General features: G+C 69.8%; 109 protein-coding genes and 1 pseudogene (2 of these 110 running past the window's edge). 54 read left to right on the top strand and 56 right to left on the bottom strand.

Annotated features, from left to right (window positions below):
• Positions 1-182: the final stretch of a phytoene/squalene synthase family protein gene (locus FOH10_RS08325; RefSeq protein ID WP_143980293.1), read on the top strand. 910 nt of this gene lie to the left of the window's left edge; the window shows 182 of its 1,092 coding nt (coding positions 911-1,092); its start codon lies beyond the left edge, outside the window; its stop codon occupies positions 180-182.
• 7 nt (positions 183-189) lie between these two features.
• On the opposite strand, the gene FOH10_RS08320 is transcribed toward FOH10_RS08325, so the two are convergent.
• Positions 190-558, bottom strand: coding sequence for an Rv2175c family DNA-binding protein (locus FOH10_RS08320; RefSeq protein ID WP_143980292.1), 369 nt, complete (start codon positions 556-558; stop codon positions 190-192).
• Positions 559-667: 109 nt separating this feature from the next.
• Here FOH10_RS08320 and pknB point away from each other — a divergent pair, with 109 nt between their 5' ends.
• Positions 668-2,704 (top strand): Stk1 family PASTA domain-containing Ser/Thr kinase, encoded by a 2,037-nt coding sequence (gene pknB, locus FOH10_RS08315; protein WP_143980291.1) that lies wholly within the window; start codon positions 668-670, stop codon positions 2,702-2,704.
• Between the two features lie 70 nt (positions 2,705-2,774).
• Here the strand turns inward: pknB and FOH10_RS08310 are convergent, their stop codons facing one another.
• Complete coding sequence (locus FOH10_RS08310) at positions 2,775-4,163, bottom strand: class II 3-deoxy-7-phosphoheptulonate synthase (protein ID WP_039812276.1); 1,389 nt, start codon at positions 4,161-4,163, stop codon at positions 2,775-2,777.
• Between the two features lie 236 nt (positions 4,164-4,399).
• Between FOH10_RS08310 and FOH10_RS08305 the strand changes: the two genes are divergently transcribed.
• Positions 4,400-4,915 carry a polyadenylate-specific 3'-exoribonuclease AS gene (locus FOH10_RS08305; RefSeq protein WP_039812274.1) on the top strand — a complete coding sequence of 172 codons (516 nt, stop codon included), beginning with the start codon at positions 4,400-4,402 and terminating at the stop codon, positions 4,913-4,915.
• Positions 4,916-4,996: 81 nt separating this feature from the next.
• On the opposite strand, the gene FOH10_RS08300 is transcribed toward FOH10_RS08305, so the two are convergent.
• From FOH10_RS08300 to FOH10_RS08270, 7 genes are all read right to left on the bottom strand, one after another.
• Entirely contained in the window at positions 4,997-5,722 is a 726-nt protein-coding gene (locus tag FOH10_RS08300; protein ID WP_029929345.1) for a lysophospholipid acyltransferase family protein, read from the bottom strand.
• Between the two features lie 548 nt (positions 5,723-6,270).
• On the bottom strand, positions 6,271-7,275 hold the full coding sequence (locus FOH10_RS08295; protein ID WP_039812271.1) for an ROK family glucokinase: 1,005 nt from the start codon (positions 7,273-7,275) through the stop codon (positions 6,271-6,273).
• Complete coding sequence (locus tag FOH10_RS34745) at positions 7,272-9,038, bottom strand: hypothetical protein (RefSeq protein WP_186000761.1); 1,767 nt, start codon at positions 9,036-9,038, stop codon at positions 7,272-7,274. The genes FOH10_RS08295 and FOH10_RS34745 overlap by 4 nt, the downstream gene beginning before the upstream one ends.
• Positions 9,035-10,324 (bottom strand): ArsA family ATPase, encoded by a 1,290-nt coding sequence (locus FOH10_RS08285; RefSeq protein WP_308212883.1) that lies wholly within the window; start codon positions 10,322-10,324, stop codon positions 9,035-9,037. Before FOH10_RS08285 ends, FOH10_RS34745 begins: the two co-directional genes overlap by 4 nt.
• Before the next feature lie 38 nt (positions 10,325-10,362).
• On the bottom strand, positions 10,363-10,800 hold the full coding sequence (locus FOH10_RS08280; RefSeq protein WP_029929352.1) for an SRPBCC family protein: 438 nt from the start codon (positions 10,798-10,800) through the stop codon (positions 10,363-10,365).
• Positions 10,801-10,847: 47 nt separating this feature from the next.
• The gene (locus tag FOH10_RS08275; protein ID WP_039812266.1) at positions 10,848-11,234 is read right to left on the bottom strand and encodes a hypothetical protein; all 387 of its coding nucleotides are present in this window, start codon (positions 11,232-11,234) and stop codon (positions 10,848-10,850) included.
• Positions 11,235-11,259: 25 nt separating this feature from the next.
• Positions 11,260-12,426 carry a glycosyltransferase family 4 protein gene (locus FOH10_RS08270; protein WP_143980290.1) on the bottom strand — a complete coding sequence of 389 codons (1,167 nt, stop codon included), beginning with the start codon at positions 12,424-12,426 and terminating at the stop codon, positions 11,260-11,262.
• 232 nt (positions 12,427-12,658) lie between these two features.
• On the opposite strand from FOH10_RS08270, the gene FOH10_RS08265 reads away from it, so the two are divergent.
• A complete protein-coding gene (locus FOH10_RS08265) occupies positions 12,659-13,300 on the top strand; it encodes a methyltransferase domain-containing protein (RefSeq protein WP_143980289.1) in 642 nt (213 codons plus the stop codon).
• Positions 13,301-13,524: 224 nt separating this feature from the next.
• On the opposite strand, the gene FOH10_RS08260 is transcribed toward FOH10_RS08265, so the two are convergent.
• From FOH10_RS08260 to FOH10_RS08250, 3 genes are all read right to left on the bottom strand, one after another.
• Positions 13,525-14,538: a peptidase MA family metallohydrolase gene (locus tag FOH10_RS08260; protein WP_143980288.1), complete on the bottom strand. Its 1,014-nt coding sequence runs from the start codon at positions 14,536-14,538 to the stop codon at positions 13,525-13,527.
• Between the two features lie 86 nt (positions 14,539-14,624).
• Complete coding sequence (locus FOH10_RS08255; protein ID WP_143980287.1) at positions 14,625-15,650, bottom strand: NlpC/P60 family protein; 1,026 nt, start codon at positions 15,648-15,650, stop codon at positions 14,625-14,627.
• Between the two features lie 161 nt (positions 15,651-15,811).
• Positions 15,812-16,444, bottom strand: coding sequence for a C40 family peptidase (locus tag FOH10_RS08250; protein ID WP_143980286.1), 633 nt, complete (start codon positions 16,442-16,444; stop codon positions 15,812-15,814).
• Between the two features lie 545 nt (positions 16,445-16,989).
• Between FOH10_RS08250 and FOH10_RS08245 the strand changes: the two genes are divergently transcribed.
• Positions 16,990-19,008 (top strand): DEDD exonuclease domain-containing protein, encoded by a 2,019-nt coding sequence (locus FOH10_RS08245; protein ID WP_143983936.1) that lies wholly within the window; start codon positions 16,990-16,992, stop codon positions 19,006-19,008.
• 421 nt (positions 19,009-19,429) lie between these two features.
• On the opposite strand, the gene FOH10_RS08240 is transcribed toward FOH10_RS08245, so the two are convergent.
• On the bottom strand, positions 19,430-19,951 hold the full coding sequence (locus FOH10_RS08240) for a DUF3558 domain-containing protein (protein WP_143980285.1): 522 nt from the start codon (positions 19,949-19,951) through the stop codon (positions 19,430-19,432).
• A gap of 310 nt (positions 19,952-20,261) precedes the next feature.
• On the opposite strand from FOH10_RS08240, the gene FOH10_RS08235 reads away from it, so the two are divergent.
• Positions 20,262-20,537, top strand: coding sequence for an Lrp/AsnC family transcriptional regulator (locus FOH10_RS08235; RefSeq protein WP_029929370.1), 276 nt, complete (start codon positions 20,262-20,264; stop codon positions 20,535-20,537).
• 317 nt (positions 20,538-20,854) lie between these two features.
• Here the strand turns inward: FOH10_RS08235 and trpD are convergent, their stop codons facing one another.
• On the bottom strand, positions 20,855-21,904 hold the full coding sequence (trpD, locus tag FOH10_RS08230) for an anthranilate phosphoribosyltransferase (RefSeq protein WP_143980284.1): 1,050 nt from the start codon (positions 21,902-21,904) through the stop codon (positions 20,855-20,857).
• Positions 21,905-22,001: 97 nt separating this feature from the next.
• The gene (locus tag FOH10_RS08225) at positions 22,002-22,397 is read right to left on the bottom strand and encodes a hypothetical protein (RefSeq protein WP_143980283.1); all 396 of its coding nucleotides are present in this window, start codon (positions 22,395-22,397) and stop codon (positions 22,002-22,004) included.
• A 234-nt stretch (positions 22,398-22,631) separates the two neighbouring features.
• Here FOH10_RS08225 and ctaE point away from each other — a divergent pair, with 234 nt between their 5' ends.
• From ctaE to FOH10_RS08200, 5 genes are all read left to right on the top strand, one after another.
• Complete coding sequence (ctaE, locus tag FOH10_RS08220; RefSeq protein WP_029929373.1) at positions 22,632-23,249, top strand: aa3-type cytochrome oxidase subunit III; 618 nt, start codon at positions 22,632-22,634, stop codon at positions 23,247-23,249.
• Positions 23,250-23,301: 52 nt separating this feature from the next.
• Positions 23,302-24,183 carry a cytochrome bc1 complex diheme cytochrome c subunit gene (gene qcrC, locus FOH10_RS08215; protein WP_143980282.1) on the top strand — a complete coding sequence of 294 codons (882 nt, stop codon included), beginning with the start codon at positions 23,302-23,304 and terminating at the stop codon, positions 24,181-24,183.
• On the top strand, positions 24,180-25,337 hold the full coding sequence (gene qcrA, locus FOH10_RS08210; protein ID WP_085996383.1) for a cytochrome bc1 complex Rieske iron-sulfur subunit: 1,158 nt from the start codon (positions 24,180-24,182) through the stop codon (positions 25,335-25,337). Before qcrC ends, qcrA begins: the two co-directional genes overlap by 4 nt.
• Complete coding sequence (gene qcrB, locus FOH10_RS08205; RefSeq protein ID WP_143980281.1) at positions 25,334-26,959, top strand: cytochrome bc1 complex cytochrome b subunit; 1,626 nt, start codon at positions 25,334-25,336, stop codon at positions 26,957-26,959. The genes qcrA and qcrB overlap by 4 nt, the downstream gene beginning before the upstream one ends.
• Positions 26,960-27,182: 223 nt before the next feature.
• Positions 27,183-27,854, top strand: a complete 672-nt coding sequence (locus FOH10_RS08200) for a YdcF family protein (protein ID WP_143980280.1) — start codon at positions 27,183-27,185, stop codon at positions 27,852-27,854.
• A 74-nt stretch (positions 27,855-27,928) separates the two neighbouring features.
• Here FOH10_RS08200 and FOH10_RS08195 read toward each other — a convergent pair whose 3' ends face one another.
• From FOH10_RS08195 to FOH10_RS08180, 4 genes are all read right to left on the bottom strand, one after another.
• Entirely contained in the window at positions 27,929-28,381 is a 453-nt protein-coding gene (locus tag FOH10_RS08195) for a MaoC family dehydratase (RefSeq protein ID WP_143980279.1), read from the bottom strand.
• Positions 28,382-28,393: 12 nt separating this feature from the next.
• On the bottom strand, positions 28,394-29,551 hold the full coding sequence (locus FOH10_RS08190; RefSeq protein ID WP_143980278.1) for an acyl-CoA dehydrogenase family protein: 1,158 nt from the start codon (positions 29,549-29,551) through the stop codon (positions 28,394-28,396).
• 15 nt (positions 29,552-29,566) lie between these two features.
• Positions 29,567-30,307: a 3-oxoacyl-ACP reductase FabG gene (gene fabG, locus FOH10_RS08185; RefSeq protein ID WP_221937946.1), complete on the bottom strand. Its 741-nt coding sequence runs from the start codon at positions 30,305-30,307 to the stop codon at positions 29,567-29,569.
• Positions 30,308-30,634: 327 nt separating this feature from the next.
• Positions 30,635-31,786 (bottom strand): acyl-CoA dehydrogenase family protein, encoded by a 1,152-nt coding sequence (locus FOH10_RS08180; protein WP_143980276.1) that lies wholly within the window; start codon positions 31,784-31,786, stop codon positions 30,635-30,637.
• Positions 31,787-31,899: 113 nt separating this feature from the next.
• Between FOH10_RS08180 and FOH10_RS08175 the strand changes: the two genes are divergently transcribed.
• A complete protein-coding gene (locus FOH10_RS08175) occupies positions 31,900-32,532 on the top strand; it encodes a TetR/AcrR family transcriptional regulator (protein WP_143980275.1) in 633 nt (210 codons plus the stop codon).
• Positions 32,533-32,543: 11 nt separating this feature from the next.
• Here FOH10_RS08175 and FOH10_RS08170 read toward each other — a convergent pair whose 3' ends face one another.
• The 5 genes from FOH10_RS08170 to cysD are packed head-to-tail and all read right to left on the bottom strand — an operon-like array spanning position 32,544 to position 38,509.
• Entirely contained in the window at positions 32,544-33,674 is a 1,131-nt protein-coding gene (locus tag FOH10_RS08170; RefSeq protein ID WP_143980274.1) for a sulfotransferase family protein, read from the bottom strand.
• A gap of 20 nt (positions 33,675-33,694) precedes the next feature.
• Complete coding sequence (locus tag FOH10_RS08165; protein ID WP_143980273.1) at positions 33,695-34,480, bottom strand: SDR family oxidoreductase; 786 nt, start codon at positions 34,478-34,480, stop codon at positions 33,695-33,697.
• Between the two features lie 38 nt (positions 34,481-34,518).
• Positions 34,519-35,754 carry a hypothetical protein gene (locus tag FOH10_RS08160; protein ID WP_143980272.1) on the bottom strand — a complete coding sequence of 412 codons (1,236 nt, stop codon included), beginning with the start codon at positions 35,752-35,754 and terminating at the stop codon, positions 34,519-34,521.
• On the bottom strand, positions 35,751-37,604 hold the full coding sequence (gene cysC / locus FOH10_RS08155; protein WP_143980271.1) for an adenylyl-sulfate kinase: 1,854 nt from the start codon (positions 37,602-37,604) through the stop codon (positions 35,751-35,753). Before cysC ends, FOH10_RS08160 begins: the two co-directional genes overlap by 4 nt.
• Positions 37,604-38,509, bottom strand: coding sequence for a sulfate adenylyltransferase subunit CysD (gene cysD, locus FOH10_RS08150; RefSeq protein WP_143980270.1), 906 nt, complete (start codon positions 38,507-38,509; stop codon positions 37,604-37,606). The genes cysC and cysD overlap by 1 nt, the downstream gene beginning before the upstream one ends.
• Positions 38,510-38,745: 236 nt before the next feature.
• On the opposite strand from cysD, the gene FOH10_RS08145 reads away from it, so the two are divergent.
• The gene (locus tag FOH10_RS08145; RefSeq protein ID WP_244961784.1) at positions 38,746-39,669 is read left to right on the top strand and encodes an IclR family transcriptional regulator; all 924 of its coding nucleotides are present in this window, start codon (positions 38,746-38,748) and stop codon (positions 39,667-39,669) included.
• Positions 39,670-40,366: 697 nt separating this feature from the next.
• Positions 40,367-40,903, top strand: coding sequence for an NUDIX domain-containing protein (locus FOH10_RS08140; protein ID WP_143980269.1), 537 nt, complete (start codon positions 40,367-40,369; stop codon positions 40,901-40,903).
• 4 nt (positions 40,904-40,907) lie between these two features.
• On the opposite strand, the gene FOH10_RS08135 is transcribed toward FOH10_RS08140, so the two are convergent.
• Entirely contained in the window at positions 40,908-41,450 is a 543-nt protein-coding gene (locus FOH10_RS08135) for a YceI family protein (protein WP_039812215.1), read from the bottom strand.
• A gap of 93 nt (positions 41,451-41,543) precedes the next feature.
• Between FOH10_RS08135 and FOH10_RS08130 the strand changes: the two genes are divergently transcribed.
• Positions 41,544-42,371, top strand: a complete 828-nt coding sequence (locus FOH10_RS08130) for an MmyB family transcriptional regulator (protein ID WP_244961783.1) — start codon at positions 41,544-41,546, stop codon at positions 42,369-42,371.
• Positions 42,372-42,374: 3 nt separating this feature from the next.
• Here the strand turns inward: FOH10_RS08130 and FOH10_RS08125 are convergent, their stop codons facing one another.
• Positions 42,375-42,914, bottom strand: a complete 540-nt coding sequence (locus FOH10_RS08125) for a riboflavin biosynthesis intermediates N-glycosidase (protein WP_143980267.1) — start codon at positions 42,912-42,914, stop codon at positions 42,375-42,377.
• Between the two features lie 112 nt (positions 42,915-43,026).
• Here FOH10_RS08125 and FOH10_RS08120 point away from each other — a divergent pair, with 112 nt between their 5' ends.
• Positions 43,027-44,352, top strand: coding sequence for a hypothetical protein (locus FOH10_RS08120; RefSeq protein ID WP_143980266.1), 1,326 nt, complete (start codon positions 43,027-43,029; stop codon positions 44,350-44,352).
• A 98-nt stretch (positions 44,353-44,450) separates the two neighbouring features.
• Here FOH10_RS08120 and FOH10_RS08115 read toward each other — a convergent pair whose 3' ends face one another.
• A complete protein-coding gene (locus FOH10_RS08115) occupies positions 44,451-44,837 on the bottom strand; it encodes a hypothetical protein (protein WP_143980265.1) in 387 nt (128 codons plus the stop codon).
• A 520-nt stretch (positions 44,838-45,357) separates the two neighbouring features.
• Positions 45,358-46,824, bottom strand: a complete 1,467-nt coding sequence (locus FOH10_RS08110) for an HNH endonuclease signature motif containing protein (RefSeq protein ID WP_143980264.1) — start codon at positions 46,822-46,824, stop codon at positions 45,358-45,360.
• Between the two features lie 138 nt (positions 46,825-46,962).
• On the opposite strand from FOH10_RS08110, the gene FOH10_RS08105 reads away from it, so the two are divergent.
• The 3 genes from FOH10_RS08105 (at position 46,963) to FOH10_RS08095 (ending at position 50,761) form a co-directional block, all read left to right on the top strand.
• On the top strand, positions 46,963-48,522 hold the full coding sequence (locus FOH10_RS08105; RefSeq protein ID WP_143980263.1) for an alkaline phosphatase D family protein: 1,560 nt from the start codon (positions 46,963-46,965) through the stop codon (positions 48,520-48,522).
• A gap of 55 nt (positions 48,523-48,577) precedes the next feature.
• On the top strand, positions 48,578-49,837 hold the full coding sequence (locus tag FOH10_RS08100) for an FAD-binding oxidoreductase (RefSeq protein WP_143980262.1): 1,260 nt from the start codon (positions 48,578-48,580) through the stop codon (positions 49,835-49,837).
• Positions 49,838-49,957: 120 nt separating this feature from the next.
• The gene (locus FOH10_RS08095) at positions 49,958-50,761 is read left to right on the top strand and encodes an SDR family NAD(P)-dependent oxidoreductase (protein ID WP_186000760.1); all 804 of its coding nucleotides are present in this window, start codon (positions 49,958-49,960) and stop codon (positions 50,759-50,761) included.
• Positions 50,762-50,859: 98 nt separating this feature from the next.
• Here FOH10_RS08095 and FOH10_RS08090 read toward each other — a convergent pair whose 3' ends face one another.
• Positions 50,860-51,384 carry a hypothetical protein gene (locus FOH10_RS08090; protein WP_143980260.1) on the bottom strand — a complete coding sequence of 175 codons (525 nt, stop codon included), beginning with the start codon at positions 51,382-51,384 and terminating at the stop codon, positions 50,860-50,862.
• Between the two features lie 178 nt (positions 51,385-51,562).
• Between FOH10_RS08090 and FOH10_RS08085 the strand changes: the two genes are divergently transcribed.
• From FOH10_RS08085 to FOH10_RS08075, 3 genes are all read left to right on the top strand, one after another.
• Complete coding sequence (locus tag FOH10_RS08085; protein ID WP_221937945.1) at positions 51,563-52,165, top strand: TetR/AcrR family transcriptional regulator; 603 nt, start codon at positions 51,563-51,565, stop codon at positions 52,163-52,165.
• Positions 52,153-53,313 (top strand): FAD-dependent monooxygenase, encoded by a 1,161-nt coding sequence (locus FOH10_RS08080; RefSeq protein WP_143980259.1) that lies wholly within the window; start codon positions 52,153-52,155, stop codon positions 53,311-53,313. Before FOH10_RS08085 ends, FOH10_RS08080 begins: the two co-directional genes overlap by 13 nt.
• A gap of 78 nt (positions 53,314-53,391) precedes the next feature.
• Positions 53,392-54,261: an SDR family oxidoreductase gene (locus FOH10_RS08075; protein WP_221937944.1), complete on the top strand. Its 870-nt coding sequence runs from the start codon at positions 53,392-53,394 to the stop codon at positions 54,259-54,261.
• A gap of 71 nt (positions 54,262-54,332) precedes the next feature.
• Here the strand turns inward: FOH10_RS08075 and FOH10_RS08070 are convergent, their stop codons facing one another.
• A complete protein-coding gene (locus FOH10_RS08070) occupies positions 54,333-54,749 on the bottom strand; it encodes a cytochrome c oxidase subunit 4 (protein WP_029929418.1) in 417 nt (138 codons plus the stop codon).
• Between the two features lie 13 nt (positions 54,750-54,762).
• Positions 54,763-55,764 (bottom strand): aa3-type cytochrome oxidase subunit II, encoded by a 1,002-nt coding sequence (gene ctaC, locus FOH10_RS08065; protein WP_228807852.1) that lies wholly within the window; start codon positions 55,762-55,764, stop codon positions 54,763-54,765.
• Between the two features lie 599 nt (positions 55,765-56,363).
• On the opposite strand from ctaC, the gene asnB reads away from it, so the two are divergent.
• From asnB to FOH10_RS08035, 6 genes are all read left to right on the top strand, one after another.
• Entirely contained in the window at positions 56,364-58,391 is a 2,028-nt protein-coding gene (gene asnB, locus FOH10_RS08060; RefSeq protein WP_143980258.1) for an asparagine synthase (glutamine-hydrolyzing), read from the top strand.
• A 140-nt stretch (positions 58,392-58,531) separates the two neighbouring features.
• Positions 58,532-60,067: an alpha/beta fold hydrolase gene (locus FOH10_RS08055; RefSeq protein ID WP_143980257.1), complete on the top strand. Its 1,536-nt coding sequence runs from the start codon at positions 58,532-58,534 to the stop codon at positions 60,065-60,067.
• Between the two features lie 52 nt (positions 60,068-60,119).
• The gene (locus FOH10_RS08050) at positions 60,120-60,806 is read left to right on the top strand and encodes a response regulator transcription factor (RefSeq protein ID WP_244962056.1); all 687 of its coding nucleotides are present in this window, start codon (positions 60,120-60,122) and stop codon (positions 60,804-60,806) included.
• Entirely contained in the window at positions 60,806-62,161 is a 1,356-nt protein-coding gene (locus FOH10_RS08045; protein WP_143980255.1) for a HAMP domain-containing sensor histidine kinase, read from the top strand. The genes FOH10_RS08050 and FOH10_RS08045 overlap by 1 nt, the downstream gene beginning before the upstream one ends.
• Before the next feature lie 66 nt (positions 62,162-62,227).
• The gene (locus tag FOH10_RS08040; protein WP_143980254.1) at positions 62,228-63,490 is read left to right on the top strand and encodes a cytochrome P450; all 1,263 of its coding nucleotides are present in this window, start codon (positions 62,228-62,230) and stop codon (positions 63,488-63,490) included.
• A gap of 11 nt (positions 63,491-63,501) precedes the next feature.
• On the top strand, positions 63,502-64,725 hold the full coding sequence (locus tag FOH10_RS08035) for a cytochrome P450 family protein (RefSeq protein ID WP_143980253.1): 1,224 nt from the start codon (positions 63,502-63,504) through the stop codon (positions 64,723-64,725).
• Between the two features lie 39 nt (positions 64,726-64,764).
• Here the strand turns inward: FOH10_RS08035 and FOH10_RS08030 are convergent.
• The 5 genes and pseudogenes from FOH10_RS08030 to FOH10_RS08010 all read right to left on the bottom strand — a co-directional run.
• Positions 64,765-65,415 (bottom strand): annotated as a pseudogene (locus FOH10_RS08030) (dienelactone hydrolase family protein); the annotation flags it as partial.
• A 311-nt stretch (positions 65,416-65,726) separates the two neighbouring features.
• Positions 65,727-66,956 (bottom strand): hypothetical protein, encoded by a 1,230-nt coding sequence (locus FOH10_RS36040; protein ID WP_143980251.1) that lies wholly within the window; start codon positions 66,954-66,956, stop codon positions 65,727-65,729.
• Positions 66,957-66,972: 16 nt separating this feature from the next.
• Entirely contained in the window at positions 66,973-67,746 is a 774-nt protein-coding gene (locus tag FOH10_RS08020) for a bestrophin-like domain (protein ID WP_244961781.1), read from the bottom strand.
• A 41-nt stretch (positions 67,747-67,787) separates the two neighbouring features.
• Positions 67,788-68,420 carry an LppU/SCO3897 family protein gene (locus tag FOH10_RS08015; protein WP_039812179.1) on the bottom strand — a complete coding sequence of 211 codons (633 nt, stop codon included), beginning with the start codon at positions 68,418-68,420 and terminating at the stop codon, positions 67,788-67,790.
• Positions 68,421-68,490: 70 nt separating this feature from the next.
• The gene (locus tag FOH10_RS08010) at positions 68,491-69,294 is read right to left on the bottom strand and encodes a transglutaminase-like domain-containing protein (RefSeq protein WP_039812176.1); all 804 of its coding nucleotides are present in this window, start codon (positions 69,292-69,294) and stop codon (positions 68,491-68,493) included.
• A 140-nt stretch (positions 69,295-69,434) separates the two neighbouring features.
• Between FOH10_RS08010 and FOH10_RS08005 the strand changes: the two genes are divergently transcribed.
• On the top strand, positions 69,435-70,568 hold the full coding sequence (locus FOH10_RS08005; RefSeq protein ID WP_143980250.1) for a glycosyltransferase: 1,134 nt from the start codon (positions 69,435-69,437) through the stop codon (positions 70,566-70,568).
• Here the strand turns inward: FOH10_RS08005 and FOH10_RS08000 are convergent.
• On the bottom strand, positions 70,565-72,109 hold the full coding sequence (locus FOH10_RS08000; RefSeq protein ID WP_143980249.1) for an amidohydrolase: 1,545 nt from the start codon (positions 72,107-72,109) through the stop codon (positions 70,565-70,567). The genes FOH10_RS08005 and FOH10_RS08000 overlap by 4 nt on opposite strands.
• Positions 72,110-72,456: 347 nt before the next feature.
• Here FOH10_RS08000 and FOH10_RS07995 point away from each other — a divergent pair, with 347 nt between their 5' ends.
• Positions 72,457-73,437, top strand: coding sequence for a terpene synthase family protein (locus tag FOH10_RS07995; RefSeq protein ID WP_143980248.1), 981 nt, complete (start codon positions 72,457-72,459; stop codon positions 73,435-73,437).
• A gap of 152 nt (positions 73,438-73,589) precedes the next feature.
• Positions 73,590-74,756 carry a polyprenyl synthetase family protein gene (locus FOH10_RS07990; protein ID WP_143980247.1) on the top strand — a complete coding sequence of 389 codons (1,167 nt, stop codon included), beginning with the start codon at positions 73,590-73,592 and terminating at the stop codon, positions 74,754-74,756.
• A 19-nt stretch (positions 74,757-74,775) separates the two neighbouring features.
• Here FOH10_RS07990 and FOH10_RS07985 read toward each other — a convergent pair whose 3' ends face one another.
• A complete protein-coding gene (locus tag FOH10_RS07985) occupies positions 74,776-75,360 on the bottom strand; it encodes a DUF3558 domain-containing protein (RefSeq protein ID WP_244962054.1) in 585 nt (194 codons plus the stop codon).
• A 102-nt stretch (positions 75,361-75,462) separates the two neighbouring features.
• Positions 75,463-75,900 (bottom strand): MarR family winged helix-turn-helix transcriptional regulator, encoded by a 438-nt coding sequence (locus tag FOH10_RS07980; protein WP_143980245.1) that lies wholly within the window; start codon positions 75,898-75,900, stop codon positions 75,463-75,465.
• A gap of 45 nt (positions 75,901-75,945) precedes the next feature.
• Between FOH10_RS07980 and FOH10_RS07975 the strand changes: the two genes are divergently transcribed.
• Positions 75,946-76,566 (top strand): TIGR03086 family metal-binding protein, encoded by a 621-nt coding sequence (locus FOH10_RS07975; RefSeq protein ID WP_425326133.1) that lies wholly within the window; start codon positions 75,946-75,948, stop codon positions 76,564-76,566.
• 181 nt (positions 76,567-76,747) lie between these two features.
• Positions 76,748-77,692, top strand: a complete 945-nt coding sequence (locus FOH10_RS07970; RefSeq protein WP_143980243.1) for an EamA family transporter — start codon at positions 76,748-76,750, stop codon at positions 77,690-77,692.
• A gap of 7 nt (positions 77,693-77,699) precedes the next feature.
• Here the strand turns inward: FOH10_RS07970 and FOH10_RS07965 are convergent, their stop codons facing one another.
• The 3 genes from FOH10_RS07965 to FOH10_RS07955 all read right to left on the bottom strand — a co-directional run bounded on the left by FOH10_RS07965 (position 77,700) and on the right by FOH10_RS07955 (position 81,662).
• A complete protein-coding gene (locus FOH10_RS07965) occupies positions 77,700-78,689 on the bottom strand; it encodes a TAXI family TRAP transporter solute-binding subunit (RefSeq protein ID WP_143980242.1) in 990 nt (329 codons plus the stop codon).
• Positions 78,686-80,809 (bottom strand): TRAP transporter permease, encoded by a 2,124-nt coding sequence (locus tag FOH10_RS07960; RefSeq protein ID WP_143980241.1) that lies wholly within the window; start codon positions 80,807-80,809, stop codon positions 78,686-78,688. Before FOH10_RS07960 ends, FOH10_RS07965 begins: the two co-directional genes overlap by 4 nt.
• Positions 80,810-80,915: 106 nt before the next feature.
• Positions 80,916-81,662 carry a phosphatase PAP2 family protein gene (locus FOH10_RS07955; RefSeq protein WP_244961778.1) on the bottom strand — a complete coding sequence of 249 codons (747 nt, stop codon included), beginning with the start codon at positions 81,660-81,662 and terminating at the stop codon, positions 80,916-80,918.
• Positions 81,663-81,812: 150 nt separating this feature from the next.
• Here FOH10_RS07955 and FOH10_RS07950 point away from each other — a divergent pair, with 150 nt between their 5' ends.
• Positions 81,813-83,126 (top strand): DUF2254 domain-containing protein, encoded by a 1,314-nt coding sequence (locus tag FOH10_RS07950; RefSeq protein WP_186000759.1) that lies wholly within the window; start codon positions 81,813-81,815, stop codon positions 83,124-83,126.
• Between the two features lie 141 nt (positions 83,127-83,267).
• Here FOH10_RS07950 and FOH10_RS34740 read toward each other — a convergent pair whose 3' ends face one another.
• The 3 genes from FOH10_RS34740 to FOH10_RS07940 all read right to left on the bottom strand — a co-directional run bounded on the left by FOH10_RS34740 (position 83,268) and on the right by FOH10_RS07940 (position 85,827).
• Positions 83,268-83,432, bottom strand: coding sequence for a hypothetical protein (locus tag FOH10_RS34740; protein ID WP_186000758.1), 165 nt, complete (start codon positions 83,430-83,432; stop codon positions 83,268-83,270).
• A 113-nt stretch (positions 83,433-83,545) separates the two neighbouring features.
• On the bottom strand, positions 83,546-84,958 hold the full coding sequence (locus FOH10_RS07945) for a S1 family peptidase (protein ID WP_244961775.1): 1,413 nt from the start codon (positions 84,956-84,958) through the stop codon (positions 83,546-83,548).
• A gap of 68 nt (positions 84,959-85,026) precedes the next feature.
• Positions 85,027-85,827 carry a DUF1460 domain-containing protein gene (locus FOH10_RS07940; protein WP_143980239.1) on the bottom strand — a complete coding sequence of 267 codons (801 nt, stop codon included), beginning with the start codon at positions 85,825-85,827 and terminating at the stop codon, positions 85,027-85,029.
• An 86-nt stretch (positions 85,828-85,913) separates the two neighbouring features.
• Between FOH10_RS07940 and FOH10_RS07935 the strand changes: the two genes are divergently transcribed.
• From FOH10_RS07935 to FOH10_RS07925, 3 genes are all read left to right on the top strand, one after another.
• Complete coding sequence (locus FOH10_RS07935) at positions 85,914-86,669, top strand: glutamine amidotransferase (RefSeq protein ID WP_143980238.1); 756 nt, start codon at positions 85,914-85,916, stop codon at positions 86,667-86,669.
• Between the two features lie 57 nt (positions 86,670-86,726).
• Positions 86,727-87,617 (top strand): ketopantoate reductase family protein, encoded by an 891-nt coding sequence (locus FOH10_RS07930; RefSeq protein WP_143980237.1) that lies wholly within the window; start codon positions 86,727-86,729, stop codon positions 87,615-87,617.
• 160 nt (positions 87,618-87,777) lie between these two features.
• Positions 87,778-88,713 carry an Acg family FMN-binding oxidoreductase gene (locus FOH10_RS07925; RefSeq protein WP_244961773.1) on the top strand — a complete coding sequence of 312 codons (936 nt, stop codon included), beginning with the start codon at positions 87,778-87,780 and terminating at the stop codon, positions 88,711-88,713.
• Positions 88,714-88,719: 6 nt separating this feature from the next.
• Here FOH10_RS07925 and FOH10_RS07920 read toward each other — a convergent pair whose 3' ends face one another.
• The 4 genes from FOH10_RS07920 to FOH10_RS07905 form a co-directional block, all read right to left on the bottom strand.
• Positions 88,720-89,364, bottom strand: a complete 645-nt coding sequence (locus tag FOH10_RS07920) for a response regulator (RefSeq protein ID WP_143980236.1) — start codon at positions 89,362-89,364, stop codon at positions 88,720-88,722.
• 205 nt (positions 89,365-89,569) lie between these two features.
• On the bottom strand, positions 89,570-90,205 hold the full coding sequence (locus FOH10_RS07915; protein ID WP_143980235.1) for a UdgX family uracil-DNA binding protein: 636 nt from the start codon (positions 90,203-90,205) through the stop codon (positions 89,570-89,572).
• A gap of 28 nt (positions 90,206-90,233) precedes the next feature.
• Positions 90,234-90,662 carry an NUDIX domain-containing protein gene (locus FOH10_RS07910; protein ID WP_029929491.1) on the bottom strand — a complete coding sequence of 143 codons (429 nt, stop codon included), beginning with the start codon at positions 90,660-90,662 and terminating at the stop codon, positions 90,234-90,236.
• A gap of 216 nt (positions 90,663-90,878) precedes the next feature.
• Positions 90,879-91,253, bottom strand: a complete 375-nt coding sequence (locus FOH10_RS07905; protein ID WP_143980234.1) for a hypothetical protein — start codon at positions 91,251-91,253, stop codon at positions 90,879-90,881.
• A 152-nt stretch (positions 91,254-91,405) separates the two neighbouring features.
• Between FOH10_RS07905 and FOH10_RS07900 the strand changes: the two genes are divergently transcribed.
• From FOH10_RS07900 to FOH10_RS07885, 4 genes are read left to right on the top strand one after another with little or no spacing between them, the layout of a single operon-like run.
• The gene (locus tag FOH10_RS07900) at positions 91,406-92,782 is read left to right on the top strand and encodes a glutamine synthetase family protein (protein ID WP_244961771.1); all 1,377 of its coding nucleotides are present in this window, start codon (positions 91,406-91,408) and stop codon (positions 92,780-92,782) included.
• A 55-nt stretch (positions 92,783-92,837) separates the two neighbouring features.
• Positions 92,838-93,542, top strand: coding sequence for a gamma-glutamyl-gamma-aminobutyrate hydrolase family protein (locus FOH10_RS07895; RefSeq protein WP_244962053.1), 705 nt, complete (start codon positions 92,838-92,840; stop codon positions 93,540-93,542).
• Complete coding sequence (locus FOH10_RS07890) at positions 93,539-94,897, top strand: aldehyde dehydrogenase family protein (RefSeq protein ID WP_039812128.1); 1,359 nt, start codon at positions 93,539-93,541, stop codon at positions 94,895-94,897. Before FOH10_RS07895 ends, FOH10_RS07890 begins: the two co-directional genes overlap by 4 nt.
• Entirely contained in the window at positions 94,897-95,694 is a 798-nt protein-coding gene (locus FOH10_RS07885) for a 3-oxoacyl-ACP reductase (protein WP_425326154.1), read from the top strand. The genes FOH10_RS07890 and FOH10_RS07885 overlap by 1 nt, the downstream gene beginning before the upstream one ends.
• Here the strand turns inward: FOH10_RS07885 and FOH10_RS07880 are convergent, their stop codons facing one another.
• The gene (locus tag FOH10_RS07880) at positions 95,695-96,543 is read right to left on the bottom strand and encodes a phytanoyl-CoA dioxygenase family protein (RefSeq protein ID WP_244961769.1); all 849 of its coding nucleotides are present in this window, start codon (positions 96,541-96,543) and stop codon (positions 95,695-95,697) included.
• Between the two features lie 49 nt (positions 96,544-96,592).
• Between FOH10_RS07880 and FOH10_RS07875 the strand changes: the two genes are divergently transcribed.
• From FOH10_RS07875 to FOH10_RS07850, 6 genes are all read left to right on the top strand, one after another.
• Entirely contained in the window at positions 96,593-97,171 is a 579-nt protein-coding gene (locus tag FOH10_RS07875) for a TetR/AcrR family transcriptional regulator (RefSeq protein WP_143980230.1), read from the top strand.
• A 56-nt stretch (positions 97,172-97,227) separates the two neighbouring features.
• Positions 97,228-97,935: a class I SAM-dependent DNA methyltransferase gene (locus FOH10_RS07870; RefSeq protein ID WP_143980229.1), complete on the top strand. Its 708-nt coding sequence runs from the start codon at positions 97,228-97,230 to the stop codon at positions 97,933-97,935.
• A gap of 71 nt (positions 97,936-98,006) precedes the next feature.
• Positions 98,007-99,386: an FAD-dependent oxidoreductase gene (locus FOH10_RS07865; protein ID WP_143980228.1), complete on the top strand. Its 1,380-nt coding sequence runs from the start codon at positions 98,007-98,009 to the stop codon at positions 99,384-99,386.
• 102 nt (positions 99,387-99,488) lie between these two features.
• Positions 99,489-99,728, top strand: coding sequence for a hypothetical protein (locus FOH10_RS07860; protein WP_143980227.1), 240 nt, complete (start codon positions 99,489-99,491; stop codon positions 99,726-99,728).
• A 223-nt stretch (positions 99,729-99,951) separates the two neighbouring features.
• Positions 99,952-101,490, top strand: a complete 1,539-nt coding sequence (locus FOH10_RS07855; RefSeq protein ID WP_143980226.1) for a substrate-binding domain-containing protein — start codon at positions 99,952-99,954, stop codon at positions 101,488-101,490.
• Positions 101,491-101,864: 374 nt separating this feature from the next.
• Positions 101,865-102,605: a helix-turn-helix domain-containing protein gene (locus tag FOH10_RS07850; RefSeq protein ID WP_143980225.1), complete on the top strand. Its 741-nt coding sequence runs from the start codon at positions 101,865-101,867 to the stop codon at positions 102,603-102,605.
• Here FOH10_RS07850 and soxR read toward each other — a convergent pair whose 3' ends face one another.
• On the bottom strand, positions 102,606-103,088 hold the full coding sequence (soxR, locus tag FOH10_RS07845) for a redox-sensitive transcriptional activator SoxR (RefSeq protein WP_143980224.1): 483 nt from the start codon (positions 103,086-103,088) through the stop codon (positions 102,606-102,608).
• 76 nt (positions 103,089-103,164) lie between these two features.
• Between soxR and FOH10_RS07840 the strand changes: the two genes are divergently transcribed.
• Positions 103,165-104,568: an MFS transporter gene (locus FOH10_RS07840; protein ID WP_244961767.1), complete on the top strand. Its 1,404-nt coding sequence runs from the start codon at positions 103,165-103,167 to the stop codon at positions 104,566-104,568.
• 1 nt (position 104,569) lies between these two features.
• Here the strand turns inward: FOH10_RS07840 and FOH10_RS07835 are convergent, their stop codons facing one another.
• Entirely contained in the window at positions 104,570-105,070 is a 501-nt protein-coding gene (locus tag FOH10_RS07835; RefSeq protein ID WP_143980223.1) for a CGNR zinc finger domain-containing protein, read from the bottom strand.
• Positions 105,071-105,095: 25 nt separating this feature from the next.
• Between FOH10_RS07835 and FOH10_RS34735 the strand changes: the two genes are divergently transcribed.
• Complete coding sequence (locus FOH10_RS34735) at positions 105,096-105,257, top strand: hypothetical protein (RefSeq protein WP_162836489.1); 162 nt, start codon at positions 105,096-105,098, stop codon at positions 105,255-105,257.
• A 41-nt stretch (positions 105,258-105,298) separates the two neighbouring features.
• On the opposite strand, the gene FOH10_RS07830 is transcribed toward FOH10_RS34735, so the two are convergent.
• Positions 105,299-105,772, bottom strand: coding sequence for a L,D-transpeptidase (locus FOH10_RS07830; RefSeq protein ID WP_029929530.1), 474 nt, complete (start codon positions 105,770-105,772; stop codon positions 105,299-105,301).
• 186 nt (positions 105,773-105,958) lie between these two features.
• Positions 105,959-106,642, bottom strand: coding sequence for a TetR/AcrR family transcriptional regulator (locus FOH10_RS07825; protein WP_143980221.1), 684 nt, complete (start codon positions 106,640-106,642; stop codon positions 105,959-105,961).
• Positions 106,643-106,745: 103 nt separating this feature from the next.
• Between FOH10_RS07825 and FOH10_RS07820 the strand changes: the two genes are divergently transcribed.
• Both FOH10_RS07820 and FOH10_RS07815 read left to right on the top strand, forming a co-directional pair.
• On the top strand, positions 106,746-108,533 hold the full coding sequence (locus FOH10_RS07820; RefSeq protein WP_244961765.1) for an ABC transporter ATP-binding protein: 1,788 nt from the start codon (positions 106,746-106,748) through the stop codon (positions 108,531-108,533).
• Positions 108,530-110,266 (top strand): ABC transporter ATP-binding protein, encoded by a 1,737-nt coding sequence (locus FOH10_RS07815; RefSeq protein WP_143980219.1) that lies wholly within the window; start codon positions 108,530-108,532, stop codon positions 110,264-110,266. Before FOH10_RS07820 ends, FOH10_RS07815 begins: the two co-directional genes overlap by 4 nt.
• Before the next feature lie 10 nt (positions 110,267-110,276).
• Here FOH10_RS07815 and FOH10_RS07810 read toward each other — a convergent pair whose 3' ends face one another.
• Together FOH10_RS07810 and FOH10_RS07805 are read right to left on the bottom strand one after the other, a co-directional pair.
• Complete coding sequence (locus FOH10_RS07810) at positions 110,277-110,765, bottom strand: GbsR/MarR family transcriptional regulator (protein ID WP_143980218.1); 489 nt, start codon at positions 110,763-110,765, stop codon at positions 110,277-110,279.
• Between the two features lie 16 nt (positions 110,766-110,781).
• Positions 110,782-111,303, bottom strand: a complete 522-nt coding sequence (locus FOH10_RS07805) for a GbsR/MarR family transcriptional regulator (RefSeq protein WP_029929539.1) — start codon at positions 111,301-111,303, stop codon at positions 110,782-110,784.
• A 92-nt stretch (positions 111,304-111,395) separates the two neighbouring features.
• Here FOH10_RS07805 and FOH10_RS07800 point away from each other — a divergent pair, with 92 nt between their 5' ends.
• The 3 genes from FOH10_RS07800 to FOH10_RS07790 form a co-directional block, all read left to right on the top strand.
• Positions 111,396-112,319, top strand: coding sequence for an ABC transporter ATP-binding protein (locus FOH10_RS07800; RefSeq protein ID WP_039812328.1), 924 nt, complete (start codon positions 111,396-111,398; stop codon positions 112,317-112,319).
• Complete coding sequence (locus tag FOH10_RS07795; protein ID WP_143980217.1) at positions 112,316-113,968, top strand: ABC transporter permease; 1,653 nt, start codon at positions 112,316-112,318, stop codon at positions 113,966-113,968. Before FOH10_RS07800 ends, FOH10_RS07795 begins: the two co-directional genes overlap by 4 nt.
• Positions 113,969-114,030: 62 nt before the next feature.
• Positions 114,031-114,452, top strand: partial view of an NfeD family protein gene (locus tag FOH10_RS07790; protein WP_221937942.1) — the 5' end (the start) only. Its footprint extends 910 nt past the window's final position; only the first 422 of its 1,332 coding nucleotides appear in the window; its start codon is at positions 114,031-114,033; the stop codon falls past the right edge of the window.

The raw sequence follows: 114,452 nt of genomic DNA, 5'->3' as shown, positions 1-114,452 counted from the left end.
TCCTCGACGAAATCGAACGCCACGACTACGAGATCTTCACCCGCCGCGCCACGGTCCCCCGCCACCGCCGCCTCCGGGTCGCCGCCCGCGAGTTCGCCACCGCACGGCACGCGACGCGCGCGACTGACCGGCTCGGCCTCCGGCGTGTCGTCGCCGGAGGCGGGATTGTCTCGGCTCGGTAGTCTCGGCTCAGAACGGATCGGCGGCCGCGCGGCGAATGACCTCGCGGGCCAGCGGGCCGTGCAGGGCGTCGATGGGACGGCCGGGCAGGGAGTCGTCCTCGGTGTAGATCCACTCGAGGATTTCCTCGTCGGTGTACTTGGCGTCGCGCATGACGGTGATCAGACCGGTCAGGTGTTTGGCGACGGCGCCGGTGGAGTCGAAGAAGTCCTTCGGAATACCGGCGACCCCGTCGCGGCGCACCGCGATGAGCTGGTGGTCGCGCAGCATCTGATGCACCCGGGTGACGACCATGCCGAGCTGGTCCGCCACATCGGGCAGCGGGATCAGGGTGACCGAAGCCGGGAGGACGTCGTCGCTGCAAGGGAAGGCACTCACCCGCACAACGGTAGTCCGTCGCGGCGGTAACGTCGCATCACACCCCGTCCAGACTACGATCGGGTGAGTCGTACGGGTCCCCGTAGGGAAATATCGGGAAGGGCAACACTTGATCGGCCAGATCCTGGAAGGGCGCTACCGCATCGATGCGCCGATCGCGCGTGGCGGTATGTCAATGGTGTTCCGAGGTGAGGACACCCGTCTGGACCGCCCGGTCGCGATCAAGGTGATGGATCCCAAATTCGCCGCCGACCCCCAGTTCCTCACCCGTTTCGAACTCGAGGCGCGCGCGGTCGCCAAGCTCAAGCACCCGGCCCTGGTGGCCGTCTACGACCAGGGTGTGGACGGCGACCACCCGTTCCTCATCATGGAATTGGTCGAGGGCGGCACCCTGCGCGAACTGCTGCGCGAACGCGGCCCCATGCCCCCGCACGCGGTGCGCGCCGTGATCGAACCGGTCATGCAGGCCATCGGCGTGGCGCACTCCTCCGGGCTGGTGCACCGCGACATCAAACCGGAGAATGTGCTCATCTCCGACTCCGGCGAGGTCAAGATCGCCGATTTCGGTCTGGTGCGGGCGGTGGCCGCCGCCAATATCACCTCGGCCAGCGTCATTCTCGGCACCGCCGCCTACCTCTCCCCCGAACAGGTCACCAGCGGCCACGCCGACGCGCGCAGCGACGTCTACGCCGCGGGCGTGCTCATCTTCGAAATGCTCACCGGGCGCACCCCGTTCACCGGCGACAACTCGCTGTCCATCGCCTTGCAGCGGGTGGAGAACGACGTCCCCAGCCCGAGCCACCACATCTCCGGCGTCCCACCGGAATTCGACGAGCTGGTCGCGCACGCCACCGCCCGCGAACCCGCGCACCGCTTCGCCGACGGCAACGAGATGGCCGCCGAGATCCGCCGCATCGCCCAGGTGCTGCAACTGCCCGCCTACCGGGTGCCCGCACCGCAGGAGTCCGCGGAACACCTCAGCGCCCGCTACCGCGTCGGCCCCACCCCGGCACCGGCCGCACCGGCCGAATCCCGTTCGCGCCCGGCCCCCGTCGGTGCCGCCGATATGACGACGCGGCTTCCGGCCGAGCCGCCGACCACGCGGGTGCCGCAGGCGGCCGCACCGCCCGCCCACCAGCACACCCGGGTGATGACGGCGGCCCGGGAGCTACCTCCGGACTACGCGCAGTCGGCCGCGCACGCCCCACCGCCCACCCTGCCCCCGCACGGCGATCAACCGCCGCGCAACGGCTACCTGGCCGATCGCGGCAGATCCCGCCGCACCGCCGTGCTGTGGCTCGGCGCGGTGGTGGTGCTGGCCCTGCTGCTCGGCATCGGCGGCTGGTGGCTGGGCGTGGGCCGCTACGAAGCGGTTCCGGCCATCGCGGGAATGGACCGCGAACGCGCCGTCGCCACCCTCCAGGCCGCCGGTTTCGACACCGAGGTGAGAGACAAGGCGTCCGACACGATTCCGATGGGCAATGTGGTCGGCACCGATCCGTCCGCCGGAACCAAGGTGGTCAAGGGTTCCACGGTGGCGGTGCTCATCTCCAGCGGCAAACCCAAGGTGCCCGATATCCGACCGGGCCAGGACGTGCAGAGCGTCAAGCAGGCGATCAGAGATGCCGGACTGACTCCGGTGGATGCCGGGGAGGTCTCCAGTACGGCGGCGGAGGGCACGGTCGCCAAGGTGGATCCGGACCCCGGCACGATTCTGCCGATGGGCGCGGACGTGAAGGTGTACACGAGCAAGGGTTCCGCCCCGGTCGAGCTCCCGAATGTGCGGGGCAAGACCGAGGAGGAGGCGAGAGCCGCGCTGGACGCGGTCGGCATCGAGGTCACCGGCACCAGGGTCGAATTCGACTCCAAGGTCAAGGCCGGTGAGGTGGCCGGGACCGATCCGGCCGCCGGCACCACCATCGACTCCAGTCAGGGCGTGGTCCTGCTCATCTCCAATGCCGTGGAGGTGCCGGGTCTGCTCGGTTCCAGCGTCGGCGACGCCCGCGCGAAGCTCGAGGCCCTCGGCCTGGGCGTATCGGTGCGGCAGCTCGCCCCGAGTGATTCCTCGATCGTCATCTCGCAGAGCAGCGTGCCCGGCGCGAAGGTCGAACCGGGTTCCACCATCACCCTCGTCGCCTTGCCCTGATAATTCGATTGCGGTGCAGACGCGTGTGGCCCGTGCCGATCGGCACGGGCCACACGCGTGAATCCGGTTCTCAGCGCAGCATTTCCGCGACCAGGAAGGCCAGCTCCAGGGACTGCTGGGTGTTCAGGCGCGGATCACAGGCGGTCTCGTAGCGGTTCTCCAGATCCAGATCGGAGATGTCCTGCGCGCCACCGAGGCATTCGGTGACGTGTTCACCGGTGAGCTCGATGTGCAGGCCGCCCGGATGGGTGCCCAGCGCATGATGCACCTCGAAGAAGCCCTGCACCTCGTCGACGATGCGGTCGAAGTGGCGGGTCTTGTAGCCGTTGGACGCCTCGTGGGTGTTGCCGTGCATGGGGTCGCACTGCCAGATCACCTGGTGACCGGTGGCCTGCACCTTCTCGATGATGGCGGGCAGCACGTCGCGCACCTTGCCATTGCCCATGCGGGCGACCAGGGTGAGCCGACCGGGCTCGTTGTTGGGGTCCAGCCGCTCCACGTACTCCACCGCCATCTCGGGGGTGGTGCTCGGGCCGATCTTGAGGCCGATCGGGTTGCCGAGCAGCTCCGCGAAGGCGATGTGCGCGCCGTCGAGCTGGCGGGTGCGCTCCCCGATCCACAGGAAGTGCGCGGACAGGTCGTAGAGCACCGGCTCACCGGTGGTGGGGTGCTCGCTGAGCCGCAGCATGGCCCGCTCGTAGTCCAGCACCAGGGCCTCGTGCGAGGCGTAGAGGCGGGCGCTGGACAGGTTCGGGTCGTTCACCCGGCAGGCGTTCATGAACGCCAGAGCGCGGTCGATCTCGGTGGCCATCGCCTCGTAGCGGGCCCCGGCCGGGGACTGGGCCACGAATTCGCGGTTCCAGTCGTGCACCTTGTGCAGGTCGGCCATGCCGGCGGAGGTGAGCGCGCGCACCAGGTTCATGGCGGCGGAGGCGTTGGCGTAGGCGCGGACCAGTCGCGACGGATCGTGTTCGCGCACTGCGGGATCGGCGACCAGGGAGTTCACCATATCGCCGCGGTAGGACTTCAGCCCCAGCGCGTCCAGGTCGGCCGAGCGCGGCTTGGCGTACTGCCCGGCGATGCGGGCCACCTTCACCACGGGCAGGCTGGCGCCGTAGGTGAGCACCACCGCCATCTGGAGCAGGGTGCGGATATTGCCGCGGATATGCGGTTCGGTGTTGTCGGCGAAGGTCTCCGCGCAATCGCCGCCCTGCATGAGGAACGCCTCACCCCGGGCCACCTCGGCCAGGCGTAGCTTCAGCTCCTCCACCTCGGCGGGCACGCAGATGGGCGGCACGCTCTCCAGCACGGTGCGCATCTTGGCGGCCAGCTCCGGATCCCAGGACGGCTGCTGTAGCGCGGGCCGGGCGAGCGCGTCATCGAGCCGCCGACGCAGCTCGGCGGGCAACGGAGGCAACTCCGGCAAGCGATCGATCGGTACGTCGACGGTCCAGTTCACCCGTTCAGAATACGGACCCGCAATCGTCGTGTGGATTACACCCAGGGTGGAAATCGACCACACCGTGCCGAAGTGTTCCGACCGGTCGCCGGGAGCCGGCCGTTCCCGGATGCCAGCGACGCCGGGAGCAGGGCCTGCACATAGGGTGGTTCCCTGGGTATCCCGGCCGGGATGCCCACCACACGCGGGTCGACGGCGGGTGCCGACGACCACCGACCGAGGAGCTGGCCGAGACCTTGCGGTATTTTTATGACTGCGAATTCATTGAGGACGGGATCGTCATCGACCTCGTCTCAATCGCGGTGGTGTGCGAGGACGGTCGCGAGTATTACGCGGTATCAACCGAATTCGACGAATCCAAGGCCGGTCCGTTCGTGCGCCGCTACGTGCTCCCGCAGCTGCCGCCGCCCTCCTCCCCGCTGTGGCGCAGCCGCGAACGCATCCGCGACGACCTCTACAAATTCCTGGTGCCCCGCCCCGGTGTGGAACCCGAACTGTGGGCCTGGGTCGGCGCGTACGACCACGTCGCACTCTGCCAACTCTGGGGCTCCATGGTGGATCTGCCCAACGCGCTCCCCCGCTACACCAATGAACTGCGCCAGCACTGGGATCAGCACGGCCGCCCCGCGCTGCCGCCCGTCCCCAAGGACGCGCACGACGCCCTCGCCGACGCCCGGCACAACCTCGCCAAGTTCGAGGCCATCGAGGCGCACCGGCGGCTCGTCCGCCACACCGCCACCTCGGCGGGCTGAGAACCGGAAGCGACAGACGAGCCCCCGGGAAGACTCGGTCTTCCCGGGGGCTCGTCGTCGAATCGGCGGTCGATCCGGTGGTCAGCCCGCCATGGTCTGCGGGATGCGGTCGGCGTCCGGCCGCGAACCGGTGGGCACACCCTTCTTCAGGCTGGCGGCGTACACGTCCACGTATTCCTGCCCCGACATCCGCATGAGCTCGTACATGATCTCGTCGGTGACGGCGCGCTCCACGAAACGGTTGCCGCCCATGCCCTCGTAGCGGGAGAAGTCGATGGGCGCACCGAACTTCACGATGACCTTCTTCTTGCGCCAGCGGAACGGACCGGGTGGGCACACCTCGTCGGTGCCGATCAGGGCCACCGGGATCACCGGGACACCGGTCTCCAGGGCGAGGCGTGCCACCCCGGTCTTGCCTTTGTAGAGGCGGCCGTCCGGGGAGCGGGTGCCCTCCGGGTACAGGCCGACCAGGCGGCCCTCCGCCAGTAGCTTGCGGGCGGTGTTGAGGGCCGATTCGGCGGCGTCGGCACCGCTGCGGTCGATGGGGTACTGGCCGGTGCCGGAGAAGAAGAACTTCTGCAAACGGCCCTTGATGCCGGGGGTGGTGAAGTACTCGGCCTTGGCCAGATAGGTGATGCGTCGGGGGCTCATGAGCGGGGTGAACAGCCAGTCGGTGAACGACAGGTGGTTACCGGCCAGAATCGCCGCGCCCTTGGTCGGGATGTGCTCCACTCCCTCGACCTCGGGTCGGTTGACGAGATGCATGAGCGGTCCCACCAACACGAACTTCAGCAGCCAGTAGAACATCGCGTCCTTTCCCCTGATTTTCCTGATCGGGACCGGCCTCATTGCGGGCACCACCGTCAGCTGCCGACTCTACCGCCGAGACTCCGGCGTAACCAACCCCGGCGGCAGTTTTCACACGGTTGGCACACACCGAACCTGCTGGCAGCGGCCCGCGCTTCAAGGCCACCGTCGCGGCCGGGGCGAGACGCCGCGGCCCGCAACGCCTTCGGCATACCCCGCCGCGCCGACGGTATGCGTCCGACGGTAACGGTATGCGTCCGACACGGGCCAACCGCCCACTGGCGCGGCCCGGCCCGAGAACGCTGTCCTCCCCCGATAACCCTGCCCCGCGCCGCACGGACGCAGCCCATCCGGCGGACACAGCTGGGTACTGCGGACACGCCCCACTCCCGCGGACACCTCGGACAACGCCGACACGGCGCGCAGCGGGCCGTCGAGCACATGCCACACCCAGTCCGCGAGAACACAGCAATCCGGTCGCGAGAACACGGACCAGTCCTGCGTTGCACAGCGTGGTCCGGCGGGCACCGATCCGTCCGGGACGCGGTTCAGCAGGGCGGGTTGCCCGCCGACACCGCGTCCGGGTTCGCCACCAGGGCCGCGCGGGCGAGTTCGGCCGCGCCGATCATGCCCGCCGCCTCCCCGAGCTGCGCGGTGCGGATGCGGGCCAGCCGCCGGTGCTTCGCGCCGGTGATGGACTGGGCGTAGTGGTCGCGGGCATCGTCGAGGAACAGCGGGGCCGAGGTGCTCACGCCGCCCGCGATGACGATGAGGTCCGGGTCGAAGATATCGCTGACGGCGGCCAGTCCGAGGCCGAGCCAGCGCGCGAAGTCCGCCATCACGTCGAGGGCCACCGGATCGCCGTCCTGCGCCGCGCCCGCCACCCGGCGGCCGGTCAGCGAATCGGGATCGCGGTGCACCTCGCGGGCCAGCAGGGTGGAGCGCTGCGGATCGGTGGCCAGCAGCTCCAGCGCCGTATCGACCAGCGCGGTGCCGCTGCAATACCGTTCCCAGCAGCCACGTTTGCCGCAGGCGCAGGCGCGGCCGTTGGGCACCACCTGGATGTGGCCGAGTTCCGGTGCGACACCGTAGCTTCCGCGATACAGCTGGCCGCCGACCAGCAGCGCGGCTCCTATCCCGGTGCCGATCGCCACCAGCACCACATTGTGGCCGCCCGCGGCCGCGCCGAACCGGTATTCGGCCCACATGGCGGAATTGGCGTCGTGTTCCAGGATCACGGGCAGGCCGAGCCGTTCGGTGAGCCGGGTGGCGACGGGCGCGTCCTCCCACGGCAGATGCGGGGCGAACCGCACCGTGGCCCGATCCTCGTCCACGAATCCGGCCACCGCGAGCCCGACCGCGCCGATCCGATGGCGCGCACACAGTTCGCGCACCGCCCGCGCCAGCCCGTCCTCCAGCGCCCGCGCCGACTGCGGCGTCGGCGCGGTCACGGTATCCAGCACCTCGCCCGCGCCGTCCACCACGGACGCGCGAATATTCGTTCCGCCGACATCCACGCCGACGGTCAGCGGCTGCCCCATGGCGGCCGTCATGTTGTAGGGGGCTTGATGGTCACGGAGATAGGAACATAGCCGGACCGCGCCGCCCCTTCACGTCCGGTGCCCCGTACCCCGCGCCCCGCGCCCGCTCCACCGCGGCCCGCCGACGGCACACCGCTACCCGACTCCTGCCCGCGGCCCCCCGACACCTGCCCGCGGCTGCCCGACTCCGGCCCGCGCCCGACGCCTCCGCGCCCGGCGTCACCGGCGAATCGCCGTGCGTCCCGGCCGGTCTCACCGTGCGGGCCACCGGCCTGCCCGAAGATCGGGCCTGCCGCGCTTGCCGCCTGCTCCGCGCCGGTAGGCGAATGGCCCGGTCCGGGAGCCGCACTCGGATCACCCGGCTGCCACTGGACGCGCGGTGCGCCGGCGGCGGCGCTCCGGCCGCCGCCGTTGTCGTTCGGAGGACGTGGTGCCGACCTGTCGTCCCCGGCGGAACCGGATATCCCGACGGCGCCTGGCATCTCGAATCCGGCGGAAGAGACCGGCGGCGCAGCGTATCCCGTGCGTTGCGCCCCGAGGTCGGCCCCGCGTGAGCCGCCGGTGGCGGGTTCCGGACGCGTCGGCTCGGCGAACGGGCGTGCGGGTTCGGTCGACGAGCCCACATCGCCCGGCGATGCGGTCGGACCGCCGCCGCTCGGACCCGCGGCCGCCGTGAACCAGTCTGTGCGACTGGAGGTTGGGATCCGCTGCGCGGTCTCGTCGCGGGAATGCTGCCGATAGGTGGCCGACGGATCGGCGCCCGCGGCACCCCCGAATCCGGGCGCGTTGCCATACCCGCCCGAACCGGCGCTGGCGGTGGGACCGACCGGGTTCCCGCCGCTGCTCTCACCACCCGACGCGGCGTCACCACCCGACGCGGCGTCACCACCCGAGGCAGCACCGCCACCCGACGCAGCACCGCCACCCGACGCAGCACCACCACCCGACGCAGCACCACCACCCGACGCAGCACCACCACCCGACGCAGCACCACCACCCGACGCAGCACCACCACCCGACGCAGCACCACCACCCGACGCAGCATCACCACCGGACGCGGCGTCGCCGCGCGTCGAATCTCGGCCCGGCGAGCGGAGATTCGCGGCGACCGTGCTCCAGAAGCCGCCACGCGCTGGACCGGTCGCCGATCCAGCGCCGGTCACCGCCCCAGAGTCGGTCGCGCTGTCAGAACCCGTCGCGGCATCAGCGCCGGTCGCGGTATCACGACCGGCCGCCGCATCACGGCCAGCCGCCGCATCACGACCAGCCACCGCATCGGAGCGGCTCGCGGAATCCGGTTCCGGCACACCAGGGTCCGCGCCGGGAGCGCCGGCCATGTCCTCGGTCCAGGCCCCGGCGGCCGCGCCCGGATGACCCGTGTACCCCGCGCCACCCTTCGGCCCGGCACCGTGCTCGTTCCACGAATGCCGATGCGCCCCAGCATATTCGGGCGAATCCGGATCCACCTCGGGTGGAATGATCGGCTCCACCGGCACTCCCGCGAGGGCTTCGCGCAGCACCGTCACCAGGGCGGTGCCGTGGTCGGCGATGGCGGCCACCACATCGTGGTGTTCGCCGCGCAGCAGGGCCGCGGCGGCGCATACGGGGCACCAGGCGCAACTGGACCATTCGGCGCGGCCGTCGGCGGCGGTCTTACGGAGTACGGGTTCGACGCGCTCCAGGACGGCCTCGGCCAGCAGGCGGAGTTCGGCGGCGAATTCGGCGAGGTTCTCCTCGCTCGCGCCGTGGTGGTCACGGGTGTGCTGGTCGCTCATATCGGCCATACCTGAGGGTCGGGTCGGAATCGGACGATGAGGTGTTCGCCATCGAGTTCGGCGTTCTCGACCGTGCACCGCCGCAACACCGGGGCAAGGCGCAGGCGACGCCGGACCCCGTCCGCTCCCACGATCAAATCGTCCTCCACTCGTCCCAGGCGCAGGGTCGACGGATCGACCACCGGTAGGTGCATGCGCATCGCGTACACCGACCGCACGCCGGCCCCCGATTCCAGCCGCACCATGGGCTCGCCGGTGACAGCGGGCACACCGTCAACTTCCGATCCCAGCATAGGGACCGGTTCGGATCCGACCCAGCCGCCACTCGCATCGACATCGAAGGACATCGCCGACAGCGCCGAGAGACCCACCGGTTCGGCACCGGTGTGCCCCACCACCACGACCGGTGTCGGGGCCACGCGCCGCCGCAAGTCCGCGACCACCTCCAACTGTTCGGCACGGCGGTTGAAATACCACTGCACCGCCGGGTGTGCCGGACCGGCGGGCGAACCCGCATCGGGCAGCTCGCGGGTTTCGACGGGCGGCATGGGCGGCAGCACCTTGTTCACCAGGATCGCGTCCAGCCGCAGGCCGAGCAGCACCGCGGCCGAGCGCACCCGCGTCGATTCCGCCACCGCCACCCGCTCGGCGGCGGTCACCAGCCGCGCCCCGGTGCGGGTGCGATCGGCGAGCAGATCACGCACACCCGACACCGCGGCCGCGATCCGCTCCACCGTGGTGGCCAGCACCGCGCGTCGCAGATCCGCGCCGATGGCACTCAACGTCCGGGTGCGCGCGGGCCAGACCCGTTCCAGGTAGCCGAGCAGGGTGTCGGGTGCGGTGACGATGCGCAACATATCGGCCGACGGCGGGCAATCCACCACGACCACGTCCCAGTCCTCGTCCGCCACGAACTGCGCGATCTCCAGCAGCGCCAGCAGTTCCTGCACGCCGGGCAGTCCGGTCAGCTCGGCGGGGTCCAGCGCGCCGATGTCGATACCGTGATCGTGTCCCGCGCCGGACAGCATCCGCAGCACCTCACGGAACCGATCCTCCAGCAGCGCAAGGGAATCCACCTCGATCACATCGAGGCCCGGACGCACCGCCTGCACACCCGGCACCGTGCCGGGATCGTGCGCGATGCGCACCCCCAACGCGTCACCGAGCGAATGCGCCTGATCCAGGGAGGCGAGCAGCACGCGCTGCCCGGCCCGCGCGTACGCCATGGCGGTCGCGCAGGCCAGCGTCGTCTTGCCCACCCCGCCCTTGCCGACGAACAGTTCCACCCGGGTGGTTGATGGTTGCGGCCTGGTCCTGCTCGCGGTCAGCCTTCGACCCGTTTCTTGAGTTCCTTCAATGCCGTATCGGTGATGACCTTCTCGGCCTTGCGTTTGAACATGCCGATCATCGGGATGTTCAGGTCCACCGTCAGCTCGTACACCACCTGGGTACCGCCGTCGGGCAGATCTATCAGCTCGTAGCTGCCGTCCTGCGCTTTCTGCAGGTCACCGCTCACCAGCGTCCAGCTCACCGCCTTGCCGTCCGGCCGCCAGCGGTAGGCGAGGGTGTAGGTGTCCTTCACGACGCCCGCGTCCAGCACGAAGCGGGCGGTGCGGGCACGGCCGTCGGAGCCCTTCTCCAGGATGTCGACCGCGTGCGCCGCGGCCACCCATTCCGGATAGGACTCCAGGTCGGCGATGACGGCCATCACCCGATCCGACGGGGCGTCGATGACGATCGACCTCTGCGTCCGGTCGGCCATATCGGGCAACGCTTCCTTTCCAGCGACGACGGTGGTGGCGACGGTGCTCAGCGGGGCGCGGGAGCGACGCCGGCCGGTCGTCCGGCCTCCAGTCGCGCCTTGATCTCGAAGGCCATCCGTTTCCCGGCGACCCGGCGCGCCCGATTGCGGGCCATCAGATCACGCGCCGACAAGCCGTCCGCGCCCGGCGGTTCGGCGTGCAGGAAGTAGTGCAGGATGACGCCGTCGAGCATCTCCTCCAACCACACCTCCATGGTGCCGGTCAGCGGTCCCTTGACGGTCCAGCGAATCCCCTTCTCGCCCCGATCTTCTCGCACGTCGAGTGTGAGGTCGGGCCACCAGTGGCGCCAGCGGGCGCGATCGGCCAGCAGTTCGCCCACCGCCGCCCCGGGCGCGGCGACGAACGTCTGGTCGGCAACCTGGATACTGCTCACCCGGCTGAGCCTAGCGGACCGGGGATCAGTCGAGCGTCGGGCCGGGGCGGACAGGGTGCGGTGCGGGATCCAGCAGGTGGCGCAGGCGGGCGCCCATGGCGTCCCAGCGCCACTGGCGTTGCACCCAGGCGCGTCCGGCGGCGCCCATGGCGGCGGCGGCATCGCGGTCGGAGAGGATCTCGACGATGGCATCGGCGACGGCCATCGGGTCGCCGCCCTTGACGACCTTGCCGGTCTCGCCCTCCCGCACGGTTTCCGGCGCGCCGCCCGAATCGCCCGCCACCACCGGTACCCCGGACGCGGACGCCTCCAGGAAGACGATGCCCAGCCCTTCCACGTCCAGACCGAAACCGCGGGTGCGGCAGGGCATGGCGAAGACATCGCCGATGGTGTGGTGGGCGGCCAGTTCGGCCGCGGGCACGCGACCGGTGAAGACCACGTCGTCGGCCACGCCCATGGCCTGTGCGAGCGCCCGGAGCTTCTGCTCGTACGGCCCGCTGCCCGCGATGACCAGCACCGCGCCGTCGATCCGCTCCTTGATCCAGCGCATGGCCAGGATGAGTACGTCCTGACCCTTGCGCGGGACCAGCCGGGACAGGCACAGAATGGTCGGCCGGTCGCCCAGGCCGTAGCGGGCGCGCAGTTCGGCCCGTGCCGCCGGATCGGGTGCGAAGGTCTCCGAATCCACGGCGGGGGGCAGATACTCCAGCGCCGACTGCGCCCCGAAGGCCGCCGCGAACCGCCGCCGCGTGTATTTGCTGACGTAGGTCACCACATCGGTGTGATCGCCGATCACCCGCAGCGCCTGCCGCGAACCGGGCAGCATGGACCAGCCCACCTCGTGCCCGTGCGTCGAGGCGACGATGCGTTCGGCTCCCGACCGGCGCAACAGGGGCGAGAGCAGCGCCAGCGGCGCGGCCGCACCGAACCACACGCTGTCGCACTGCTCGTCGCGCAGCAGTTTGCGGGTGCGCCGCAGCACCAGCGGGGTGGGCAGCATGAGTGTGGTCGGGTGCCGCACCACCTGGAACGGCTGCTGCGCGTCGAATTTCCAGTGGCTGTCGCCCCGCCAGCGCGGCGCGTACACCACCAGTTCGTCCGCGGGCAACTGTAGGGCGAGCGCGTGCAGGTACGACTGGATGCCGCCCGGCCGCGGCGGGAAATCATTGGTAACCAGGAGAGTTCGCCCCATGCCCTCAAACTACTGCACCGGCCTCCGCCGCCCGGTCCGCGGCCGACTTCGCGCACCCGCTGTAGGGCGCCACGCCGCGTTCCCGCGCCGACATGCCGTAGATCGTCCCCGGGGCACCGTGTCGCGGACCCGGCCGCCCGGCCCGCAGCACGCGCACCGGCCGCGGTCGTATGCGCATATGCGCGCGCACCGCCGATGACGGGACCGGCCGCGCCGCATAGGCTGCCTGAGCATGAATTCACTTGCCGGACGACTGATGTCGATCGTGGCCGGGCAGCTCGGCCATCCCAGCGGCCCCCTCGGAAAAGTCGTGGCTCTCATGCTGAACCGCGGTAACCGGGCCGCGATCGCCGCGGCGGTCGAGGCCGCCGAGGTGGCGGCGGGCGAGGTCGCGGCCGATATCGGCTTCGGCGGCGGCGTCGGACTGCCGCTGCTGCTCGAGCGCGCCGGAGCCGACGGGGTGGTGTACGGCGTCGAGATCTCCACCGACATGCTGACACGCGCCACATCCCGCCATACCGCCGAGATCGGAGCCGGTCGGCTGCGCCTGCTCGCGGGCTCCCTGGACGACCTGCCCTTCGGCGCCGACAGCCTCGACGCCGCCATCACCGTCAACACTCTCTACTTCGTCGCGGACCTGGACCGCGCCTGCGCCGAACTGGCCCGGGTGCTGCGCCCGAAGGGCCGCCTGGTCATCGGCGTCGGCGACCCGGACGCCATGGCGAAGATGCCCTTCACGCCGTACGGATTCCGACTGCGTCCCGTGGCGGATATCCAGGCCGCGCTGGGACGAGCGGGATTCGACGTCGAGGACAAACCACTCCCGGGCGGTCCGGTGCCGTTCCATCTCCTGGTGGCACGGCAGCACGTGTGAGCGCGCGGCATCGAGCGGTGCCTACCGCGACACACCACGCCGCACACGGTCAGGCGCGCGTCACCGAACGCGAAGGACGCTGCTCCCAGCGCGCGCACAGCGCGGCTGCCCAGCGGATGCCCTCGCGCTGCGGTAGCCGAGCGTCCGTGCGCGCCCGGTCCGTCCACCCGCGGCTATACCCGCCGCCAGACGCTCGGGACGTTCGTGCGCAGCACTCCCGTCGGCTACGCCCCCGCCGCCGTCCGGGTGACGATCCACGATCGCCAGCGGGCGAGGAAACCCTCGCGAGGGGTCCCCAGAGTGTCGCGCAGGATGTCGTCCACGGCCGCGACGTTCTTGGGACCCGTCGCGAGGGAGCGATACAGGTTCACCAGTGTGGAATCGCCGAATTCGTCGGCGATGAAAGCGCAGGCGGACCACGCCTGTTCGTAGGCCGACGCGGCCTGTCCGCTGCTCGGTGCGAAGACCGCGTCCGCCGGCAGGTCGCGCGGCAGTTCCCCGGCACGGGCCCGCGCGGCCAGGGTGGGCGCGATCTCGGCGGCGGTCCGGTTTCCGCCACGATGTGCCGCGTATTCGGCGAAACCCTCGAGCATCCACTGTGGTGACCCGTCCACGGTTACCGCGCGCGTGGCGATATGGGTGAGTTCGTGCCGCAGCACCGAGCGCAGCCCGTCGGGGCCGAGGCGATCCCCGGATTCCGGGCCGAACACCACCCGCTGCCCGGTGGGTCGGCTCCCGGGCCGGAACGGATCGGCGACGGTCACCGCGGCCACCTCGGCGGGCACCTCGCCCACGGTGTTCGTGAGTCCGGCGAATTCCGATGGGCTGGTGGCGATCACCACCACGGGAGCGCGTGACCAGTCGGTTCCCCAGAGCGCGGTCACGGCCGCGGTGGCGTCGTCGAGTTCGGCGGCCAGGATGTCGATGGCATCCCGCTGCGCCGGATGTCCGAGCACGATCCCGGCCTGCCCGTCCCGGAGCGCGACGGTCTCGCTGACCACCTCACCGTAGGACGCCATCGTCCGCCGCACCCGCTCCAACTGCGGATCGGCGACCACACTCGACTGCGGCGTCGCCGCGGGCGGCGTACCCGCCCGCAGTTTCGGCACCACCGTCGTAGGCAGCAGCAGCAACGCACCACAGGTCCCGGTCAGCGTCATCACCATGACGAGCGTGACCACGAACTGGAACCGCCGCCGCGTACCCAGCCACCCCCGCAACCCCCGCAGCGCGCTCATGCTGCGCTCTTTCCCATATGAGCGTGGCGCTCCGCGGTAACACACCGCTGCCCCCTCCACACCTGAACGCCCATGCCCGCCTCGTATCAGTAGCGTCGCGCCGAATGGAAGGGTGTGGAGCCCATCGGGGCGACCGCTACCGGCACGCCGAAGGTGGAGGCGTGCAGCATCAGACCGTTGCCCGCGTAGATGCCCACATGTGACACCTCAGGGTAGAAGAACACCACGTCCCCGGGCTGCAGATCGGCCTGCGCCACCGGCGTGCCGAACTGCGACTGCTGCTGGCTGGTGCGCGGCACGTTCTTGCCGACCTGTTTGAACGCCCACTGCACCAGGCCGGAGCAGTCGAACTGGTCGGGTCCGACCGCACCCCAGACATAGGGCGCGCCGACCCGGGTGAGTCCGGCGGCCAGCGCACTGGTGCCGCTGCCGGGTACCAGTCCGCGCAGCAGGGTGTCGCGGTCGAAGCCGGGCGGGAACATGGATCCGGCGAGGGCGGACTTGTCGCTGGCCGACAGCTGCCCCCAGGCGGCGATGACCTGTGCGATGGATCCCTGGAGTTCGGAACGCTTGTGCTCGAGGTCGGCGCGCACGGCGTCGGCCTGGGCGCGCGCGGCATTGGCGGCGTCGGCGGCGGCGCGGGCGGCGGATTCGGCGGCGGCGGCCGCGTCGCTGACCTTCTTGTACTCGCTCAGCTGTGCGTCGGTACGGCTGCCGACCAGTGCCAGCGTGGACATCTGGTCGAGGAGTTGCTGCGGTGAACTACTGGCCAGCAGCGCGGTGAGCTGGTTGTTGCGGCCGCCGGTGTAGGCGGCGGCCGCCGCGCGGTCGATGACCGGCCGGTACTTCTCGATTTCGGCGCGGGCGTCGCCGAGGACCCGGGCGGCTTCGGCGGCCGTGGCATCGGCGGCCTCGGCGGCGGCGACCTTGGCGTCGAGGTCGGCCTGGGCGTTGAGCGCGGCCTGATTGAGCTGTTCGGACTGCCGGGACAGATCCACCAGGGTGGTGACGGCCTCACCGGCGGTGGCGGGGGTGGTGACCGGGTCGGCGGTGGCCGGGCCGCCTCCGTAACCGGCGACGACCAGGACGCCGACCGTCAGAGCCCCGCCCACGAGTCGTTTGGTTCGCTGTATCCGCTGCTGCGCTGCCACCGTCGGCGTGTCCCCGTCTCTTACCCCGAGTTGGAAAGAAAGGTCTCGATAAGGTTACGAAACGGCGGCCGTGCGTGTCCAGTAGGACACGAAAGGGTCACGGCCGCCGTGGATTTCGCAGCTCAGACGCGACGGGCTCCGGTGAACGGCATCGAGGAGATGGGGGCCACCTTCACCGGCTGGCCGGAGGTCGAGGCGTGCACGACCTCACCGTTGCCGACGTAGATGCCGGAGTGGCCGCCGCCGTAGAACGACACGATGTCGCCGGGCTGCAGCGCGTCGTAGGAGACCGGGGTGCCGGCGTTGAGCTGTGCGTAGCTGGTGCGCGGCAGGTCCACACCGGCCTGGGCGTAGGACCACTTCACCAGACCCGAGCAGTCGAAGGCGTTCGGGCCCGCGGCGCCGTACACGTACGGGGAGCCGACCTTGCTCAGCGCGGCGTCGACGGCGAGTTCGCCCGCGGTCTTCTGCGGGGCGACGAACGGGGCGGGCGGGGGCGGCACCTCGACACCCGGAATCGGCGGGATCACGACCGGAACGGACTCCGGCACACCCGGAATGCCCGCGGGCAGCTGAACCTGATCGGGGACGTCGAAGGTGCCGACGCCGGGGATGGTCACCGGCTGCGCCGATGCGGGGGCGGCGGGCAGCAGCAGCGCGCTCAGCGTGGCAGCGCCGACGGCGCCGGCCGCGACGGCTCGCTGCGCACTGCGCTGCACGCCCCGGGCCTGTCGCTTGACGGTGTTGGTCGCCATGGTGAGGTACTTCCAATCTGCCCCGCGACGCCGCACCGGTTTGGTGGGTCGGACTCCGCGAGGTCTCAGGAAGATTACGAGCCGATAACGGTGGTTTGTAAACCCGAAGTCGTACCCGGACTACGCCAAATTGTTGACCACCCCTATTTCGGTGCGACAAAAGTCACAGCAATCACGAAACAATAACGACGGCCGTTTCGCCGGGAGCGTCGCGACGGCTACCGAGCGGTAGCGCGCGCTCATCCATAGCGCGCTCTATCTCGGCTATTACCGAATATCCCCTGCTCAGGCACATAGTCATTGATCAGGACACGCCCGACCCCGCGACCCGCCGCGCCGACATGCCCGGCAACCCGCCCGTACGCGCCGGGCGACCCACCGGACCGTCCGGTCACCCCGCCCGCATTGATCGACAATGCGAATAACTGTGACCCTGGTCACAAAGAGGCATACTTTCGCAATTCGGGTCATTCATCTCGAGAATCTCGGTCAGATAAACGGACATTTCCGTCGTGAAAACATGTCGGACCCCCGGCCTACGCTTGCTGGCCGTGCCCGAGCAGCTCGCCTTCGACGACCTCGACACTCCGCTCTACGCCACGACTTTCGTGGTCGTGGACCTGGAGACCACCGGAACCAGCCCCGAGGGCGACGCCATCACCGAGATCGGCGCGGTGAAGGTGCGCGGTGGCGAGGTACTGGGCGAGTTCGCCACCCTGGTGAACCCGGGGCGGTCGATTCCACCGCAGATCGTGCAGGTCACCGGCATCACCACGGCCATGGTCTACGACGCGCCCCGGATCGACGCGGTCCTGCCCGGCTTCCTGGAGTTCGCCGCGGGTGCGGTGCTGGTGGCCCACAACGCACGCTTCGATCTCGGTTTCCTGAAGGCGGCGGCATTGCGCTGTGAGCTGGCCTGGCCCGCGTTCCAGGTGGTGTGCACGGTACAACTGGCACGGCGCATCCTGGGCCGTGACGAGGCCCCCTCGGTGAAGTTATCGGTACTGGCGCAGCTGCTGGGCGCGGAGACGACGCCCACGCACCGCGCACTCGACGATGCCCGCGCCACCGTGGACGTACTGCACGCGCTCATCGGTCGGGTCGGGAATCTGGGCGTGCACAGCCTCACCGAACTCGTCGACTATCTGCCGGAGGTCACGCGACAGCAGCGCGCCAAACGCGTGCTGGCGGTGGATCTTCCGACCGCGCCCGGGGTGTATCTGTTCCGCGGTCCCTCCGACGAGGTCCTCTATATAGGGACGGCGGTCGATCTGCGCCGCCGGGTACGCGGCTACTTCACCGATTCGGAGACCCGACCGCGCATGCGGGAGATGGTGCGGCTGGCCACCCGGGTCGACCACGTGGTGTGCGCGCACGGGCTCGAGGCCGGGGTGCGGGAGCTGCGGCTGCTCATGGCGCACGCGCCGCCGTACAACCGCCGGTCGAAGTTCCCGCAGCGGGCGTGGTGGCTCACGCTCACCGAGGAGCCGTTCCCCCGGTTCGCGGTCTCGCGGACGCCGACGCGATACAGCCTGGGGCCCTTCAGATCTCGGACGGACGCAGCGGAGGTGGGGGTGACGATCGCCGAGTACACCGGCCTGCGCACCTGCACCGTCCGCATCCCGCGCGACGGCCGCCATGAGTGCCCGCCCGCCGTGGTCGGCGGTTGCCCGGCGAGCGCCCGAAACGCACCCCTATATATAAAGGAGTACAACCGCGCTCCCGAAGCGGTCCGCGCACTGTTCACCGGCCGCTCCGACGAACCACTGCACGCCATTCACGCACGCATCGAAACCTATTCCGACGCAGAGACTTTCGAATCCGCCGCCCGCCTCCGCGACCGCCTGGCCACCGTCCTGCGCGCACTGCGCCGCACCCAGCGCCTGGCCGCCCTGGCCCGCATCCCCGAACTGATCGCCGCCCGCCCCGACGGCGCGGGCGGCTGGGAGTTCGCCGTCATCCGCCACGCCCGCCTGGCCGCCGCCGGAACCGCAGCCCGCGGCGTACCCCCCATGCCGGTCGTCGACCACCTGGTCGCCGCCGCCGAAACCGTCATCCCCACCCGCCTCCACGACAGCACTCCCCCCGACACGACCGCACCCGATCCGACGCTGCCGCCCGGCACGCCCGGCAAAACCCCGAAACCCGCACTCGGCACACCCGACCCAACCCCGGGCTACACACTCACCACGCCCGACCGCACCTCGGGACACGCACTCACCACACCCGACCAGACCGCAGGCCACGCACCCGGCACACCCGACCCCATCCCGGGCTGCACACTCACCACGCCCGGCCACACCTCTGGATACACACCACCCAGCACACCCGACCGCATGCCCGCGGGGGACATACTCGACGACGGCCCGTATCCCCCACTGCGCGGCGCACTTCCGGAGGAGGCCGCCCTCCTCGCCCGCTGGCTGGAACAACCTGGCACCCGCATCGTCCGCACCTCCGACGGCTACGGCGAACCCCGCCTCGGCGCAGGCGCATGGACGAGCTGGCTCGACCGTGCCGACGCGGCGGCCCGCGGTGAACAGCCCATCGACGACCCAGGGTGACATGCGCCTCGCGGCTCCTCCGCCCGGCACATCGCCGCCCGCACCAGCCGCCATGCCGGACCCGCCGAGGAGATGCGCACGCGCGAATGCCGTGACAGGCAGCACCCCCACCCCACCACAGTCCGCCAACAAGCGCCTCCGCCCCACTACAGCGACGCTCCAGGCGATCATGGACTCGCCCCGCCTACGCCCACTCCGCCCCACACCGACCACCCGCCCCCGCAGCCATCGCGAGGGGGAACTGGTGGCGGCGTCCTCTCGGCCGTTGCCGCCACCAGTTCCCCCTCGCGACGCGCGTTTGAGCGCGAGGCTCCAGGGCCGCGGCGTCGACGACGCGCATGACCGCGTCGGAGCCGCACTCGAAACCGCACCGATGACCGTGCCGCTGTCCACTGCGAATCTCGGCTCGCCCCGCCGGTACTCACCCCATCCGTCGCATGGTCAGGTCGGCGAAGTTCTGGACCATGTCGCAGCTGGCGCGGGGGTGGGTGACGACGCCGCGGTAGGACCACTCGAAGAAGTCGTCGCCGAGTTGTACGGCGAGCACGCAGACTTCCCGGGTCGGGCCGTCGGGGCTGTGGGAGAGGAAGCCGGGGTGGTCCGCCAGGGTGAGGGAGCGGATGTCGCGGCCCCACAGGGCTTCCCAGGCGCGTTCGCGGTCGATGGGGCTGCCGCGATAGGACGTGAAGGTCACATCGGTGTGCTGTGCGGTATGAAACCAGCGGCAGGTGACGGAGTTGCGGAAGATGTCGGAGGGCTCGGAAAGACCGGTGGTGGAACGTATCTCGGCATCCGTCACGTGACCGCACTCGCCGGTGAACGGACCCGGCGCCGCCACCCGCGCCGGCGGCCGGTCACCCGTCTCCTCCCGCCCGGCCTCCGACCCACAGGCACCGGCCAGCAGCGCGCACGCTCCGACCAGGAATCCGGCAACCCCCCGCATACCCTGCAATGCTACCGACCCCCCGGCCGCCTCGCGGGCAACGGACCCCGACCACCCCGCGAAACAACCGGCCCCTGGCCACGCCGCAAGCAATGGCCTCATCGACCGCCCCGCGAACAACCAACCCGCTTGACCATCCTACGAACGACGGACCGCAGCCCCCGCGAGCGGCCACGCCTGACCACTCCGTCGGCTACCGACGCACCGAACCGCCCACGACGACGCGCGGTTCGGCGCCCCGCGCCTGGACGCCCGCCCCGCCCGCGCCCGGCCGCAGCGGTGGGCGGGCGCGATCCAATACAGTGGCGTCATGATTACCGCGATCGTGCTCATCCACGCCGAGGCCGCCCGCATTCCCGAGACCGCGCAGGCGCTGGCCGATATCGACGGCGTGACCGAGGTGTATTCGTGCGCGGGCGATGTGGACCTGATCGCGATCGTGCGGGTGCGCGATCATGAGCAGATCGCCGAGGTGGTGACCGGCAGGATCAACAAGACGGCGGGTGTGCTGCGCACCGTCACCAATATCGCCTTCAAGTCCTATGCGCGCGCCGATGTGGAGGCGGGATTCTCCATCGGCGAGTAGTGCCGCGCGAACTCAGCCGCGTAGTCGGGTCCCCACCGTGGTGAGCGCGGCGAGCGCCATCGGGGCGGCCACGATGAAGACGGCCGCGAACAGCCCGGATTTGGCCAGAGCGTCGCGCATGCTGAACTCCTCACTCGAGCCGCGGTGCATCCGCGTCGGGTGCATCGGCACGGCTGGCAATCCCGTGCACCCTAACGTGGCGACCGGCTATCGATCGATGAGCAACACACCGGCTACGCGATAACGAGATCTCCCCGCCGAGCGGACTCGACGGGGAGAATCGCGGGAAGCCGTACCCCCGCCGCGGTCGAAATCCCTCAGTCGGTACCGAGTTCATTGCTGAGTGCCGCCCACCGGTCGAGCAGCCCGGCCGCCGCCCCGGAGTCGACCGCGGTCGCGACCCGCTTCAACGCTCCGGCCAGCTTGTCGTGCAGATCGGTCTCGACACTGTCGAGTTCGAAGGCCACGATGGCCGCGGCCGAGTTCAGCAGCACCGCGTCCCGCACCGGACCGGGCTCGCCCGCCAGCATATTGCGGGCGATGACCGCGTTCATGGCGGCATCCCCGCCCTGGAGCGCGGCGGGCTCCACTCGCGGAATCCCGAGTTCGACCGGGTCGACGGTGACGCGGCGGCGCTGTCCGCCCGCGACCACCCACACGTCGGTGGTGTCCACCGTGGTGATCTCGTCGAGTCCGTCGTTGCCGCGCACCACCAGCGCCGAGGCGCCGCGCTCGGTGAACACGCCCGCATAGGTCGGCAGCAGGTCCTCGAAGGCGCACCCGATGAGCCCCGCCCGCGGCTGCGCCGGATTGGTCAGCGGCCCCAGCACATTGAATACGGTGGGGATGCCGATCTCACTGCGCGCCGGCCCGGCGAATCGCAGTGACGGATGGAACATGGGCGCGAAGCAGAAGCCCACCCCGACCTCGCGCACACAGCGTTCCACCGCCTCCGGCCCGAGCGCGATCTTCACCCCGAGCGCCTCCAGCACATCGGCCCCGCCGCTCTTGGAGGACGCCGCCCGGTTCCCGTGTTTGACCACCGGCACCCCGCTGGCGGCCACCACGATCGAGGACATGGTGGAGATATTGACGCTGCCGGAGCGGTCACCGCCGGTGCCGACGATGTCGACGGCACCGAAGTCGAGTTCCACCCGCCGGGCGTGGGCGAGCATGCCCGAGGCCAGCCCGCTCAGTTCGGACAGCGAGGGGCCCTTCATCTTCATGGCCACGCCGAAGGCCGCGATCTGGGCGGAGGTGGCGTTGTCGGTGAAGATCTCGTTCATCGCCCACGCCGCCTCCTCCGTGGACAGGTCACGTCCTTCGGTCAGGATGGTGAGGATTTCCCTCCAGCTGCGCGCGCTCATGCTTCTCTCTCCCGTTGCTGGTGGTTTCGGCACACCAGTGCTCCCTCAGCAGCCTAGTGCGCCGGGCACGGGATTTTCCCCCGGGCGGTACCGGCTTTCACTGCCAGGCCGTCCAGCCGAGGGCGGTCCCGTCGTGCCGCTGCGCCAATCCGGCCATGCGCGCGCGTTCCTGCGAGCAGTGCAGCGCGTCGAGCAGCTGCACGCGTTGCAGCACCACCTCGCACGGATCGCCGGCGCCGCGCTCGTGCACCGCGTATCCGTCCTGTGCGGCGATGGCGGCCGCGCTCTCCACCTGCGCCGCGGGCAGTCGCAGCAGGTGCCGCAGCACCGCGGGCCGCTGCGGCGTCCAGCCGGTGGCCCGCTCCAGTGCGGTCGAACAGGCTTCGGCGTCGTCGAAACTCGACACCACCTCCACCAGATCGGTGTCGGAGGGATCGAGTTCGGGCACGGTCGCCCGCCCGAACAGCCGCCGCCACCAGGTCTTCGAGGTCATTTCGTTCCTTCCGCGGGTCCGGATCACAGGTTTCACTCTTGCCTTTTTCTCAGCCACGTGCTCTAGCTTGGGTGCCGTCACCGCCGCGAATCGCCCCGGCAGCAGAAAAGCCCTGCTCGAGAGACACGCCGGGCGCTACTCGGGAGATCCTCTCGCGCTGCGGTTTCCGACACGCGCCCCGAAGTTTCGTACCCGGCTACACCTGTCGTACTACAAGGGGTCATACTTACCGGCGTGACGACCGCAGTAGGGACCCCAGGATCGGCCATTACCCAGCGTGTGCATTCGCTGAACCGGCCCAACATGGTCAGTGTCGGTACCATCATCTGGCTGTCGAGCGAGCTGATGTTCTTCGCCGGCCTGTTCGCCATGTACTTCGTTGCTCGCGCGCAGGCCAACCCCGAACTCGGCTGGCCGACGGAGCCGACCGAGCTGAACATGGCACTCGCCGTGCCTGTCACCGCGGTGCTGGTCGCGTCGTCCTTCACCTGCCAGATGGGTGTTTTCGCGGCGGAGAAGGGCGATGTGTTCGGCCTGCGGCGCTGGTACTTCATCACCCTGCTCATGGGCACGTTCTTCGTGGCGGGCCAGGGCTACGAGTACTACCACCTCGTGCACGAGGGCACCTCGATCTCCAGCAGCGTCTACGGCTCGGTGTTCTACATCACCACCGGCTTCCACGGCCTGCACGTCATCGGCGGTCTGATCGCCTTCGTGTTCCTGCTGGTGCGCACGACGCTCAGCAAGTTCACCCCGGCGCAGGCCACGGCGGCGATCGTCGTCTCCTACTACTGGCACTTCGTCGACATCGTCTGGATCGGGCTGTTCGCCACGATCTACTTCGTCCGCTAGTCCGGACAAGAGCTTCTGCACAGTCGGTTCCGTCTACTCCAAAGGGACACAGATGAGTTCATCTCCCCCGTCAGCGCCAGATCCCAGCGGCCCCGGGATCGGCAGCGCGCAAGAGAATCAGGCCACCAAGATCCGCAAGCGGCGGCGCGGCAAGCGGCGCTTCGCGGGCGGTCTGGTTCTGCTGATGGGCCTCGTCGGAGCCGGCTTCACGGCCTCGGCGCTGACCCCGGACGCCCAGGTCGCGACCGCGAACGAGGATCAGTCCGCGCTGCTGCGCGAGGGTAAGCAGATCTACGACACCTCGTGTGTCACCTGCCACGGCGTCAACCTGCAGGGTGTGGAGGATCGCGGTCCCAGCCTGATCGGCGTCGGTGAGGCCGCGGTCTACTTCCAGGTCTCCACCGGCCGCATGCCCGCGGTCCGCAACGAGGCGCAGATCATGCGCAAGCCCCCCAAGTTCGACGCCCGCCAGACCGATGCGCTGGGCGCGTACATCGCCGCCAACGGCGGCGGCCCGACCGTGGTCCGCGACGCCGATGGCGAGATCGCGCAGGAGTCGCTGATCGGGGGCGCCGATCTGGGTCGCGGTGGCGAACTGTTCCGCATGAACTGCGCGTCCTGCCACAACTTCACCGGCAAGGGTGGCGCGCTGTCGTCCGGCAAGTTCGCGCCGCCGCTGGAACCGGCCAATGAGCAGCAGATCTACACCGCGATGCTCACCGGCCCGCAGAACATGCCCAAGTTCTCCGACCGGCAGCTGACGCCGGAGGAGAAGCGCGACATCGTCGCCTACGTCAAGGACCGCACCGAGACCCAGTCCGAGGGCGGCTACGGCCTCGGCGGCTTCGGTCCCGCCACCGAGGGTCTGGCCGCCTGGATCGTCGGCATCACCCTGCTGGTCGGTTCCGCCATGTGGATCGGATCCCGGTCATGAGCGAAGAGGAGCGAAACAGCATGGGGGACCACCCCACGCCGCAGACGGATCTGACCGAGGAGCAGCTCGACGCGCTGTCGCGGGACGAACTGGTCGAACTCGGCACGAAGATGGACGGTGTCGACGTCGCCTATCGCGCGCCGCGCTGGCCGGTGCCCGGCACCCGGGCCGAGAAGCGGGCCGAGCGTCAGGTGGCGATGTGGTTCGGCATCTCGGCGCTGTCGGCCGTCGCGCTGATCGGCGTCTTCCTGTTCTGGCCGTGGAGCTACAAGTCCCGCAATGACGAGGGCAATGCCGCCTACAGCCTGTACACGCCGCTGGTCGGCCTGTCGCTGGGTATCGCGGTGCTGGCCATCGGTATCGCGGTGGTGCTGATCCGCAAGAAGTTCATCCCGGCCGAGATCTCCATCCAGGACCGCCACGACGGCAAGTCCTCGGAGACCAACCGCCGCACCCTGGCCGCCGAGCTGCAGGACGCGCTGGACACCTCCACGCTGGCCCGCCGCAAGATGATCACCCGCACCGCGGGTCTGGGCGCGGGCCTGCTGGGCATCGGCGCGCTGTTCGTCTTCGTCGGCGGCATGGTGAAGAACCCGTGGGCCAAGGGTGACAAGTCGCCGCTGTGGGTGTCGGGCTGGACCCCGGACTACCCGGGTCAGACCGTCTACCTGCGCCGCGACACCGGCCGCATCGAGGACATCGTGCTGGTGCGTCCGGAGGATCTGGACGCGGGCGCGATGGAGACCGTCTTCCCCTGGAAGGAAGAGTGGCGGGGCGACTCGCACGAGACCCTGCAGTCGCTGCGCGGTATCCGCAATGCCGTCATGCTGATCCGCCTGCGCACCGCGGACGCGGAGAAGGCGGTCAAGCGTAAGGGCCAGGAGAGCTTCAACTACGGCGACTACTTCGCCTACTCGAAGATCTGCACCCACCTGGGCTGCCCGACCTCGCTGTTCGAGCAGCAGACCAACCGGATCCTGTGCCCCTGCCACCAGTCGCAGTTCTCCGCGACCGAATGGGGTAAGCCGGTCTTCGGTCCCGCCGCCCGCGCGCTGCCGCAGCTGCCGATCACCGTCAACTCCGAGGGCTACCTGGTCGCCAACGGCGACTTCATCGAGCCGCTCGGACCGGCCTTCTGGGAGCGTCGTTCATGAGCCCAAGCAAAGCGGCCGCACAGGCCAACGAAATGGATGAGCGGTATCAGGCCGCGGCCTTCGTGAAGCGCTCGATCAACAAGGTCTTCCCGACCCACTGGTCGTTCCTGCTCGGTGAGATCGCGCTCTACTGCTTCATCATCCTGCTGCTGTCGGGTATCTACCTGACGCTGTACTTCGACCCGTCGATGGCGCACGTCACCTATGACGGCGCGTACCAGCCGCTGCGCGGCGTCGGCATGTCGCGGGCGTACGAGACGGCGCTGAACATCTCCTTCGAGGTGCGCGGCGGCCTGTTCGTCCGGCAGGTGCACCACTGGGCGGCGCTGCTGTTCGCGGCGTCGATCATCATCCACCTGTTCCGCATCTTCTTCACCGGCGCGTTCCGCAAGCCGCGTGAGGCGAACTGGGTGATCGGTTCGCTGCTGCTGATCCTGGCCATGTTCGAGGGCTTCTTCGGCTACTCGCTGCCCGACGACCTGCTGTCGGGTACCGGTCTGCGCGCGGCCTTCTCGGGTATCACCATCGGTGTTCCGGTGGTGGGCACCTGGTTGCACTGGCTGATGTTCGGCGGCGACTTCCCCGGCGACATCATCATTCCGCGTCTGTACATCGCGCACGTGCTGCTGCTGCCGGGCATCATGCTGGCGCTGATCGCGGCGCACGTGGCGATCGTCTGGTACCAGAAGCACACCCAGTTCCCCGGTCCGGGCCGCAAGGAAACCAATGTGGTGGGTGCCCGCATCGTTCCGGTGTTCGCCGCGGATCAGGGCGCGTTCTTCTGCTTCACCCTCGGCATCATCGCGCTCATGGGTGGTCTGCTGCAGATCAACCCGATCTGGAACCTGGGTCCGTACAACCCGTCTCAGGTCTCGGCGGGTTCGCAGCCGGACTTCTACATGATGTGGACCGACGGTATGGCGCGTCTGATGCCGCCGTGGGAGATCTACATCGGCAACTACACGGTGCCCGCGGTGTTCTGGGTGGCGCTGATCATGGGTCTGGTGTTCACGGTGCTGATCGCCTACCCGTGGATCGAGAAGCGCCTCACCGGTGACGACGCCCGGCACAACCTGCTGCAGCGTCCGCGCGACGTGCCGGTGCGTACCGCCATCGGCGCCATGGCCATCACCTTCTACCTGGTGCTGACCATCTCCTGCGTGAACGACATCATCGCGTTCAAGTTCGACATCTCGCTGAACGCCACCACCTGGGGTGGTCGCATCCTGCTGCTGGTCGGCCCGCCGCTGGCGTACTTCATCGCCTACCGGTTCTGCATCGGCCTGCAGCGCAGCGACCGCGCGGTGCTGGAGCACGGTGTCGAGACCGGCGTGATCAAGCGCCTGCCGCACGGCGAGTACATCGAGATCCACCAGCCGCTGGGCCCGGTGGATTCGCACGGCCACCCGATCCCCCTGGAGTACCAGGGCGCTCCGGTGCCGAAGAAGATGTCCAAGCTGGGTTCGGCCGGCAAGCCGGGTTCGGGTTCCTTCCTGCGGGCCGATCCGCCCGCCGAGGTCGAGTCCAACGCGCAGCTGGCGCACCAGGAGGAGCACGACATGCTGGCGGCGCTGGAGGCGGCGCAGGATGCCGGTTCCAGCGGAAAGCACAGCGAGCACTGAGTTCTCACTGAGCGCAGTTCTCACTGATCGTCACAGGGCAGGGCCCCGAGTCGAATTCGACTCGGGGCCCTGCTGCGTTGTCCGCGAGTACGTGCCGATTGTCGGTTCGCGCCAATGCGTGCCGATTTCGCGGATTCGCCTACCGGCCGGTACGGCACGGGTGATCATTGATGAAAATGTGAACCGACTACTTGTCACATCTTGTGGTCAGGAGGTCACCCCGATGTTCGATCAGCTCCTTCCCCCCGTTCCCACCCTGCGGCACGCGGCCCGCACGGTCACGCGGCTCGTGGTCACGGGTGCGGCCGTGACCGCCCTGGCCCTCACCGCGGCCCCGGCGTTCGCCGAACCCGCTGCCGCCCCGGCACATCCGTCCACCGGAATCACCGACGAGGTGCTCGCGGCCATCGACTCGGTGACGACCGTGCGCCTGCCGGGCCTGGAACTGCCCGCGCTGTTCACCCCGAACACCGCCATCGTGGTGCTCGGCTACGGGCTGCTGCCGGACGGGTCCATGCGTCCGGAACTGATCAATCGGCTGCACGCCGGATACGTCTCGGCGGTGCTCTCCCCCGCCGCGCCGGTCATCGTCACCGGCGGCAATCCGCGCAATGGCGTGCCCGAGGCGGCGGCCATGGCGGAGTGGCTGATCGCGCGCGGCCTTCCCCCGCAGCGCATCCATGTCGAGACCCAGGCGAATTCGACAGTGCAGAACGCGGCCTTCTCGGCGAAGGTGATGGCGGCCATCGGCGCGACGACCGCCATCCTCATCACTTCCGCAGATCACATCGGGCGCGCGCTCAGCAATTTCCAGGCCGCCGGAATTTCGGTGGTGGCGACCATGACCCCCGATGAGACGCCCCTGTCGGCGCAGCCGTTCGGCCCCGGGCGGTAACGGCGCCCCCACCCCCGACAACCCGCCGCGCGACACCGCGGCGGTGCGGGGCAGCGACGCCACCGGACCCGGAGTCACATCAGATAGCGAGTGATGCTCTCGGCCACACAGGCCGGACGGTCGGCACCGTCGAGTTCGACGGTGACGGTGCGTTCGGCCTGCACCCCGCCGGGGACGTCGGTGACGGAGTTCAGCGTCAACCGCGCCCGAATCGCCCCACCGGCCGGAACCGGCGTGATGAAGCGAACCTTGTTCAGCCCGTAGTTGATTCCGGCGCTGGCGCAGCGCACGGTCATGATCTGCTGGGTGAGCGGCACGATGAGCGACAGGGTCAGAAAGCCGTGCGCGATGGTGCCGCCGTAGGGTCCGGCGGCGGCGCGGTCGGCGTCCACGTGGATCCACTGGTGGTCCCCGGTGGCCTCGGCGAACAGGTCGATGCGCCGCTGATCGACGGTGAGCCACTCGCTCACCCCGATCTCGGTGCCGGCGGCGGCGCGCAGGGCGTCGAAGTCCGCGAACTCGGTCATGCGTCGCGCTCCTTACAGTCCCATATCCTTGGCGATGATCATCTTCATCACCTCACTGGTGCCACCGTAGATCCGGTTGACGCGATTGTCGGCGTACAGCCGGGCGATCGGATACTCGTTGATGAATCCGTAGCCGCCGTGCAGTTGCAGGCACCGGTCGATGACGCGGGCGGCGACCTCGGTGCAGAACAGCTTGGCCGAGGCGGCGTCGGCGGGGGTCAGTTCCCCGGCGTCGAGGGCATCGAGGGCGCGGTCCACCACGGCCTCGGCGGCGTCGACCTCGGCGCGACAGGCGGCGAGTTCGAACTTGGTGTTCTGGAAGCTGGCCACCGGTTGCCCGAAAACACTGCGCTGCCGGGTGTATTCCTTCGCGAACCGCACCGCGGCCGTGGCCTGCGCGTACGCGCCGACGGCAATGGACAGTCGCTCCTGCGGCAGGTTGCGACCGAGGTAGGAGAATCCCTGATGTTCCGCGCCGAGCAGATCCGCCACCGGCACCCGCACGTCGGTGAAGGTGAGTTCGGCGGTATCGGAGACCTTCAGCCCCAGTTTGTCGAGCTTGCGGCCGACGGTGTAGCCGGGCGCCGTGGTGTCCACGACGAACAGCGAGATCCCGTGGCGGCGGTCCTGTTCGGTGGGCGGCGCGGTGCGGGCGCAGACGATCACCCGGTCGGCGTGCACGCCGCCGGTGATGAAGGTCTTGGCGCCGTTGAGCACATAGTGGGTGCCGTCCTCGGACAGCGTGGCGGTGGTGCGCATGCCGGCCAGGTCGGAGCCGGTGCCGGGTTCGGTCATGGCGATGGCGAACATCAGTTCGCCGGTGACGAAGCCCGGTAGCCAGCGCTGTTTCTGCTCGGCGGTGGCGAGGGATTTCAGATAGGGCAGGCAGAGTCCGACATGGACGCCCGAACCGCCGAAGGACACTCCGGCGCGCGCGGTCTCCTCCATGAGAATGGCCTGGAACTTGAAGGATTCGATACCCGCTCCGCCGTACTCCTCGGGCACCTCGATGCCGAAGACGCCGAGTTCGGCCAGCCTGTAGTAGAACTCGCGGGGCACGATGCCCTCGGCGTACCACTTCTCGTAGACGGGCACCACCTCGGCCGCGATGAAGGCGCGCACCGTCTCCCGGAAGGCGTCGTGGTCGGCGGTGAAAACCGTTCTGCGCATGATGTTCTCGATCCCCTAGAGACGGCGTCCGCCGTCGACGTACACGGTCTGCCCGGTGACGAAGGCTGCATTCTCGGAGGCCAGGAAGGCCACCACATCGGCGATATCGGCGGGCTGGCCGACCCGTCGCAGCGGGGTGATCTCGGCCGTCTTGGCCTGCAGCTCTTCGGAACTGACGCCCAGACGGGCGGCGGTGGCGGCGGTCATCTCGGTGACGATGAAGCCCGGTGCGACGGCGTTGACATTGATGCCGTAGGGCCCGAGTTCCATGGCGAGGGTGCGGGTGAAGCCCTGGATGCCCATCTTGGCGGCGCTGTAGTTGGCCTGCCCGCGATTGCCGAGCGCGGAGACGCTGGAGGTGTTGACGATCTTGCCGGAGCGCTGCGCCACCATATGCCGCTGAGCCGCCCGGCTGCACAGGAACGCTCCGCGCAGGTGAACCGACATGACGGTGTCCCACTCCGCCACGGACATCTTGAACAGCAGGTTGTCGCGCAGCACCCCGGCATTGTTGACCAGGATGTCCACTGAGCCGAGTTCGGCCGCCACCCGGTCGACGGCGGCGTCCACCTGATCCTCGGCGGTCACATCGCAGGCCACGGCGATGGCCTTGCCGCCCGCCGCGACGATGGCGTCCACGGTCGCGGCGCAGGCTGACTCGTCGAGGTCCACGACCGCCACGACGGCCCCGTCGGCGGCGAGCCGCTGCGCGATGGCCGCGCCGATCCCCCGGGCGGCACCGGTCACGAAGGCCACCGGCTGTGCTGCGTTCCCGGACCCGGGAGTCACGAGCGCGGGACTCGTGGACGGTGCGCTCGGAGGCGCGGGACTCGTGGACCGTGCGCTCGGAGGCGCGGGACTCGGGGACGCAGAACTCGCGGGCGCGGGTGCCCCAGCCGCGAGATTCAGCGGCGCGGAGTCGACGGGTGCGCGGTCGGCAGCCGCGGGATCGGCGGGTGCGCGATCGGCAGCCGCGGGCTCGGCGGGTGTGAGCTCGGCGGGTGTGAGCTCGGCCGGTGCGGGATTCTCGGACACGGAATTCTCCTGTCGGGCGGTATCTTTCGGGTAATGCCGGGGCGCGGTTCACGCGAAGGCGTTCACGCCGGTGAGGGCGCGGCCGATGAGCAGTTTCTGGATCTGGCTGGTGCCCTCGTAGAGGGTGAGCACGCGGGCGTCGCGCAGGTACTTCGACACCGGGTACTCGTCGATATAGCCGTAGCCGCCGAAGACCTGGATGGCATTGTTCGCGGCCTTGACCGCCGCCTCGCTGGCGAACAGCTTGGCCATGGACGCGGCGGTGCCGAAGGGCTGGCCGCGCTCGATCAGGTCGGCGACGCGCCAGGTCAGCAGGCGCGCGGCGTCGACCTCGACGGCGATATCGGCGAGCAGTTCCTGCACCAGCTGGAAGGACGCGATGGGTTTGCCGAACTGCTCGCGCTCCCCGGCGTAGCGCACCGACGCCTCCAGGCAGGCCCGCGCCACGCCGACGCAGCCCGCCGCGACGCCCATGCGGCCTTTGTCCAAGGCCCCCATGGCGATCCGGAAACCCTGGCCTTCCGCGCCGAGCCGCGCGGTATCGGGCACCCGAACGTCGTCGAGCACCAGTTCCGCGGTGGCCTGACCGCGCAGGCCGAGTTTCCCCTTGATCTCGGTGCGGCCGAATCCCGGTGTGTCCGTGGGCACCAGGAAGGCGGTCACACCCTTCGGCCCCGGCCCGCCGGTGCGTGCGAAGACGAGCGCGATATCGGCGTGGGTGCCGTTGGTGATGAAGATCTTGGTGCCCGACAGCACCCACTCGTCGCCGTCGCGGGCGGCGCGGGTGGTCAGCGCGGCGGCGTCGGAGCCGGTGCCCGGTTCGGTGAGGCCGAAGCAGCCCAGTGACTGTCCGGCGCACAGCCGCGGCAGCCAGTGCGCGCGCTGCTCGGCACTGCCGTAGGTCCTGATCGTTTTGGCGACCAGGCCCAGCGATACCGAGACGATGCCGCGCACGGCGCTGTCCCCGCGACCCAACTCCTCGAGCAGCAGGCAGTAGGCCAGGGCGTCGCCGCCGGAGCCGCCGTATTCCTCGGGTATCTCGATGCCGAGGAAGCCCATCGCGCCGAGTTTGCCGACGATCGCCGGATCGACCGCTTCGGCGCGGTCCCACTCGGTGGCGAACGGCACGACCTCCTTGTCGACCCACGCCCGGGCGACCTCCCGCAGTTCGCGGTGCGCGTCGCCGAGTTCGAAGTCCATCTCCACTCCTAACCGAACAGTGTTAGGTTTAACGCCGCAGACGGTATCCTAACGCTGTTCGGTTGATCAAGAGCCAGGTGCTGGATTCGGCTCCGACGAGAGAGGTGAGGGCGATGGCGAGGCCGAAGGTGCCGCTGCTCAGCCGCGACCGCATTCGCGAGGCGGCGCTGACCCTCGTCGACCGCGACGGTCTCGGTGAGCTGTCCATGCGCAAGCTGGCGGCCGAACTGGGCGTTCAGGCCGCGTCACTGTACGGCCACTACCCCACCAAGGACGATCTGCTCGACGATATCGCCCGCAGCCTCATGAGCCGGGTCGATACCTCGGCCTTCGAGTCCGGCGACTGGCGGCACGGACTCATGGAGTGGGCGCGCTCCTATCGCGCCGCCCTGGTGGCGCATCCGAATTTCGTGCCGTACCTGGCCTCCGGGCCGGGGCAGCGGGAGGAGAACCTGCGCGCGGCCGATGCGGTGCACGGCGGTCTGGTGGGTGCGGGCTGGCCGCCGCGCGAGGCCACCATGATCGGCGCGGCCACCCGCTATCTGGTGATGGGCTCGACCGTCGGCTCGTTCTCTCGCGGCTTCGTCGACGATGTGCGGGTCTACCGCGACCGCTATCCGCATCTGGAGCAGGCGCACCTGCTGCGCGCCCGGTCCGACGAAATCGACGCCGAGAGTTTCGAATTGGCGCTGCGTGCCTTCGTGGACGGGCTGGGGCTGCGCGCCGACAGCCCCGGCCCGTCCTGAACGAATCCGGGCTAGGCGAATTCCGCGCGCACCTGATCCTCGGTCAGCCCGTAGTCGGCCAGCGAGTACCGGTGTGACGGCTTGCGGTCACCGGATCTGCTCTCCGCGTCGAGGGCGAGCATGGCCGTGCGGGCCGCATCGGTGAGCTCCATGCCGAATGCCTTGTAGATGGTCTCGATGGTGCCCATCGGATCGGCCCGCAGATCCTCGAACTGGATGTCGAGGAACTGATCGGCGCGATAGCGCGACCGCGCCGCGGTGAACTCCCGCCAGCCGCGCGACCACAGCTCCAGTTGCGCCGCACCCAGTTTCGCCCCGCCGAAGGAGTTGGACCAACCCTTGGTGGCCTGCTCGGACAGACTGCACGAGGAGCCGACGATGGTGACCGGATCGCGGTGGGTCTGGATGATGAGCGCATCCGGGTACACCCGCATGAGCGCGTCCAGGGCGAACAGGTGGCTGGGGTTCTTGAGCACCCAGCGGCGCTGGTCGCCGAGTCCGATGAGTTGCAGGTTCTGCCGGTGCCGCACATAGGCATTGGTCCAGTCCTGCTCCCGCAGCCACCGCGAGTAGGTGGGCAGGTAGGCCAGGCTCTCGTAGGCGATGGATTTCACCGTCTGCCGCAGCAGCTGCCAGCATTCCTCCACATCGGCGGCGCTCATGTAGTGCACGCCCATGAATTCCGGATTCTCGATGCGGTGCTGCGCGAATCCGGCGTCGATGCGCTGGTAGACCGGATTGTCGGCCCAGGTGTCGCGCGGCGGCCGGGGTTGCGGGAATTCGGTCAGCCACATCTCCAGGGCCTGATGGGCCGGATCGGCGGCGAGCAGCCGGTGCAGGGCCGTGGTGCCGGTGCGCGGCAGCCCGGTCACGAAGATGGGCCGGGTGACCGGGGTGTCGGCGTAGCCGGGATGGGCCTGCCAGGACGCCTCGCTCAGCGCCCGCGCCACCAGTGCGCCGCGCAGGAAGTAGCGGCTCATCTTGCTGCCGAGTTCGGTCAGGTCGGCGTCGCGCTGGTAGGACTCCAGCAGCACGGCGAGCGCCTCGGTGTAGTCGTCGGCCCCGAAATCGGTGAGACCGCAGACCTTGGTGGCGGAGGCGTGCAGGTCCTCGACCGTTCCGACGCCGGTACGTCTGCTCATGATTGTCTGTTCCTCCACTCTCAGACGTGGTATTCGCCGCAGTTGACGTCGAGGGTCTGCCCGGTGATGGCGCTGGCCCACGGGGAGGCCAGGAACACCACGGCGCGGGCGATCTCGTCGGGTTCCGGCAGCCGCTTCAGGTCCGATTTGGCCGCCGTCTGCTCGTACACCTGTTCCGGGGTGATGCCGTACTTCTTGGCGATCTCACCGAAGTACCACTTCAGCTGGTCGTTCCAGATGTAGCCCGGGGCGACGGTATTGACGCGAATACCCTTCGGGCCGAGTTCGGTGGCGAGGGTGTGCGACATGGCGTGCAGTGCGGATTTGGCGAGTTTGTAACTGCCGTAGCGGGGTTCGGAGTGCCGCAGCACCGCGGAGTTGATCATGACCACGGCACCCTTGGACTCCGCCAGCGCGGGGGTGAACGCCTGGGTCATCCGCAGATTGCCCAGCACGGTCAGATCCAGGCTGTCGCTGATCTGCTGGAAGTCGGTGCGCTCCAACGGCTTCATGGACGGTACCGCGAAGGCATTGTTCACCAGGACGTCGACGCGGCCGAAGGTGTCCAGGGTGCGCGCCACCAGCGTGCGCACCGCCTCGTCGTCGGTGATATCGGTGGGCACGCAGAGGGTTTCGGCACCCGCCGCCTCCAGTTCGGCCGCCACCTCCTTCAGCCGGGATTCGGTGCGCGCGGCCAGCACGACGGTGGCTCCGGCGGCGGCGGATTCGGTGCAGATGGAGCGGCCGAGGCCGGGGCCGACGCCGCTGACGACGACGACCTTGTCGGCCAGCATGGGGTTGTTCATGAGGGTTCCTGTGCGTTGTAGGGATCAGCCGAGCGGGATCAGCCGAGTTGCCGGTCGGCGAAGGCGCGTTGGCGGGCGGCGATGCGCTCGCGCCAGCCCGCCGCGTCGATGCGGTTGTGGTCGTGGTGCGGCAGGTGGGCGGCGACCTTGTCGAAGGGCACCACCTCGGCGACCGGACCTTCCTCGGGGGTGATGGGCCGATCGGTGCGCTGCCAGCGGAACTGGAGAATGCCCTGACCGCGGCCGGTGGTCTCGATCCAGTTGGCGATGCCCGGATCGCGCGCCGACACCACCATGCGGACCATGTCATCCGGATCCACCTGTGCCTGCGCGTGATTGAGGCTGGTCTGGTGGTTCACGTAGTCCAGCGAGATGTACCACATGCTGCCCAGCTGGAAGCCCAGATACGGGGCGCGCGAGCGCGGGATGGTGATGACGAGCGCCTGGTCGTCGGTGAGGTCGTAGTGGCCCACCGAGGAGTACTGGGTGCTCAGTCCGCCGGGGGTGAGCCGGGGTGCGGTGAGGGTGTTGACCGGCAGGTCCAGGTAGAACCATTTCGGGAAGTTGAACCAGGTGTGGATGCGCGAGAGCAGCATCTTCCCGGCGGCCCGGTAGCGTTTGCGCAGTTGCGCGGTATCGGGCTCGATCGGGGCGGTGCCGACGGTGTCCACGCGTTCGATGCGGATGCGGCCCTTGGTCTCGTTCGCCCAGTCGCCGTACACCTCCCGCACGGCCAGCATGGACGCGCCCTCGCCGAGTACGAAGTAGTTCGGCTCCGGATTCGCCCTGGGCGGGCCGAAGCGCAGCTGGTAGCGACCGTCGGCGTCGATCTCGATCCGACGGTCGTCGAAGGCGTCGTCACCGCCCGGCACGTCGGTGGCCGTGTAATCACCTTTGAGCACTTGGAAACTCAGGTCGACGGTACTGCCGCGCACCCCGGTCACCAGGTATTCGGCCGTCGGTTCGATATTCGCGTGGTAGTAAAGGGTGTCCGGGTTGTCCAGGCCCATCTTGGCGTGCGGTCCGGTGGAGCTGACGAAGTACGGATGCGAGGTGCCGTGCGCGCCGGACAGGCGCAGGCAGGCCGAGATACTCGCCGCCAGATAGTCGTAGCCCTCGGCGAGGTCGGCGTCGGTGCGGATGAACGGCGCGGCGGCGATGAGCTTCTCGGCCTCGGCCACGGCCGCCAGGAAGGGATCGGTCAACGGCAGCGCCGCCTGGTCCGGCCCGGTGGCGGGGGTATCGGGGGCGTCTGCGGTGTCGGATGCGGTCATCGGTGTTCAGCGATTCCTAGCTCTCGGCGGATGAGTTCGGCAATGGCGGTCGGGGTGCCGTCGGCGGGGGTGACCACCAGGTCGGCGTGCTCGGGGCGTTCGTACGGGGAGTCGATCCCCGTGAATCGGGTGATCTCACCGGCGCGGGCTTTGGCGTAGAGCCCCTTGGGGTCCCGGTCCTCACAGGTGGCCAGCGGGGTGTCGACGAAGATCTCGTGGAATTCCAACCCCTTGTCGGCGTGGATCTTTCGCGCGTTCTCCCGCTCGGCGGCGAAGGGACTGATCAGCGAGACGATGGCGATCGTGCCGGAATCGGCGAACAGCGCCGCGATCTCGGCGACCCGGCGGATGTTCTCCCGCCGCTCGTCGTCGCCGAATCCCAGATCGCCGTTGATGCCGTGCCGCAGGTTGTCCCCGTCGAGCAGATAGGCGGGGCGTCCCGCGGCGATGAGCTGCCGCTCCAATTCCACGGCGATGGTGGACTTTCCGGAGCCGGACAGCCCGGTCAGCCACAGCGTCCTGCCCTGGGACAGCCGCTGGGTGCGCTCCACCGCCGAGCGGTGCCAGGTGACCGGCCCGCGGGCCTGCGGTTGTACCGGCGTGCGGCCGGTGATCATGCCCGCGGCGACGGTCTGATCGGTGTGCTCGTCGATGAGGATGAAGCTGCCCGTGGCGCGGTTGGCGCGGTAGGGATCGAACAGGATGGGCTGGGTGCTGTGCAGGGTGACGCGGCCGATGTCGTTGAGCGCCAGGAGCGGCGCGTCCTCCACCCGGTGCAGGGTGTTCACGTCCAGGCGGTAGTCGAGCGCCCGCACCCGCACCTGCGCGGTCTGGGCGGCGGTGCGGATGGCGTAGCGGTCGCCGGGCCGCAGTTGGGTGTCGTCGGAGAACCAGCACACCATGGCGTCGAGTTCCCGGTCCTGATGCGGCTGATTGCCGGGGCGGGCGAGCATATCGCCGCGGCCGATGTCGATCTCGTCGTCCAGGGTGAGGGAGACGGCCATGCCCGCGCAGGCTTCCTCCACCTTGCTGCCGCCCGGCCCCCAGATCTGGCCGACGCGGGTGGCGCGTCCCGAGGGCAGCACGGTGATCTCGTCGCCGGGTTTGAACACGCCGCCCGCGATGGTGCCCGCGTAGCTGCGCCGCGTCTCACCGCTGGGGCGGATGACGTACTGCACCGGCAGCCGGGCGTCGATGAGATTGCGGTCCGAGGCGATGTGCACATCCTCGAGGTGGCGCAGCAGCGGCGGGCCCGGGAACCACGGGGTGTGCGGGGAGGGTTCCACCACATTGTCGCCGTGCAGGGCCGACAGCGGCAGGAAGCTCAGGTCGCGGACCTCGAGTTTGGTGGCGAAATCGGCGAATTCCTCGCGGATCTCGTCGAAGCGGTGGCGGGAGAAGTCCACCAGGTCCATCTTGTTGACGCACAGCACCAGGTGGCCGACGCCCAGCAGCGAGGACAGGAAGGCGTGGCGGCGGGTCTGCTCGGAGACACCCTTGCGGGCGTCCACCAGAATGAGCGCCAGGTCCGCGGTGGAGGCTCCGGTCACCATGTTCCGGGTGTACTGCACATGGCCCGGGGTGTCGGCGATGACGAATTTCCGTCGGGGCGTGGCGAAATAGCGGTAGGCGACGTCGATGGTGATGCCCTGTTCGCGTTCGGCGCGCAGGCCGTCGGTGACCAGTGACAGGTCGGGGGCTTGGTCGCCGCGCGCGGTGCTGAATTTCTCTATGGCCGAGAGCTGGTCACTGAACAGGGCTTTGGAGTCGTAGAGCAGGCGGCCGATGAGGGTGGACTTGCCGTCGTCCACACTGCCCGCAGTGGCCAGGCGTAAGAGATTGCGGCGCATCAGAAGTAGCCCTCTCGCTTGCGATCCTCCATGCCGGAGTCGGAGATGCGGTCGTCGGCGCGGGTCGCGCCGCGTTCGGTGAGGCGGGTGACGGCGGTTTCGGCGATCACCTCGGCGGGAGTGGCGGCGCCGGATTCGACGCAGCCGGTGCAGGTGGCGTCGCCGACGGTGCGGAAGCGCACGGTGGTCTCGTAGGGCCGCTCCCCCGGGCCGAGCGGCAGGAAACGGTTGGTGGCCAACAGCATTCCGTCGCGCTCCACCACCTCGCGACGGTGCGCGTAGTACAGCGACGGCAGTTCCACGGCGGCGGAGTCGATGTACTCCCAGATATCCAGCTCGGTCCAGTTCGACAGCGGGAACACCCGGATGTGCTCACCCCTGCGGTGCCGTCCGTTGTACAGGTTCCACACCTCGGGGCGCTGGGCGCGCGGATCCCAGGCCCCGTACTCGTCGCGGAAGCTGAACACCCGTTCCTTGGCACGGGCCTTCTCCTCGTCGCGGCGCGCGCCGCCGAAGACCGCGTCGAAGCGGTGTTCGCCGATGGCGCGCAGCAGGGTGGTGGTCTGCAGGCGGTTGCGGGTCTCGCCCGGTCGCTCCACCACCCGCCCGGCGTCGATATCGTCCTGTACCCGCGCCACCAGTAGGCGAGCGCCCAGCCGTTCGGCGGTGCGGTCCCGGAAGTCGATCACCTCGTCGAAGTTGTGCCCGGTGTCGATGTGCAGCAGCGGGAAGGGCAGCGGTGCGGGCCAGAACGCCCGTCGCGCCAGTTCCAGCATGACCGCCGAATCCTTGCCGCCCGAGAACAGCAGTACCGGCCGCTCGAAGGTGGCCGCGACCTCTCGGATGATGTGCACCGATTCGGCCTCGAGCGCTGTCAGATGCGACAGCTCGTATCCCGTGGGCATCACTCACTCACCTATCGCGCCGAACGCCACCCGAGCCGTTTTCCCGAGGAGCCCGCCGGGTTGCGGTGTCGAATATTCGACGCTATTGTTCGATAATGTGACACCGACGATAGGCGGCGAGCCTGACGGCGGTCAATAGCCCATGGTGAATTCCCCTGCCCCGGGGCCGCTTCCACACCTCCACATGCCCTCCACACCTGCGCACGCCCTTCGCGCACCGACGAGCAGGACGAACGATGACCGCAGCCGCCCAGCCCGAGCCGTCCGCCTCTCCGCCTACCCAGCGGGTGGTGCGGGTGATCGAGCTGCTCTCCCGCCGCCCGGCCGAACACCTCTCGCTGGCGGCCATCGTCCGCGCCACCGGCATGTCCCGGGCGACGGCGCACGCGGTGCTGACCCAGCTCACCGCCGACGGCTGGACGCTGCGCGACGACAGCGGCAACTACAGCCTGGGATTGGAACTGGTGACGGTCGCGCGGCGCGCCGAAGCCGCCTTCCCGCTGCGCCGCCTGGCCGCCGAACCCATGCGAAAGCTGGCCGCCCAGCACGATATTCCGGTCTTCCTCGCCGAACGCGAAGCCGACGCCATCCTCGTCACGGAGGTCATCGGCAGCCCCTCGGTGCCCTGGATCCGGGTGGGCCGCCGCCTCCCCCTGGCCCCGCCGGTCTGCCGCGAATTCGTCGCCTGGGCCCCCGCGCCCGAACGCGACGCCTGGATCGCCACCGCCGACCCGTCCCACCGCCCCCGCCTGAGCGCCGTACTGGACGCCATCCGCACCCGCGGCTACGCGGTCGAGCGCCTCGCCGACGACTCCACCCCCATGCTCGAGGCCCTCTCCACCCTCCGCCACTCCCCCGTCACCGATCCCCTGCGCCACCGCCTCAACGCGATGATCACCGACCTCATCACCATCGACTACCTGCCCGACGAACTCACCGACCACAACGCGGTGGTCTCGGTCGCCGCGCCGATATTCGACACGAACCGTGTCACCACCGGCAGTGCTGGTACCGCCGGCGCCGGTACGGGCCGCACCACCGGCCACGTCGCCGCCGCCGTGGTCGCCTGCCCCGACACCAATCTCACCGCGGCCGCATTGGATGCCCTGGCCACCGACACCATGGCTGCCGCTGCCGCGATAGCCGGGGGACAGCGATAAGCAGAGCCGCACGACGACCAGCGCGCACTCGCGCGGACGGGTGACTCGCGACCGGATGTGCCGCACCACGGGGCGTGACACGCAACCGGGCGCAACTCGCGCCACCTGGCGCGCACGTACGGACACCGTATGCGAAAGAGCTTGGGACGCACGGAGAATGAGCATCACGCAGGTCGGGCACAGCACACGGACCAGGCTCATACAGCCGCCCTGAACCCGGCGACGAGGCCGCCGCTGCCCTGCGCACCCTGGCCCGAGACCGCCCGTCCTGATGCCGGCCCACCGCCCGCACGCGATCGCCAACGCGGTCCGTGTCCTGGACGATGCGGCATAGCTCAGCGGCGGCACCCGCGGCAGTGCAGATCACGCCAGGCAGCACACACCACCCCAGACAGCGCACAGCACGCGACGCGGGCACGCAGCGGCACGACGCAGGCCAGCCCAGCGCGTTGGGCAGACGCGCCGAACCCAAGCGCTCGGGCGGCCTGGGCGACGCTTCCCGGATTCGGGCGCTACCGCTCGTTCGGGACCGAAAAGCGCACGCCCAGGCCATATCCCGGCCGCAGGGCAGTGCGGCCGGACACCGTGGGGCCGTGACCCCACGCGGGCGACGGTAATGGGTGGGCGGGCGGGTCGGGAGCCCCCGAATACCGGGGCAGCGGCGGGGGCCGCCGCTCGTCCGGCAGGATCGTCAGGCATGGAGACGATCGATTCGCGTGAGGTCTATTCGAATGCCTGGATGACGGTCAGGGAGGACGCCATTCGGCGGGCCGACGGCAGCACCAGCATCTACGGCGTGGTGGATCGTTCGGACTTCGCGATCGTGGTGCCGCGCGACGGGGAACGGTTCCACCTGGTCGAGCAGTACCGGTATCCGCTCGGGCGGCGGAGTTGGGAGTTTCCGGCCGGATCGCTGCCCGATCGCGCCACCGCCGCCGAACCGATCGAGATCGCGCATCGGGAACTGCGGGAGGAGACGGGGCTACGGGCCGCCACCATGACGTATCTGGGCGAGTTGGCCCCCGCCCCGGCCGTGTGCAGCAACCGCGGACACTATTTCCTGGCCACCGATCTGACCGCGGGTCCGCACGAGCGGGAGGTGGAGGAGCAGGATATGCGGTCGGCCTGGTTCACCCGGGCCGAACTCGAATCCATGATCAGCTCCGGGGTGATCATCGACGCCGACACCGTCGCCGCCTACACCCTGCTCCTCTTCCACGAGCGCACGCGCTGAGCTCTTACGCCTTCGGCTCGATGAGCTGGATGTCCAACTCGATCGCCACCTTGTCGCTGATCATGGCCGACGGGATGGCGGTGGCCACGCCGAAATCGGTGCGCTTCAGCGTGCCGGTGGCGGTGAACCCGATGTGGTTGTCGCCGGTCTGCGGGAAAGGTTGCAGGCCGCCCCATTCGACGTCGAGGGTGACGGGCGCGGTCACACCACCGAGGGTGACCTCGCCGGTGACCTGGAAGTCCTCGGTGACGCGCAGTGGTTCGAGCGCCTTGAAGGTGAGGGTGGGCCGGGACTGCACATCGAGCAGATCGGCCGCGCGGGCGTGGGCGTCGCGGTCGGCATTGCCGGTGTCGAAGGAGTCGAGGTGAATGGTCGCGGAGACGGCGGCGGCACCGGTCTCGTCCACCACGAATTCGGTCTCGAAGCGGTTGAATCGGCCGCGAACCTTGGAGATGCCCAGGTGGCGGACGGTGAAGTTGACCGAGGAGTGCGCGGTGTCGAGCGTCCAGGCACCGGTGGCGAGGGTGGGCTGTGTCGAAGTCGTCATACCGGAGACGCTAAGTGGACTCCGGTCCGGTAACCACACCGCGCTGATCCTGGGACTGACAGGGCGGGGATAACAACCATCGGACCGGGCATCATGGTTGGCGTGGCACAGTCCGAATTCGCCGAATTCCTGGTGGCCCGCCGGGCCCAGTTGCAGCCCGAGCAGGTGGGCCTACCGCCCGGCCGACGCCGCCGCACCCCCGGTCTGCGCCGGGAGGAGGTGGCCGCGCTCGCCGGGGTGAGCGTCGATTATCTCGCCCGGCTGGAGCAGGGGCGCGACACCAATCCCTCCGCGAGCGTGCTCGCGGCGCTCGCGGACGCGCTCCGGCTCACCGCCGCCGAACGACAGCATTTCCTGCGCATCACCTTCGGCATGGAACCGGCCGCCTGCCCCACTGCCGGGAAGGCGCACGAGCGGGTGAGCGAGACCTTGCAGGCGGTCCTGGACACGCTGCATCCGACACCGGCCCTGCTGGTGGGACGGCGATTGAACATTCTCGCCTGCAATCCGGCCTGGCGGGATTTCGCGACCCCGCTGGGACTGCTGGACGAGTCCAACCATGACAATCTGGCGCGCTACATTTTCGGGAATTCCGCTGCGGCACAGCATATTCGCAATTGGCCGGAGGTCGCGGACATGTACATCTCGGCGCTGCGCTCGGCCTGTGCGCATTGGACCGACGATTCCGAGTTGCACGCCTTGGTGGCCGCCCTGCGGGCGTATCCGGAATTCGCCCACCGCTGGCATTCGCACCGCGTCATCGAACATCGCACGGGCATCATGCGATTGGACCATCCCGAACGCGGCGACACCGAGGTGGAGATCGAAACCATGAGCCCCACCCTGGACCAGGGCCTGATGGTGTGGCTGGTGGACCGGAAGCGGGCGCACACGCCCAGCCTGCGCCTGGTCAACGAGTAGGTGTCAGCGCAGTGCGGCCCGCGCCTCCATGAGCGCGAAGCCGAGCAGGTTCTCCCCTCGCCACGACGCCGGATCGGCCGCCTCCGGACGGTCGGCGCCGAGCCCGATCCCCCAGATGGTGTCGCGGGGCGCGGCTTCCACCAGCACCTTGTCGCCGGTGCCCACCAAGAAGCCCCGAAGGGTTTCGTGCGCACCGAATTTCGCGATACTGCCGCGCACCACGATGTCGTAGCGATGAGCCAGCCAGGTGGCGTCGCCGAATCCGCGCACCGCGCGCCCGAGCCGCTTGGCGTCCGCGGGCGTCGCGCTGGCCAGCACCCGCGCCCGCATCTCCTCGTCGCCGAACAGCCGGGCCTTCTCGGCCATCATGAAATGTTCGGCGCTGCGGTAGCTCACACCGCCCACCGGGAACTCGACCGGCCACCACTGACTGAGCACCCAGCGGCCCACCTCATGCCCCGGTGTCCGCGTATGGCCCCAGAAGTAGAGGAATTCCGGCGTCGCCCCGGCCGACATCTCCGCGATCAACCGCGCCCTGTTCATATCGCGCAACGGTATCCGACCGGCCCGACACCTTGCCCGCCATTATTCGCCCGCCCCTTACCGCGCGGCAGCCACCTCGCGGTATTTATCACGAAACGGTAACGTACGATCCATGACGCAAGAGACCGGAGTGATGTTGAGCTCGTGGCTGCTCCGGCTCTTGGCTACGGCCAGAACGGATCCCAATATCGCGCGCACCGCCATGGTGATGCCGCTCGCGGATACCGTCGAACTGGCCAAGACCTCCTTCGCCGCCGGCGATCCCGAACTGCGGTCGGTGGGTGTCGCGCTCACCTCGGAGATCCTGATGCAGTGGCGGACTTCGCAACCCGAGTTGCTCGCCGAATTGGCCCGCTGCGTCGCCGATCCGGACTATCACAGCGATGATGCGGCGGGGGTGCTGGCGGCGGTCGCGGGCACGGAACCAAGCCAGGATTTCGCACCGCTGGTACCGGTCATGGTCGCCGCGCTCGGACATGAGAGCTCTTTCGGCTCGGTCACTCTCGCACTGTCGCGCCTGCGCCACCGGGCCGCCATCGACACCGTGCGCGACTGGCTGACCAGCGGCCGCATCGGCATGCTCCGCGACCCCTTCGATATCGACCACGTCCTCACTCCCCTGGTCGACTTCGCCGACGCGCTGCTCCCGGGCATCCGCACCTGTCTCGCCACCGAGGGCTACCACAGCGCCCTGCGCCCGCTCCTGCGCGCCTTGACGGCGTGGGGTCCGGCGGCCGCACCGGCCGTGCCGGAACTGTTGCCGTACTTGCGCACCGGCCATGCCCGCTGGGCCTGCGAGGTGATCGGCGCGATCGGCCCGGCCGCACACCCGGCGGCGGATCTCCTCGAACGCTTCGCCCTGGGCGCGGAGCAGCCGCCCCGGCACGACACCGACCTCCCGCCCGACACCTCCTTGCGCTGGCACGGCACCCAGACGGCCGCCTGGGCGCACTGGCGGGTCACCGGCGAGCCGGAGGTGGCCGTGCGGGTCTTCGGCGAAGCCGTGGAAACCGGTATCGCCGTCGACTTCGACCGCCTCGCCGAACTCGGTGCCCTCGCCGCGCCTTTCGCCGACGACGTCCGCAAACGCCTGGAGTCCCCGGGCGGCTGGGAACGCGTCCACGCCGCCTCCGCCTGGTGGCACATCACCGGCGACCCGGACCCGGCCGTACCGGTACTCCTAGCCGCCCTGACCCCCTTGAACTCGGGCTACGCCGACGCCGACTGCCGCGCCGCCGCCCGCCTCATCAGCAAGATCGGCTCCCCCGCCACCGTCGCCGCGCCCCTCCTCGAAACCGTCCTCTCGACCGAACGCCGCTTCGCTTCCCTCCCACCCCACCGCACACGACAGTCCCAGACGGAACTACTGGCCGCCGACTGGGATTCGGAACTTCAGACCTCCGCGCGAATCGCCCTGTCCGCCATGCAATCCGTCTGAGTTGCCTTCCCCGCACCAGTCGGAATGGTCGGGAGTGAGTTCGGTGACGGCGGCTGCGATCCGATGGTGCTCGCGCATGCGCTGTCGGCTCGGTGGCGTTACGGTTCCGATCGAGCATCGCCCGCCAGTACGGCTACGGCCGTTCCGACGATGCCGGGCAGTCCGAGGCTCGCGCCCAGTATCGGTATGAATCCGAATCCGATATCGGCAGCGTCCACGCGTGGTCGCATTACCAGGAAGACCGTGTAGGACACGATGCCGATTACGCCGATCACCGAATACCATACGAGGAAGCGGCGCTGAGGGTTTCTGCTACTCAGCAGCGGGATCGGGATCAGACCGAACAACACTCCACCGAAGATCCCGCAGACGCCGTACACGATGAGCAGATCACCCCAGTCGGTCTTGCTCACGGCGCCGATCGCGACCGCCGCGGCCGACATCGTGACCAGCAGCCTCTGGGAGCGCTTCATCATTTCGACCATGGCGTTCGCCTCTCAGTGCGTGGATTCGTGCGCTCGGCACCGCTCCGAATTGCCGAACTCGATCGGTTGCGTAGCAGGGGCATCGGCCAAGAATCCGCTCCCGATCGCCAACCGGAAGGCTACTTTTGTCGCCTCACTGTAACGACGGGAAGATGCCAGTCAACGACCCCGACGTCAACTGAAGCGTGTCGCGAAATCCATCACCGGTAAGTCTTCTGGTGCCGAGGAAACGGCCGGTTTCGACCGTCTCCGTTGGGGATTGGAAGATATGAGGTGTGGTGGCGTTGGGTGCCTTTCCTGACTTTCGCTGACGCCGGGTTGGGTGCCGTTGGGTGGCTATTCCAGCCCACGGACTGGCTGTGGGGGCGTTCTAGGGATTCAAACACATGGGAAGTCTCGTCAGGGGTGAGCCTGTGGGCCTGGGAATGACCCGCACGGAATGGGTTCCGTGCGGGTGGTCCTATATACCGGTGCCACGATGGAGGTTGGTGGCCCGTCCGCAAAGGGTGTGGTGGTGGGCTTATTGCCGTAACGGTGGTGGTGGTAGCCCGGCGTCTTGTTTCACGCGCAGGCGGTGGATGGCCGAGCCGAGGAGTTCGTCGCCGTGATGGCGGTGATTGACCCGGTGTCTGCGTGTCGGGTCGTGGTGGGCCGGGGGCCGCCACCCGGTACGACCCGGATACCCAGTGTGCGCGTCGAGGCGTTCGGTGGCCCACCCGGTCGGATCCCCGGCGTCCTCGGCGACCTGGGCGTGATGCCGGTCGCACACCAGGGTCAGGTTGTCGATATCGGTGTCACCCCCGTGTGCCCACGGGATGAGGTGGTGGACCGCGCACATCGTCGCGGGCGCGTCGCAGCCAGGGAAGGTACAGCCACGGTCACGGGCCACACACGCCAACCGCTGCCAGCGCGACGCGAGGCGTTGCCCGCGCCCGAGGTAGAGGGGGACTCCGTCCCGGCCGAAGATCAACAGCCACGGGTAGCGGCCCTCGGCCAGCCGCAGCGCGGTCGGGATCGACATCGTCGTGCCCGCTGCGGTGACCGCGTGCCCGGTACCGCGTTCGAGGTCCTCGACACGCATGGTGAGCACGACCGAGACGGGCATGCCGCGGTGACTGCCGAGAGTTTTTGCGCCCCCGGTCGCGGTCAGGAACGCCGCCACAGCATCGTGATTGCGTTGCGCCACCGAACGAGTGTCGCGTCCAGCGGCGGACTCGAGCTGTTTCGAGTCGATCCCACGGGCCCCCAGCGACGGGCTGTCGGGGTCCTCCGGGTTGCACATGCCCGGTCGCGCGCCCTTGGCCAACACCGCGTCCAGCAGGGCCCGCAACGGTGGGGTGAGCAGGCCGCTGATCTCGGACATGCCGTCGATGCGCTGGCGTCCGAGGGTGATCCCCCGGACGCGGGCGCGGTCGCGGTCGTCGGTCAGGGTGCCGTCGGGGTCGAGGTGGGCCAGGATCGATTCCCCGACCGTCACGATTGCTTCCGGGGTCAGCTCGCACGCGTGCTGGGCCAACAGCTGTTCGGCCTCGACCCGTAATTCGGTCGGTACGGCGGCGGGGATGCGGTCCATGATCGTCATGATGCGGCGGGCGTGTTCGATCGACAACCGCCCGGCGGCTTGCTGGGCGGCGGTGTGCGGTAATTCCGGTTCCCGGTCTTCTCCGTGCACGAAATGGAACACGCCGAGTTTCTGTGCCGCGCGGCGTCGTGATCCGGCCTCGGCCATCGATATCTGCAGGGTTTCGCTCAAATACTTGGTCAGGCTCTTGGATCCGGCGCGTTCGGGCAGGTGCCGGTCGCTGGTCTCGATGACCAGGCGATGCGACACCGCGCCCAACCGGGCGCGGACGGCTTCGACGCGTCGCATCAGTTCCACGAAGTCGGTGTCGGTGTAGCGGGTGAGGTCTTCGTCGAGCAGGGCGGTGGTCGCGGTCGTCAATTCCTCCACGACCGCGAATACCTCACCTGCCCGGCTCGTATTCATGCCGCAATTCTATCGCGGAAAGTGTTGCGGCAGAATGAGAAAACCAATTCACGCACCCCTTCCAGCAAGCCGGATTTGTCCTTTTCTCGTCATCTGCCGTTCAAAGTCCGTTGAGAAACCTCAGCAATGGTCACCCCCATGGCCCTACACACCGGCTTCACTCGACGCACGCTTCTACGCACCTCCGCCTTCGGCTTGGTGGCCGCGCCCGCGCTGGTCTCCTGCTCCACCGACGGCCCGGCCGTCGTCCGCCAGCGCCCCACGCTCACCCACGGGGTCGCGGTCGGCGATCCGCGCCCGGACGGTGCCCTCATCTGGGCACGCTCCGATGCCCCGGCCAAGCTCATCGTCGAAACCGCCGGTACCGAATCCTTCAACAACCCACGGCGTTTCGAGGGCCCGCTGTTGACACCGGAGACGGACGGCACCGGGCGGCTCCGGATCGCCGGGTTGCAGCCGGGTCAGCAGGTGCACTACCGGGTCACCCTGGAGGCCGCGGACGGTGCGACGTCCGAGCCGATCACGGGCGTCTTCCGCACCGTTCCCAGCGCGCCGTCGGATATCAAGATCCTCTGGTCCGGCGATGTGGCGGGACAGGGGTACGGCAGCAACCCGGATCTCGGTGGCATGCAGGTCTTCTCCACCATGGCCGCTCGCGACCCGCACCTGTTCCTGCACTCCGGCGACTCCATCTACGCCGACGGTCCGCTCCAGGAGTCGGTCACCCTGCCGGACGGCCGAGTCTGGCGCAACACCGTCACCGAGGCGAAATCGGCTGTGGCGCAGACTCTCGAACAATTCCGGGGCAACTACGCCTACAACCTGTCCGACGAGAACTACCGGCGGTTCAACGGCTCGGTCGCGCAGCTGGTGCAGTGGGACGACCACGAGACCGTGAACAACTGGTCGCCGGGTGGGACGGTCGCCGCCGCCAAGGGCTACTCGGAACGGAATATGGATACCCTCGCCACCCGCTCGTGGCAGGCGTTCCACGAATGGATGCCGGTGGATCCCCGGGAAGCGGCGGACGGTCGGCTGTTCCGCAAGGTTTCCTACGGGCCGCTGCTGGACGTGTTCGTGCTCGATATGCGCACCTACAAGGATGCCAATACCGAGAACACCGGGGCCGACGGCCGAATTCTCGGACCGGCCCAAACCCAGTGGCTCATGGACGGTCTGCGTGATTCCACGGCCACCTGGAAGATCGTCGCCAACGATTTGCCGCTGGGGCTGGTGGTCAAGGACGGTGAGCAGAAGGACCGGACCGCTTTCGAAGGGGTGGCCAACAATGATCCGGGCGCGCCCTCGGGGCGGGAGGCCGAGATCGCGCGGGTGCTGTCCTCGATCAAGGCGAACCGGGTGACCGGGGTGGTCTGGTTGACGGCCGACGTGCACTACACCGCCGCCCACCACTACTCCCCGAGCCGGGCCGCCTTCACCGATTTCGACGAGTTCTGGGAGTTCGTCTCCGGCCCGCTCAATGCCGGTGCGTTCGGACCGAACGACCTGGATGGCACCTTCGGGCCGGAGGCGGTGTTCGTGCACGCCCCGACCACGCCGAACACCTCTCCGCTGGACGGCGAGTTCCAGCATTTCGGCGAGGTGCTCATCGACGGGCGCAGCCGGGAGTTGACGGTGAATCTGTGCGACGCGAGCGGGAAGATCCTGTTCACTCAGCGCTTGTCTCCCGCTGGGTGATCGGCCATCGAGACAGGGGCGCGCAACCTCCGGTTTTGTGGTTAGCTGTAGCGCCATGAGCACGTCCGCACCCACCATCGGAGATGAGTTCCTGCCCCGTGACACCGCGGATGTGGTTCGCACGGTTCGGGATTCGCGTAGGTCGACGAAACCGCTGATCATCCGCGGTGGCGAGCGGGCCGAGGACGAGCTGGCGGTGCCGGAGCAGGGTGCGGTGCTGTCCATGCGGAAGATGAACCGGGTGCAGGTGGTCGACGCCGACGCCCGCACCGTACGGGTGCAGGCGGGGGCGCGGTTGGCCGAGATCGACCGCACGCTGGGTGCGCACGGGCTGGGCCTGCCGATCGTGGGCGATCACCGCGAAATCACCGCGGGCGGATTCGCGGCGGTCGGCGGGCTCAGTTCCGCCTCACACCGGTTCGGCATGTTCAGCGACAATGTGGTGGAACTCGAATACGTCGATCAGGACGGACGATTCGGCACCTGCGGGCGCAGCCACAATACCGAGCGGTTCCGGCGCATCCTCGGCGGTGGCGGACGCACCGGCATCATCACCGCGCTCACCCTCGCCGTGCGCACGGTGGACAAGGACCGCACCTGGCTCACCACCGACGCGCACCGCTTCCTGGATTTCGACACCTTCGTCGACCAGTCGGTGCAGGAGATCACCCGGCCCGGTGACGCGGTACTCCAGGTGGGCCGGTGGGTCGACACCGCGCCGCTGCGAGTGTCGCGACCGGTCGGCACCGGACAGGTCAAACTGGGCACCATGCGGTTCGGGCAGTGGTCGAGCCTGCACCCGACCACACCGACCGGTTCGCTGCGCGCCCGGCGCGAGGTCGGCGCGCGGGCCCGAAAGTCGCTGGGCGCCATCGCCTCCTCGGCGGGCGGCCGCGCGGGTATGCCGGTGCGCTATGCCGCGGCCGGTGCGCTCATGTTCGCTCCGAAGGTGCTGACGCTGCGGGATGCGGAGTTCCTGGCCGATACCGTCATCAGTTCCTCCGAACGCGGTCCGGCGTACCGCATCTCGCTGTTCGCCCCCATGTCCACCTACGCGCGGGTCTTCCACGGCCTGCACGACCTGTTCTCCGACCTGCGCGAACGCACCGGCTGCTTCACCGTCATCTCGGCCATGACCTACGGTGTGCGGTCCCCCTACCTGCGCGAACTCGACGGCGAGGACCACGGTTTCATCACCTTCACCTGTCGGCTGCGTCCGGCCGCGCTGCCTTCGGAGATGCTGCGCGACATCGTGTCCGGAATCGACGAGATCTGTGTCGCCGAACGCGCCCGGCGGTATGACCCGACCGACTAGACTGTGTTCCGCCGCACACTCCTGGCAATCAGTCAGCGGCGAAGTGCGGCCGGTATCGGCACTGTCGGCGGGGTGCTGATGCATGGTTCGGCTCGTTCCCACACGAAGGTTGCCTGTTCCATGATCGAATTCCGCCATGATCGCCGTCGGCCCGCCTCCGAATCCGTCGCGGGTAAACGAATCGTCATCACCGATGCCTGTTCCGATATCGGCCGCGCCACCGCCCGGCTGCTAGCCCTCCAGGGCGCCGAGGTGCTGCTGGTGGCACGCCGCGGCGATCTCCTGATCTCCGACACCAATACCATTGTCCAAGCGGGCGGTACGGCCCGCTGGCACCGCTGCGATATGTCCGCCCTCGGCGATGTGGACCAACTCGTCGAATGGGCGGTCGCCGAATTCGAACGCATCGACGTGCTGGTCAACAATGCGGGCCGCCCGCTGCGCCGCCCGGTGCTGCAATCGCTGGACAAGTTCCGCGACTACCAGCGCATGATGGCCGCCAATTACTTCGGCCCGCTCCGGCTCACCCTCGGCCTGATCCCGGCCATGCTGGCCAGCGGATCCGGGCATGTGGTCAATGTGGGGCCGTGGAGCCTGTCGACCGGAGCCGCACCGAATTTCGCCTCCTACGCCAGCGCTCAGGCCGCCTGGACCACCTTCGGCGACTGTGCGGACGCGGAACTGTCGCCGCGCGGCATCCACGTCACCTCGGTGCAGTATCCGGCCTTCAAGGCCGACGCCGAATCGCCGGACTACTACGCCGAACATCCGGTCTCGGTGCCCGCCGAGGCGGCCCGCTGGATCGAGCACGCCATCCGCACCCGGCCCAGCCGGGTGGAGCCCCGCTTCTCCCGGACCCTGCGCGGGCTCGCGGGCGTCGCGCCGCGCTCCACCAGCCGCCTCATGCACGCCTTCGGCATGTAGCGCCTCGGCAGGTGGCAGCGCGGCATACAGCGCTTTCGGCAATTGCGCGGATGAGGGGAAGGCGGGGTGCCCGCCGCCGAGCACCCCGCCTCTCACACTCACGCGAATTGCGCTCCGGTGACCGGCATTCCGACATTCCGGATGGGTCCGTCGATACAGGTGGTCACCGAGCCACCCGCCTTCTCGATCGGGCCGGTCGTGATCACCACCGTGCCCCCGGAGCCCGGCCCCTCCACGATCTGGAGCGTATTGGTCGCGGGCGCCCCGTAGCCGTTCAGCGCGAACGGCCCGACGAGGCGGCTGACCTCACCATTGGCCCAGTTGAAGGTGGCGTCCAGCTTCCCGTTGACGCCCAGGCAGCTGGCTTCGCCGACGAAATCGGTGGACCAGCCACCCTCCTCGGTCGGGGTGCCGACACAGGTGTGCAGATCGCCGTCGAGCCGCGCCGTCACCTGTGTGGGTTCCAGACCGATGGGGGTGTCGGACATGAACTGCACATGCCCGCCCTCACAGCCCCCGGAGATCGCGGTCGCCGCGGCCGGCCCCGCCGTGACGGCGGCTCCCGCGGCCGTGAACAGCACACAAAGGGCTGGCACCGCCAGCGTGGAAATACGAAGCTTCATCCCGCCCTTTCCTCGTGATCGTTCGAAATGACAGCCGACCGTAGCGCAACCACGCGCGGCGACGAGCCGAAATGCGGTGAACCCGCGCGGCCGCCGAGCGACGCACCCGAGTGGACCCCGGCGGCGGCTCGGACCGCGATGGTTGCCAGTGCTCACGACTCCGAGCTACATTAGTCAAGTGACTAAGTTAGTCGAACGAGCAAATTCCAGCAGGGGTCGGCAACGACGCGAGGAACTCATCGAAGCGGGGGTGGCGCTGCTCATCGAGGGCGGCTGGGCGGCCGTGACGACGCGAGCACTGGCCGCGCGCAGCGGAGCCAATGCCGGGCTCATCCACTACCACTTCGGCGGCCTGCCCGGCCTGCGCCTGGCCATCGCCGAACGCGCGGGCGAGCGAGCCCTCGCCCCCGTTGTCGACGCACTGCTGGGCGCATCCGACGCACGCTCGGCGATAGCCACGATGCGGTCGACGATCTCGCGGGTGGCCACCGACGACCAGATGGTCCGGCTGGCAGTCGAATTGGTGTCGGGGACACGGCAGGACCCCGCACTCGGCGTGGCCTTGCGGGAGAGTCTGCGTGAGGCACGTGAGCGGATCGCGGAGTGGCTCGGCGACCTGAATCCGGAGTGGACACCCGCGCAGCGGGGCGGAGCCGCCGTACTCGTCGCGGCCCTCCTGGACGGCCTGCTCTTGCATCGCGAACTCGACGACGAGCTACCGATCGATCCCGCGCTGGCCGTCCTCGGCACCCTTCTGGGCGACGAGTCATGCGGATCCTGATCTCCGGCGGCGGGATCGCCGGGCTGACCCTCGCGTACTGGTCGCATCATTACGGCCATGAACCGGTCGTGGTCGAGCGCGCGCCGCGCGGCCGGTACGGCGGCTACGGCATCGACTTCTTCGGCACCGGCTACGACATCGCCGCCCGGATGGGTCTGACCGACCGGCTCGCCGCGCGGCAGCTGCCCACCGAAGACATCCGCACCGTCGACACCCGGGGCCGACCCCGCGCACGGCTGGAACGACGCGTGCTGGAGAAGGTGATCGGCGGCCCCTATCTCGCCCTGATGCACGCCAGGCTGGAGGAGGCGCTCGCCGATGCCGTACGGAATCGGGTCGAGGTCCGCCACGAGCAGCGGGTCACGACCGTGCGGCAGCGACCGGACGGTGTCGACGTCGCCTTCGCCGATGGCACCGAGGACAGCTTCGATCTGCTCATCGGCGCGGACGGCGTGCACTCGGCGACCCGCGAGCTGGTCTTCGGACCCGAGCGCGACTTCGCCCGGCACCTCGGCTACACCATGGCCTGCTACCCCGTATCCGACAGCTACGATCTCGGGCCGCGACGCGTCCACTACAGCGAGCCCGGCCGACAGACGGTGCTCTACCCCACCGACACTCCCGGCGAGCTGATCGCGCTTTTCCTTTACCGCACACGACGATTCGTGCCGCCGCGCGCCGAACGACCCGCGGCACTGCGCGCGGCGTTCGACGGGATGGGTTGGATCACCCCGCACCTGCTCGCGGCGGCCCCGGCGGACGACCTCTTCATGGACAGCCTCACCCAGATCCGGATGCCGAGTTGGCACCGCGGCCGCGTCGCCCTGATCGGTGATGCCGCCGCGGCGATGACGCTGACCTCCGCGCAGGGGGCGTCCATGGCCATGGCCGGTGGCTATCTCCTCGCCGAGGCGCTGCACCGGCATTCGGAGCACGTGGCCGCCTTCCACGCCTACGAGGCGAGACTGCGCGCCGCCGTAGAGCAGCGTCAGGACCGCGCCCTCGCCATCGCGCGCTCCCTCGTCCCCGCGACACGCACCGGCATCGCCGTTCAGACACTGGTCTCCGGCGTCGTCATGCGGGACGCCTTCGTCGGTCTGCTGCGCCGCGGATACGGCGACACCACCAGCGTGCTGGCCGAGACCTGAGTCCCATCCGCACGTGTCGACATCGCCCGACACCAGACCGACCTACACCAGACCGACCGACACCGGAAAGGCAATCTCTTGACAGACGACCGGAAACTGGTCCTCGTCGCCGGAGCGACCGGCTACCTGGGCCGACATATCGTCGCGCGACTGCACGACCAGGGGTATCGCGTCCGCGCGGTGGTCCGCGACAAGCAGCGGGCGCTGGCCCCCGGCGCGCACGGTGCGCCCGCCCTCACCGTCGGCGTCGACGAATGGGTCGTCACCGACCGCGCATCCCATCTCGACGCGTCGATCATGAAGGACGTGGACCATGTCGTGTCGGCGCTCGGCGTCACCCGGCAGCGGGCGGACCCGTGGGACGTCGACTTCCTGCTGAACCTGCGCTACCTGGAATTGGCGGAACAGCACGGCGCCGCCTCGTTCCTCTACGTCGGAGTCATGAACGTCGACACCGGCACCTCGGCGCTCACCCGCGCGAAGCACGCGTTCACGGCGGCGCTGAGCCGATCTCGGGTGAGTCCGCAGATCGTCAATCCGTCGGGCTACTTCTCCGACCTCACGGAGATCTACGATCTCGCCCGGCGCGGCGTGGTGTTCGGACTGGGTGACGGGAGTGTGCGACTGTCCCCCATCCACGGCGCCGACCTCGCGGACTTCTGCGTCTCCGTGCTCCCGGAGGGCGCGGGCACGTGGGATATCGGTGGACCCGAGGTGCTGAGCTACCGGGAGATCGTACGCCTGGCGTTCGACGCGGCCGGGCGGCGCGAACGGTATCTCCGGGTGCCCGGCGCGTTGACGTCGGCCGCGGTATGGCTCGCCGACCGCACCAACCCCCGCGCCGCCACCCTCATGCGGTTCTTCCTGGACGGCATGCGAACCGACTCCGTCGGAACGACTTACGGAACACGTACCCTCGGCGACTACTACGCGTCACTGGCTCGATAGCCCGAACCGCGGCACGCCACCGGACATCAGCGCCCCGCCCGGAATCCGGGCGGGGCGCTGATGTGCTCGGGTCAGTGCTTCTCGGGGCCGAGGTGGTACTCGAACACCAGACCGCCCGCGGCGATCAGGATCAGCACCACGCCGACGCCGATCAGCCAGAACTGGAAGAACGCGAAGCCCAGCGCGGCGACCGAGCCCGCCGCGGCCAGCAGGATGGGCCAGAACGAACCGGGCGAGAAGAAGCCCAGGTCGCCCGCGCCGTCCGCGATCTCGGCGTCCTCGAAGTCCTCGGGGCGCAGGTCGAGACGGCGCGCCACGAAGCGGAAGTAGGTGCCGACGATCAGCGACAGACCCGCCGACAGCACGATGGCGGTGGTGCCCGCCCATTCGACGCCGGTGCGCGACTGGGCGGTGAAGTAGCCGTACACGATGGCCACGAGCACGAAGAAGATCGTGATCAGTTCGAAGATGCGAGCTTCGACCTTCATGTCAGTTCAGTCCTCACTTGGCGGCTTCCGTAAGGCCCTCACCGCGGGCCGTACGTTCGGTGTCGAAGGGCTTGGTGGTCACGGCGACCGGCGACTCACCGATGGCGGCCAACGCCTCGGCATTGGTCTTACCGGACTCGCGCTCCTTCAGGTACTGCTCGAACTTCTCCGGCGTCACCGCGCGGACCTCGAAGTTCATCATGGAGTGGAAGGTGCCGCACATTTCCGCGCAGCGGCCCACGAACGCGCCTTCCTTCTCGATCTTGGTGATCTGGAAGGTGTTGTCCGAGTGGTTTTCCTTCGGGTTCGGCATGACGTCGCGCTTGAACAGGAACTCCGGCACCCAGAAGGCGTGGATGACATCCGCGGCCGCCAGCTCGAACTCGATGACCTTGCCGGTCGGCAGGACCAGCACCGGGATCTCCTCCGAGGTGCCGATGGTCTCGATCTTGTCGTAGTTCAGGTAGGAGATGTCATTGGCCGGCAGGCCGTTGTTCGGGCACGGCTGCGGGTGGCCCTCGTCGTTCTTGCGCTCCAGGCACTCTTCCCGGATCTGGGTGTTCATCTCCTCGCGCTCGGCGTCGACGCCGTCGTACTGGAGGCCACCGTCCTTGAAGTCGACCTTCTGGTAGCCGAACTTCCAGTTCCACTGGAAGGCGGTCACGTCGACCACGACATCCGGGTTGTCGACCTTCTCGTGCACGTAGTTCTGCACGACCACGGTGAAGTAGAACAGCACCGCGATGATCACGAACGGGATCGCCGTGTAGGTCAGCTCCAGCGGCACGTTGTAGCCGGTCTGGCGCGGGAACTCCGGCGAGTTCTTCTTCTTGCGGTGGAAGATGACGGTCCAGAAGGTCAGACCCCAGACCAGCACGCCCATCGCCAGCGCGGCGAGCACGGACCAGGTCCACAGCTCCCGCATCTTGGTGGCCTGCGGCGTGACACCCGAGGGCCAGCCGAACCGAAGCCACGGGTTATCGATCGAGCAGCCGGAGACGAGCATCGCGGTCATCCCCATGGACACCGCCAGCCCGGCCCGCCGAAGGATACGGCCCCGCCGACCCTGGGCGGGTCGTGCCCCTATCGCCTCGCTCGCCTTGTGCGCCACGCTCAACGCCTTCCTGGTCGTCTATTCGACACGGCGCCGCCCGGACTCCCTTCCGCCGGACGGCACATATTCAGCACGTTTGGGAAATTCTCAGGGTCGGGCGCACAACGCGCCACCGACCCCGGGAGTTCCCGAGTACTACGCAGCGTAGACCAAACCACCGCCCTGGATGTGATCGGGTAGCCCACGACACGCCCCACCACACCCCCTGCGCCCCAACTCCCCTGGTCCCGAACCACAACAGCCCCTGGTTCGCGGCGCGTCCCGGTTCTGGACTGAGTGGAGCGGGGGAGCGAAGCGGGGGAGCGGAGGGAGGGAAGAACCGGGACCTTCCAGCGCCGCGAACCCGCCCGAAGCGAAGCGGAGGGCAAATCAAACACAGCACCCGCCCGGAGCGCAGCGGAGGGCATAGATACGGCATACTCGGGCATTGAGTTTCGTCGTACCCGCCCCGTCCGGGGGCACGGTGTTCCCTTGACTCCCGAAGCGAGGTTTTCGTCGCAGTGTGTGGACTGCTCGGCTATCTGACCGTTGACACTTCCGGCGCTCCGGAGGGGACCACTGCCGAAGCCATCGCGGCGCAGCTGCACGAGGCGCTGGTCTGTCAGCGTCACCGCGGCCCCGATGAGCGGGGCACCTGGCACGACGAGCACATGGTGTTCGGCTTCAACCGCCTCTCGATCATCGATATCGAGCATTCGCACCAGCCGCTGCGCTGGGGTCCGCCGGAGAACCGGCAGCGCTACGCCATGACCTTCAACGGCGAGATCTACAACTATCTCGAACTGCGCGAGCAGCTGACCGCCGAGCACGGGGCCGAGTTCGGTGCCGACCCCATGTTCGCCACCGAGGGCGATACCGAGACCATCGCCGCGGCCTTCCACTACTGGGGTCCGGAGGCGGCCGCCCGCCTGCGCGGCATGTTCGCCTTCGCGATCTGGGACACCGAGACCCGCAAGCTGTTCATCGCCCGCGATCCCTTCGGCATCAAGCCGCTGTTCCTGGCCACCGGTCCGGGCGGTACGGCGTTCTCCAGCGAGAAGAAGAGCCTGCTGGACCTGCTCCCCCAGCTCGGGCTGAGCGATGCGCTCGATCCGCGCGCGCTCGAGCACTACACGGTATTGCAGTACGTCCCCGAGCCGGAGACCCTGCACCGGGATGTGCGGCGGCTGGAGTCGGGCTGCTACGCGTGGGTGGAGCCCGGGCAGGCCCCGAAGATCACCCGCTACTTCGATCCGCGTTTCCGGGTGGTGCCCTTCGCGAAGCCCGGCGAGGTGACCGCGCAGCCGCCCACCACGCGTCCGCGCCCGGCGGCGCAGCGCCCGAATACCGCCGAGTACCGCTATCGCGAGATCGCCGAGGCCCTGGAGGATTCGGTGGCCAAGCATATGCGCGCGGACGTCACGGTCGGCGCGTTCCTCTCCGGCGGTATCGATTCCACCGCCATCGCGGCGCTGGCCATCCGGCACAATCCGAATCTGCTCACCTTCACCTCGGCGTTCGAGCGCGAGGGCTACTCGGAGGCCGATGTGGCCGCCGAGACCGCCGCCGCCATCGGCGCGAAGCACTACATCCGCACCGTGAGCCCCGAGGAGTTCGCCGCCTCCATTCCGGAGATCGTCTGGTACCTGGACGAACCCGTGGCCGATCCGGCGCTGGTGCCGTTGTATTTCGTGGCCAAGGAGGCCCGTAAGCACGTCAAGGTGGTGCTGTCCGGCGAGGGTTCCGACGAACTGTTCGGTGGTTACACCATCTACCGGGAACCGCTGTCGCTGAAGCCGTTCGAGTATCTGCCCAAGCCGCTGCGCCGCCTGGCGGGGCGACTGTCGGAGCGCATTCCCGACGGCACCCGCGGCAAGAGTCTGCTGCACCGTGGTTCGCTGACCCTCGAGGACCGCTACTACGGCAATGCCCGCAGCTTCAACGACGCCCAATTGCGTTCGGTGCTGCGCGATTTCCGCCCGGAGTGGACGCATCGCGATGTGACCGATCCCATCTGGGCCATGCAGGGCCGCGACTGGGATCCGGTGGCGCGCATGCAGCATCTGGACCTGTTCACCTGGCTGCGCGGCGACATCCTGGTCAAGGCCGACAAGATGACCATGGCCAATTCGCTGGAGCTGCGGGTGCCGTTCCTGGATCCGGAGGTCTTCGCGGTCGCCGAGAAGATCCCGGTGGATCAGAAGATCACCAAGGACACCACCAAGTACGCCCTGCGCCGCGCGCTGGAGGACATCGTGCCCCCGCACGTCCTGCACCGCGCCAAGCTCGGTTTCCCCGTCCCGCTGCGGCACTGGCTGCGCGGCCCGGAGCTCTACGACTGGGCGCGCCAGCAGATCATCGACTCCGCCACCGACCACCTGCTCGACAAGACCGCCGTGCTGGGCATGCTGGACGCCCACCGCGCGGGCACCTCCGACCACAGCCGCCGCCTGTGGACCCTGCTGGTCTTCATGATCTGGCACGGCATCTTCGTCGAACAGCGCATCAAGCCGGAGATCCAGGAACCCACCTACCCGGTCTCCCTGTAACGCGCTGAGCGCAGACACCCTCCTGCGCCGTCACTTTCTTACACACCTTTGCCGTTCCTTTCGCATCGGTCTGACCTCACCCCACCACCATCGCTGTCGTGCCTCACCGGGAGGCACCACGGCGAAAGGTCCCGACCGATATGCGCAGCACGACGTGCACCGCACTGACAACCGTCGCCGCCGCACTGGTGGCACTGAGCACGCTCACCGCGTGCGGCGGCGCACAACCCTCCGGCGGCTCCCACACCGCGGCGAGCACACTGTCCTCAGCGAGCACGCCCGCATCCGGCACCCCGCAGTGGTGCCCGACCCTCGACACCCACCGCGTCGACTGCGGCACCATCGACCGCGACCTGGTGCCCGGCAGCCCCGACCTGGGTACCGTCCAGGTCGCCTACGCGCTGATCCACCGCACCGACCAGGACACCCCCGCCGCGGGCACCATCCTTCCGAATCCGGGCGGCCCGGGCGTCCCGCTCATCGAGCACGCCGATCTGGCCTTGGCCGCCGTCGACGGCGATCTCCTCACCGACCACGACCTCCTGCTCATCGACCCGCGCGGCACCGGCCGGTCCACACCGCTGGATTGCGGTGTCCCCGACCAGGATTTCCTGACCCTCTCCCGAGATGAGCAGCGCCGGACGGCAACTCGCTGCGGCGAGCTGCTCGGCCCCCGCGCGGCGGGCTACACCTCCGCCGCCACCGTGGACGACTTCGACGCCGTCCGTACCGAACTCGGCATTCCGAAGGTGGTGCTGTACGGCATCTCCTACGGCACCTACCTGCTCCCGGTCTACGCCCAGCGCCACCCGGACCACGTCCAGTCCATGGTGCTGTCGGGTGCGTACCCGCACGATTTCGACACGCTCAACCGCCCGAACGCCGAAGCGGTGTCGCTGGCGCTACAGCGCATCTGCGACCGCAGCGGCGTCTGTGATGGCGCGGCCGCCGTCGCGGACCTGCGTGCGGTGAATGCCCGCCTGCGCACCGACCCGCTGCCCGTCCCCGGCGAGCGCCCGTTCACGCTGACCGAGGACAAGTTCGCCAGCCTGCTCTTCGAGGCCGCCACCTCCGGGGTCGGCAGCGATCCCGACCCCGTGCTGGGCACCGTCCCCGCCGCCCTGCGTGCGGCGGTGCGCGGCGACGACGCTCCCCTGCGCGCCTTCGCGGTCCGCGCCGCCACCGCGCCGGTCATGGAGAACATCGACCTCTACCTCGCCGTGGCCTGCAACGACTACCCGACGATCTGGTCCCCGGACGCCCCGGTGGCCGAGCGTGAACAGCAGTACCGCCGGGCCGTGGCGGCGGCCGGGGAGGCCGGGGCCTTCAGCGCCGCCGGGTTCTCGGCGGCCCAGCGCGACGGCGGCGACATCTGCCTGGGCTGGCCCGCCACCACCCGTATCGACCATGCCGCCCAACCGCTTCCGAACGTGCCGGTGCTGGTGCTCTCCGGTGACCTGGACGCCATCACCCCGGATGCGAATGGCGTGCGGGTGGCGGCGAAGTTCCCCCGCGCCACCTTCGTCTCGGTGCCGAATGTGGGCCATGTGCCGGATCTGGTGCCGGGCGGCTGCGTCTCCGGTCTGGTGACGACGTTCCTGCGCACCGGCACGCCCGGCGCCACCGACTGCGTGCGATCCATCGCGCCGATCCCGGTGACGCCGGTCACCGACTGAGTCCGCGACCGTCATGTTCGACGCCTGTGACCGGCAGAATGAGCCAGTGAACATACCGACCGCCCCCACCGTTCTCATTGTCGAGGACGACCCGAACGTCCGCAGCACCCTGGACCAGCTGCTGCGCTTCGAGGGCTACCGGGTACTCCAGGCCGCCGACGGCAGCGCGGCGCTCAGCGTGCTGGCGACCCAGCGACCGGATCTGGCGGTGGTGGATGTGGTCATGCCGGAATTGGACGGACTCTCGCTCTGCCGGGTGCTGCGCCGCCGCGGCGACCGGCTGCCGATCCTGGTGCTCACCGCTCGGCACCAGGTCGGCGACCGGGTCGCCGGACTCGACGCCGGGGCCGACGACTATCTGGCCAAACCCTTCGACACCGAGGAACTGCTGGCCCGGCTGCGGGCGCTGCTGCGGCGCAGCGCACCCGATCCGGAACAGCGCGCCCTCACCGTCGCCGACCTCACCCTGGATCCGGCCACCCGCGAGGTGCGCCGCGGCGGCCGGGACCTGGAACTCACCCGCACCGAATTCGACGTCCTGGAACTGCTCATGCGCAATGAGCGCCTGGTGCTGCCGCGCAGCCGCATCTACGAGGACATCTGGGGATTCGACTTCGACACCGAATCCCGGTCCCTGGACGTGTATATCGGCTACCTGCGGCGCAAAACCGAAGCGGGCGGGGCGGTTCGGCTCATCCACACCGTCCGCGATGTCGGCTACACCATCCGGCCCGCGTAATGCTGCGCACCCGAATCACTCTCGTCGCGGTGTTCGCGGTCACGGTCGCCATCGTGGTCACCATCGTGACGGCGTACCGCAATGTCAGCCCGCTGGTGGCCGACCAGGTGGACCACGGCCTGACCGATCGGGCCGACACCGTCCTGGCCCTGCTGGCGGCGGACGCACCGCTGCCGGTCCGCCCGGATATGACCGAACAGCTGCTGCTGCCGGACGGCACGGTGCTCCCCCTGGTCCCGGGACGAGCGCCACTGCCGGTCACCGCGGCCGACCGCGCCATCGCCGCCGCCGGGAGCGGGCGCAACGAGACCGAGATCGAGGTCGACGGCATCGGCTACGGCGTGCTCACCAAGGGCCGTCCGGGCGGCGGCGCGGTCATGGTGAGCCAGAACTACGCCGATGTGGAACGCATCGACCGCGAATTCCTGTGGCGCACGGCCGCGATCACCGCGGTGGCACTGCTGGCGGCGGCGCTGCTGTGCTGGCTGGCCATCGGCCGCATCCTGCGGCCGATCCGCCGCCTGGCCGCCGCCACCGACCGCATCGCCAGCACCCAGGACCTCACGGTCACCCTGCCCGCGGCCGAGTCCGGTGAGGTCGGCGAACTGACCCGCAGCTTCAACACCATGCTCGCCGCACTGCGGTTCGCACGGGCGCAGCAGCAGCGCCTGGCCGAGGACGCCGGGCACGAACTGCGCACCCCGCTCACCTCGGTGCGCGGCAGCGCCGAACTCCTCCAGCGCGCCCGGGGACGGCTGGCCCCCGAGGACGAGGCCCAGGTGCTGGCCACCCTGGTCCAGGAGGCGAAGGCACTGGACGAACTGGTCCGGGAGCTGGTCGATCTGGCCACCGATCAGTACGCCGCCGAGGAGCCCGAAACCCTGTCGCTGGCGGAGGTGGCGCGGGAGTGCGCGCACCGCGTCCGCCGCCGCAGCGGACGCACTGTCATTCTGACCGTCACCGACCCGGTGCCGGTCTCGGGCCGTCCGCGTGCCCTGGCCCGCTGCGTCGACAATCTCATTGCCAACGCACTCAAATTCGGTCCGCCCGACACCCCGGTCGAGATCGCCGTGTGCGCGGCCGATCTCACCGTTCGGGACCACGGCCCCGGGATCGCCGACTCCGACCGGGAGGCCGTTTTCGGCCGGTTCTATCGCGCCGACGCCACCCGCTCGGCCCCCGGATCCGGCTTGGGCCTGGCCATTGTCCGCGATATCGTCACCGCGCACGGCGGCGTGACGCACGCCGACAACCACCCCGAAGGCGGTGCGCGCGTGGGCTTCCGACTACCCGCCGCCGCGCACGAGAAGCCGGTTCGCTGCCCGAGTGCTAGCGTGGACAGGCGAAATCGTTAGGGCAGCAAGGAATGTGAGATGGTCTCGGGTGATAGATCGGCTGTCCCACTATTTGGAGCTACCCCTTTGACCACTTCCTCACCGCGCTTCGGTGCCACCACGGATGCCCTACCCGTCCAGTACGGATCGCCCGTCGACTCCGCCGGCCCGCATATGGTGCTGCACTCGGAGGAGTTCGCGGCCGATCCGCACCGGGCCTACCGGGAGATGCGCGACAAGTACGGTTCGCTCGTCCCCATCGAACTGGCCCCGGGCGTACCCGCCACGCTGGTGATCGGCTATCAGACGGCGCTGCGCATCCTCAACGACCCGGAGCACTTCCCCGCCGATCCGCGCACCTGGCAGCAGTCCGTGCCCGACGAGTGCCCGGTCAAGCCGATGATGCAGTGGTACCCGAACGCCCTGCGCAATGCCGGGCCCACGCACGCCCGCTACCGGCAGAGCTACGTCGCCGGTATCGACGGCATCGACCTGCACACCCTGCACATCACCGTCGAGCAGGTCGCGGCCCCGCTGATCAACTCCTTCTGTGAGACTGGATCGGCGGATCTGGTGAGCCAGTACGCCTTTCCGCTGGTCTTCGAGGTGCTCAACCAAATGGTGGGCTGCTCGGCGGAATTGGGGCAGCGGGTGGCCACCGGGATGGCGGCGCTGTTCGACACCGTGAACGCCGCCTGGGGTATGCAGCATCTGAGCGAGGCGCTCATGGAGCTCATCGCACTGCGCCGGGCCGAGCCCGCCGACGACGTCACCTCGCGCATGGCGAGCCATCCGGCCAACCTCACCGACGAGGAAATGCTCTACCAGCTCATCAGCTTCTACGGCGCGGGCATCGAACCGCAGCAGAACCTGATCACCAACACGCTGCTGCTCATGCTCACCGACGACCGCTTCGCGGGCGGGTTCCTCACCGGCAGCCTGTCCACCCGGGACGCGCTCGACGAGGTGCTGTTCAACGACCCGCCGATGGCGAACTTCAGCATCAGCTACCCGCGCCAGCCGATCCTCATCGACAACACCTGGCTGCCCGCACACCAGCCCGTGGTGATCAGCCTGGCGGGCTGCAACAACGATCCCCGGATTCGCGGCGGCGACCGCACCGGCAACCGCTCCCATCTGGCATGGAGCGCCGGACCGCACGCATGCCCCGCCAAATCGGTTGCCTACCTGGTGGTTCAGGATGCCATCGACCAGCTGCTCGATGTGCTGCCGGAACTGCGGCTGGCGGTCTCCCCCGACGAGATCGTCTGGCGGCCGGGACCTTTCCACCGCGCCATGGCGTCGCTGCCGGTCGTCTTCCCACCGTCCCCTCCGCTGAATTCGGTTTAAGGAGTTGTCCGATGGAGTATGACCCGATCGTCCTGGACCCGACGGGCACGGATATTCAAGGTGAGAACGCGCGGATCCGCGAGCGCGGCCCGATCACGCTGATCGAACTGCCCGGCGGCGTGCCCGCCTGGTCGGTGACCGACCAGGCGATCCTCAAGGGACTGCTGGCCGATCCGCGCGTCTCCAAGGATCCGCGCCAGCACTGGTCTGCCTTCATCAACGGCGAGATCACCGAATCGTGGCCGCTGCTGCCGTGGGTGGCGGTGGACAATATGTTCACCGCCTACGGCGCCGACCACCGCCGACTGCGCAAACTGGTCTCCCCCGCCTTCACCCACCGCCGCACCACGGCCATGCGCGAGCGCATCGAGGAGATCACCGCGGCCCTGCTCGACGAACTGGCCGCCGAACCGGCCGACGCGGTGGTGGATCTGCGGGCGCGCTACGCCTACCCGGTGCCGATCCGGGTGATCAGCGAGCTCATCGGCATTCCGGACCATCTCGGCCCGGCCATGCACAAGTGCGTGGACGGCTTCTTCGACGGCACCTTCACCGCCGAGCAGGCGCAGGCCAACTATCTCGAAATGTTCCGGCTCGTCGGCGAACTCGTCGCCTTCCGGAGGGAGACTCCGGGCGAGGACATCACCAGCGTCCTCATCGGCACCCGCGACGACGACGGTTCGCAGCTGACCGACAAGGAACTCTGCGACACCCTCATGCTGGTCATCAATGCCGGGCACGAGACCACGGTGAACCTGCTCGACCAGGCCATCTTCGCACTGCTGAACCACCCCGAGCAGCTCGCCGACGTCCGCGCGGGCCGGGTGCCGTGGTCGGATGTGATCGAGGAGGCGCTGCGCTATCAGTCGCCGGTCGCGCATCTGCCGCTGCGTTATGCCGTGGAGGACATCGATATCGACGGCTTCCGCATCCCCAAGGGCGAGGCGATCCTCGCCTCCTACGCCGCCGCCAGCCGCGATCCGAAGATCCACGGCGCCGATGCCGACGCGTTCGACGTGCACCGCGCCACCAAGGATCAGCACGTCGCCTTCGGCCACGGCGCGCACCACTGCATCGGCGCTCCCCTGGCCCGGCTGGAGGCGGCCATCGCCCTGCCCGCACTGTTCGAGCGCTTCCCGGACATGCGGCTGGCCGCCGAACCATCCGGGTACGAGCCCGTGGTCAGCTTCGTGTCCAATGGTCACCAGCGCCTGCCGGTGCGGTTGCACGCCTGACGGGGGATGGTGTGCGCCCCGCTGTGTATCGGCGCGGCGTCAGCTGGCGGCGGTCGCCGGGGCGAGACGGGCGGTGAACCAGTCGCGGGCGAGCCCGGCGACCTGATCGAGGGTGCCCTCCTCGACGAACAGGTGGCTGGCCCCGGGGATCACGCGGATCTCGGTCTCGCAGGTCATGGCCGCCTGCGCGCCGTGGTTCAGCTCCAGCACCAGCGGGTCGTCACCGCCGACGATGAGCAGGGTGGGCGCCTGCACGCGGGACAGTGCGGCGCCGGCCAGATCGGGCCGGCCGCCGCGCGACACCACGGTGCGAACGCCCAACTCGGGGTCGGCGGCCGCGCACAGTGCCGCGGCGGCGCCGGTGCTGGCCCCGAAGTACCCCAGCGCCAGGCCGTCAGTGCGGCTCTCCGTCGCGAGCGCGCGGGTCACATCGGCCAGTCGCCGCGCCAGCAGTTCGATATCGAAGACATTGGCGCGCGCGGCTTCCTCGTTCGGAGTGAGCAGATCGACCAGCAGCGTGCCGATTCCGGCCCGGTCCAGGACGGCCGCCACGTGCCGATTGCGCGGACTGTACCGCCCGCTGCCGCTGCCGTGCGCGAAGACGACCAAACCCATCGGCCGCTCCGGAATGGTGAGATGCCCTGTCAGCGTGGTCTTTCCGGAGGTGACGCGAATATCGTCGTCGCGTAGTCGCCGCCCGCTGTCGCGGGGGTCGTCGAATGTCATATCAGGCTCCCGATGAATGGGGTTCGGCTCCAGTACTTCTCGATAGGTTGTCGGCCGTGTACCGGCGGTGAATCCGATAGCGGTGGCTGATCCGCGGATCCGGGCGATACGACTCGCGGCCGACGGCAGCCTCGTGGTCGTCGACGAGGTCGCCACCACGGTACAGCCCGAAGCGGGTTCGGCAGCAGATCGCCGCCGCGTGCGTCGATACGAGGAGCCGCGCTGATCACAGCTGGCGGATACCCGCTCCCCCGCCGAGTACACGGTGGACGCAGTCAGGCGCGCGGAACGCGCAGCGCACGCACCCGTGCCGCCGCGATGAGCGTGATGATCCGGACGGTCATCATCTGGAGCGTCGTCCACCCGGTGTACGGGGCGGCCGCGGGCGGTGCGGGCGGGCGCGGGGTCGGTGCCGCCACCACCGGAATCGCCGGTTCGAGCGGTGTCCGGGCGGGTGGTTCCGGTGTCCGTACCGGAACCTGCGGCTCCGGCGGCGCGGCGACCGGTGGTACGGCAGCGGGCCCGAGCTCGAGCGGGATCCCGGGCGGTTCGGGCACGGGCAAGAGCAGTAGACAGGTCAGCAGCGCACTCCCGGCAGCCGCACTACCCACCACCACGCTGCCCGCCCCCGACCCGCTCGACCCACCGCCGACGAGCAACCCGGGCAGCAGCGACCCGGACCCGCCCGACCCCGCCACCGACCCCGCCGCCAGTGCGGCACTCCCGAGCACAGCGCTGCCCGCACACGCGGTGGCCACACTCCCGGGCTCGAACCCCAACAGCTCCCCTGCCGTCCCCGCCACGTCACCGGTGACATAGGCGGCATCGGCCGCGCCGATCGCGATATCGCCGCCGCCCCCATCGGTGTCCACATGCCCGACACCCGCCCCACCGGGGGACACGGCGCTCCCACTGCCGATCGACAGCGGAAGTACGCCACTTCCACCACCACCATCCGCCACGCCGTCGGGTGATTCAGGATCACCGTCCGTCGGGAGACCGTCCGACGCTCCAGCACTACCCGACGCCCCAGCATGACCGAAAGGCTCGACGCCGCTGGATGGTTCGGTCCCGCCCAACTGCCCCGGGCCGCCGGGGGATTCGGGGCCGATCGAAGCGCCGGGGCCACCGAGGGATTCGGGGGCGGTCGAGAGCGCTGTGATACCGCCGAGTTCGGGCGCACCGGTACTGTCGGTGGCACCGCTGTCCGCCCAGGTGGCGGCGCTGCCGGAGCCGAGTTGCAGTGGGCTGCCGGTGGTGGCGTCGCCAGTGTCGGGCGGGACGAGATTGTCAGCGCTGTCGGGCATGGTGCCGCTGCCTGATGCGCTGCCGGTGATCAGCTCGCCCAGTGCGGGCAGCTCAGTCGAGAACGGCGTCGCGCTCGGGCCGGGGTCGGCGGGCAGTGGAGCCGGGTGCAGCACGAGCAATACTGCGGCGAGTGGCAGTGCCCGGCCGAATCGCCGTGCCGCGGCGGGGATTCGGCCGCCTGTCGAGTCGGTTGTCATCTGCGGGTCCGTTCCGCTAGTCGCCGGATTCGAAGCGCGTGCGTGCCAGTTCGAAGGCATCCGTCGGCACCACGTTCGCGCCCGAGAACGGCTGGTCCAGCTGGTAGACCGCGAGGATCACGCCGCCCACCACCAGCCCGAAGAGCGCGGTCATGATCACGCTGCGCCGGGTGACCACGACCCCGGAGAGCACGGAACCGCACAACAGCATGGCGGTGGCCAACCACAGTGCGAGATAAAGGAATCGGGGCATGCGGTACTCGGCGGTGAGGGCGCGTTCGAACCGGGCCTCGCCCACGGTGTCGAGCGCGTCGAGCGCGTCGGCGCGGGCCGCGACCACCAGCGGATCGGTCGAGCGCACCGCCTCCACGGCCGCTTCCACGTCGTCGAGCAACTCCTGCGCGGTGGCGCTCAGCCGCCCCTCGGCGGCCATGACCGCCCACTCCCCCGACATCACCTCGTCGGTGTAGTCGCGCACCAGTTCGCGCACCCGGGCGCCCTCGGCCTCGGGCAGATCGCCGGCCGCCGTGTGGACTTCGATGAGCGCCTTGGCCTCCTCGACGGTGTGCGCGTGCGCGTTGTCGTACTCCTGCCAGGCGATCACCACCACGAAGGCCACCACCGCGGCGAAGAACATGTTCACCAGGTCCAGGACGAACGAATGCCCGGACTCCTCGTCCTCGTGCCGCCACGACTCGGGCCGCAGCCGGTCACCGACCAGGAACACCGCCACCGCCACACCCGCGAACAGGATCGGCACGACGACGGGCACGATCAAATCCAGCGCCATACAACGGTATTCGCGACACCGGACCGCGCGGATCGAACCGCTTACCGACCAGGGTCGTCGCCTCCGCGGAAACAGACCGTCAGCATCCTTTTATCCCAGGTGATCGCCACCGCGCCGTTCTGGTCGGTCGGGCACCGCGTTCCGTCGAGGCTGTTCTCGAAGACCGCCGTCACCTGCACCACATGCGGTCCCGGCGTGGCGCAGTCCACCTTGACCGGATCGTTCATATCCGTGGTCTCATAACACATTCCGGCACGCCAGTCGTAGGCCAGGCACAGGTGGTAGTTGTAGTTCCCGGCGCGGTCGCGGCTGCTGGCCTCGACCTTGTACAGCGGACCGGTGCACGGCTCCGGCCCGGTCTGCAACACCCGGTAGTTCGCGGCCAGCGAGGTGCACTCCGCGGGTTCCGGCGGATCGGTCTCGTCCGGCGGCAGCGCGACGCAGTCCCCAGGCCGCAGCAGGGTGAGCGGATCGGGTTCGATCACGGTGGTGGTGCCCGGTGTGGTCGGCACCGGCGCGGTCGCCGGGACCAGCCCCGGTGCGGCCGGGAGCGCCGTTCCCGCGATCGTCGCACCGGGCAGCGACCGGCCCACCAGCGCGGCCGTCACCGCGATCACCACCAGCGCCACCACCGCCAGCGCGGTCCACAGTCGCCGTGCGTTCTTCGCATCCATCCGTCGTATCCCATCCAGCCCGCCGCACCCCGGATGACGCCAGAACCAGCCCCCCGGTATCCCCAAGCTATCAGCCGAGGACGACAGTCCGACCACGGTCGTCCCACGGCAGCGCACCGTCCACGCTCGCGTCCACCCGCAACCCGTCGACGGTGATATCACCGCCGTGATTGTCCAGAAAGGCGATATCGGAGGCATCGCGCCCGGTGGCGATGCGGACCATGGTCGAGCGCGGGGCCAGCCCGGTCGGATCCAGGGCCAGCCATCGGCCGTCCACGTACGCCTCGGCGATGGAGTGGAAGTCCATCGGCACACAGCCCGGCGCGTACACCGCCGCGACCCGGGCGGGCACACCCACCGCTCGCAGCAGCGCCACCACCAGATGGGAGAAGTCGCGGCACACCCCGGCCCCGCCCAACAGCGTCTCCACCGCGCCGTCGCTGGGGCCGCTGCTGCCGGTGACATAGCGGATGCGGGTGCCGACCCACTCCGCCACCCGGTCCGCGGTTCCGGAATCGCCTATGCCCAACCCGAATTCGGCCGCCGCGAAGCCGAGCAGCCTATCGGATTCGGCGAACCGGCTGGGCCGCAGATACAGCGCGAGGTCGTAGTCGGTGATCGGCTCCGGCGTCGCCGTCCCGCTCACCACGGCGCGATAGCGCACCCGCAGCTCGCCCGCGCGGGCGCCCAGCACGTGGATGCGGGTGCCATGCGATCCGCTGATCTCGCGGGCCAGCACGCCGCGTCCGTCCAGTTCGAACCGCAACGTCTCGGCGAGTTCGATACCGGGCCGCCGGGCGACGGCGATCTGGAATTCCAGGGCGGTGTCCGCGTGCACGCGGACGTCGATATGGGCGGAAACCACGCGCCTCACCCCGCTATCGTCGCATGCCGCCCGGCGCCGTCGCCGCCGGTTCGGCCGCCCCTCGGGGTCGAACGGTATTCCGCTGCTGTTCACGTCCCGTTGGGCGCGGAGGTGCCATCGGGAACACCGCGCCCTGCACGATCGGCAGCGTGCGCATTGTGCAGCTGGCGAACTTCTACGGTCCGCGCTCCGGTGGCCTGCGGACCGCGCTGCACCATCTGGGGGACGGCTACGCGGCGGCGGGACACGAGGTCGTTCTCATCGTGCCGGGGCCGCGCCGCGCCGAGGAGGTGCTGCCGTCGGGGACGCTGCGGATCACCGTGCCCGCCGCGCGGATTCCGTTCACCGGCGGCTATCGGGCCGCCGATCCGCGCCGCGTCGCCGATGTGCTGGCGGGTTTGCGTCCCGACGCGCTGGAGGTGTCCGATCGGCTGACCCTGCGCGGTTTCGGGCGCTGGGCCCGCTCCCGCGACGTGGCCTCGGTCATGATCTCGCACGAGCGCCTGGACCGGCTGCTGGGACAGGTGCTGCCCGGTCCGGCGGCCCGGCGCGCCGCCGATATCGCCAATCGGCACACCGCCCGGAATTACGACATGGTGGTCTGCACGACCGCGTTCGCCCGCGCCGAGTTCGAGCGCATCGACGCGCCCAATGTCGAGATGGTGCCGCTCGGAGTGGATCTCGACCTGTTCAGCCCCCGCCGACACGACCGGCGGCTGCGCACCGATCTGGCCGCCGACCATCTGCCGCTGCTCGTGCACTGCGGCCGGTTGTCGGTGGAGAAACGGGTGGACCGCAGTATCGAGGCGGTCGGCGCGCTGCGCCGCGAGGGTGTGGACGCCCGGCTGATCGTGGCCGGGGACGGCCCGCGCCGCGACGCCCTGCAACGGCGCGCCCGCGGCATTCCCGCGCTGGCGGACGGCCGTCCCGCGGTGCACTTCGCCGGATTCATCGACGACCGTGAGGCTTTGGCGACGCTGCTGGCCACCGCCGACGTCTCGCTGGCCCCCGGTCCGCACGAAACCTTCGGACTGGCGGCCCTGGAGGCGCTCGCCGCCGGTACGCCGGTGGTGGCGAGCCGGTCTTCGGCGCTGGCCGATATCGTGACCGCCGACTGCGGCGCGGTCGCCGCCGACCATCCGGACGCCTTCGCGCGCGCCGTGACCGATGTGCTGGCCCGACCACCGGCCCTGCGCCGCGGTGCCGCGCGCACCCGGGCCGAGCAGTTCACCTGGCCCGCGGCGGTTTCCGGCATGCTGGAACTGCTGCGCGGGGTGCGCTAGTACCGCCGATGGGTGGCCACACCCGCCAGATAGGTCGTCCGCACCCCGATATCGGGCAGTTCGTCCGGCGGCACCGTGTACGGATCCACGTCCAGCACGACGAGGTCGGCGTACTTGCCGGGTGTGATCGAGCCGGTGATGTCGTCGGCGAACAGCTGATACGCGGCATCCAGGGTTTGGGCGCGAATAGCCTGCTCCAGATTGACGCCCTCGTCCGGGCCGAGCACGCGGCCCCGGCGGGAGACGCGGGTGATGGCGCACGCCATATTGTGCAGCGGCGCTTCGGGAGTGACCGGGCAGTCGTTGTGAAAGGAGATCCGCACATCCGCCTCGATGGCGGATCTGGCGCGCACCCAATGCGATTCGGGCTCCCACGCGGCGCCGTCCGCGTTGCCGTCGGTCGCGGTGTCGCCCCAGTAGTAGAGGTGGTCCATGAACAGCGAGCAGGTGACGCCGAGCTGGTTGGCGCGCCGGAACTGCTCGGGCGTCATGGCCCCGCAGTGTTCCAGCCGCAGCCGGTGGTCCGATCGCGGATATGCCCGCAGCGCCTGCTCGTACGCATCGAGCACCAGGGTCGCCTCGTCACCGTCCTGGGCGCGGCAGGCCAGCTGCCAGCCGTCCGGGTGGTAGGCACGCACCAGCTCGCTTAGTCGGTCGGCGGTGTGCCGCGCGGTGTCGGGTGCCCGCAGCAGTTTGATGCCGATCTGGCGGAACATGTCGTCGCCGTTGTCGCGCGGGCAGATGGTACCCATGGCGGGTGAGGCGGTTTCGTAGGCGCGCGTGCGCACCTTGGCGAGCCCGCGCTGATACAGCCGCGCGGTGCGGACGCGGATCTCGTCGGTGAAACCCATATCGCCGCACAGCGTCACGCCGCGGGCGGCGAAATGCTCGTGCTCGCGCGCCAGCAGTCCGATCGCCGGATCCGGATGGTCGGCGACGATGCGATCGGTCACCGCCGCGATGGCGGGCTCCTCGTACGCCTTACCGGTGAGCATGCCGTACCGGTCACGTTCGAAATGTCCGCCGAACGGATCGGCCGTATCCTCGCTCAGCCCCGCCAACCGCAGCGCCGCGCTGTTGGCCCAGGCGATCCGGCCCGCGTTCTGCCGGATGACGATCGGCCGGTCGGGTACGAGTTCGTCGAGCCATTCCCGGGTGGGCTCCGGAAAGCCCGGCTGGAGTTCGGGGTCGAGTCCGTGGAACAGCAGCGCGCGTCCGGGCCGCGCCGCGCGCACCGCCTCGTCCACGAGGGTGCGCACCTGCGCGGCGGTGGCACAGGCCGTCGGCCGGATATCGATGACCGATTCGCTGAACAGGATCTGGTCCCGCGTCGGATGGGTGTGCGGCTCAACGAATCCCGGCAGCAGACAGCGGTCGTCGAGTTCGATCACATCGGTGCCGGGACCGCGCAGGGACAGCACCTCCCGGCCGCCGACGGCGAGTATGCGCCCGTCGCAGACCGCGACGGCGGTCGCACCCTCGGTCTCCGGATCGACGGTGATGATCGAAGCACCGGTGAAGATGAGATCGGCCGTGTCCATCGGGACGCTCCTCGTGCGCACTCGATCCGCGCCGCACCATTGCTGCGCGGTAGCTGGTTATCCAAGGATGCGCCGACACGGTGACGTTCGCGGTGGAATCGCCGATAAACCGGTGGAGGACGCGGTCTTTCGTCCGGTTCGCCGGTATGTCGCTCGGCGGCGAGACGGCTCCTCGGCACCATCGTCCCTTCTGGGGGATTCGTCACGCTCGCAACGATTTCGATACGATTTCCACACGAGAAGGGCTGTCTCGCCGCCCGACCGTCACCCGACAGTGGCCGCGCCGTGCCCGAATCGTCTGTATTGTCGAATTCACGGTAAAAACGGTTCGGGGATAGGCAGTTTCGATGAATGAACCCGAATTCTTCATGCCTTTCGCATCGGCGGGACACAACCCCGCCGAGGCCGAGGCGGAGAAGGCGATGTGGCAGTGGCTCGAGCACTACGACCTGGTGCCGACCGAGCCGACGCGGCGGCGGATGGAACGCACCCGCCCCGCCCGAATGTACGCACTCTGGTGCCCGAAGGCCGGACCGGAAGACCTGGCACTACTCAGCCAGTACACCGCCTGGGCTTTCATCGTGGACGACCAGTTCGATATCGAAATCCCGGACCCCGGGCGAACTTTGCACACCATCACCGCCCTGAACGCGGTCTACGACGGTGACGACCCGCCCTCGGGCGTGCTGGCCGTCGCGTTCGCGGAGCTGTGGCGGCGGCTGTGCGCGGGACGCTCCACCGCGTGGCGGGAGGCGGTGCGCGCGGAGATCCGCGCCTGGCTGTGGACCTACTACACCGAGAGCATCGGCCGCCGCACCGGCCACCTGCCCGAGATGGACACCTATCGGGCGCATCGGCGAGATTCGGTGGCGCTGTTCGTGTTCCTGGATATCAGCGAGATCGCCGAGGGGGTCGACCTGTGCGCGGCCGCCCGCCAACTGCCCGCCATGCGACTGCTGCGCGAAGCAGCGGTCGAACACATGGGACTGCTCAACGATGTGCTGTCGGTCGACTCCGACGAGGCATCGAGCTATCTCTACAACTCGGTGCTGTTGGCCGAACATCACTACGGGCATACGCGATCTCAGGCGCTCACGCTGGTGAACAGCATGCTCACCCAGCTCATCGACCGCATGACCACCGCCATCGAACGGCTACCGACCGAACTCGACGCGGCCGGCATCACCGGGCGAGATCGCGCCGATACGCTCGCCACCGCGCAGAACTACACGGTGTACGTGCGAGCCAATCTCGACTATCACTACCAGGCGGCGCGCTACACCAGCGCTCCGGCGGAGGCTCTCGAACACGGATCGCCGCTCGGCTGAGCCGCGGTATCCGGGTGGGAGTTGCCGAACTGAAACCTGGTGACGTACCGCGCCACCGGGCTCCGATGGGACGATGGGCTTCTTCTACGCATGGCCGCCGAGTGCAGCCGAATGCGCCCGAGGAGGCCGTGTCCGAGCGAGTGGGACCGATTATGCGAGCCTCGAATTCGATCAAACATCTGGTGGGCCAGCGTCTGCAGGGCACCCGCGGAGCGGCCCCCGCCCGCGCGGCGATCACCGCGCCCGATACCGATCACCCACGCCCGGTGGAGATCTCGCCACACGGGCCGAGTGTGCGCGAACCGGCAAGCGGTGAGCGAGCGGCCCGCAGACAGCTGGCCGACGCCCGCCACGCCATCGAACCGGTGCTGCGTGCCGCCGTGGCATCGCTGACCGATCCGCTGGATCGCATGGCGGGCTATCACTTCGGCTGGTGCGACACCACCGGCGCGCCCGCCCCGGGCGTCCAGGGCAAGGCATTTCGCCCCGCCCTGACCTTCGCGGCCGCCGCGGCCTGCGGCGGCCGCGTCGAGGACGCCGTCCACGCCGCCGCGGCCGTGGAACTGCTGCACAACTTCTCGCTGGTCCACGACGATGTGATGGACGCCGACGACACCCGCCACGGTCGCCCGACCGTCTGGCGCGTCTGGGGCGAGACCAATGCCACCCTGCTCGGCGACGCCCTGCAGGCCCTGGCCCTCGGGGTCCTCTCCGACGGGGTGCCCGAGGCGGTGACCGCCGAGGCCGTCATCCGCCTGGCGCGCACCACCGTCGCCCTCTGTCAGGGCCAGTACGAGGATTGCGCCTTCGAAACCCGCTCCAGCGTGAGCGTCACCGAGTACCTCGCCATGGCGGCGGGCAAAACCGGTGCGCTGCTGGGCTGTTCCTGTGCCCTGGGCGCGCTCTGCGCCGGCGCCGACCATCGCACGGTCTCCGCCATGCACACCTTCGGACGGGAACTGGGCCTGGTCTTCCAACTGGTCGACGACGCCATGGACATCTGGGGCGACCCCGCCATCACCGGCAAGCCCGCGCACAGCGACCTGCTGCACCGAAAACAGTCCTATCCCGTGGTCTGCGCCCTCAGCTCCGACACCGCCCCCGGCCGCGAGCTCGCGCGCCTGTACCGCAACCCGCATCCGATGACCGCCGAGAAGGCCGCGCGTGCGGCCGAACTCGTCGAGGCGGCGGGCGGACGGCAACGCACCCTGCACCGCGCGGCCACGGCCATGCGCTCCGCGCTCGCGGCGCTGCCGCCGGGGCTGGCCACCGGGGACCTCACCGCCCTGGCCCAACTCGTCGCCCACCGCAATCGCTGACCGGTAGCCGCGGTGCCGCTCACCGCACCCGCCGCGCGATGAGCGTGGCGATCTCGAGGGCGGCACCGCACACATCCCAGGCCACCGCCGCCTCCCGGGGCGCGTACTCGAGGTGGATGGTCCCGCCGGACGGCACCGCGACCCAGATCCGGCAGTTGCGGTAGCCGCCGTAGTTGCGCTCGTCCACCAGGAAGGCCGACCTGCCCTCGACGCGCAGGGTGCGGAAGTGCTCGTGGCCGCGGTGCGCCTGTTCGAGTTTGGGGTAGCTGTACCAGGGTTCGGGAACGAAATACATGTCGACCGGCGCCGGTGCGGTGCCGAGGGTGCGCCAGCGGCAGAACGCGTCGAATTCCCCCGGCTGCTCCGGACTGCCGAATCCGAAGCGGGCCAGATCCTCCCGCCCGAGCACGACGCACTGGTGGTGGACGAGTTCGGCCGCCGTCCACGGGGGCGAAGGCCGTGGTTTCTTCTCCGGTCCCGGAATGCTGGGCGTGGGGTTCGCGGGCTCGGGGTGTCCCTCGACCGCACACCCGGTCGCCAGCACAGCCGCGAGTATCGCCGCCGCCATGGCCGCCCGCACTCCACCGCGCATGTTCCCAGGCATGGTCACCCTTCCCGGCTTCCATGACAGCAGACCGCACCCGCCTCGCGCATCCCTCGGACCGATCGCCCGCCCTCAGTCCGGCTGGTCGCGCACCGCGTCGCTTCAGTCCGACTGGTCGCGCACCGCGTCGCTGAGGCGCTGGAGCGCACGCAGGAACGCCGTGCGGTCGGCCGGGGTCAGTTGGGACAGCAAGCGCTCTTCCCGCTCCTGGATCTCCCGCTGGGCGCGATCGCGGATGGCGCGCCCCTCCGGGGTCAGGGACAGCAGCCGGGCGCGGCGGTCGGCCGGGTCGGGGGTGCGGGTGATGAGGCCGCGCCGCTGGAGGTCGTCGAGCACGGCGATGATGCGGGTCTTGTCGGCGTTGATCCGTTTGGCCAGGGCGGCCTGGGTGTACACGGGGTCCTCGCCGAGGCCGAGCAGAACGGAGTAGCCCCACATGCTCAGGCCGTTGCGCTCGAGGATGGGCAACTCCTCCTGTACGAGGGCGCGGCCGAGGGGCGCCAGCATGGCGGCGAGATCGGGGCGCTTCACTTCCGGCATGGGAAGAAAATACCGCTCGACAGATAGTAAGCATGAACATACGATATGTACATGCTTACTTTTGACGCACTGACCACCCCCACCGATCTCGTCGCCTTGAACGCCCGCGCCGTCCGGGCCAGCAGCGCGGCCGTATCGCACTGCGGCCCGGCGGATCTGAGCAAACCGACCCCCTGCGCGGACTGGACCCTGCGCGACCTGCTCATCCATATGATCGCCCAGCACCGCGGTTTCGCCGCCGCCGCCCGCGGCGACGACAATCCGAACCACTGGCGCCCGCACCCGCTCGGCCCCGACCCGGTCGCCGACTACCGGGCCGCCGCCGATGACGTCCTGGACGCCTTCGCGGCCGACGACATCCTGGAACGCGCCTTCCCGCTGCCCGAATTCACCACCGAATTCCGGTTCCCGGGCACCCAGGCACTCACCTTCCATTTCATCGACTACGTGGTGCACACCTGGGACGTCGACCGAACCCTGGGCCGGACAACGACTTTCGACGACGACCTGCTCGCCGCCGCACTGCCGATCGCCGAATTCGTCCCCGACGACGCCTCCCGCACCGCCCCCGGCGCCGCCTTCGCACCCCGGCGCCCCTGGACGGGCGAGGCCACCCTCGACCGCATCGTCGCCCTCCTCGGCCGCTCCCCCCGCTGGCCCGCGTAGCCCCACCCGGCCGCTATGATCGGCGTCATGGGCACATACTGGCGCACCGTCACCCCGCCCCCGGTCGCGTGACCGGGCGCACCTGACGGCCTCCTCTCCGTAGTACCGCCGTGCGCGGCGGTACTGTCGTGCGCCCGTTCGGAATCCAGCTCCTATCGGAATTCGACGGAAGTTCACGACTGTGCCGAATCATTCCGCCGTTACGGCCGCGCGCCGGACGGCTGTTCAACCACGTTCATCCCGGGTCGGCGGAGCGCTGGCCATCCTGACCGCGGCGACGCTATGGGGGACCACGGGAACCGTTGCCACCCAGGCGCCTTCGGGCACTCCGGCCGCCGCGACCGGATCGGCCGGACTGCTGCTGGGCGGCCTGCTGCTCTACCTCACCGCGCGCGGAGTTCCGGCGCGCACCCGCCGCGAGCGGTGGCAGCTCGCCCTGGGTGCGGTGGCGGTGGCCGGATATCCGCTGACCTTCTATCCGGCCGTGCAGCGCACCGGCGTCGCCGTGGCCACGGTGATCGCCCTGGGCTGTGCTCCCGTCTTCGCGGGGGTGCTGGCCTGGGCCACCACCCGGACCCGCCCCGATACACGCTGGATGCTGGCGACACCGGCGGCGGTGACGGGATGCGCTGTGCTCGTTCTGGGTTCGACCACCGGGGGCGGTGTGGTCGATCCGCTCGGCGTGCTGCTGGCGGCGGGCGGCGGACTCGCCTACGCCTGCTACGCCCTGATCGGCGGGCGGCTCATCGCCGCCGGGCGCCCCGCCGGTGCGGTCATGGGGGCGATGTTCGGCGGCGGGGCGCTGCTGGTGCTGCCGGTGGTGCTGGCCACCGGCCCGGCCTGGCTGCTCGCGCCGCGCGGTACGGCGGTCGCGATGTATCTGGCGCTGTGCACCACCGTCCTGGCCTACCGGCTGTTCGGTTACGGGTTGCGCCACACCACATCTCAGACCGCCACCACCCTGACCCTGGTCGAACCGGCGGTGGCCGCCCTGCTGGGCGTCGTGGTGCTGCACGAACGGCTGAGCGTGCTGTCCCGATGCGGGATGGCCGTCCTCGTCCTCGCACTCGTCATCCTGGCCGCGCCCACCCGCGGGTCGAATCGGGCGGTGACGCGGCGAAGGTAGTGAACGCCTACCGCAGCGCCTGTTCCGCGCCCCGGTGCAGTGGCACCGGGGCAGTCTCGGCCGCGACCGCGCGGTCGATCCCCTCCGCGGCCGGATTCACCTGCTCCAGTCGGGATTTGCGGTCGAAGAGCACCGTGGTCAGCACGCAGGCCAGATCGGCGTCGATATCGTCACGCACCAGCAGCAGGTTGGGCACCACGATGGTCTCGACATCGGCGGGCAGCCCGTAGGCGGCGGCGGGAATGACGCCCTGCTCGTACACCGGGTTCACCGCACGCATCTCGTCGAGCAGTTCGGTGATGTCGAGGAAGCGCACCTCGTCGCGGGCGGTGGTGAACAGGTCGGTGATCCCCGGGGTGGGCAGCCCGCCGGACCAGAACATGGCGTCGATGGAGCCGTCCTTCATCCCGTCCACGGTCTTGGTCAGATCGAGCCGCTGCGCGGCGACGTCGGCGTCCGGGTCGAGTCCGGCCGCGGTGAGCAGCCGCCGCGCGATCACCTCGGTCCCCGATTTCGGCGACCCCGTGGAAACCCGCTTGCCCCGCAGATCGGCCACCGAACCGATATTCGCGTCGGCCCGCACGATCACCTGCGTGTAATTGGGGTAGATCCGCGACAGCGCCCGCACCGGCTGCTCCCCCTCGAAGCTGCCCGTCCCGCGCACGGCGTCGGCGGCGGTGTCGGCGAGGGAGAAGGCGACCTGGTAGGTGCCCGCCACCAACTGCTGGATGTTCTGCACCGAGGCGCCGGTCTCGGCGGCGGTGGCCTTGACCGTGCCGTCGGTGGCGTCGGCGATCTGTTCCGCGTAGGCGTTGCCGAGGGCGAAGTAGACGCCGGTGGCATTGCCGGTGGCGATGCCGATGCGGGTGTCCCGGTTCACCTCACAGGTGATCTCGCCGCCGGTATCGGCCTGCGGACTGTCCTGTCGCCCACCGCATCCGGTCAGCAGGGCGGCCGACATCGCGGCCACCGCGGCGATCGTCACGACTGTTCTCATGGTGTGCCTCCTGTCGGATCGGCGACGCGCGCCGGGGGAATGTCGTTGGCGGACAGTGGATCCCGGCGCAGCACCCGGGTGAGCAGCGCCGCCGCGGCGAGCAAGGCCGCGCCGATGGCCAGCGTGATCGGGCTCGGGTACAGCAGAATCAATCCGGCCAGTCCGGCCAGGACCCGTGCCGCCCACCCGGCCTCGCCGACGCCGAGCACCCAGCCGCCGGTGGCCATGGCGAGGGCGGCCACCCCCAGCGCCACCATCAGACCGGTGGCCGCGATCTCCAGGAGCGGTCCACGCCCGAGCAGCCGCTCCCCCGTACCGGTGAGCACGAAGACCATCGGCACCAGGAACGCGGGCAGGGCGTAGCGCAGCGTCTGCCACATGGTCGGGATCGGTTTGGCCCCGGTCACCGCCGCCGCGCCGACCGCGGCCAGGGCGGTCGGCGGCGTCACCTCCGACAGCACCGAGTAGTAGAAGACGAACATGGCAGTGGCGGGACCGGAGACGCCCAGGGACAGCAGGGCGGGCGCGATGATCACCCAGCCGATGACGAAGGAGGCCGTCACCGGAATGGCCAACCCCAGTAGCGCCAGCGCCACGGCGGCCAACACGACGGTGCAGGCCAGCACCACGGTCGCGTTGTCGGAGATCGCCTCCGCCGTCCGCACCAGGACGCCGGCCAACTGTGCGCCGAGCCCGGTCTTGGTGGTCATGGCGGTGATGATGCCGGCGGCGGCGCACACCGCCACCACGGGCAGGGCGGCGCGGATACCGCCGGACAGGGCGGTGAAGCATCCGACGGCGAATTCGCGCAGCATGCCTCGCCGCGTGGCCGCCGTAGGCCACTGCCGCACGGCGCGGTCGACGACGGCGAGCAGGAAGGCGAGCGCGGTGGCGTACACCACCGCCTTGGTCGCCGTGAACCCCAGCAGCATCAGCACCACGATGGCGAGCAGCGACAGGAAGTGATAGCCGAAGCGCGCCAGCAGTTTCCACGCCGACGGGCCGGCGTCGCCCGTCGGTGCGCCGTCGTCGGAGCCCCGGCGGTGGAACCGGCGCGCGTCGATCTCGACCGCCAGCAGAATGCCCAGATAGTAGAGCAGGGTCGGGATCGTCGCCCACAGCAGCACCGTGAGGTACGAGACCTCCAGATATTCGGCCACGATGAAGGCCGCGACCCCCAGCGTGGGCGGGGAGAGGATCGCGCCTACACCGGCCGCGGCCAGCATGCCGCCCGCCTGTTCGGGCCGGTAGCCCGCCTTACGCAGAATCGGCCAGGTGACCGCGCCATTGGTCACCGCGGTCGCGGTCCCCGATCCCGAGACCGTGCCCAGCAGGAATCCGGAGGTCACCGCGGTACGGCCCGCCGCCGTCCGGGACCGCCGGAACGCCGCCACCGACAGCTCTACGAAAAAGCGTGCCGCACCGGAGAATTCGAGCACCGCACCGTAGATGGTGAACAGCGCGATATAGCTGGCCGCCACATCCAGCGGGGTGCCGTAGAATCCGCTGCCGGAGTTGTAGAGCGCGTCCACGATCTGGTCGAAGTCGAGTCCGGCGTGCGCCACCGACCAGTGTTGCGGCAGCAACCCGCCGTAGTAGCCGTAGGCCAGGAACAGCGCGCACACCAGCGGCAGCACCCAGCCCGTGGTGCGGCGGCACGCCTCCGCCACGAGCAACAGCACCAGCGCACCCATGGCGATATCGACGGGATCGAGCAGCCCCTGCCGGTCGAGGAAGGCATCGTAGCCCCCGCCACCGGATCCGATGGTCAGCGGCAGCACCGGATACAGGCACACCAGCAGCGCCAGCACGGCCAGCAGCCAATCCCAGGGCGCGGGCCCGTGCGCCCGGTCGACCCATCCGGTACCCCCGTCCAGGTACCGCCACCCGGAGCGATAGCTCAGGAAGACCAGCGGCAGGGTGACCGCGAGAAAGACCACCAGGTAGAACTGGCTGCCCTGCGGCAGCGGCCGAAACACCTGCCACAGCACCAGAATCGCGATGGCGAACCCGCTGAGCGCCACGAGGCGCTCCGGCCACCCGGACAGGGTCCGCGCGGGCCGCTCCTCATCGTCGACACCCAATTCGGCCGGCGTCGCAAGATCTTTCGTGGCCGACATGGCGAGAAGATATCAGCGCGACCATGCCGCGCGGCCGGTTTCGGACAGGGCGGACGGCACACGATCCGTCCGACGCCCCGGAACCGGGCACTACCGGGCCGCTGCCTCACGGCGGGTCGCCGCCGGCGTGCTGCCCCGGTCGCGGCGAGTCGCCGCCGACCGAGCCGCGGCTGACCACACGGCGACCGACGCCGAAGGTGCAGCAGCAGGTGAGCCAGAGTGCGCCGAGGATCCAGCCCGCGAGCACGTCGGTGGGCCAGTGCACGCCGAGGTAGACCCGGGACAGGCCGATGGCCGGCACCAGCGCCAGCGCGGGCAGTGCCAGGCGTGCCCACCCGCGCACGTGCGGCAGCAGGGCCACGACCACCACGCCGATCACGACGAACGAGCCCAGGCTGTGGCCCGAGGGATACGACAGGCTGCTCTCGGTGGCCAGCCGCCCGTTCAGCGGCGGGCGCTCCCGGCCGACGAGCCGTTTGCCGACCGCCACCAGCACCGCGGCGCCCAGGGTGGCGACGCCGACCAGTACCGCGGACTCCCACCACCGCCGCCACGCGAATCCCACGCACACGACCGTCGCCAGCAGTGCCATGGTGAGGGTGTCGCCGCAGGTCGTGATCACCCGGGCAGCCAGTGTCATCCCATCGGATCGGAAGTCGACCGCCCAGTCGTGCAGGGCGGTATCGACATCCGTCGGCCCGGCCGCCCGCATCACCACGGCGGTGAGCCCACTGAACACCGCACCCAACAGCAGCATGACGGCGATACCGAGATAGACGCGGCGCTGGCCGACGGGCCCGGGCCGAGCGGTCGACGGGGCGGACACCTGCTGCGACGGCGATGGGGACGGCACACCATCGACAATGCCACGAATTAGCTGAGAGCGGCTGAGAGGTCCGGTATCCGGTCCGGTCGCCGGTAGGGTCGACCACATCCGAGCAGCACGGTTGTGGAGAGAACGGCGGTGATGCGGGTGCTTTCCTGGTTCAGCGAGGTTCGCTGGGTGTATCGACAGCGACGGGTGTGGTTACTGCCGACCCTCATCGTCGGGGCGGCGGTGCTGCTGTCCTGGCTGGTGCCCTATCTGGACCGGCTACTGGCCGACGCCCTGGCCGAACTGCCCCCGGGGGATTTCGCGTGGAAGTTCGACCCGGCCATCATGGCGACCGTGCTCGCGGCGGTGGCGTCGGGCACCATCGCTTTCACCGGCTTCGTGTTCTCGGTCCTGCTGCTGGTCATCCAGTTCGGCACCGGGACCATGTCGGCGCGCTTCGCACCCCGCCTCACCCAGGACTGGGTGCTCGGCGCGTCCCTGGGCACCTTCATGGCTACCTTCGTGTACACACTGCTGGTCTCGGTGCGGCTGGCCGCGCGCCTGGAGGACTACGAGCCGGTGCTCTCCTCGGTGGTGGCGATCGGGCTCGCCCTGGCCAGTGTGGCGCTGTTCTTCGCGCTGCTCACCCGGGTGGTCAACTTCCTGCGCCTGGTCAAGGCCCTGGACCGGGTGTCCCGCGCCGGAGCCCGGACCGCCGCCGCCGTGCACCCGAATCCGTATGGGAGCGAACCGGATTCCGGCAACGCCGCGGACGGGCCGCCGGATCGGGTGCTCCGGCACACCGGCCGCGCGGGCGTGCTGCTCGGCTTCGACGACGACGATATCGCCGAGCTCGCGCGGCGGGCCGACTGCCGGATCGTGGTGGTGCCCGCGGTCGGGGATTTCGTGCTGCCCGGTGCGCCGCTGTTCGACATCCGCGGTGCGACCCGGATTTCCGAGCGCAAGCTGCGGCGGCACGTCGTGGTCGGCATCGAACGGGTGGTGGACGCCGACCCGGCCTTCGCGCTGCGGGTCATGGTCGATATCGCGATCAAGGCGCTGTCCCCGGCCGTCAACGATCCGACCACGGCGGTGCAGGCGCTCGACCACATCGGCGCGCTGCTGCTCGACCTGTCCGGGCGCCAACTCGGCGTCACCCGCATCCGCGACCGTGACGGCCGGGTGCGGCTGACCCACCGCACCTCCGAGTGGCCGGACTACCTGTCCCTGGCCGTCGACGAGATCCGCTACTACGGCCGCGATTCCCTCCAGGTGGTGCGCCGCCTGCGCGCCCTGTACACGGATCTGCTGCGCGCCTGCCCACTCGAGCGCACCCCACCGGTGCTGGAACGCTTGGCCGCCATCGACGCGGACACCGCGGCCTTCACCACCGCCCTGGACCGAGCGGTCGCCGCTCAGGCCGACTGGCAGGGCCTCGGCGGTCCCCCGCCCTTCACCACCGCACCGGCCCGCGGGGACTCGGCATCCAGCCCGACGGTGTGAGGCGGCACGATATGAGTCGGCGCGGTGCGAGCACCGCGACAGTCGGGGAGCAAGCGGACACCTTCTCCGGTCGCACCAGCCCCACCCGGGCGGCCCGCTCCCGCCCACCCGCGCGTAGTCGACGGCTGAGGCGGCCAGCCCTCAGCCGGAATGCTCATCCTCGGCGGGCCGGGTGCCGGGCGATACGCGGATCACCCCGGCCTCCAGGTCGAGGTCCACGCGCGGCCGATGAGTCTGCCCGCCGCTGTCCTCGCTGTTCTCATTGGTCAGCTTCTTGCCGGGGAACAGTTCGCCCATGACGCCCATACCTCGACCATAGCCCGCCCAGACCATGACGACCCAGCGCACGGCCCCAGCGCACGGCGTCACAGCCCACGACATCCCAGAGCATTGCCCGCCCAAGTCACGGCCGCGGCCGCTCACTCCGTGCGCAGGGTCAGGCCCGGGTTCTCCTCCAGCACAGCGGCGACGGGCTGGGCGATCAGGCCGGGGCCGAAGTCGGCGGAACCGGCGGTGATCGGCTCGCGCACCGGGCACAGCGCCAGGTTCACCGACGGCACATTGCTGGAGATGCCGAGGGCCTTGGTGCCGGTGAGCACCGGGCCCCCGCTGTCGCCGGGCAGGGCGCAGGCGTTGGTGCGGAACAGCCCGGTCAACTCCACCGCCGGGGTGCGCCGGTGCTGGTCGCTGACCCGGCTGGTCACATCGACCTCGCGCACCACACCGCAGGTGAAGCCGGTGGTGGCCCCGGACTTGCAGATCGGCGCGCCCACCACGGGCGTGGCGACCCCGTCGACCCGCAGCGAACCCTCCCCGGGCACGCGAACCTCGTTGTTGGCGAGTCGATCTCGCGCACCGTCGGCGATCGCGACGACGGCGTAGTCCCGGCCGCCGAAGACCGATCGACGGAATCCGCCCAATCGCTCACCGTAGGGGCGGCCGGGAATCCACTCGTATACGCCTGCCGCCGTATCGGTTCCGGCCGCGGCGGGAGCCGGATCGCAGTGTCCGGCGGTGATGTTCACCGGGCCGCCGCCGCTGTCGGCGCCGTGGAAACCGAACGAGCAGTGCGCACCCGTCGAACCCGCCACGGCCACATAGGGATCGGCCGCGGCGACGCTGCCGCTCGGGGTGCGCGGGGTATTGCGCCAGTAGTCCTCGGCTCCCGGCGTGGTCTCGGGCGCGGGCCCGGTCTCGGGCAGCGGACCGGTGGAGCCGAGCCCCGCACTGCCGGTCGGCGCCAGCGGTGCGGCCACCGGCCGCGCCTGCACCACCACGCTGTCCGGCGCGACGAACGGCGGCATGACCACCCCGGCCCGCTCCACGCGCACCACGATCCGATTGCCGACCACGTCGATCCCCACCCCGTGCACCGCCTCGGCGACCTTACCGGGCTGTTCGGCCAGCCATCCTTCGAAGGCCGACTTCTCCCGCCCCAACTCCACCTCGCTGCGGTCGGCGGTCCGCACCTCGAAACCGGCGGCCCGGGCCGCCCGCCGGGCCGCGTCCGCACCCTCACCGGGGGTCAGCGCCGCGACCGGGGTGGCGCCGTCCAGCCAGGCTCCGGCGAAGGCCAGCGGATAGCGCTGCCGCGCGTCGGCGGCGAAGCCCGCCACCCGCTGTCCGAGCTCGGCGCGCCGCAGGTACTCCCCCGCCGTCAGCCCCAGATCCCGCCCGACGGCGTCGGTCAGCCCCGCGGGCAGTGCCGGTTCCGCCCTCGCCGCATTTCCGGGGACGGTCAGCGCCAGTCCGGCGGCTGCGGCAATCGCCATGCGGCGCAGCGGAATCGAGACGACGGCCGATCGGGTGCCCGGCGAGCGCGATAGACCCATGAGACAAACAGTAGAGTCTGTTTGTGACGCGGGACACAACCGCGAGCCCGCGTGTCACGGGCCCCGCGTCACACCGGGCGCATCACCACGATGCCCGGGGTACTGCGCACGTACTCGCGGAACGGTGAGTCGACCACTTCGTTGTGCTCCGCCAGCGAGGACGCGTTGCGGAAGACCGGGCCGGACGGTGTCATGACGAAGAAGCCGACATGGGTGACGTCGAGTCCCGCCGCGTCGGCGTACGCGCCGATGTAGTCGCCGGTGCGCAGCTGGGCGATCACGGCATCGTCCACCGCGTCGCGGGGAATGTAGGTGATGGCGCGGTCGACCACCGGCAGACCCGGAAGATAGGTTCCGCCATCGGCTTTGGCGTTCAGGTGCTTGTCCACCGTGACCGCCGCCGCGCTCACCGAGGCGGTGATGTCCGTGGCGGCGATGCGCTCGGTGTGCGCCCAGTCGCTGAAGAAGTGCTTGCGGTGCGCGAAATCGACCCGCCCGTCGGTGTAGCGGGTCCGGATCAGATTGTCCACGAACTGGTCCCGGTCGGCGGAGCGGCTCAGCGCCGTCACATAGTCGAGGTAGGTGAAGCAGTCCAGCGCCCGGAAGTCGATCACCAGCTCTTCGGGCCGGTCGGCGGAGCCGATGAGCATATTCGCCCGGTACGGGGTGCCCAGGAACTCGCGGGAGAGCAGTTCCAGCATGTCGCCCGCGCTCCGCTCGCCCGCGCCCGCCCGCACCCGCAGCAGGTCGTCGAGCTTGCCGGAGGTGGTGTCGTCGAGGGCCGGAGCGGCCGTCGCCACCGTCGGGACGAATGCGGCACCGCACACCAGGGCCAGCAGCAGGAGCAGGACACGAGCGAAGTTGCGCAAGACGCCTCCAGCGGATTCGGTACACAAGCGACATCCACCGTAGTCCTGGCCCGGCGGACCCGGTACTGCCGTCACAATCTGAAGTCATGCCCAAGCCCTGCCTGCTGTTGCAGCTACGGCCCGAGCGATCGGCCGCCGACGACGAATACCAGGCCATCCTGCGCGCCGCCCGGCTGGACGCGGACCGGATGGTGCGCATCCAGATGGACCAGCACTTCCCCGAACTCGATCTCGACGACTTCTCCGCGGTCATCGTGGGCGGCGGCCCCAGCAATGTGAGCAAGCCCTGGGATCTGAAGTACGACTATCAGCGACTCTTCGAACCCCCGCTGCGGCTGCTCGTCGCCGAGATCGCCCGCCGCGACTTCCCGTACCTGGGCGCCTGCTACGGGCTGAGCATGCTGGCCGACGTGCTCGGCGGCAAGGTGAGCGAGGAACGGTACGGCGAACCGCCCGGGGCGCAGACCATCGTGCTCACCGCCGCCGCCCGCGAGGATCCGCTGCTGAGCACCATCACGCCGGAATTCCGGGCCTTCGTGGGTCACAAGGAAGCCTGTCAGGAGGTACCCCCGGGCGCGGTGCTGCTGGCCGGTTCGGCGGGCTGCCCGGTGCAGATGGTCCGGGTGGGCAGCAATGTGTACGCCACCCAGTTCCATCCCGAACTCGACGGCGACGGACTCGCGGTGCGCATCGAAACCTACCGTCACGCAGGGTATTTCGATCCGGCGGAGGCCGACTACCTGACCGAGCTCGGGCATCGGGAGACGGTGACCGAACCGATGGAGATCCTGCACCGCTTCATCACCCGCTACTGCGGCGACGACCGCACGGCAATGCGATGATCGGTGCGAGGCGGCCACCGGAAGCGGGGCCGACCGACGAAAGGATCGCATCGCATCATGACCGAGCACGCATCGACCGTGGCCGTCCTGGGCCCCGGCGGGGTGGGTGGACTGCTGGCCGCACTGCTCGCGCGGGCCGGACACCGGGTGGTCTGCCTGGCCTCCGAGGACACCGCGAAGACCCTGCGCACCGACGGAATCCAGGTTCGCAGTGGGCAATTCGGTGATTTCACGGCCGCGGTCGAGGCGGATACCGAGCTTCGGGAACCGGTGGACGCCTGCCTGGTGACCGTCAAGCACACCGCCCTCGACACCGCCCTGGACCGCATCGCGCCGTCGGCGCTCGGCGACGGCCTGCTGATCCCGCTGCTCAACGGCGTGGAGCATCCGGCGCTGCTGCGTGCCCGCTACGGCGCCGACCGGGTCGCCCCCGCCGTCATCCGCGTCGAATCCACCCGCACCGCACCGGGAGTCGTCCAGCACGGCAGCCCGTTCACCGAGATCGACCTGACCGGTGCGTCGGCACCGCGCGATCGGCTCGACGCCCTGGCCCGGGCGCTCACCGCCGCCGGGGTGAGCACCCGGGTACTGGCCGACGAGGCGGCGGCGCTGTGGGCGAAACTGCTGTTCCTGGCACCGCTGGCGCTCATGACCACCCACTACGCGGAGCCGATCGGCGAGATCCGCACTCGGCATCGCGACGAACTGGCCGCCCTGGTGGCGGAGACGGCGGCGGTCAGCGCGGCCTGCGGCGGGCCGTCCGACCCCGCCGCGGCACTGGCCCGCTACGAAACCTTCCCCGCACAGGCGAAATCCTCCATGCAGCGGGATGCCGAGGCCGGGCGGCCGCTGGAACTCGACGCCATCGGCGGTGCGCTGCTGCGCGCCGCCGCCCGCCACGACATTCCGGTGCCCATCGCGACCCGCCTGGTCCGAGCCCTGAGCTGAGCATCCGCCGCCCGGCCCGAGCCGCAGGTCCCGGATGCTCGGGACCTTCGGCTCGGTGTCGAACCGCGCCCCGACGAACACACTCGGGATCGACACCATACGACGCGGACGGAAGGGCGGAAACCGACAGATACTGGCTGAACGGCCGAATCCGGACACGGTGGCAGCCGCACTGGATCTGGCGGTGCGCGCACCGTCGGTACACAATTCGCAGCCGTGGCGATGGCGGTTCGACGGCGGGACCCTCGAACTGTTCGCCGACCGGAGCAGACAGCTGCCCGCCACCGACCCGCAAGGCCGGGGGCTGGTGCTGAGCTGCGGAGCGGCGCTGCACCACCTGCGAGTGGCGACGGCCGTGCTGGGCTGGACCGCCGAGGTGCGATACCTGCCGCAGGCCCGGGAACCCGATCTGCTCGCCGCCGTCGAGTTCACGCCCTCGACACCGGCGCGCTCGGATTTCGACCTGGCCGCCGCGATCCTGCATCGGCGTTCGGACCGGCGGCGGTACAGCACCTGGCCGGTGCCCACCGGCTATCTGCGGCGGATCACCGGCGCCACGGTGCGATTCGGCGCGGCGGCCCGCCATGTGCCCGAGGGGCTGCGGGAGCGATTGGCGCGGCCTGCCTGGGCGGCACTCGAACGACACGCTCGGGACGCCGACTATCAGCGCGAACTCGCCGCATGGAGTGGGCGGCGCGGCGGCTGTGACGGGGTGCCCGCGGCGAATACGCCCCGCCCGCAGTGCGGCGACGAGATCCCGGTGCGCACCTTCCTCGACCCCGCGCTGGCCGACCGCACCCTGCACCCGGACGCCGCGGAATGGCTGGTGGTGTGCACCCCGGGCGATGACACCCGAGCGCGGTTGCGGGCCGGTGAGGCCCTGAGCGCGCTGCTGCTGACGGCGACCGATCTGGGTCTGTCCAGCTGTCTGCAAACCGAGCCGCTCGGCGTGCCCGCACTGCGGGAGGAGATCAGGTCCCAGGTGCTGCACGACTGCGCCCACGCCCAGGCCATGGTGCGCATCGGGTGGGTGCCGACCAGCGCCGCCCCGCTGCCGCACACGCCCCGCCGCCCGCTCGACGACATCGTGGTGTAGCCCGCCTCAGCGCTCGGGCGACTCGGCCAGCCCGAGCCGCGCGGCCAGCACCGCGGCCTGCGTGCGACCCGCCACCTCCAGCTTGCTCAGCAGCTGCGACACATAGTTCTTGACGGTCTTCTCCGACAGGAACATCCGCCGCGCGATCTGCCGGTTGGTCAGCCCCTGGCCCAGGTAGGCCAGGACCGTGCGCTCCCGGTCGGTCAGATTCGACAGCGGTCCGGGAGCGGCCTGTTCGCGCAGCTTCCCCATGAGCACCGCGGTGGCGCGGTCGTCCAGCAGCGACCGTCCCGCGGCGACCGCGCGCACGGCCGCGACCAGTTCCGGCCCGCGAATGTCCTTGACCAGGAACCCACTGGCCCCGGCGAGCACGGCCCCCACCATGGATTCCTCGTCCACGAACGAGGTCAGCATGAGGCAGCGGAGGTGCGGTGCGGCGGCCAGCAGATCGCGACACAGCTGCACCCCGCTGCCGTCGGGCAGGCGCACATCCAGCACGGCCACATCCGGCCGCAGCGACGGCACCCGGCGCCGGGCCTCGGCGCAGGTCGCGGCCTCACCGACCACGGTGAGATCGTCGGTGTCCTCGATGAGTTCGCGAATTCCGAGGCGTACGACCTCGTGATCGTCGACCAGGAACACCGTCACCATCGCCGCACCTCACTCCCCTACCGCGCATCCCACCCCACGCACCTGCGGATACCCGTGAGCCGCCGAGGGAAACGCCGCGCACCTGCGACACCGCACGCGCGGCGCCGCGACCGTCGGCCGACCGTCCGGGCCAGGGCCACGATTCTCAGGGTCGCGGTTCTCCGGGCCGCGGTTCTCAGGACCGCGGTTCTCAGGACCGCGGTTCTCAGGGCCGCAGTTCTCCGGGCCGCAGTTCTCCGGGCCGCAGTTCCCGGGCGACCACCCGCAGGTCCGCGAGGAATCCCCGGTACGCCCGCTCCCGATCCGGATCGCGCAGCACCGCGGAGGGGTGCACCGTGGCGACGGCCCGGTAGTCGTCCGCCGCCACCACTTGCCCGCGCATCCGGGTGACCCGGAAGTCCGAGCCCAGCACCGCCTGGGCCGCCACCGCCCCGAGACAGACCACCAGCTCGGGGCGGATATCGTCGAGTTCGGCGGTGAGCCAGGGTGCGCAGGCCACGATCTCGGTGCGGCCGGGGCGCTGATGGATGCGCCGCTTGCCGCGTTCGGTGAACTTGAAGTGTTTGACGGCATTGGTGAGATACACCGTCTCGCGATCCAGACCGGCTTCCTCGAGCGCCCGGTCCAGCAGCCGCCCGGACGGGCCGACGAACGGATGCCCGTCCAGATCCTCGCGGTCGCCCGGCTGCTCGCCGATCATGACCACCCGCGCGTCCGGCGGGCCCTCGCCGAACACCGTCTGGGTGGCGTCGTGGTACAGCTCGCAGCCCCGGCAGTCGCGGGCGGCGCGGCGCAGGGTCGCGAGGTCGGCATGTTCGGGTACGAATTCCGCCGCGGTCATGGTCGAGGTATAGCCGCGGCGGGCCGTCTCACGCTTCCGAGTGGGATCGGTAATTCGCGAGGATGCGGCGAATCGACGGGGTGACGGGCAGGTCGCCGTCCAGCCGGACCCAGTGGTGGTCGACGTAGTTGGTCAACCGGACGGGCCCGATATTCGCCACCTCGACCGCGAAGTGCTCCCGGCGCACCGGTGTCCCGGCATTGGACAGGTAGTCGAAGCTGCCCAGGTGGCGGACCACATCGACAACCGTCAGACCGGTCTCCTCGAATACCGCGCGGGCCACGGCGAGCGCGAGCGGCTCCCCCGGTCGCACGGTGGTCCCGGGTAGGTTCAGCGGGCTGCGGCCCGCGACATGCTCGTCGTGCTCCAGTAGCAGCACCGCTCCGTTGTGCTCGATGACGACGCCGAGCCGCAGCGCCACACCGTCGGACACGGCCCGGTCCAGCAGTTCGCTCATAACCGACTCACCGATGGACAACTTGGGCGACACCTCGAAACTCCACACAGCACACCACATCTCGTCTCGCCGGACATCCTCGACCGACATCACCTTCAACGCTACCGGTACGACGGCTCCCCCGGGTGGGGTCCGCGTCGAATCCGGCGCATCTCCGCCGATCCGGCGGACCACCGAAAAACTTTCGCACTGTTGCATTCACCGAGGGCCTGCGTATCACCAAGCGCCGATGAAGAGTTCGAGGCTCGACAGCGCGATGGCACCGAACAGCGTGATCGTACCCGCGAGGAGCAGGGTGAGGCGGCGCGCCCGCCGGATATCGGGTCCGGCGAGCCGGGCGGCGGCGACACCGCCCACCGCGCCCAGCAGGCCCAGCACCGGCGCGCCGCCCAGCACCAGGTAGAACAGGCTGCCCAGCGCCGCGGGAATCGCACCGCCGAACCCATCGGCATAGCCGGTCAGCGGAATCGGGAAGCGGTACAGGACCGCCACGATCGCCGCGGCCACGGGTGCGGCCGCCACGGCGGCGAGGGCCCCGACGAGCGCCTCCTTCCCGACGGGCGCGGTTCCTGGGGTCGGTGCGGTGGGCATGCGTCGCAGCGTAGGCCGCACCGCACCACGCCCGGCTCGGCGGAACTACCTCGGCGCGTTGCGTAGAACTACTCCGACCCGCGGCGTGAATCGACGCACGGACGGCCCACCGGTCGCCTAGCGTGAGCAGGTCGGTGCCGAAAGGGGTCTTGATGCGAACCGGGATGCTCACCGTCGCGGATCTGGTGCAGCGGGTCGAGGCGGGCATGGTGGACACGGTGTTGGTCGCCATGACCGATATGCAGGGCAGATTGCAGGGCAAGCGATGTTCGGCACGCTACTTCGTGGAGGAGGTGCTCCAGCACGCCACCGAGGCGTGCGACTACCTGCTGGCCGTGGACGTGGACATGACGACCGTGGACGGCTACGCACTCTCGTCCTGGGACACCGGCTACGGGGATTTCGTGCTGCGGCCCGATCTCGACACCCTGCGCCTGGTGCCCTGGTGGCCGGGCACCGCGCTGGTGCTGTGCGATGTGGAACGGCTCGGCGACCGGGGGGAGCCCGCGGGCGAGCCGGTGACGGCCTCGCCTCGGCAGGTGCTGCGGGCACAGTTGGATCGGTTGGCGCAGCACGGTTTACGCGCCTACGTCGGCACCGAACTGGAATTCCTGGTGTTCGACGACAGCTACGAGGCGGCGCAGCGCGGCGGCTACCGGGAACTCACGCCCGCCAACCAGTACAACGTCGACTACTCCATGCTCGGCACCGCCCGCGTCGAACCGCTGCTGCGGCGCATCCGCAACGAGATGGCCGGGGCGGGCATGTATCCGGAATCGGCCAAGGGCGAATGCAATCCGGGCCAGCACGAGATCGCCTTCCGCTACGACGAGGCGCTGGTGACCTGTGACAACCACAGCATCTACAAGACCGGGGCCAAGGAGATCGCCGCCCAGGAGGGGCGCAGCATCACCTTCATGGCGAAATACAATGAGCGCGAAGGCAGTTCGTGCCACATCCACATCAGCCTGCGCACCGAGTCGGGCGAGCCGGTGTTCGCCGGTGACGGCAAGGGCGGCGAATCCGCGCTCATGCGGCACTTCCTGGCCGGACAGCTGGACTGCCTGCGCGAACTCACCTACCTGCTCGCCCCGAATATCAACTCCTACAAGCGCTTCCAGACCGGCAGCTTCGCACCCACCGCGGTGGCATGGGGCCGGGACAATCGCACCTGCGCGCTGCGCGTGGTCGGCCACGGATCGTCGCTGCGCGTGGAGAACCGCGTCCCCGGCGCCGACGTGAACCCCTACCTCGCGGTGGCGGCCACCATCGCCGCCGGTCTGCACGGCATCGAACACCGCCTGCCCCTGGAACCGGAGTTCCACGGCAACGCCTACCGCTCGCAGCGCCCCCGGGTGCCGCGCACCCTGCGCGAGGCCGCCCAGCTCTTCGGCGACAGCAAGGTCGCCACCGCGGCCTTCGGCGCGGACGTGGTCCGCCACTACCGCAACGCGGCCCAGGTCGAACTCGACGCCTTCGACGCCGCCGTCACCGACTGGGAGCGAATCCGTGGCTTCGAGCGCCTCTGAGCGACCGCGCGACAGCACAGCACCACACGGCAGCACAGCACCCGGCGGGCGGCCGGTGATCGGGTTGTCCACCTACTCCGAGCGCGCCCGCTACGGCGTCTGGGATCACGAGGCGGTGCTGCTGCCGCGGGACTACGTCGATCTGGTGGAGCGGGCCGGCGGGATTCCGGTGTTGCTGCCGCCGGTCGGGAGCGCGGCGGCGGAACTGGTGGCGCGGCTCGACGGGGTGGTGCTGACCGGCGGGGCCGATCTCGATCCGGGCCGCTACGGCGCGGCGCCACATCCGTCCGTGCGCCAGATCCGGCCGGGGCGAGACGAATTCGAGTTCACGCTGTTCGAGCGGGCGCGGGCGGCCGAGTTGCCGGTGCTGGCGATCTGTCGCGGCATGCAGCTGGTGAATGTGGCGCTGGGCGGCACGCTGCTGCAACATCTGCCCGATGTGCTCGGTCATGAGGAGCACTGCCGGGTGCCCGGGGCCTTCACGCCGACGCGGGTGCGCACCGCACCGGGCAGCCGACTGGCCGCGATCGTCGGCCCGCAGGTGCTGGCGCACTGCCACCATCATCAGGCGATCGACCGGCTCGCCCCCGGTCTCACCGTTTCCGCCCGCGCCGAGGACGGCATCATCGAGGCGGCGGAGTCCGACACCGGCCCCTTCCTGGTCGGTGTGCAATGGCATCCGGAGGCCGACGCCACCGAACACCGGCTCATGCGGGCCCTGGTGGACGCGGCCGTGACGAATCGAAGGGAGCACCGGTGACGACGCAGGTGATCAACCCCGCGACCGCGGCGGTGGTGGCGACGGTCGAGGCGGCCGACCTGGCCGCCACCGACGCCGCCATCGACCGCGCCCGGCGCGCGGCGGCGGACTGGCGGGCGGTCGCCCCCGGTGACCGGGCACGCCTGCTGCGCCGGTTCGCCGAGGCGGTGGACGCCGACCTGGAGCGGCTGGCCCGGCTCGAGGTGCGCAATGCCGGGCACACCATCGGCAATGCGCGCTGGGAGGCGGGCAATGTGCGCGATGTGCTGCACTACAGCGCGGGACTGCCGGAACGCCTGCTGGGCAGTCAGATTCCGGTGGCCGGCGGCGTGGACATCACCTTCTGTGAACCGCTCGGGGTGGTCGGCATCATCGTGCCGTGGAACTTCCCCATGCCCATCGCCGCCTGGGGTTTCGCACCCGCGCTCGCGGCCGGGAACACCGTGGTGCTCAAACCGGCCGAGCTGACTCCGCTCACCGCCATCCGCCTGGGCGAACTCGCCCGCGAGGCCGGGCTGCCCGAGGGCGTCTTCCAGATCGTCACGGGCAAGGGGTCGGTGGTGGGTCAGCGGTTCGTGACCCATCCGGCGGTGCGCAAGGTGGTGTTCACCGGCTCCACCGAGGTCGGCAAGCAGATCATGGCGGGCTGCGCCGAGCAGGTGAAGCGGGTGACCCTGGAACTCGGCGGCAAGAGCGCCAATATCGTCTTCGCCGACGCCGATCTGGAGCGCGCCGCCGCCACCGCACCCTACGCGGTCTTCGACAACGCCGGCCAGGACTGCTGCGCGCGCTCGCGAATCCTGGTGCAGCGCAGTGTGTTCGACCGCTTCCTGGAGCTGCTGGAACCGGCCGTGCAGGCGGTGCGGGTGGGCGATCCCGCCGACGAGTCCACCGAGATGGGTCCGCTCATCTCGGCCGCGCACCGAGAGCGGGTCGCCGGATTCCTGGAGCCCGCCACCACGGTGGCCTTCACCGGAACCTGCCCGGACGGCCCCGGCTTCTGGTTCGCACCCACCGTGGTGCTGCCCGGGAGCCCGACGGACCGGGTGGTCACCGAGGAGGTGTTCGGTCCGGTGGTGGCCGTCCTGCCCTTCGAGGACGAGGCCGACGCCATCCGCATCGCGAACGACACCGAATACGGCCTGTCCGGGTCGCTGTGGACCTCCGACGTCGGACGCGCGCTGCGGGTCAGCCGGGCGGTGGAGGCCGGGAACCTGTCGGTGAATTCGCACTCCTCCGTGCGGTATTCGACACCGTTCGGCGGTTTCAAGCAGTCCGGGCTGGGCCGCGAACTCGGGCCGGACGCCGCCCGCGCCTTCACCGAGACCAAGAACGTCTTCATCGCCACCGAGTGATATCCCGTCACCCCCACCCCAGAGGAGATGCGTTGCAGCGCTTACAGGATCGAGTAGCGGTCGTCACCGGCGGCGGCAGCGGCATCGGCCTCGCCACGGTCCGCCGCTTCGCGCGCGAGGGCGCGAAGGTCGTCGTCGCCGATATCGACCCCACCACCGGCGCGGCCGCGGCCGCCGCGGTGGACGGACTGTACGTGAAGGTCGACGTCACCGACGAGACCCAGGTCCGCGCCCTGTTCCAGACCGCGGTGGACACCTACGGCGGACTGGACATCGCCTTCAACAACGCGGGAATCTCACCGCCGGAGGATGATTCGATCCTCACCACGGGCATGGACGCGTGGCGGCGGGTGCAGGAGGTCAATCTGACCTCGGTCTACCTGTGCAGCAAGTACGCCATCGAACACATGCTCGAGCGCGGCAGGGGGTCGGTGATCAATACCGCCTCCTTCGTCGCGGTCATGGGTGCGGCCACCTCCCAGATCTCCTACACCGCCTCCAAGGGCGGTGTGCTGGCCATGAGCCGCGAACTCGGGGTGCAGTTCGCCCGCCAGGGCATTCGAGTCAACGCCCTGTGCCCCGGGCCGGTGAACACGCCGCTGCTCCAGGAGCTGTTCGCCAAGGATCCGGAGCGCGCCGCGCGCCGCCTGGTGCACATTCCGCTGGGCCGTTTCGCCGAACCGGAGGAGATCGCCGCCGCCGTGGCCTTCCTGGCCAGCGACGACGCCTCGTTCATCACGGCCTCGCAGTTCCTGGTGGACGGCGGCATCTCCGGGGCCTACGTGACCCCGCTGTAGCTAATCCTCCTGCTCCAGTAGGCGTTTGGGGTGCATGCCGTTCACCTGGCCGATGAAGGGCGGGTGGATGCTGTACCCCAGCATGCGCCGGATGTCCTCGCTCACGGTGCGTACGATGTCGTGCGGCGTCGACAGCGTGAACGCCTCCTGCGGACGCAGCCAGGGTTCGCAGTACTGTGCGGTGAGCGCGAGCCGCGGATCCGCCGTGGTGTTCGCGCCACCGCCGTGCCACAGCGTGCCGAGGAAGAACACGCACGATCCGGCGGGCATGACCACCGGCACCCGGACATCGGTCTCGTCCGGCAGCCGGTCGCCCCAGCGGTGGCTGCCCGCGATGATGTCGGTCGCGCCGTTGACGGGCGTGAATGCGTCCACGGCCCAGATGGTGGCCGCGCTCAGGGCCGGGCGCGGGCGCGGCAGCGGGTAGAACCCGTCGTCGGTGTGCAGCATCTGGGCCGCCTCACCGGGCAGGATGTTGATCGCCTGGAGCATGGACAGCAGATAGTTCGGCATGAGCAGGCGGTCCAGCAGGGCCAGCACGCGCGGATGGGCGACCACGCGGTCGCAGCTGCGTGTCTTGTTCAGCAGGCTGTAGACCCGTTGGGTCGCATGCCCTTCGAAGTTGTTGCGGCCGGTCCGGTCCAGCAGCGGGCGCATCTCGCGCCGGATCTCGCCGAGTTCGTCCGGGGTCAGCAGGTTCTCCAGGACGACGTAGCCGTCGCGCCGCACGGCGGCCAGGTCGGCCGCGACGATCTCCGGATCGACAGTGCTGCCGCTACTTTCGGTGCGGCGGTATTTTCCGGCCAGATCCCCGGCCAGGTCGACGACCGATGTCACTTCGGCGCTCACGACGCCCTCCGATCCGTATAACATAACCGAATTCTGTTATTCTCCGACTGTGGCACGCGCACCCCTGGGACGTCAACAGCTCCTCGACGCCGCCCGCGCCGAACTCCTCGACGGCAACGGCACGGTCGACCTGCACGCCCTCAAACGCCGCTCCGGCCTCAGCACCGGCGCGCTCTACCACCACTTCGGCTCCAAGGCCGGTCTCCTGGTCGCCGTCTACGAGCGCTTCCACGCCGGACTGGTCGCGGCCATCGCCGACGACACCCTCCCCGCCGGCGTGCACTGGACCGACCGGGAACACGCCCGCACCCGCAACTTCGTCGCCTACCACTTCGGCGACCCCCTCGCGGAACTGCTGCTCACCCGGATCGCGATGGAACCGGAGGTGGCCGAGCTGGAGGCGGGCGCGCTCACCCGCCTCACCGCCGCCGCGGGCCGCAATATCCGCCAGGGCCAGCGGGACGGCGACATCGACCCCCGCATCGACCCCGAACTGGCCGGAGCCTGCATCATCGGCGCCCTGCGCTACGGCATCGCCGACCTGCTGCGCCGCGCCCCCCGCCCCACCGTCGACGACGCCGCCGACCGACTCTGGGGTGTCATCGCGGGCGCGGTCACCATCCGCTGACCTCACGGTCCGGAAATCCCGTGGCGACAACCGCACGCGCCGCGCAAGATGTGGCCATGCCGAGCTTCGCGGACTTCGATCGTCGCCACTACCGCACCGTCGATGTCGCCACCGGATACGACGGCTGGGCCGACACCTACGAGAACACCGTCCTGGACGCGATGGACCTGGCGTTGCTGGCGCGCCTGCGGCGGCCGGACTGGGCCCGGGTGCGCCGGGCCGCGGATCTGGGCTGCGGCACCGGCCGCACCGGGGACTGGTTGCGTCGGCAGGGCACGGCACGCGTCGACGGCATCGACCTGAGCGCGGGCATGCTGGCATGGGCGCGGGAGCGCGGCGTCCACGCCTCGCTCACCCACGGCGACGTCCGTGAGACCGGCTGGGACGGCGGCGCTTACGACCTCGTCATCGCCTCGCTCATCGACGAACACCTCCCCGCGTTGCCGCCGCTCTACCGCGAGGCCCGCCGCCTGGCCACCCCGGGCGGTCTGTTCGTCCTGGTCAGCTACCACCCGCAGTTCATGATGGTGGCCGGTATGCCCACCCACTACACCTCGGACGCCGGGGAACCTCTCGCCATCAGCACCCACCTGCACCGGGTCAGCGACCACGTGAGCGCGGGCACGGCGGCCGGATGGCGGCTCGTCGAACTGGCCGAGTGCGCCATCGACGACACCTGGATCGCCGCCAAGCCGAAGTGGGCCGAACTGCGCGGTCACCCGTTCACCATGGCGTCGGTCTGGGTCGCGGGCGATCCGGAGTAACCGATCCGGGAGTGACATCGACCCCCGTGGCGGGCGGTCGGGGTGAGGGGATCTCTCGTACCGTGGGGCGTATGAGCGAGCGCGTGGTGATCATCGGCGGGGATGCGGCGGGAATGTCGGCGGCATCGCAGGCGCGCCGGTTGCGGCGCGTCGAGGAACTCGAGGTCGTGGTGTTCGAACGCGGGCATTTCACCTCGTACTCGGCGTGCGGCATTCCCTACTGGGTGGGCGGCGACGTGACCGACCGCGATGAACTCATCGCGCGGACGCCCGCGGAGCATCGGGCGCGGGATATCGATCTGCGGCTGCGCACCGAGGTGGTCGAACTCGACGTGCCCGGCCGCCGGGTGCGGGCGCGCGAACTGGAGACCGGGGCCGAGAGCTGGTGGGACTACGACAAACTCGTGCTCGCCACCGGTGCGACGCCGATTCGGCCGCCGCTACCCGGCATCGACGCGGCCGGGGTGCACGGCGTGCAGACCCTCGACGACGGGCAGGCGCTCATCGACACCCTGGAGACCGTCGCGGGCAGGCGCGCGGTGGTGGTGGGCGCGGGCTATATCGGCGTCGAGATGGCGGAGGCGCTGATCAGTCGCGGATTCGACGTCACCCTGGTGAACCGGGGCACCGAACCCATGGCCACCCTCGACCCGGATATGGGCGTGCTCATCCGGAAAGCCATGGAAGGCATGGGCATTCGCGTTGTCGGCAATGCGGAGGTGACCGGCATCCGCACCGACGACGCGGGTCGGGCGCGCGCGGTCACCACCGCCGACGCCGAATACCCCGCCGATGTGGTGGTGCTCGGCATCGGCGTGCGCCCGGCCACCGAACTCGCCCGGGCGGCGGGGCTGCCGCTGGGGCAGTCCGGCGGCCTGCTCACCGATCTGGCCATGCGGGTGCGCGGTCACGAGAACATCTGGGCCGGAGGCGATTGCGTGGAAGTGCTCGATCTCGTATCCGGTTCCGAACGCCATATCCCGCTCGGCACCCACGCCAACAAACACGGGCAGATCATCGGCTCCGGCGTCGGCGGCGATTACGCCACTTTCCCCGGCGTGGTCGGCACGGCGGTCAGCAAGGTCTGCGATCTGGAGGTGGCGCGAACGGGCTTGCGCGAGAAGGACGCCCGCGCGGTCGGACTGCAATTCGTCACCGTCGTCATCGAATCCACCAGTCGCTCCGGCTATTTCCCCGGGGCCGCTCCCATGACGGTGAAGATGCTGGCCGAACGCCGCTCCGGCCGCCTGCTCGGCGTGCAGATCGTCGGACGAGAGGGTGCGGGCAAGCGCATCGATATCGCGGCGGTCGCGCTCACCGCCCGCATGACCGTGGAGCAGATGATCGCGCTCGATCTCGGCTACGCCCCGCCGTTCTCTCCGGTCTGGGATCCGGTGCTGGTGGCCGCGCGCAAGGCGGCGTCGGCACTGCGGAAGCAAGACAGAAACTGATCGGTCTGTTGACTCGACTTTGTAACAATACCGTCAATCGAAACGCGACCGACCGGCCGGGCTCCGCCGAATTCCCTTGAGCTGGTTGTACCGTCGAAATCCATGACGGAGAAAAAGCACATCGGCCTGTTCGTCGGTGCGTCTGTTTGTGCCGCCTTGATCGCATTGAATCCCGCCGCCGCCTGGGCTTCCGGCGATGTCGGACCGGCTCCGGCCCCCGGGCCGGGCAACCATTCACCCGGCTCACCGGCCGGGGCCATACCCGAACGCCCCGTTCCGGCTCCCGAGCGCATCGTGCCCGCGAGCCCACCGGGGGTAGGCGGCTTCTGCCCGACGCTGTAGACGCATCGAATCACCCACTCGCCCTCGGGTTGTCACGGCAGACTCCGACCTCCGCGGCAACCCGAGCCGAATTCAGTTGAAACAACACCGTTCCACCCGCCGTACCGCCCCGCCCCGGTTGCGACCGGGAGAACACCGGCCGAACATCCGGACCTGCGGGTGTCCCCGCCCTGGTGTATGAATCAGAATCGATTTCTTCCAACGATTCTCGGGAGTGGGCGGGGTGGAAGGCTTTCCTTTGGCCGAGGTGTCGGCGATTCTCGGCATCCTCGTACCGGCGCTGGCGTTCCTCTGGGAATTCGTGGTGGTCGGGCGCAAACGCCTCGGCTATCGCGTACAGATGGACACCCCCGTCACCGGCGAGGTCGAATCCGCGTTCCCGGGCCTGCTGACCCAGCTGCGCCCGCGTCCCGACGGCTCGCTGGCCGACCTGTCCATCGTGCTGCTGCGGGTGGAGAACGACGGCGCCACCACCATCGACCAGCACGACTACCGGGTGCACGACGGTGTGGCCGCCGGTCTGTCGGTCATCTTCGAGCGGCGGCGCGTGGTCGGCTACGCCGTCACCGAACTCAGTGATCGCGACCTGGGCCGCAGCCTCACCGGCACCTCCGGCATCGCCGTCCGCGAGGACACCGAACGCGACTTCGGCGTCCTCGACCTACCCCGGGTCCCGCTCAACCGGGGCGACCACTACAAGCTGCTCACCATCCTGCGCCGCACCGGCGGCACCGACGACTACCCCGCGCCACGGCTGGAGGGACGGCTCAAGAACGGCCGCGTGCACGAGAACCGCAGCCGCACCCGCCCCAGCCCCTGGGGCGTCGCCCTGATCCTGTTCCTGGTGTCGGTCATCGCGGTACAGCTCACCATCGCGGTGACCCAGCCCCGGGCCGCACCGCTGGACTGCGCGTCGGGCCGGCTCACCCTCACCGGTTCGACCGCGCTCGCCCCGGCCATCCAGGCCGCCGCCACCGCCTACGAGAAGGTCTGCCCCGACGCCGACTTCACCGCCGACTTCCGTGGCAGCGAGGTCGGGCTGCAAACCCTGAACGCCGCCGGATCCGCGGCGGCCGACAACGCCTCACCCGCCATGGTGGCCGTTTCCGACGGCGAGAAGGGTGACGGCTACCCCCGCCTGCTCCCCCGCCCGGTGGCGTTCTCGCTGTTCACCCTGGTCGTGCATCCCGACACGGGGGTCGCCGATCTGTCGCGTGCGAATATCCGTGCGCTGTACGAGGGTTCGATCACCAACTGGAGCGAGCTCGGCGGGCGCGACCTGCCGGTCCGCATCGTCGGCCGCAATCGGGGCTCGGGCACCCGTCAGACCTTCGAGAACCAACTACTCGACGGCGCGTGGCATCCCGACGCCAATTCCACCGACTGCCGCACCATCGGCAATCCGGCCGCCAGCGGACCGGTCCGCTGCGAACGGCTGAGCACGGCGGAGGTCCTCACCACCGTCGCCGCCCTGCCCGGCGCTCTGGGCTACGCGGAACTGGGCGCGGCCGTGCCCCGCCGTGACGTCACCCTGGTCCGCATCGACGGGCACGCGGCCGAGCTGCTCAATGCCACGCACGGTGCCTATCCGTTCTGGAACACCGAATTCGCCTACACCTACGGCGACCCCGCCGCCGAATCCCTCACCGCCAGCTTCCTGCGCTACCTCACCACCCAGCTCGGCCGGGACATCCTGCGGGCGCACGGCAACATCCCCTGCGACGAACTCGACAATCCGGTGCGCTGCCGCCCCACCGGCTGAGCCCGCGTGCGCCGCGATCGGTGCGCGACTCCCCAGAGCGCACCGATCGCGGCGACATCGTCGCCCATGGCGTCCCGGTGCGGGCCGATTCGCCATGGGGGATACCCCAGCGGTACGGGCCGCGATCCTCGCCGACCGCGTCCATACCGTCCCCTCCTGGCATCCGGCAGCCATCCTGTCTCGGACGGCCCTGAGAGCATCCCGAGTCGACCCGCCGGGGGTCAAGCCGAGGTCCTGTCCCAATTTGTCCCAGTTACCAGACCGGGTGAGATGTGCGTCACTCCGACGGTTCGGGCAATCGCCCCATCTGGCGGTAGGTTCATCGGGTAATCGCCAGCCGTTGGCAGCAGTCGTCTCAGGAGGTCGCACCCGCAGTGGAGCCACGGGAGGCCATCGCCGGTTACCTGCGAGAACGCCGCGCGGCCGCGGGTCTGACCCGCGCCGAGTTGGCCCGCCGGGCCGGTATCTCCGAGGGGCTCATCCAGAAGCTGGAACAGGGCACCCGGCCGCCGACCTCCACCGCCCTGGGCGCGCTGTTCGACGCGCTCGACGTGCCGATCAACTACCGCGAGTACGCGGCCAACGTGCTGCAACCGGAACTCACCGCGATCTCGGCCACGACACAGGCGCCGAGCCGCGCGGAGCTGGACTTCCTGGAGAGCATCCCGTACCCGGCCTGCTACCAGACCGTCCCCGCCCTGGATCTGATCGCCGGTAACGCCGCGTACCGGCGCGCGTTCCCGGGCCTGGAGGAACCGGGCACCAACATCATGGCCTGGATGCTGCTGCATCCGGTCGCCCGTGAGGTCATCGCCGATTGGGAACGCGAGGTGCACCTCATGGTGCATTCGTTCCGGCATATGGCCCACGGCGTCACCGCCCCCGAGCGCATCGCCGAGATCACCGAACTCTGCGCACGCTCCCCCGACTGGCAGCGCCTCTGGCACACCGATATCCCGCCCACCGACATCCCCCGCCGCCCCGTCCGGATCCGCCCCGTCGAGGGCGGCGACTGGACGCCCATGTACGTCCAACTGCTGCGCTGCGAACTCCCCCGCCGCGACTGGTGGGTCTACTCCATGGTTCCGCTGCGCGGCATCCGCCCCGCCCCCTGATCACCGGCCGTCGACATCGGGCCGATCGTCGGCCTCCGGATGCAGCAGCCGGTAGGGCCCCGACCCGCGCTCGGCCAGGGTGTCACTCGGATTGAGCAGGTAGCAGCGCCGCAGCGACAGGCAGCCGCAGCCGATGCACCCGGTGAGCTCCCGCTGTAGCTGCTCGATCTCCCGCCGCCGCGCCTCGAGGTGGTCGCTCCAGCGCCTGGAGATCCGGTCCCAGTCGCGTTTGCTCGGCATCCGGTCCTCGGGCAGCGCCACGAACACCTCGGCCACCTCGGCCAGCGGAATCCCGAGCCGCTTGGCGAACAGCACCAGCGACAGCCGCCGCAGCACATGGCGGCGGTAGCGGCGCTGATTGCCGGAGGTGCGGACCGAGGAGATCAGGCCCTGCTCTTCGTAGAAGCGCACGGCGGAAGTAGCGACCCCGGCGCGCCGGGCGAGTTCGCCGATGGTCAGCAGATCGGTCGGTGCCTGTCCCATACCCGCTCTCTTGACTTCAATAGAACTTGAAGTTCTAGCGTAGCGCCCTGTGACCGCAACACCATCGAAACCCCCAGTGACTAAGACGAATCCGGAGGACGGCGCATCGGGTGCCGTGACCGGCGGCTGGTCCGAACTGTTCTCCGGACGCTATCTCGCGAGTGTGCTCGTCCTGGCGGGCGGCGTCGCGCTGTATGCGATGAACCTCTACTTCACCGCCGCGCTGATGCCGTCGATCGTGGCCGATATCGGCGGCGCGCGGTACTACGCGTGGGTGGCGACCGGTTTCCTCATGGCGGCGGTGATCGCCGCCATGCTGGTCAGCCGCGTGCTCGGCCGGTGGGGTGCGGCGACCGCCTACCTCGCCGGTTTCCTGGTCTTCTCCCTCGGAGCCGCGATCAATGCGCTCAGCCCGACCATGGAGCTACTCGTCGTGGGCCGGGTGGTGCAGGGCCTCGGCGGTGGGCTGCTTGCCGGGCTCGGCTTCGCGGTCATCAGAAGTACGCTGCCGCAACACCTCTGGGCGCGCGGAGCCGGGCTGGTATCGGCCATGTGGGGAGTGGGGACGCTGATCGGGCCCGCGCTGGGCGGACTGTTCGCCGAACTCGGGGCGTGGCGGTGGGCCTACGGACTACTGCTGGCGGTGGCGCTGCTGCTGGCCGCGCTCACCCGCCGCACACTGCCGCGCGCGGCCGAATCCACCGACCGCAGCCCCGTTCCGGTGGCCGCACTGGTGACACTGACCCTCGCGGCCAGCGCGTTCAGCCTGAGTTCTACCGTGCCCGAGGGTATTTCGACCACCATCGCACTGGTCGCGGGCGTGCTGCTGATCGCCGCGTTCCTGTCGATCGATGCCAGGGGCGCGGTGAGCGTGCTCCCCCGCTCCACCTATGCGCGCGGGAATTCCCTCAAATGGGTCTATCTGACGGTGGCGGCGCTGTGTGCGGGGGTGATGACCGAGAATTTCGTGCCGCTGTTCGGCCAGCGCCTCGGCGGTCTGTCACCGCTCGTCGCCGGGTTGCTCGGCGCGGCACTGTCGGTCGGCTGGGTGGTGGCGCAGCTGTTCAGCGTCGGCCTCACCGCGCCCGCCGCGCGGCGGGCGATCCGCATCGCACCGCTGCTGCTCACCGGCGGACTGCTCGCCTACGGCCTGCTCCAGGCCGACGCCGCCCCCGGCGTCGTCGTCATCGCCTGGGCGGTGGTGCTCTTCGTCGCGGGCACGGGCATCGGCCTGGCCTTTCCGCACCTGAGCGTGGCAGCCATGAGCAGCACCGACGATCCGGCGGAGGGCGCGCAGGCCGCGGCGGCGCTCAACACCACCCAGCTCATCACCTACGCCGTCACCTCGGCCATCGCGGGCACGCTGATCCGGCTCGGGGACGCGTCGGTGGTGGACTCGGCCCGGCTCATGGCGCTGGGCATCGCCGTCCTCACCGCATTCGGCGTAGCGACGGCGGTTCTCGCCACCCGCAGGCGGTAGGTCAGCGGCTGGCGCGGCGGCGGTGCGCGGCGACGTGCACGGCCGTCGAGCAGCGGGTGGAGCAGAAGCGACGGCGGCCGTTGCGGGAGGTGTCCACGAACACGATGGCGCAGCCGTCGCGGGCGCAGCGGCCGATGCGGTGCGGGTCCTCGCAGAACAGCGAGGCCAGGCCGAAGGCCGTGTACGCCTTCACCCGCTCGTCCACCGGGGCCGTCTCGTCGGAGTAGTGCAGATGCGGGGCGCGGCCGTCGTGGGTGGAGATGTAGGGGCGACTGGTGGTCGCGGCCAGCAGGGCGTTGAGCAGTTCGACCGACGGCCGGTCGAAGACCGCGTCGAGTGCCGTGCTCCAGCGCCGCAATTCGGCCTGCTGGCGGGCGTCGATGGGGCCGAGCGGCTTGTAGTCCGCCTCGGCCAGCAGGCGACCGAGGTCTTGTTCGGGTGGGGCATTCACCAGGCGCACGGCCAGTTCGGCCGCCACCCCGCCGTAAGGGTTGAAATGCACTGAACCATTACAGCAGGGTGGAGCCATGTCAGCCACCTGCCCCACCTGCGCCTGGCCCACCCCGACCACCGTGTCCACCCACGGCGACGTGCGCTACCTGCGCTGCGTCTGCGGGCGGTGGCTGATCCAGGAGCGCGGGGCCGTACTCGCCACCGCCGGGGAGAGCGTCTTCGCCGACTCGGAGTAGGTCCGGTCCAGGAGTGAGTCCGGTCCAGGAGTGAGTCCGGTCTAGACGACCACCTGCACCACGTCACCCGGTGACAGATGATGGAACGTCGTCTCCGCACCCTCCGGCGTCATCCGGATACACCCGTGCGACTGCTCCTCGATCGGTCCGATGTGGGTGGCGATGTCCCCGTTGAAGAAGACCGCCCATTTCATCGGCACGTGGTGCAGGGTGCTCCAGTGGTCTTCCCGTTTGAACGCGACCCGGAAGGTCCCCGGCGGCGTCTCGTATCCGGGCCGTCCGTGCGAGATCGGCGTCGGCCCGTAGGTGACCCGGCCGTCCTCCATCAGCCACGCCTCATTGGTCGACAGCCGCATGCACATGCGCGCCGAGGCGTCACACGGCGCGACCACCGGCGCGGGCGGTGGCGGCGGGATGATCGCCGGGACACCCGGGATATCGGGTCCGCCCGGCCACAGCGGTTCGGCCTGCGCGGGCGCGGCGACGACGAGTCCGGCCGCCACCAGGCCGACCACGGCCGCGACTCTGCCTGCCCACGAACGACCTGTCCGGGAACGCTTCCTATCCATGACGCTTCCAGCCTCTCGCCTCGACCGGGCGGCGAGCAGCCGAATCACCGGTCGTCTGTATGGAAGGGCCCTGTGGGTATCGCCATATTCCGGAAGACAATCAATGGTACTGTCCGGCAGCCTTTTCCGCGATCATTCCGGACGCACCGCGGACGGCAGCAGGCCGTCCACGATGGCGGCCAGGCCCTGGCGGTGTGTATCCCGGACGGTCAGCTCGGCCCAACGGTCGGCGACCGCGGCGACCGTGGGCAGTGCGGTCACGTCCAGGTCGGCCAGCGCGTCCGCGCGGTCCAGCGCGGCGGCACGCTCCGGCGCGCCCTGTCGGCGTTCCCGGTTCGCGCGCATGACCAGATCGCCGACGATGTAGTACCAGAGGGTGCGGTACACGTCGACGGCCTGCTCGGGAGTGTGGCCGCAGGCCACCGCCGCCGCCATCATGACCTCCACCATCGGCATGGCCGAGGGGACGACGAGCGGGTCGGCCGCCAACACCTCCACGATCCACGGCCGTTCGGCCAGACGCTCGTACAGCACCAGCGCCGCGGCGAGCAACCGCTGCCGGGGATCCTCGGGCAACTCCAGTCGCGGGATCTCCCGCGCATGTGACTCCAGGACCAGTAGCAGCAGTTCGTCCTTGTCACGCACGTGGTGATACAGCGCCATCGCGGTGCTGTCGAGTTCCTTGGCCAGCCGCCGCATGGACAGCGCCTCCGGCCCCTCGTCGCGCAGCACCCGGTCGGCGGCGGCGACGATCGATTCCCGGGACAGCCGCGCCGGTCGGCCCGCCCTGCCCCGTGGTGCTGTTGCTCCGGACATCCGACCATCCTCCCTTACTCCCCGCTGCGGTCCGCCCGGGGCGGTGGCTCGGCGCGCGCACTCGAGGTACCTTTATTTTACGCGTATAGAAATGGATGGAGCCATGCCTGCCACCGACCTCGCCGAGCCCGCCGACGCCCTGTCCGCGCCGCACCTCGCACGCCGCTACGGCCCCGGTTTCGCGGCCGTCGTCACCCTGCAGATCATCGGCGCGATCGCCGGTCTCGCCCCACTGCTGGCGGTCGTCGAACTCGGCCGAATGCTGTTGTCGCCCAATCCCCTCGACCATGGGGACGTCCGATTCGCGGTCATCGCCGGTGCGGTCGGCCTGTTCGTGCGCCTGCTGTGCACGGCCGCGTCCGCGGGCATCGGTCATCTGCTCGACGGCCGCATCCAGCTGTGGCTGCGACGGCAGCTGGCCGCGCACCTGGGAACGGTGCCGATCGGCTGGGTCTCCCGGCGACGCACCGGCGAACTGGCCACCGTGGTGGGACCGGATGTGAGCGCCGTGCATCCGTTGCTCGCGCACGCCCCGGGCGAACTCGTCAACGCCTTCGTGGTGCCACTGGTCGCGCTGGCCTACCTGGTCACCGTCGACTGGCGGCTCACGCTCATCAGCCTGATCTCGGTGGTGCTGGCGGTGGCCGTGGTTCCGCTCATGCTGACCCCGACCCGGCAGCGCGAACAACAGGACCGCGATGCGGCCATGGCCCGTATTGCCGCCGCGGCGGTGGAGTTCGTCCAGGGCATCGCGGTGGTGAAGGCATTCGGCGGCGGCCAGCGGGCGCATCACGCGTTCCGCACGGCCACAGCGGAATTCGCCGACATCTTCCGCCGCTGGGTGCTCGGCCTGTCCGGACCCGCCGCGGCCATGTCGGTGGCGCTGTCGCCACCGTTCGTCCTGCTGGTGATCCTCGTCGGCGGTGCCGCGCTGATCACCGGCGGCTCGCTGGCCCCGGCCGATCTGCTGCCCTTCCTGCTGCTCGGACTGGGACTGACCGCACCCGTCGCCGCCCTCGGCCACGGCTTCGACGATCTGGTCGAGGCCCGTGCCGCCTTCGGCCGGATCCGGAACGTGCTTGCGGTACCGCCCCTTTCGACACCAGCCCACCCGAAGCCGCCGCGGGGGCACCGCGTCGAACTGCGCGGCGTCCGCTTCGGCTACGACGACGACCACGAGGTGCTGCGCGGTATCGACCTGACCCTCGAGCCCGGCACGGTCACCGCCGTCGTGGGACCTTCGGGCAGCGGAAAGTCCACGCTGGCACAGCTGTTGCCGCGCTACTTCGACCCGACCCACGGCCGGATCCGGCTCGGTGGAGTCGATCTGCGCGATATCGACAGCCGTGATCTGCACGCATCGATCTCGTTCGTCTTCCAGGATGTGCGGCTGCTGCGCGCGTCGATCGCCGAGAACATCGCGCTGGCGGTACCGCACGCCGACCGCGACGCGGTAGTGCGCGTCGCCCGACTGGCGAACATCCACGACCGGATTCTCGAACTGCCGCGCGGCTACGACGCGGTGGTCGGCGTGGACGTGCGACTGTCGGGCGGTGAGGCGCAACGGATCTCGATCGCCCGGGCCCTGCTCGCCGATGCCCCGGTGCTGGTGCTCGACGAGGCGACCGCCTTCGCCGACCCACGCACCGAACGCGCCGTGCGAGACGCCCTGGCCACGCTGGCGGGTGACCGCACGGTACTCGTGATCGCACACCGGCTCGAGACCATCGCCGACGCCGACACCGTCGTCGTGCTCGCGGACGGGCAGATCGTCGAATCCGGCCGACCCGCAGACCTATTGGCGCGCGGTGGCCGTTTCGCCGCGCTCTGGCACGCACACCGATCCGCCCACACCGACGGCGACATCACACCGGGAGCCGACCACTCATGATTCGCATGCTGCTACGACTGCTGGGTCCCGACTACGCCGCGCCCATGCGGCGCACCGTGGCCCTCATGACCGCGGCCGCCGTGGCCGAAGGGCTGTCCTACGCGCTGCTGGTGCCCGTACTGCGAGCCCTGTTCGGGGACCATCCCGGCGACGCCCGCCCCTGGCTGCTCGCTTTCGCGGGCGCGGTCGCGGGCTACGCCGTGCTGCGCTATCGCAGCGACCTGTCCGGCTTCCGCGTCGGCATCGCGTTGCTGCGCGGCGTCTATCACCGATTCGGCGATCATCTGGCCCGGCTGCCGTTGGGCTGGTTCGACTCCGGTCGTGTCGGGCAGGTCTCGACGCTGGCCGGCGAGGGCATCCTGGGTGCCATGGGCGCGGCGGCGCATCTGCTGTCCCCGTTCATCTCCGCATCCGTGACCCCGCTGACGATCCTGGCCGTGGTCCTCGTCGTCGACTGGCGGCTCGGCCTGGCCGCCCTGCTCGCGGTGCCGGTCCTGGTGGCGATTCAGTGGTGGGCGGGGCGCGCGAGCGCCGCCGCCGACGCCCAACGGCTCGAACGCGGCAGCGAGGCCGCCGGGCGCGTCATCGAATACCTGCAGGCGCAGCCGGTGCTGCGCAGCGGCGGCCGCACCGCCGCTCGCTTCGACCTGCTCGACGACGCGCTGTCCGCACTCGAGCGAACCGCACGCCGCTCCACCCTGTCGGCGCTGCCCGGCATCATCGGCCTGACGGTCACGGTGCAGGCGGTGTTCACCGCCCTGCTGGCGCTGGGCGCGTATCTGGCACTGGGCGGAGCCATCGGCGCGGCCGAACTGCTGGTGGTGCTGGTCCTCGCCGCCCGATGCGCCGACCCGCTGCTGTCGCTGGCGGAGATCGGCGGCAAGATGCGTGCCACCCGAGCGGAACTGGCCCGCCTCGACGCGGTGCTGCGCACCCCGCCACTGCCGCAGCCGCGCCGGCCGATCGAGCCGGTGCGCGCGGATCTGGAACTCGACGCCGTCACGCTGGGATCATCGACGGCGAGCACGGGCCGACAGGGACGCACGATGATCGACGGCGTGACGCTGTCGGTGCCGGAGGGCAGCCGCCTCGCCGTCGTCGGACCGTCGGGTGCGGGCAAGAGCACCCTGCTCCAGCTGCTCGCCCGATTCCACGACGTGGACGCGGGCGCGGTGCGCCTCGGCGGCGTCGATGTGCGCGACATCGCCACGGAGACACTGATGGAGCGCATCGCCATCGTCTTCCAGGAGGTGTACCTCTTCGACGGCACCATCGAGGAGAACGTCCGCCTCGGCCGCCCCGACGCGGCGCCCGAGCAGGTCCGGGCGGCGGCCACCGCCGCCCGCCTGGACGAGGTGGTCGCCCGACTGCCCCGGGGGTGGGACACTCCGGTCGGCGAGGGCGGCGCACTGCTGTCCGGCGGTGAGCGCCAACGCGTCTCGATTGCGCGAGCGTTGCTGAAGGATTCCCCCGTCATCCTGCTGGACGAGATCACCGCCGCGCTGGACCCGCTCAACGAGGCGGCCGTGCACGCCGCCCTCGACCGCCTCACCGCGGGGCGCACCGTGGTGCAGGTCGCCCACCGGCTGCGCACCGTGCGGCGGGCCGACCGCATCGCCTTCCTGGACAATGGTCGGATCGTCGAGCAGGGCACTCACGACGAATTGCTGCGGCGTGGTGGCCGCTACGCCGAATTCTGGCAGCTCGCACTGGTTCCCACCGCGAGCGAGTGAGCGGTCGGCGTCAGGACTCCCCGGCGCGGCGGGCGTGCCAGCGGTCGAAGAGTACGGGGAGTTCGGCGACGAAGAAGTCGAAGAAGTCGCGCATCTCGGCGAGGCGGCGTCCCACCGGGGTGTCCTCGCCGAGGAGTTCGACGCCCTCACCGGCGGTTTCGGACCACATCTTCATCATGCGGTCGCGTTTGAGGAAGCTCGCGTACCACAGATCGTCGCGCAGCCGGTACGAGTCGCGGCGTTCACCGGGCACGCGTTCCTTGATGATCAACCCGACCTGGTCGAGGTAGGCCACCGCGCCGGATACCGCCGCGGGGCTGATGGACAGCGCCTCGGTGAGCTCCCGGGCCGACATCCGGCCCTCCTCGGTCACCATGAGCGCCGCGAACACGCGCGCGGGCATCCGGGGCCAGCCCATATCGGTGAGCCCCAGCGCCAACTTCTCGACGAAGCGGGCCGTGGCGTCGCCACGGTCGGATGGGGCCGGATTCGCCGACACCAGCACTCCTCTCGGATCAGCCGACAGGATCGGCGGACGCGGACTCGTCCCCGAACAGCTCCTGGCGGCGCTGCTGCCATCGTCGCATCGTGTGCGGCAGTTCGGCGCGCATGAACCGGTAGTACTCGAGTGTTTCGCGCACCCGGCGGCCGCCGGGACGGGCGTGGTCGAGCAGTTCGACCCCTTCGTTGAGGAAGCGCACCGAGCGATCCAGGGCCTCCTGCCGCTGCATGGTGATGGCGTACCAGACGTCGTCGTCGTAGACGCGGTAGGTGTCGTGCCGGGCGCCGGGTTCGCGCTCACGGCCGAGCAGTCCGATCCGCACCAGGTGGCGGACCGCTCCCGAGACGGCGGCCGGGCTCACCCGTAGGCCCCGGGCCAGTTCCTGGGCGGTGTAGCGCTCGGCGTCATCGGCGAGGACGAAGGCGAACACCCGCGCCGAGGTGCGCGGCATGCCGGATTCGGTGAGCAACAGCGCGAACTGTTCCACGAACCGCAGGACGGCTTCCTCCTGCTGATCCTCCGGCGCTGTCGACACCCGTTCAACCTCCCATTGCCGTTATCGATGAGTAGCTACATCATAGCTTTTAGAACATTCACAAATTTGTGAAAGATATGTACGCTGCCTGCATGGACAACGCCATCGCCATCACCGGACTGCACAAGTCCTTCGGCCCCACCCAGGCACTCGACGGCCTCGATCTGCAGGTCGCCCGGGGCGAGGTGCACGGCTTCCTGGGCCCGAACGGCGCGGGGAAGACGACCACCATCCGGGTCCTGCTCGGACTACTCCAAGCCGACCGGGGCGAGGTGAACCTGCTCGGCGGCGACCCCTGGAACGACGCGGTGGACCTGCACCGGCGACTCGCCTACGTTCCCGGCGACGTGGAGCTGTGGCCCAACCTCACCGGCGGCGAGGCCATCGACCTGTTCGGCCGCCTGCGCGGCGGACTGGACAAGCGGCTGCGCGACGAACTCATCGAACGCTTCGATCTCGACCCGACCAAGAAGGGGCGCACCTACTCCAAGGGCAACCGGCAGAAGGTCGCGCTCATCGCCGCACTGGCCGCCGACGTGGAACTGTTCCTGCTCGACGAACCCACCGCGGGCCTCGACCCGCTGATGGAGGTCGTCTTCCAGGACGTGGTGCACGAGGTGAAGAGCGCCGGTGCGACCGTCCTGCTGTCGAGTCACATTCTGGCCCAGGTGGAGAAGCTCGCCGATCGGGTGAGCATCATCCGACAGGGCCAGGTCGTGCAGTCCGGAACCCTCACCGAGATGCGGCATCTCACCCGCACCTCGGTCGAGGCCGTGACCGAGCGCCCGGTCACGGGACTGGCGGAACTGGCCGGTGTCCACCACGTCACCACCGAGGACGGCAGGCTGCGCTTCGATGTCGACGGCGCGGCGCTCGACGCGGCCATCGCCCGGGTCAGCGCCGCCGGTATCCGCTCACTGACCAGCCATCCGCCCACCCTCGAGGAACTCATGCTGCGGCACTACGGCGACGAGCTCGCCGCCAGCGGCAACGGCCAGGGAGTGAGCGCGCGATGAGCACCCTCACCGGTACCGCCGCGCCCACCCGGCCCGCCGCCGGGCACGGCACCGCCTTCACCGGAACCGGCACCCTGCTGCGCTTCATGCTGCGCCGCGACCGAATCAAGTTGCCCGCCTGGATCATCGGCATCACCTTCATGGGTTTGTACTACGCGGCCGCGCTGCCGCAGGTGTACAAGACCCAGGAGGATCTGCGCGCGGTCAGCCAATTCGCCGAGGGCACCATGGGCGCGCTCATCGCCGGTCCGGGCTACGGATTGACCGATCCCACCGTCGAATCCGTGATCGTCGCCATCTACGGGCTGTACTTCCTGCTGCTGGCCGCGCTGATGAACATCCTGCTCATCTCCCGGCACACCAGGGTGGAGGAGCAGACCGGCCGGGCCGAGCTGATCCGCGCCAACGCCGTCGGCCGCCACGCCCCGCTCACCGCGGCGCTGCTGCTGGCGGCGGCCGCGAATGTGGCGCTCTCCCTGCTGATCGCGGGCAGCTTCGCCATCTCCGGTCTCGACACCAGCGGTGCGCCGCTGTTCGGCGCGAGCGTCGGCGCCGCCGGTCTGGTCTTCGCCGGGATCACCGCGGTGACCGTGCAGGTCACCGAATACTCCCGCGCCGCATCGGGTGTGGCCGGTGCCGCGCTCGGCGTGGCGTACGTGGTGCGCGCGGCCGGGGATACGATCCGGGAGGGCGGCAGCGCGCTGTCCTGGTTCTCCCCGCTGGCCTGGTCGCAGCAGACCCGCGCCTACGTGGATCCGCGCTGGTGGCCGCTGGCGCTGTCGGTCGGCTGTGCCGTCGCGGCGGCGGCGATCGGCTACGCACTGTCGAGCCGCCGCGATCTGAATGCCGGTCTGGTCGCGCCGCGCCGCGGTAACCGCGAGGCCCCCGCCTGGCTCGATTCCCCTGTCGCCCTTGCCTTCCGGCTCCAGCGGGCCAGCCTGATCGGCTGGTCGCTGGCGCTGGCGGCGAGCGGGCTGCTCTACGGCGCGCTCACCAGCACCCTGGTCGACGCGTTCGAGGATCTGCCCGACAATGTCGTCGACGTCATGGGCGGTGACCCGAGCCGCATGCTGGACGGCTACGTCAGCACCATGGCCGTCTTCGACGCCCTGCTGGTGGCGATCTTCGTCATCCTCGGTGTGCAGTCGCTGCGCGGCGAGGAGACCAAGGGCCACGCCGAACCCGTGCTGGCCACCGGCACCAGCCGCTGGGCGCTGTTCGGCGGCTGGATCGGGGTGCTGGCGGCCGGGGCGGCCGCCCTGCTGCTGGTGGTGGGCGCGGCACTGGGCCTGTCGGCGGCCGTCTCCATCGGCGACGGCTCCTACCTGGGCAAGGTCATCGCGGCGCATCTGGCGTATCTGCCCGCCGTCCTGGTGGTGCTGGCGGTGGCGGCGCTGCTGTTCGGCGTCGTGCCGGGAGCGGTCGGCGCGGCCTGGGCGCTGTTCGGCTTCGCGATGATCCTCGCCTTCTTCGGATCCATCATGGACCTGCCGCAATGGGTGATGAACCTGTCGCCGTTCGAACACACCGCCGCGCTACCGCTGGAACCGATGACCTGGTCCCCGCTGGTCGTCCTCACCGCCCTCGCCCTCGCGCTGATCGGGGCGGGCGGCACGGCCTTCCGGCGGCGTGACCTCGATATGAAGTAGGGACCGGCGCGGATCGCGGATCCGGAGGTTTGCGTTCGCCCGCGCGTGACACTCGAAGAACAGTGAATACCGGTCCGCACCGGAGCGCGATCGCGCCCGCACTGCTGCTACTGCTGGCGGGCGCGGTCGCTCTCGTCTCCGCACTGCTGGGCGGCGGCACCGCGCACGGTCAGCAGGCGGACAGCGGTGTGCTGGCGACCTCGGTGGACGGCCCCATCACGACGGTCGTCGCCGACCATCTGCGCGAGGGCGTGCAGCGCGCCGAACGGGAGCAGCGCCGCGCCTTCCTGCTCGAACTGGACACCCCCGGCGGACTGGACACCGCCATGCGGGCGATCGTGCGGGAATTCCTCGACGCGCAGGTCCCGGTCGTGGTGTACGTCGCGCCGTCGGGGGCACGGGCGGCGTCGGCCGGATCCATCATCACCTCCGCCGCCCACATCGCCGCCATGGCGCCGGGCACCACCATCGGCGCTGCCACTCC

The sequence above is a fragment of the Nocardia otitidiscaviarum genome (assembly GCF_007362295.1).
Lineage (GTDB): Bacteria > Actinomycetota > Actinomycetes > Mycobacteriales > Mycobacteriaceae > Nocardia > Nocardia otitidiscaviarum.
The sequence above is the reverse complement of the archived record's forward strand: the minus strand, read 5'-3'. Positions and strand labels throughout refer to the sequence as shown.

Coding starts and splice junctions, on each gene's coding strand:
- FOH10_RS08300 (WP_029929345.1), bottom strand. CDS start 5,722: ATGTTCTACTGGCTGCTGAAGTTCGTGTTGGTGGGACCGCTCATGCAT.
- FOH10_RS08295 (WP_039812271.1), bottom strand. CDS start 7,275: ATGACGGCCGCCATGGGGCAGCCGCTGACCGTCGGCGTGGATGTCGGC.
- FOH10_RS34745 (WP_186000761.1), bottom strand. CDS start 9,038: ATGAGCGACCAGCACACCCGTGACCACCACGGCGCGAGCGAGGAGAAC.
- FOH10_RS08280 (WP_029929352.1), bottom strand. CDS start 10,800: ATGGCCGACCGGACGCAGAGGTCGATCGTCATCGACGCCCCGTCGGAT.
- FOH10_RS08270 (WP_143980290.1), bottom strand. CDS start 12,426: ATGGGGCGAACTCTCCTGGTTACCAATGATTTCCCGCCGCGGCCGGGC.
- FOH10_RS08265 (WP_143980289.1), top strand. CDS start 12,659: ATGAATTCACTTGCCGGACGACTGATGTCGATCGTGGCCGGGCAGCTC.
- FOH10_RS08260 (WP_143980288.1), bottom strand. CDS start 14,538: ATGAGCGCGCTGCGGGGGTTGCGGGGGTGGCTGGGTACGCGGCGGCGG.
- FOH10_RS08250 (WP_143980286.1), bottom strand. CDS start 16,444: ATGGCGACCAACACCGTCAAGCGACAGGCCCGGGGCGTGCAGCGCAGT.
- FOH10_RS08240 (WP_143980285.1), bottom strand. CDS start 19,951: ATGCGGGGGGTTGCCGGATTCCTGGTCGGAGCGTGCGCGCTGCTGGCC.
- FOH10_RS08235 (WP_029929370.1), top strand. CDS start 20,262: ATGATTACCGCGATCGTGCTCATCCACGCCGAGGCCGCCCGCATTCCC.
- trpD (WP_143980284.1), bottom strand. CDS start 21,904: ATGAGCGCGCGCAGCTGGAGGGAAATCCTCACCATCCTGACCGAAGGA.
- FOH10_RS08225 (WP_143980283.1), bottom strand. CDS start 22,397: ATGACCTCGAAGACCTGGTGGCGGCGGCTGTTCGGGCGGGCGACCGTG.
- qcrC (WP_143980282.1), top strand. CDS start 23,302: ATGAGTTCATCTCCCCCGTCAGCGCCAGATCCCAGCGGCCCCGGGATC.
- qcrA (WP_085996383.1), top strand. CDS start 24,180: ATGAGCGAAGAGGAGCGAAACAGCATGGGGGACCACCCCACGCCGCAG.
- qcrB (WP_143980281.1), top strand. CDS start 25,334: ATGAGCCCAAGCAAAGCGGCCGCACAGGCCAACGAAATGGATGAGCGG.
- FOH10_RS08200 (WP_143980280.1), top strand. CDS start 27,183: ATGTTCGATCAGCTCCTTCCCCCCGTTCCCACCCTGCGGCACGCGGCC.
- FOH10_RS08195 (WP_143980279.1), bottom strand. CDS start 28,381: ATGACCGAGTTCGCGGACTTCGACGCCCTGCGCGCCGCCGCCGGCACC.
- FOH10_RS08190 (WP_143980278.1), bottom strand. CDS start 29,551: ATGCGCAGAACGGTTTTCACCGCCGACCACGACGCCTTCCGGGAGACG.
- FOH10_RS08180 (WP_143980276.1), bottom strand. CDS start 31,786: ATGGACTTCGAACTCGGCGACGCGCACCGCGAACTGCGGGAGGTCGCC.
- FOH10_RS08175 (WP_143980275.1), top strand. CDS start 31,900: ATGGCGAGGCCGAAGGTGCCGCTGCTCAGCCGCGACCGCATTCGCGAG.
- FOH10_RS08170 (WP_143980274.1), bottom strand. CDS start 33,674: ATGAGCAGACGTACCGGCGTCGGAACGGTCGAGGACCTGCACGCCTCC.
- FOH10_RS08165 (WP_143980273.1), bottom strand. CDS start 34,480: ATGAACAACCCCATGCTGGCCGACAAGGTCGTCGTCGTCAGCGGCGTC.
- FOH10_RS08160 (WP_143980272.1), bottom strand. CDS start 35,754: ATGACCGCATCCGACACCGCAGACGCCCCCGATACCCCCGCCACCGGG.
- cysC (WP_143980271.1), bottom strand. CDS start 37,604: ATGCGCCGCAATCTCTTACGCCTGGCCACTGCGGGCAGTGTGGACGAC.
- cysD (WP_143980270.1), bottom strand. CDS start 38,509: ATGCCCACGGGATACGAGCTGTCGCATCTGACAGCGCTCGAGGCCGAA.
- FOH10_RS08145 (WP_244961784.1), top strand. CDS start 38,746: ATGACCGCAGCCGCCCAGCCCGAGCCGTCCGCCTCTCCGCCTACCCAG.
- FOH10_RS08140 (WP_143980269.1), top strand. CDS start 40,367: ATGGAGACGATCGATTCGCGTGAGGTCTATTCGAATGCCTGGATGACG.
- FOH10_RS08135 (WP_039812215.1), bottom strand. CDS start 41,450: ATGACGACTTCGACACAGCCCACCCTCGCCACCGGTGCCTGGACGCTC.
- FOH10_RS08130 (WP_244961783.1), top strand. CDS start 41,544: ATGGTTGGCGTGGCACAGTCCGAATTCGCCGAATTCCTGGTGGCCCGC.
- FOH10_RS08125 (WP_143980267.1), bottom strand. CDS start 42,914: ATGAACAGGGCGCGGTTGATCGCGGAGATGTCGGCCGGGGCGACGCCG.
- FOH10_RS08120 (WP_143980266.1), top strand. CDS start 43,027: ATGACGCAAGAGACCGGAGTGATGTTGAGCTCGTGGCTGCTCCGGCTC.
- FOH10_RS08115 (WP_143980265.1), bottom strand. CDS start 44,837: ATGGTCGAAATGATGAAGCGCTCCCAGAGGCTGCTGGTCACGATGTCG.
- FOH10_RS08110 (WP_143980264.1), bottom strand. CDS start 46,824: ATGAATACGAGCCGGGCAGGTGAGGTATTCGCGGTCGTGGAGGAATTG.
- FOH10_RS08105 (WP_143980263.1), top strand. CDS start 46,963: ATGGCCCTACACACCGGCTTCACTCGACGCACGCTTCTACGCACCTCC.
- FOH10_RS08100 (WP_143980262.1), top strand. CDS start 48,578: ATGAGCACGTCCGCACCCACCATCGGAGATGAGTTCCTGCCCCGTGAC.
- FOH10_RS08095 (WP_186000760.1), top strand. CDS start 49,958: ATGATCGAATTCCGCCATGATCGCCGTCGGCCCGCCTCCGAATCCGTC.
- FOH10_RS08090 (WP_143980260.1), bottom strand. CDS start 51,384: ATGAAGCTTCGTATTTCCACGCTGGCGGTGCCAGCCCTTTGTGTGCTG.
- FOH10_RS08080 (WP_143980259.1), top strand. CDS start 52,153: ATGCGGATCCTGATCTCCGGCGGCGGGATCGCCGGGCTGACCCTCGCG.
- FOH10_RS08070 (WP_029929418.1), bottom strand. CDS start 54,749: ATGAAGGTCGAAGCTCGCATCTTCGAACTGATCACGATCTTCTTCGTG.
- ctaC (WP_228807852.1), bottom strand. CDS start 55,764: ATGACCGCGATGCTCGTCTCCGGCTGCTCGATCGATAACCCGTGGCTT.
- FOH10_RS08055 (WP_143980257.1), top strand. CDS start 58,532: ATGCGCAGCACGACGTGCACCGCACTGACAACCGTCGCCGCCGCACTG.
- FOH10_RS08045 (WP_143980255.1), top strand. CDS start 60,806: ATGCTGCGCACCCGAATCACTCTCGTCGCGGTGTTCGCGGTCACGGTC.
- FOH10_RS08035 (WP_143980253.1), top strand. CDS start 63,502: ATGGAGTATGACCCGATCGTCCTGGACCCGACGGGCACGGATATTCAA.
- FOH10_RS36040 (WP_143980251.1), bottom strand. CDS start 66,956: ATGACAACCGACTCGACAGGCGGCCGAATCCCCGCCGCGGCACGGCGA.
- FOH10_RS08020 (WP_244961781.1), bottom strand. CDS start 67,746: ATGGCGCTGGATTTGATCGTGCCCGTCGTCGTGCCGATCCTGTTCGCG.
- FOH10_RS08015 (WP_039812179.1), bottom strand. CDS start 68,420: ATGGATGCGAAGAACGCACGGCGACTGTGGACCGCGCTGGCGGTGGTG.
- FOH10_RS08000 (WP_143980249.1), bottom strand. CDS start 72,109: ATGGACACGGCCGATCTCATCTTCACCGGTGCTTCGATCATCACCGTC.
- FOH10_RS07995 (WP_143980248.1), top strand. CDS start 72,457: ATGAATGAACCCGAATTCTTCATGCCTTTCGCATCGGCGGGACACAAC.
- FOH10_RS07990 (WP_143980247.1), top strand. CDS start 73,590: ATGCGAGCCTCGAATTCGATCAAACATCTGGTGGGCCAGCGTCTGCAG.
- FOH10_RS07985 (WP_244962054.1), bottom strand. CDS start 75,360: ATGCCTGGGAACATGCGCGGTGGAGTGCGGGCGGCCATGGCGGCGGCG.
- FOH10_RS07980 (WP_143980245.1), bottom strand. CDS start 75,900: ATGCCGGAAGTGAAGCGCCCCGATCTCGCCGCCATGCTGGCGCCCCTC.
- FOH10_RS07975 (WP_425326133.1), top strand. CDS start 75,946: ATGTACATGCTTACTTTTGACGCACTGACCACCCCCACCGATCTCGTC.
- FOH10_RS07965 (WP_143980242.1), bottom strand. CDS start 78,689: ATGAGAACAGTCGTGACGATCGCCGCGGTGGCCGCGATGTCGGCCGCC.
- FOH10_RS07960 (WP_143980241.1), bottom strand. CDS start 80,809: ATGTCGGCCACGAAAGATCTTGCGACGCCGGCCGAATTGGGTGTCGAC.
- FOH10_RS34740 (WP_186000758.1), bottom strand. CDS start 83,432: ATGGGCGTCATGGGCGAACTGTTCCCCGGCAAGAAGCTGACCAATGAG.
- FOH10_RS07945 (WP_244961775.1), bottom strand. CDS start 84,958: ATGGGTCTATCGCGCTCGCCGGGCACCCGATCGGCCGTCGTCTCGATT.
- FOH10_RS07935 (WP_143980238.1), top strand. CDS start 85,914: ATGCCCAAGCCCTGCCTGCTGTTGCAGCTACGGCCCGAGCGATCGGCC.
- FOH10_RS07930 (WP_143980237.1), top strand. CDS start 86,727: ATGACCGAGCACGCATCGACCGTGGCCGTCCTGGGCCCCGGCGGGGTG.
- FOH10_RS07920 (WP_143980236.1), bottom strand. CDS start 89,364: ATGGTGACGGTGTTCCTGGTCGACGATCACGAGGTCGTACGCCTCGGA.
- FOH10_RS07915 (WP_143980235.1), bottom strand. CDS start 90,205: ATGACCGCGGCGGAATTCGTACCCGAACATGCCGACCTCGCGACCCTG.
- FOH10_RS07910 (WP_029929491.1), bottom strand. CDS start 90,662: ATGAGCGAACTGCTGGACCGGGCCGTGTCCGACGGTGTGGCGCTGCGG.
- FOH10_RS07905 (WP_143980234.1), bottom strand. CDS start 91,253: ATGCCCACCGCACCGACCCCAGGAACCGCGCCCGTCGGGAAGGAGGCG.
- FOH10_RS07900 (WP_244961771.1), top strand. CDS start 91,406: ATGCGAACCGGGATGCTCACCGTCGCGGATCTGGTGCAGCGGGTCGAG.
- FOH10_RS07870 (WP_143980229.1), top strand. CDS start 97,228: ATGCCGAGCTTCGCGGACTTCGATCGTCGCCACTACCGCACCGTCGAT.
- FOH10_RS07865 (WP_143980228.1), top strand. CDS start 98,007: ATGAGCGAGCGCGTGGTGATCATCGGCGGGGATGCGGCGGGAATGTCG.
- FOH10_RS07860 (WP_143980227.1), top strand. CDS start 99,489: ATGACGGAGAAAAAGCACATCGGCCTGTTCGTCGGTGCGTCTGTTTGT.
- soxR (WP_143980224.1), bottom strand. CDS start 103,088: ATGGGACAGGCACCGACCGATCTGCTGACCATCGGCGAACTCGCCCGG.
- FOH10_RS34735 (WP_162836489.1), top strand. CDS start 105,096: ATGTCAGCCACCTGCCCCACCTGCGCCTGGCCCACCCCGACCACCGTG.
- FOH10_RS07825 (WP_143980221.1), bottom strand. CDS start 106,642: ATGTCCGGAGCAACAGCACCACGGGGCAGGGCGGGCCGACCGGCGCGG.
- FOH10_RS07820 (WP_244961765.1), top strand. CDS start 106,746: ATGCCTGCCACCGACCTCGCCGAGCCCGCCGACGCCCTGTCCGCGCCG.
- FOH10_RS07815 (WP_143980219.1), top strand. CDS start 108,530: ATGATTCGCATGCTGCTACGACTGCTGGGTCCCGACTACGCCGCGCCC.
- FOH10_RS07800 (WP_039812328.1), top strand. CDS start 111,396: ATGGACAACGCCATCGCCATCACCGGACTGCACAAGTCCTTCGGCCCC.
- FOH10_RS07795 (WP_143980217.1), top strand. CDS start 112,316: ATGAGCACCCTCACCGGTACCGCCGCGCCCACCCGGCCCGCCGCCGGG.